Below are 111,411 nucleotides of genomic sequence, written 5' to 3'. Positions count from 1 at the left end.
CGCTGGAGCTGGACAATTCTCAAAGTAAAAATTTTATACATTCCTTTCTTAAGAAAAACAGTTCGGTATTCGAACTGTTTTTTCTTTAGTCTAAATTAGGACTTCCCCTTATAAACTAGTAGAAAAGGGGTTGAAGAAGGGGGGCTTTTGGATGAGGCTTAGTGAATTAAGCGGTAAAGAAATTGTCGATGTAAAAAGAGCAGAGCGATTGGGTGTGCTGGGCCATACAGATTTAGAAATTAATGAAGGAACTGGTCAAATACAGGCACTGCTAATTCCTTCATTAAAATGGTTTGGCTTTCGGAAGCAAGGCGAGGAAGTCAGAGTACCATGGCAGCATATAAAGAAAATAGGTGCTGACATGATCATTATTGATGTGCCTGAAGAGGATTAAGGAACTAAAAAAAGCCCAAACATCATTTGCTTGGGCTTTTTTTTGTTTACTAAAGGTGGAAAACTCACCGATTGAAGCGTACTTACATAAGATGGTGAAGTGATAAGAAGAAAAGCAGGTGCTAGACAATTAAAAAGAATTCCTAGTTGGATTTTTAAAAAAGAAGGTGAATGTTTTCATGCTGACAGGGATGCAAATAGCCGTGATTGGCGGGGATGCCAGACAGCTGGAAATTATCCGCAAGTTAACCGAATTAGATGCGAGAATATCGCTGATTGGTTTTGAACAGCTTGACCATGCCTTCACCGGTGCAGTCAAGGAAAAGTTAGAAGAAGTCAATTTTTCAAATATGGATGCTCTTATTTTACCTGTACCAGGTACAGATCTTGAAGGCCAGGTGGAAACAATTTTTTCAAGTGAAAAGGTGATTATAACAGGAGATATACTAGAAAAAACTCCTGAACATTGTACGATTTATTCAGGGATTAGTAATTCGTATTTAAATGGAATTACAACCAAGAGCAAACGACCTTTAATCCAGTTATTCGAGCGGGATGATGTTGCCATCTATAATTCAATCCCAACGGTAGAAGGAACGATTATGATGGCCATCCAGCATACCGATTTCACGATCCATGGCTCAAATATTGCCATATTAGGCTTAGGGAGAGTGGGGATGAGTGTGGCGAGAACCTTTGCCGCACTTGGAGCAAAGGTGAAGGTAGGAGCTAGAAAAAGTGAACATTTAGCAAGAATCACGGAAATGGGCTTAACCCCCTTCCATTTAAATGATTTAGTGAATGAAGTGAAGGATATCGATATTTTAATTAACACGGCTCCACATTTAATTGTTACGGCTACGGTAATATCGAAATTGCCTGCCCATTCACTTATTATTGACCTTGCCTCAAAACCTGGTGGGACTGATTTTAGATATGCGGAAAAAAGGGGAATAAAGGCATTACTTGCCCCTGGACTTCCAGGAATTGTGGCTCCAAAAACAGCCGGTCAAATCCTGGCAAATGTCCTAGCCCAGCTGCTTCAAGATGATGTAAGAAAGCGAAAGGGGAAAGTGAAATGAGTTTAAAGGGTAAAAGGATTGGCTTTGGCCTAACAGGCTCACATTGTACGTATGATGCTGTATTTCCGGAAATTGAAAAATTAGTTCAGGCCGGCGCAGAGGTAATGCCAGTGGTAACTTTTACGGTTAAAAATACAGAAACCCGCTTTGGTAAAGGGGAAGATTGGATTGAGAGGATTGAAGATTTAACAGGACATAAGGTTATTGATTCCATCGTCAAGGCAGAGCCTTTAGGACCGAAAATCCCGCTTGATTGTATGGTAATTGCCCCTTTAACAGGTGTCTCAATGAGTAAATTTGCTAATGCGATGAACGACAGTCCCGTTTTAATGGCAGCCAAAGCCACGCTTAGAAATTTAAAGCCAGTCGTACTTGGTATTTCAACGAATGATGCACTTGGTTTAAATGGCGTAAATTTAATGAGGTTAATGGCAACGAAAAATATCTATTTTATTCCCTATGGGCAGGATGATCCGGTGAAAAAGCCAAATTCAATGGTTGCGAGGATGACGCTGCTATCTGAAACAGTTGAAGCAGCAATTGAAGGCAGACAGATTCAGCCCGTACTAGTCGAAAGGTATAAAGACAGTGACTAGTTCTCCCCCAATATTTCAAAAAAGGTTATTTCTTAAAAGGAATATGTTAAAATAAATTAACTATTCATCAGTGGGGGGTGTCTCCCGCTGATGATATATTTAAAAACGAAATGACCAGTCATTATACAGGTGAAAGATTGAAGGGAGAACATGTAATGAGCGAGCACAATGGATTTCATGTTGCGGTTGTAGGGGCAACAGGAGCAGTCGGACAACAAATGATTCAAACCCTAATTAAAGAGAATTTTCCAATTAAAGAACTTACCCTCTTATCCTCAGCCCGTTCGGCAGGGAAAAGAGTGAATGTAAATGGTCAAGAATATACAATTCAGGAAGCGAAGCCTGAGAGCTTTGAAGGTGTCGAGATTGCTTTATTCAGTGCGGGCGGCAGTGTATCAAAGGAACTTGCTCATGAAGCAGTTAAACGTGGTGCCATCGTCGTGGACAACACTAGCGCCTTTAGAATGGATGAGGATAAACCATTGGTTGTTCCTGAGGTAAACGAAGCGGACTTGCTTCACCATAATGGAATTATTGCAAACCCAAACTGTTCAACGATTCAAATGGTAGTAGCCTTAGAACCAGTTCGTCAGAAATATGGGTTAAAAAAGGTGATCGTCTCAACCTATCAAGCGGTTTCAGGTGCCGGGGCTGCTGCAGTGGAAGAATTACTGGAACAGACAAAGTCTATTCTTAATAAAGAAACATTTGAACCGAAGCTTTTACCGGTGAAATCTGATAAGAATCATTATCAAATTGCTTTTAATGCCATTCCGCAAATTGATAAGTTCCAAGAAAACGGCTATACATTTGAAGAAATGAAAATGATTAATGAAACAAAGAAAATTATGAATATGCCGGAATTACAGGTTTCGGCAACGTGCGTCCGTCTTCCAGTTGCTGTTGGACATTCAGAATCTGTTTATTTTGAAATTGAAGCGGAGGATGTAAGTGCGAATGATATTAAAGCATTATTAAAGGATGCACCAGGTATTGTTTTACAGGATGATCCGGAAAATCAAGTATATCCAATGCCGGCAAATTGCGTTGGGAAAAACGATGTCTTTGTCGGACGGATTAGAAAAGACATCGATGAAGACCGCGGATTCCACATGTGGGTAGTATCCGACAACCTTCTTAAAGGGGCGGCATGGAATTCAGTTCAAATTGCCGAGAGTTTGGTTAAATTAGGGTTAGTAAAATAACGTTATATCCAAAAAGGTGGTACCATGAAAATTATTGTCCAAAAATTTGGCGGTACATCTGTCAAAGATGAGAAAAGCAGGAAACATGCAGAAGGTCATATCAAAAGGGCCTTAGCAGAAGGTTATAAGGTAGTAGTTGTTGTTTCCGCAATGGGGAGAAAAGGTGACCCCTATGCAACCGACACCTTATTATCATTAATCGGCGGTAATTTAAGTAAAATCTCAAAACGAGAACATGATTTATTATTGTCTTGTGGTGAGGTTATTTCTAGTGTCGTTTTTGCAAATATGCTAGTGGAGAGCGGCATAAAGGCCGTGGCTTTAACAGGAGCGCAAGCAGGGTTTAGGACCAATAACGACCATACCAATGCAAAAATCAATGAAATGAAATGTGACAGGCTACTAAGGGAATTAGAGCATAATGATGTAGTTATTGTTGCTGGATTCCAAGGGGCTGCCAAAAATGGTGACATTACGACCATAGGCCGCGGGGGCAGTGATACCTCAGCGGCAGCTCTAGGTGCGGCCCTTAATGCCGAATGGATTGATATTTTTACCGATGTGGAAGGGATTATGACCGCTGATCCGCGAATTGCTGAAAATGCACGTCCGCTTGCAGTTGTTACTTATACAGAAGTTTGTAATATGGCCTATCAAGGTGCAAAGGTCATTCACCCAAGAGCGGTAGAAATTGCGATGCAGGCAAAAGTGCCGATTCGCATTCGCTCCACTTACTCTGAAGCCCTCGGTACATTGGTAACGACATTAAATAGGAATAATCGCGGCAGTGATGTCAGGGAACGTATGGTAACAGGGATTGCCCATGTTTCAAATGTCACCCAAATAAGGGTTTTTGCCAAAAAAGATCAATACTATCTGCAGTCAGAGGTGTTTAAAGCGATGGCTATTGAAAAAATCAGTGTAGATTTTATCAATATTTCGCCAAGCGGTGTGATTTATACGGTTACAGAAGAAATGACAGACAGGGCTATCCAAGTCTTAAATGAATTGGGTCATGACCCCGTTATTGAACGCCATTGTGCGAAGGTTTCTGTTGTTGGTGCAGGGATAGCAGGTGTACCAGGGGTAGCCTCGAAAATCGTCACGGCCCTTTCCGACCAGGGAATTCGTATTTTACAATCTGCGGACAGCCATACAACCATTTGGGTGCTGGTTAAGCAGGATGACTTAGTTAAATCCGTCAATGCCCTGCATGATGCCTTTCAATTAGAAGAGGAAACTTTTGAATACAATCTTGCAGATCTATAAGGGTTATCTTAAAAAATAACCTTTCTTGAATGGAAATTAAAGGATACATTGGCTGATGAAGCTAGCTGTCTGTATCGAAAGGAGTAGGAAAAAATGGTTCATTTCGGGCGTGTATCTACGGCAATGGTCACCCCTTTTGATAGAAAAGGGCATATTGACTTTGCGAAGACCACTCAATTGGTCAATTATTTAATTGAAAATGGAACAGATTCTCTCGTTGTTGCCGGAACAACTGGAGAATCTCCAACATTATCTAAGGAAGAAAAGCTGGCATTATTTGATCATATTGTAAAAGTTGTTAATAAGAGAATTCCAGTGATTGCTGGTACGGGAAGCAATAATACTTATGCCTCGATTGAATTGACAAAAAAAGCTATGGAGCTTGGTGTGGATGCGATTATGGCGGTAGCTCCCTATTATAATAAACCAAATCAAGAAGGTCTATTTCAGCATTTTAAAGCAGTCGCTGAAGCCACTACACTTCCGCTAATGGTTTATAATATTCCAGGAAGGGCGGCAGTAAATATCCTTCCAGAGACCGTAATCCGCCTTTCAAAGATAGCAAATATTGTTGCTGTAAAGGAAGCAAGCGGGGATTTAAATGCAATGACGCACATTATTGCTAATACAGACGACGATTTTGTTTTATATAGCGGTGATGATGGCTTAACAATCCCCGTTCTGTCCATTGGCGGAGTGGGGATTGTCTCGGTTGCTTCACATGTGATTGGCAATGAAATGCAGGAAATGGTTAAAGCGTTTTTTGATGGCGAGAATCGAAAGGCAGCGTTATTACATCAGCATTTGCTTCCGATTATGCAGGGCTTATTTGCTGCTCCAAGTCCGGCTCCTGTTAAGACTGCGCTGCAGGTAGCGGGATTGGATGTTGGCTCTGTAAGACTGCCGCTTGTTGGCTTAACCGAACAAGAGCGTGCAACCTTAATTTCGATATTAAATAAGAAATAAAAGCAAGAGCTAACCGAAACGGTTGGCTCTTATTTTTTTCCTCCTGGTTAATATAGCTAATTAAGTTGTAAAGATTTTCAGAAATCAAGTATAATAATTATAACTGATTTCGATCGGGTCAACCCAGCATAGGAGGAAAGAGAAATTGATAAAGAAAAAAAATAATTCCATTAAGGTCATTTCACTTGGTGGTATAGGAGAAATCGGAAAGAATATGTACCTTGTAGAAGTGGACAAGGACATATTTATCATTGATGCGGGCTTAATGTTCCCCGAGGAAGAAATGCTTGGCATCGATATGGTTATTCCTGATATAACGTATTTAAAAGATAATAAGGAACGGATAAAGGCCATTTTTTTATCACACGGACATGAAGACCATATAGGTGCACTTTCCTTCGTTCTTAGCCATGTCGATGCGCCCATCTACGGGACGAAACTAACCCTTGCGCTTGCAAATGCAAAGCTAAAGGAGCAGGCTTTTAACCGGAAGGCAAATTTCATTGAAGTTGATTCGGATTCACTTGTAGAATTTGATTCTGCAAATGTAAGCTTTTTTCGAACAAATCATAGTATTCCTGATTCAGTCGGAATCTGTCTTCATACTTCTGAAGGAATTATCGTTTATACTGGCGACTTTAAATTTGATCAGGCGGCCACCAAGCTTTATAAACCGGAAATTGGTAAAATGGCAGCCATTGGTGACCAAGGGGTTTTATGTTTATTGTCTGATAGTACCGAAGCTGAAAAACCGGGCTATACAACATCTGAAGCAATTATTGAACGAGAATTGTCCAATGCCTTTTATAATGCACCTGGCAGGATAATTGCCGCTTGTTTTGCATCAGATATAAACCGTATCCAGCATATTTTTAATGCTGCTAGAGACAATGGCCGGAAAGTTGCAGTTGTAGGGAAAAGTCTTGAACGAATTTATCATATTGCCCTTGATTTAGGGTACTTAGAAGTTCCGGAAGATTTAATTATCTCGATTAGTGAGCTAAAGGAATATCAGGACCGTGAAATTGTCATCTTAATGACTGGCAGTCAAGGGGAGCCTATTGAGGCCTTGCAGAAAATGGCAAAGCAAACACATAAACTTTTAAATATCCAAACAGGGGATACCGTTTTAATCGCGGCTTCGCCACTAAGGGGCAGTGAGGTATTTTTATTCAAAACAGTTGATATGCTGTTTAGAGCCGGAGCTAATGTAATATCCGGTAAACGGACGGTTCATGTTTCGAGCCATGGCAGCCAGGAAGAGTTAAAATTTATGATCAATTTAATGAAACCGAAATTCTTCATTCCTGTACATGGAGAATATCGGATGCTAAAGGCTCATCGAAAAGTGGCCCTCGAGTGTGGTCTGACAGATGAACAGATTTTTATTCCTGACCGTGGTGATGTCTTGGAATGGAAGGAAGGAAAAATGTCTATTACTGGAAAAGTTCCCTCCGGTAATGTCCTCATCGACGGGATTGGTGTCGGTGATGTTGGGAACATCGTATTACGGGACAGAAAGCTGTTATCCCAAGATGGTATTCTCATTGTGGTTGTAACCTTAACGAAACGAGATAAGAAAATTGCGGCCGGACCTGAAATCATTTCAAGAGGGTTTGTCTATGTTCGTGAATCAGAAAAATTGATGGAGGATTCTACAAAATTAGTCCGGGATATCGTCGAGAAAGTTAGTGCGAAAGGTTCATTTGAATGGGCAAGCTTAAAGCAAGAAATAAGAGATGACTTATACCGGTACTTATATGAAAAAACAAAAAGAAGACCAATGATCCTTCCGATTATTATGGAAGTATGAAGAAAAAAGGTACTGGGACACTGCTCCAGTACCTTTTATTCTTTCAAGCATGAAATCATTTCATAGGTAAATACTAAAATATATCATGCTTGAAGGGAGTAATAGGATGAATAATGATTTACAAAAAAATAATTCTGGCAACCAGGAAGGTGGAGAGCCGCAGAAAGAAGAAAAGGCTCCTTCTGCCTTAATGGAAAAAATTCAGCAGCTTGGACAAACAAATGTGCCACAGCTTTCACAAGATTCTAAAATTCATTGTTTGACGATTATTGGACAAATTGAAGGACATTTAGCCCTGCCGCCGCAAAATAAAACGACAAAATATGAACATATAATACCTCAGCTTGTAGCGATTGAACAAAACCCTAAGATTGAGGGAGTTTTGATTATTTTAAATACAGTTGGCGGCGATGTGGAAGCGGGTCTGGCGATTTCGGAAATGCTTGCGACGCTTTCAAAGCCGACTGTCTCGATTGTATTAGGCGGCGGCCATTCAATTGGGGTGCCAATTGCAGTATCCTGTGATTATTCTTTTATTACTGAAACAGCTACAATGACTATTCATCCGATTCGATTAACAGGTCTTGTGATTGGAGTCCCGGCAACATTTGAATATTTGGATAAAATGCAGGAGCGGGTAGTCAATTTTGTAACGAAACATTCAAACGTAACCGAAGAGACTTTTAAAGATTTGATGTTCGCAAAAGGGAATTTAACAAGAGATATTGGTACGAATGTCATTGGGGCGGATGCCGTAAAATGTGGATTAATAGATGATATCGGCGGTCTTGGGCAGGCGATGAAGAAGTTAAATGAAATGATTGATCTGCAAAAAGAAAAAAATGAGGGGCTGATTCAGTGATTTTATATACGATGATGCCGAATGAACTAATATTTCCATATGAAGCTGATGTGATAAGTAAACAACAAATGATCACCTTTCAGGGGATACCGCTATTGGTAGATGTTACTGATCAACAAAATGTTCAGGTTGTCCGCATTCTTAGCAGCGACCCCCAACATTTTATGGATGAACGGATTTGCCCTGGTGCAAAAATTTCCGTTAACCAGGAAGGATTGTCCGCATTGTAGTAGTAGATTATGGTATAATCAGGATATGTAGACAAGAGCAGCCAATCCGGCTGCTCTCCTTTTTCTTCAAAAAACACAACTACCATAAATAATACATACAAGGTGATTAGATGGCCAAAAAAAAGAGAAGACAACCAAAAAAGAGAGATATCCATTTAAAACGGACCGTTCAATATGAATTATCAGCACTTGCCATATTAGCACTAGCGATTATTTCGATAGCAAAGCTAGGGGCGGTAGGAAAAGCAACAGTTCTCTTTTTCCGTTTTTGGATGGGCGAATGGTATATGCTGGGATTAATCGGGCTGCTGATATTAAGCGTGTATTTGATGTGGAAACGGGAAATCCCCTTTTTCTTCCATATAAAGTTAGTTGGCAGCTACTTTTTTGTTTCGGCGATATTGCTGCTTAGTCATGTAACGCTTTTTCATAACTTGACGAACAATGGAAAGTTTATGAACCCAAGTGTAATCGCAAATACATGGGAATTATTTCGGATGGAGATTAAAGGAGAAGCAAGCACACAAGATTTAGGCGGCGGAATTCTCGGAGCAATATTATATGCGCTATTTCATTACTTATTTGCAGAAACAGGCACGAAAATTATTGCTTTTATCTTTATCATTATCGGCATTATTCTACTTACCGGAAAATCGTTTGGAGACTTTATTGGAAAAATTATCATTACATTGATCGATTTTTCAAAAAATCAATGGCAAGCCTTTAAGACGGATATGTCTGATTGGAAACAAAAACAACAGGAACGGAAAACGGAGTTGAAAGCTCAGAAACAACAAGCACAAGAAAATAGGAAAGGTGCTAGCGTACCTGTAATAAACGGAAGGCAGCAGTCTAAGCAGGAAGAAGTCAAAATTCCTGAGCCGATTATTTCAAGCTTTGCTGACAGGGACTATATAGAAGAGGTACCAAAGGATAAAAATCCAAAAGAGCAAGCGAATGAAAGGAAAAGTTCCCCTGAAGAAAAAGACGATGATGATGCACCAACGATCACGTTTACCGAAGTGGAAAATGTCGCTTACGAATTGCCGCCGCTCAGACTGTTAAAGTTACCGAAGAAAACGGACCAAAGCGGAGAATATGAACTAATCCATGCCAATGCCGCAAAGCTTGAACGGACGTTTCAAAGCTTTGGGGTGAAAGCCCGTGTTACCCAAGTGCATTTAGGCCCAGCTGTTACAAAATATGAGGTCCACCCAGACGTTGGTGTCAAGGTAAGCAAAATTGTCAGTCTAAGTGATGACCTCGCATTAGCCCTTGCTGCTAAAGATATTCGGATTGAAGCTCCGATTCCTGGAAAATCAGCCATTGGCATTGAGGTTCCGAATTCAGAGGTGGCAATGGTTTCCCTAAGGGAAGTTCTAGAGGCTACCCAAAATGACAAACCGGATGCTAAACTTTTTATCGGTCTTGGCAGGGATATAACTGGTGAAGCGGTTTTGGCAGAATTAAATAAGATGCCCCATTTACTCGTAGCAGGGGCAACCGGGAGCGGAAAAAGTGTCTGCATTAATGGAATCATTACCAGCATATTAATGAGGGCAAAACCCCATGAAGTTAAATTAATGATGATTGATCCGAAGATGGTTGAACTCAATGTTTATAACGGAATCCCCCATTTGTTAGCGCCAGTTGTTACTGATGCTAAGAAAGCGTCACAAGCATTAAAGAAGGTAGTCAGCGAAATGGAAAGACGTTATGAATTGTTTTCCCATACAGGAACACGTAATATTGAGGGCTATAATGACCATGTTAGAAGGCATAATCTTGAAGAAAATGACAAGCAGCCGTTATTACCGTATATTGTCGTCATTGTTGATGAATTGGCCGATTTAATGATGGTCGCTTCATCAGATGTGGAAGACTCGATTACCCGGCTTGCACAAATGGCTCGTGCTGCGGGCATTCACTTAATCATTGCTACCCAAAGACCATCCGTGGATGTCATTACGGGAGTGATTAAAGCAAATATTCCCTCACGAATTGCTTTCGCCGTTTCAAGCGCCACGGATTCTAGAACAATATTGGATATGGGCGGAGCCGAAAAGCTTCTGGGCAGGGGGGATATGTTATTCCTGCCAGTAGGTGCGTCAAAACCTGTCCGGGTTCAAGGTGCTTTCCTTTCAGACCAGGAAGTTGAAAATACAGTTGAATTTGTTATTTCACAGCAAAAGGCACAATATCAAGAAGAAATGATTCCTGATGACATACCCGAGGTAACAGGTGCTGTCGATGATAGTCTATATGATGAAGCCGTTGAGTTAATCATAGAAATGCAAACCGCATCCGTTTCCATGCTCCAGCGCCGCTTCCGCATTGGTTATACAAGAGCCGCACGGCTAATAGATGAAATGGAAGCACGCGGAGTAGTAGGTCCATATGAAGGAAGTAAACCAAGAGCAGTATTACAAACCAAACCAAAAGAAGAACAGTCATCATAAGAAAAGCGCAAGCGCCCTGTTCAGCGGCGTATGGCCTGGAGCGCTCCAACTGAGATAAAGGAAACACGAAGAGCTGGAGGCGCATTCGTGCTTAACTTATCGTAGGGCGGAGCGCGAAGGACACTAGCCGCTAGGGACGCTTGCGCTGGACAATTCTCAAAGTCAAAAATTAATACTTCCTGTCATTAAAAAAAGAGCCGTTTGGCTCTTTTTTTATACTAATTTTCAGAAAAATTGATACTATAGTATTAGGAGGTGAATGACCGAAAAAAGAAAAACACTACTATTATCCTAAAATATCCATTCCGTTTATTTTTGATATTATATTATAGCAGATTTTCTTACAAAAATATCAGCAACTTTATGACATTTCGCTTATTCAGACTTTTTCCGACGAAATTTTTAATTCCTATTTATTTATCTCAAAAAAAATGTTACTATAAATCTCGATTAGTAGGAATGATATCAGATGTCTGATGTCTTAGGAAACGGCCTGGAGGAAACAGCATGTCTATAAAGTCAGATAACCGGCATTTATACTTACAAGTGATTGATCGGTTGAAGCAAGATATTGAGCACGGAGTATACAAAGAAAAAGAAAAATTACCTTCTGAATTCGATCTTGCTAAACAGCTTGGCGTAAGCAGGGCAACTCTTCGGGAAGCATTACGTATTCTCGAGGAAGAAAACGTTATCATTAGGCGCCATGGTGTCGGGACGTTTGTTAATGCGAAGCCGCTGTTTACTTCTGGGATTGAGCAGCTTAATAGTGTCACTGACATGATTAAACAAGTTGGTATGAAACCTGGCACCATTTTCTTAAGCTCATCAACACATGGTCCTACCGATGAGGATATTCGTCGTTTCTCGTGTTCTGCTGATGAGGAAATTTTCGTGATGGAAAGGGTTAGAACCGCAAATGGGGAACCGGTCGTCTATTGTGTCGACAAGGTACCAGAACGATTTTTGCCGAAAACATTTTCCTATGAGGAAGAATCCATCTTCCATATTTTGGACGAGGAGGCAAACCGAAGAATTACATACGCGGTTGCCCAAATCGAGCCAATAGGCTATCATGAAAAAATTTCCCCCATCTTAGAATGTGATCCTGAAACAGCATTGTTAGTTTTAAAACAAATGCATTTCAACGAAACAGATGAACCAATTCTATTTTCGGTAAACTATTTTAAAGCGGACAAATTTAGTTTTCACGTATTAAGGAAGCGTACTTAAAATTTTTTCTTCCTAAATGAAAACGCACCCAGACTTGCTTTAAAACTTTTCTACTAAATCAAACATAATTCATAGGGGGTACAATACCTTGAAAAAGCGTAAAATTGGAATGGCGCTATCACTAGTTCTTGCTGCTGGAACACTTTTAGGTGCTTGTGGAAAAAGTGATACGAACAAAGACTCTGATACATCTAAAGGTGGAGACAAAGAAAAAGCATTTTCTGTAGCGATGGTTACTGACGTTGGTGGTGTTGATGACAAGTCATTTAACCAATCTGCTTGGGAAGGTCTAAAAAAGTTTGGTGCAGACAACGGCTTGAAAAAAGGTCAAGGCGGATTTGATTACCTTCAATCCACTTCCGATGCTGATTACACAACAAACTTGAATTCTCTTGCTCGTAAAGGCTTTGATTTAGTATATGGTATCGGCTTCTTAATGCATGATGCGGTTGATGGAATCGCAAAACAACAACCCAAAACAAACTTTGCCATCATCGATGATGAAGTGAAACAACCAAACGTTGCCAGTGTTCTTTTCAAAGAGCAAGAAGCAGCTTTCCTTGCTGGTGTAGCGGCAGCTCTTACAACAAAAACGAATCATATCGGATTCATTGGCGGTATGGAAATCCCAGTTATTGAACGTTTTGAAGCTGGTTTCTTAGCAGGCGTTCAAGCTGCAAAACCAGAAGTAAAAGTTGATGTTAAATATTCAGGTGCATTTGACAAAGCCGAGCTTGGTCAAACCATCGCTTCTACAATGTACGCTTCAGGTGCAGACGTCGTCTTCCACGCTGCCGGTGCAACTGGAAACGGTTTATTCAAAGAAGCTGGTGACTTAAAGAAAAAGGATTCAGCACGTGAAATTTGGGCAATTGGTGTAGACCGTGACCAAAACGAAATGGGTCCTGATGTAGTTCTAACATCTGCGATTAAACGCGTTGACGTTGCAGTTGTTGACATAGCAAATAAAGCGAAAGATGGGAAATTCCCAGGCGGCGAATCGGCTATCTATGGCTTGCAAGAAGATGGTGTTGGTTTAGCTCCTATCAATGCTAAAGCAGCAAATAAAGATGCAATCGATAAAGCCGTAAAAGAATGGATTGAAAAGATTAAATCTGGCGCTGTAAAAGTTCCTGGAACTCGTGATGAATTAAAAACATTTAGCGCAAAATAATACAACTGAGGAATAAGCGGGAATGTTACCTGCCCGCTTATTCCTTCTTAATGAAAATCCTAACTGAAGAGTAGAAACCTACTTTCTACTTTTCATTTAAGATTTTAGTGGGGAGAAATTCCCTGTTTTTTTAAAACTTGGAAAGGTCTGACCTCTTACTACTATTGGTCATAATTTCCTTTTATCTTATCACAGGGAGTGAGAAAAGATGGAATTTGTAATTGAAATGCTCAACATTCGTAAGGAATTTGGCAATTTCGTCGCGAATGATAACATTACCCTTCAATTAAAAAAGGGAGAAATTCATGCTTTACTCGGTGAAAATGGTGCAGGAAAATCAACATTAATGAATGTTCTTTTCGGCTTATATCAACCGGAACAAGGTGAGATTCGTGTAAAGGGAAAGCCTGTACACATTTCCAACCCGAATATTGCCAACGAGCTTGGAATCGGGATGGTTCACCAGCATTTTATGCTTGTTGATAAGTTCACGGTTACAGAGAACATTATTCTTGGTAAAGAAATTACCAGTGGCGGACAAATCAACCTTAAACGGGCTGAGAAAGAAGTTCGCGACATTTCTGAACGTTATGGACTGGCCGTTGACCCCCAAGCAAAAATTTCAGATATTACTGTTGGAATGCAGCAACGGGTAGAAATATTAAAAACACTTTATCGTGGAGCTGAGATTTTAATTTTTGACGAACCAACAGCTGTACTAACTCCACAAGAGATAAAAGAACTTATTCAAATTATGAAGACGCTTATTAAAGAGGGTAAATCGATTATCCTTATTACTCATAAATTGAAAGAAATTATGGAAGTTGCCGACCGTTGTACGGTCATTCGAAAAGGAAAAGGGATTGGGACCGTTAACGTTAGTGAAACGAATCCCAATGAATTGGCCAGCCTAATGGTCGGCCGTGAGGTTGATTTTAAAACAGAAAAATCACCGGCCGCCCCAAAACAAGATGTTTTGGATATTAAAGATTTAGTAGTAAAGGATTCTCGTGGTGTAACGGTTGTCAACGGATTGAACTTATCTGTTCGTGCGGGTGAAATTGTTGGGATTGCCGGAATTGATGGTAATGGACAATCTGAATTTATCGAAGCGATTACCGGATTAAGAAAGGCAGAAAAAGGCAGCGTCATGTTGAATGGAAAAGAGTTGTTTGGCCTTTCTACAAGGAAAATCACCGAATCGGGAATTGGCCATATTCCTCAAGATCGCCATAAGCATGGGTTAGTTTTGAATTACCCAATCGGCGAGAACATGGTTTTGCAAACCTATTATAAACGGCCATTTTCGAAAAACGGGATCTTGAACTTTAAGGAAATTTACAATAAAGCGAGAGCACTAATCAAAGAGTTTGATGTGCGGACACCAAGTGAATATGTTTTAGCACGGGCTCTTTCCGGCGGAAATCAACAAAAAGCAATCATTGGCCGCGAAGTGGATAGAAACCCGGATTTATTAATTGCGGCACAACCGACACGTGGACTGGATGTGGGTGCGATTGAATTTATTCATAAACGGTTAATTGAACAGCGTGATAATGGAAAAGCTGTTTTACTAGTGTCATTCGAGTTGGATGAAATTATCAATGTCAGTGATCGGATTGCTGTCATTTATGAAGGTCAAATTGTTGCCGTTGTCGATCCAAAAGAAACGACAGAGCAAGAGCTCGGATTGTTAATGGCAGGCTCGAATCGAAAAGAAGCGGGGGAAGGAACACATGTCTAAACGCTTAATTAATATTTTGACACCTATTTTTGCGGTGGTATTAGGGATCATTTTTGGAACAATCATCATGCTTGTGAGTGGATACAATCCAGTAGATGCATTTATTGCCTTAGGACAGGGTGCTTTCGGGGATGTGTATCAAATTGGTGAGGTCGTTAGACAGGTAACACCATATATTTTAGCAGGTCTTGCCGTGGCCTTTGCCTTTCGGGTTGGCTTATTTAATATTGGGGTTGAAGGTCAATTTATTGTTGGCTGGCTTGCAGCTGTTTGGGTTGGAGTAACCTTCGACCTGCCTGCAATTATTCATTTACCGCTAGCCATTTTGGCAGCAATGATAGCCGGTGGTCTTTGGGCCTTCGTTCCAGGATTGTTAAAGGCTCGTTTCCGCGTCCATGAGGTTATTGTTACGATCATGATGAATTATATTGCCTTGCACACCGTTAACTACATTGTAAATACGAAAATGAACCAAGGTTCATCAAAAACCGCGAAGATTCATGAAACTGCATCCTTACGTTCTGACTGGCTGTCAAACCTTACTACTGGGTCTTCGATTCACTGGGGTATTATCGTTGCCATTATTTGTTGTTTTATCATGTGGTTCCTATTAGAGAAAACAACAAGGGGCTATGAATTACGTGCCGTTGGTTTCAATCAGGATGCCGCTCATTATGCCGGGATGAATGTAAATAAAAATATTATTCTATCCATGGTCATTTCCGGCTGTTTTGCCGGAGTTGCCGGTGCGATGGAAGGGTTAGGTACTTTCGGTTATATGGCTGTTCAAGGCGGGTTTACCGGTGTTGGATTTAACGGAATCGCCGTTGCCTTATTGGGCGGCAACACGGCACTTGGGGTATTCTTCGCAGCTTTATTATTTGGTATTTTAAAAATTGGTGCCTTATCGATGCCGCTTGCAGGGGTGCCAAAAGAATTAGTTGATATCATCATTGCCTTGATTGTGTTCTTCGTCGCATCAAGCTACATCATAAGGATTGTTCTTGAACGATTCAGCAAAAAGGAGGTGAAGTAAGATGAGTGGATTATTATTTTCTCTATCAAACACTGTTCTTGCCACCGCTTCTAATGGACATAGCGGCTTAAGTTTAATGCAAATATTAATGATTGTTGTTCCGTCAACATTATTATGGGCAGCCCCACTAGTCTTCACTTCATTAGGAGGAGTTTTCTCCGAGCGTTCTGGGGTTGTAAATATCGGTCTAGAAGGTTTAATGGTTATTGGAGCATTCTCATCAATTGTCTTTAACTTAACATTTTCTGATACCTTTGGAAGTGCGACACCTTGGATTGCTTTATTGGTTGCGATGGCAGCTGGTGCTATTTTCTCCATTCTGCATGCGGTCGCAGCGATTACCTTCCGTGCGGACCATACGGTTTCCGGGGTAGCGATTAACTTGCTGGCAGTCGGGTTAACCATGTTCCTAGTCAAGTTAATTTATGATAAAGGTGAAACAGATATAATAAAGCATAGTTTTGGTAAAGTCGATATTCCAGTTCTGAAAAAGATACCATACATTGGAGAGATATTTTTCCAAAACACGTATTGGACTTCATTTGTAGCGATTATTGTCGCTGTTATTGCCTGGTTCTTTATTTATAAAACTCCATTCGGCTTACGTCTTCGCTCTGTGGGTGAACATCCAATGGCGGCTGATACGATGGGGATTAATGTAACAAAAATGCGTTATTATGGCGTTATTATCTCTGGAGCACTTGGTGGAATTGGCGGTGGAGTGTATGCGCAATCTATCTCGCAAAACTTTAACCATGCCACCATCAGCGGTCAAGGTTTCATGGCGTTGGCCGCAATGATTTTCGGTAAATGGCATCCGCTTGGTGCGATGGGTGCAGCCTTATTCTTTGGTTTTGCCCAAAGTATTAGTATTATTGGATCAAGCTTACCTTTCTTAAGCAACATTCCAAACGTCTATCTGTTTATCGCACCATATGTATTGACGATATTAGCGCTAACTGGCTTTATCGGTCGTGCAGAAGCACCAAAAGCAGATGGAGTGCATTATATTAAAGGTAGTAGATAATTTAATTTTAGAACCCTCGAAAAATCGAGGGTTCTTTTTGCTTTTTAAAGGGTAAATACTTGTATAGAACATGCTTGGCAAATTATAGTAGAAGTATATGTTTTATTTCTGAGGAAAAACTATAAAAATGTTTACATATTGTTAAGTATGACCTTTATCAGATAAGGAGGAACGTAAATGGACGCTGCAAAGGAAAAAATCACAGAATTGCAGGGGTTTAAACTCCATGTAATCGAAACGGAAAAATACAAAACGAATACATTTGTTTGGAAAATGAAAGCACCATTGACTAATGATGACGTAACGAAAAGGGCTCTCCTTCCACAAGTGCTCCAAAGCAGTTCAGCTAAATATACTTCAACACCGGCACTTCGGTCCTACCTCGATGAATTATATGGTGCGACACTATTTGTTGATTTAGCAAAAAAAGGTGAATACCATATCATGAGCTTCTCATTGGAAATTGCTAATGAGAAATTTTTGAGCGATTCGACTCCCTTATTAAAAAAAGGCTTTGAATTGCTAGCGGAAATTTTGACTAATCCCAACATTTCCGGAAATGGCTTTGACCAAAAAACAGTTGAAAAAGAAAAGCGTACACTTAAGTCTAGAATTCACTCTGTTTTTGATGATAAAATGCGCTACTCTAATGTCCGCCTCTTAGAAGAAATGTGTAAGGGTGAACCCTATGCGCTGCAGGTGAATGGAGTATCGGCAGATGTCGATGAAATTACACCGGAGAATTTATACGAATATTTTAAAAGAGCTTTTCAAGAAGATGAAATGGACCTGTATGTTATCGGTGATGTGAACGAGGCAGAAGTAAAAAAACTAGCTGGAGAGCTCCTGCAATTTGAAGGCAGAACACCGAAAAAGGTAAATACTAAGGGAATAACCAAAAGGGCTGAAGTAAACGAGATTAAAGAAGAACAAGACGTAAAACAAGGTAAATTAAATATTGGCTATCGAACAAACATTGTTTATGGTGATCCTGATTATTTTGATCTTCAAGTTTTTAATGGGATATTCGGCGGCTTTTCACATTCTAAGTTATTCATCAACGTCCGTGAAAAAGCAAGCCTTGCCTATTATGCTGCTAGTCGTTTAGAAAGCCACAAAGGGTTAATGATGGTGATGTCAGGCATTGATTTAAAGAACTATGACCAGGCAGTTAGCATCATCCATGAACAAATGGAAGCAATGAGAAACGGGGACTACACCGATGAGGAAATAGCACAGACAAAAGCAGTCATTCAAAATCAAATGCTCGAAACACTTGATACACCAAGAGGTCTGCAAGAAGTACTTTATCATAATGTAATAGCAAAAACAGCTATCAACCTTGAAGCGTGGCTGACTGAGATGCAAAAAACAACGAAAGAAGACATTATGGCTGTGGCTAAAAAGATTGATCTTGATACAATCTATTTCCTAACAGGAACGGAGGCGGGAGATTGATGGAGAAAATAACTTTTGATCAGGTTCAGGAAGAGCTTTATCACGAAAAAATGTCAAACGGGCTCAATGTCTATATTTTGCCAAAGAAAGGCTTCAATAAAACGTACGCCACCTTTACCACCAAATATGGTTCGGTAGATAATACCTTCGTTCCATTAGGAAAAGAGGAGTATGTCAAGGTACCTGATGGGATTGCCCATTTCCTAGAGCATAAGCTTTTTGAAAAGGAAGATGGCGATGTGTTTCAGCAATTTAGCCGTCAAGGGGCTTCTGCAAACGCATTTACATCATTTACAAGAACGGCCTATTTGTTTTCGAGTACGTCCGATGTTGAAAAAAACTTAGAAACATTGATTGATTTTGTCCAAGAACCTTACTTTTCCGAAAAAACTGTGGAAAAAGAAAAAGGAATTATCGGGCAGGAAATTACCATGTATGATGATAATCCTGATTGGCGCTTATATTTTGGCCTGATCCAAAATCTATATCAAAATCACCCTGTGAAAATCGATATTGCAGGCACCATCGAATCAATTTCACACATCACAAAGGATTGGCTGTACGAGTGTTATAATACCTTCTACCATCCGAGCAATATGCTATTGTTTATTGTTGGCCCTGTAGACCCAGAACTCTTCATGAATCAAGTAAGAGAAAACCAAGCAAAAAAAGAATATAAGGATATGCCTGAAATCAAGCGTCAATTTGCTGACGAGCCACGAGGTGCGGCTGAAAAAAAACAAGTGCTGCAAATGAATGTTCAAACATCCAAATGTTTGGTGGGCATCAAGGCACTCCATGTAGACCAAACAGGCAATGAAATGTTAAAAAACGAGTTAACCATGAATGTATTTCTTGATATATTGTTTGGGAAAAGTTCAGAACACTATAACCAGCTCTATAATGAAGGTTTAATAGATGAAACATTTGCCTATGACTATACACAAGAACAAGGCTTTGGTTTCGCCATGATAGGCGGGGACACCAGTGAACCGGATCAGCTGGCAGAAAAACTAAAAAAAATGCTCATGGATGCCACGAACAGCAATACATTTTCTGAAGAGCAGTTAGAAAGGGCAAAAAGAAAAAAGATTGGCGCATTTTTGCGGGCCATTAATTCACCTGAATATATCGCGAATCAATTTACCCGTTATGCGTTTAATGAGATGAACTTATTTGATGTTGTACCAACACTTGAAAAGATTACCCTGGGTGATGTTCAATCATTGGCCACAGAAATTATTTCCGAGGAGCGCTTTTCTGTATGTCAGGTAATTCCAAAAAAGTAATAAAGTGAGGAAGCGCCGCTTATCCGGCGCTTTTCCTCCGTTTTATTGTTTATTTTAGAAAGAGAGTGGTTTTTATGAAAAAATTTGCGCTAATCACGGGAGCAAGCGGTGGAATCGGTCAAGCGGTTGCTTGTAATTTGGCAGCAAAAGGATATCATTTATATTTACATTATCATAAAAATGAACAAGCAATTAAAGACTTAATGGACAAGCTTCAGCCCTATGGCGGAGAGTATATTCCCATCCATGCCGATTTTGGGGACGTAAATGGATATAAGACAGTATGTGCGCAAATTTTTTCCTTAGATGCGATTATTCACTGTGGAGGACACAGTCATTATGGACTTCTTATGGATTTAATCCAGGAAGAAGCAGAAGCTTTACTGAATGTTCATGTATTAAATCCGCTAATGATGACAAAAGAGTTACTCCCGAAATTATTAAATAAGGGAACAGGAAATATCATTGTGATTACCTCTGTTTGGGGTCAAACAGGTGCCGCGTGTGAGGTGGCCTATTCTGCAGCAAAGGGTGCGCAGATCGCCTTTGTAAAGGCCCTCAGTAAAGAAGTAGCTTTAAACGGGATTCGGGTCAACGCAATTGCTCCTGGTGCAGTTGAAACAAAGATGATGGAGGGATTTACAAAGGAAGAGCTCGAACGGATTACTTTTGAGATCCCAATGGGAAGGCTGGGGCAGCCTGAAGAAATAGCGAGAAGTGTTGCCTTCCTGCTTTCAGACGAGTCCTCCTATATTACTGGGCAGGTCCTCGCTATTAACGGTGGCTGGTACACATAAAGATGATAAATATTTCATGAATAGTTTAAGCCTCTTATTCACAAAATAACGATGTACTATTTTAAAAGGAGGAATGATGATGTCTGTCTTAGATAATTGGAAGCAGTGGCAAGATTTCCTTGGTGATCGTCTTGATCACGCACAAAATGAAGGTATGAGTGAAGGCGCAATCAACAATCTTGCTTTTCAAATTGGGGATTATTTAGCCAATCAAGTTGATCCGAAAAATGAGCAGGAAAGAATTCTTTCCGACATGTGGTCAGTTGCTGATAAGGCGGAACAACAGGCAATTGCCAACATTATGGTTAAACTTGTTAGAGAATAATCGGAAAGAGAGGGGACAACTCCTCTCTTTTTTATATGTTTTTCCTTTCATCTTTACTCAAAATCATTTATGATAAGGTTTAGATAAGGATTTGTGAAAAAATTGTCGAAACTTCTTTTTAGGAGGTTTTTAATTTTGAAAAAAGAATGGTATTTAGAATATGAGATCCAAAAGAACCGCCCAGGGCTATTAGGAGACATTTCATCCTTATTGGGTATGCTTTCAATTAATATTGTAACCATCAATGGTGTTGATGAAGGAAGACGAGGTCTGCTTATTTTAGCAAAAGATGATAATCAAATTAAACGACTTGAGTCAATTTTACATACAATGGACACAATAAAATTAATCAAACTGAGAGAACCGAAGCTCCGTGACATCCTAGCGGTCAGACACGGGCGCTATATTCAAAGGGACGCCGATGATAAAAAAACTTTCCGTTTTGTAAGGGATGAGCTTGGATTATTAGTAGATTTTATGGCAGAATTATTTAAGCAGGATGGACATAAGCTCATCGGTATTCGCGGTATGCCCCGAGTTGGCAAAACAGAATCACTTGTAGCTGCAAGTGTTTGTGCAAATAAGCGCTGGTTGTTTGTATCATCCACACTTTTGAAACAAACGATTCGCAATCAACTAATTGAAGATGAGTACAATGAAAACAACCTGTTCATTCTGGATGGGATTGTTTCGACAAGGCGTGCAAATGAGCGTCACTGGCAGCTTGTTCGTGAAATTATGCGTTTACCGTCTGTTAAAGTAGTGGAGCATCCTGATATTTTCGTACAAAACTCGGAATATACGCTTGAGGATTTTGATTATATTATCGAACTAAGGAATGACTCTGAAGAAGAGATTACATACGATATTGTTGATCAGCATAATATGTTCTCCGGATCTGATTTTGGAGATTTTGATTTTTAATATATTGGAAGGTGTTAACAGGTGACTGAATTAGGGAATCGACTAAAAGAAGCCCGAATAGCAAAAGGATTAAGTTTGGATGACTTACAATCCATGACAAAGATTCAAAAACGTTATTTAATTGGTATCGAAGAGGGTAACTATTCCAGCATGCCCGGGAATTTTTATGTTCGTGCCTTTATTAAGCAGTATTCTGAGGCACTCAACCTCAATCCAGATGAAATTTTTGAAACGTATAAAAGTGAGATTCCTGCTTCTTTAAATGAGGAGCTGCCGCAGCAAATATCAAGAGTGAAAACACAAAAATTGGTGACAGACGGAAATTCAAAAATCTTTGATCTTCTTCCAAAAATCTTAATCGGTGTGTTTGTTATTGGTGTCATTAGTGCTGTCTATTATTTTTTTTCTCACTATTCCGGCACAGATACAAAGAGTTTGAAGAATAAAGAGAATGACCCAGTTCAACTTTCTACTAACGAAAAGCTAGAAAAAGCAAAAGTGAATGAAAAAGATAACAATAAGGAAAAAGACAGCGGAAAAGAAAAGGAAACGACAAAACCAGAAGTAGAGAAGCCACCTGTAGTAGAAACACCTAAACAAGAAGTAACGGTCTTACAAAGCAGTGGGAAGAATTCAACTTATGATTTAAAAAACGCTGATAAATTTGTTGTCAAATTGGTGTCAAAAGGTCAAACCTGGGTTAGTATTAAAAATGGGAAAGGGAAATCCTTTTTTCAAGGGACATTAAAAACGCTTGAAAGTGGTGGACCCGAAAGCCAAACCGTAGATTTATCGGCAGAAAGCAGTGCCGTAATTAGAGTTGGAAACGCGGCCGATACTGAAATCTATGTAAATGACCAATTGCTTGTGTATGCTGTTGCACCGACTAAAGATGTTCAGAACATTACGATTCAATATGTTCCGAAGAGCGAATAGTCATCTGTTGATGGCTATTTTTCGCTTTCAATAAACTTGTGGAGGAAAATTATGAATATTCCAAACAAAATAACTGTATCAAGAATCTTATTAATCCCTTTATTCTTGATCATTATGCTGGCTCCTTTTGATTGGGGGAAAATGAATCTTCTTGGGGCGAATCTGCCCGTTACCCATTTTGTCGGGGCATTGATTTTTATTATTGCTTCATCAACCGACTGGATTGATGGTCATTATGCCCGAAAGTATAATCTTGTGACCAATATGGGGAAATTTCTCGACCCGCTAGCCGACAAACTGCTAGTGTCGGCTGCACTAATTGTCCTAGTGGAAATTAATGACGTTTATGCCCCTTCTTGGATCGTCATCATTATAATCAGTAGGGAATTTGCTGTTACCGGTCTGCGCCTGCTTCTTGCCGGTGAGGGTGAAGTGGTTGCCGCTAATATGCTTGGGAAAATCAAGACGTGGACACAAATAGTCGCGATCTCGTCAATCTTGTTACATAATTTTATTTTTGTGATGATTCCATTTCGCTTTGATGTGGTGTCATTGTGGGTGGCATTGTTTTTTACAGTATGGTCTGGCTGGGATTATTTTGCGAAAAATAGTCATGTGCTAAAAAACTCAAAATAAGCTTTGACTGAAGGAGTGATTAATGTGAATGCTGAGATTATCGCGGTTGGATCGGAATTGTTACTCGGTCAAATTGTAAATACGAATGCAAGATTTTTGTCTCAGCAATTGGCTGGACTGGGAATTGATGTTTATTATCATACGGTCGTAGGTGATAATCCTGATAGAGTAAAAGCTGCGATAGAGCATGCAGAAACGCGCTCCGAAATTATTATTTTTACTGGTGGACTCGGACCAACGAAGGATGATTTGACAAAGGAAACGATTGCTCGCCACCTTGGAAAAGGGCTCGTCATGGATGAAACAGCATTAGCGTCGATTGAGCTTTTTTTCAAGCGGACAAACCGGGTCATGACGGAAAACAACCGAAAGCAAGCCCTTGTTTTAGAAGGATCTCAAATTCTTGCAAATGATCATGGAATGGCACCTGGAATGGTGTTAGAATCAGCTGGCCATATTTATATGCTCCTGCCTGGCCCGCCAAAAGAAATGGAACCAATGTTTCTTGATTACGGAGGTCCAGCGCTTTCCTCTAAGACTGGTTCCAATGAGAAGATTGTCTCAAGAGTGCTCCGGTTTTTTGGTATTGGGGAAGCAGCGCTGGAAACTGAAATCATGGATATTATTGAAGCACAAAGCAATCCTACAATTGCACCACTCGCAGGTGATGGCGAGGTGACCTTAAGGCTGACCGCAAAACATCTGGATGAAAAGATTGCGCACATGATGCTTGATGATGTGGAAAAAAACATCAATCAGCGTGTGGGTGAATTCCTTTATGGCTATGACAACACTTCGCTATTGCAAGAGCTGATGAACGGTTTAAAGGAAAGAAAATTAACTATTACAGCTGCCGAGAGTTTAACAGGCGGGCTGTTCCAACAGGAGTTAACGACGATTTCAGGTGCGAGCTCTGTGTTTGAGGGCGGAGTCGTTTGCTACTCAAATGAGGTTAAGCAGCAAATTTTGCAGGTGAACCAAGAAACGCTCGATAACCATGGTGCCGTGAGTGAGCAATGCGCCAAAGAGCTCGCGGAAAATGCAGCAAGGATTTTTGCAACAGATATTGGAATTAGCTTTACCGGTGTGGCTGGCCCTGACGAACTGGAAGGTAAGCCGGTTGGCACTGTTTATATTGGGATTGCCGTTAAGGGAAGCCCAACAATGGTTGAAAAGATTACTCTTAGCGGTACAAGAAATGCGATCCGAAATCGATCCGTAAAATACGGATGCTATTTTTTGTTAAAGAAGTTGAAAGAATCACAGAATGCGAATTAAGCTTTCTGTGATTTTTTTTTGGAAAAAGGGGAGGAGCGCATGGGTAAGAGGGAAAAAGCCGCTGCATTGCCCGAAAACGGGAAAACAGAGGATTTGGGGTAAAAGAAGAAGAGTGGTATTTCTTGAAGTAATTGTTGAGAGTCCTATTTTCAATTATTAGAAATTACCTAATACCAAATTTAGTAAATTACAGATAAGCTGGTGTGCCTTTCCACAATAGCTCTATAATTTCTTAATAAAAAAGAGGGCAAAAGTCGAAGTAGAGGGTTCTGCTTATGATTTTTATGCAGTTTTAGTAAATTTTCCGACAAATTGAGAAGTACTGCTTATCGAGCTTCTAACTATGCAATAAGAGGCGTATGAAGGGCAAAATTGTCATTTTCTCCAGTATAAATAGTTTGGATTGAGGTAGAATAAATGTTCGTGTTTTTGCTCGACAAATAGTATGAAAGAGGTTATATTATTAATAGGGTTTATTTTGCTAGATTGCAGTAAATTTAAAAAAATTTTTAATATAAAGGGAGGAACTATTTGTGAGTGACCGTAAGGCCGCCTTAGAAATGGCGTTAAAACAAATAGAAAAACAATTTGGTAAAGGTTCCGTCATGAAGATGGGAGAGAAAACAGATACGAGGATTTTAACATCTCCCAGCGGCTCCTTAGCACTTGATGCAGCACTAGGGGTTGGCGGATACCCCCGTGGCAGAATAATTGAAATTTATGGTCCAGAAAGCTCGGGTAAAACAACAGTTGCCTTGCATGCGATTGCTGAAGTCCAAGCAAAAGGTGGACAAGCAGCGTTTATCGACGCCGAGCATGCCCTCGATCCAACCTATGCACAAAAGTTGGGTGTTAATATTGATGAGTTATTATTATCGCAGCCTGATACCGGTGAACAAGCACTTGAAATCGCAGAAGCATTAGTACGAAGCGGTGCAATTGATATTATTGTAGTCGACTCAGTAGCCGCATTAGTTCCAAAAGCGGAAATTGAAGGCGAAATGGGAGATTCTCATATGGGTTTACAAGCTCGCTTGATGTCTCAAGCACTTCGTAAACTATCTGGAGCCATTAACAAGTCCAAGACAATCGCTATCTTTATTAACCAAATCCGTGAAAAAATTGGAGTTATGTTTGGGAACCCCGAAACCACACCTGGTGGTCGTGCACTAAAGTTTTATTCAACAGTCCGTCTTGAAGTACGCCGTTCGGAAGCGTTAAAGCAAGGAACTGATATAGTGGGGAATAAAACCAAAATTAAAATTGTAAAGAATAAGGTTGCTCCGCCATTCCGTACAGCAGAGGTAGATATCATGTATGGTGTAGGGATTTCTAAGGAAGGCGAGACTATTGATCTAGGCTCCGAATTAGATATCGTTCAAAAGAGCGGTTCATGGTATTCTTATAACGATGTAAGAATTGGTCAAGGCCGCGAAAATGCAAAGCTGTACTTAAAGGAAAACCCAGATATTTGCCTCGAAATTCAAACGAAAATCCGTGAGCATTACGGTTTAGACAGTGAAAAGGTTGTAACAGAAACAGATGATGACGATCAATTTGAGCTAATTGATTAATCAATTTAAGCAAAGCCCGAAATTGGGTTTTGCTTTTTTAATAAAATGAATAATTATATATACTAGTAGATAATTATTCAGAAAAATTTAGCGGAACCAATGAATTAACAAGGTAATTCCTAAATATTTGAAAAAGCCAATTAGACTAAGCCTTGACAATGAATATTCCCACCTTTACAATTAACATGTATATTTTACATTTTTGGAAATATTACAATTCGAAAAAGCCTTGGTGCTTGCTGTATGTTGAGTCTAAACAATGTACATGCCGACACTTAAAAAAATTAACACAAGTTCATAGCAAGAGGAGGTGTAACGATGGACACAATTACTATTATCATCTCCATTTTGCTTGGCCTATTCGTCGGTGCCGTTGTTGGCTATTTTATTCGTAAATCCATTGCTGAAGCAAAGATAGCAGGAGCAAAGAATGCTGCAGAGCAGATTCTAGAAGATGCGAAACGTGATGCTGATGCATTAAAAAAGGAAGCCCTGTTAGAGGCAAAGGATGAAATTCACAAGCTTCGAACAGAAGCTGAACGTGAGGTTCGGGAACGAAGAAATGAACTGCAAAAACAAGAAAACCGTTTACTGCAAAGAGAAGAGAATTTAGATCGAAAAGAAGAAACGCTCAACAAGCGTGAAAATCTTTTAGAAAAGAAGGATGATTCTCTAAACCAAAGACAACAGCATATTGAAGAGATGGAAAGCAAAGTGGACGAGTTGGTAAGAAGACAACAAACTGAACTCGAACGAATATCGAGCCTAACGCGCGAGGAAGCGAAAACAATCATTATTGACAAAATGGAGCAGGAACTTACCCATGACACTGCGATAATGATTAAGGAAAGCGAAAATCGTGCGAAAGAGGAAGCTGACAAGAAAGCGAAGGAAATTCTTTCGCTAGCAATCCAGCGTTGCGCTGCTGACCATGTAGCGGAAACGACGGTTTCTGTCGTCAACCTTCCAAATGACGAAATGAAGGGCCGGATCATTGGCCGTGAAGGACGAAATATCCGTACACTTGAAACGTTAACGGGAATTGATTTGATAATTGATGATACTCCTGAAGCTGTTATTCTTTCAGGCTTTGACCCTATTCGTCGTGAAACGGCCCGCTTAGCACTTGAGAAATTGGTCCAAGATGGGCGTATCCATCCGGCACGAATTGAGGAAATGGTAGAAAAATCACGTCGCGAGGTGGATGAGTATATCCGTGAAGTGGGTGAACAAACCACCTTTGAAGTGGGTGTACATGGACTTCATCCAGATTTGATTAAAATTCTTGGCCGCTTGAAATTCCGTACGAGCTACGGACAAAACGTCTTAAAGCATTCAATGGAAGTGGCACAGCTTTCGGGCTTGCTTGCGGCTGAACTTGGTCAAGATGAAACGTTAGCTCGCCGCGCAGGCTTACTTCACGATATTGGGAAAGCAATTGACCATGAAGTGGAAGGAAGCCATGTGGAAATCGGGGTTGAACTTGCAACGAAATACAAGGAACACCCAGTGGTAATCAATAGTATTGCCTCCCACCATGGGGATACAGAACCAACATCGATTATTGCCGTGCTTGTCGCTGCGGCAGATGCCTTATCAGCTGCAAGACCAGGTGCAAGAAGTGAGACTCTTGAGAACTATATCCGCCGACTTGAGAAGCTGGAAGAGATTTCTGAATCCTATGAAGGTGTCGAGAAATCCTTTGCGATTCAAGCTGGACGAGAAGTGCGTATTATTGTAAGACCAGATGCGGTAGATGACCTAGCAGCACATCGATTAGCACGCGATATCCGTAAGCGTATCGAAGAAGAGCTGGATTACCCTGGACATATTAAAGTGACAGTCATTCGCGAGACACGGGCTGTTGAATACGCAAAATAAAGCGGTGCGAAAGCACCGCTTTATTTATTGGTCGTAGGCTCCGGTTAAATGATGGGGATTTGTGATACAATTTAAACAAATAAATATTTTTAAGACGAAAGGAAATCAAATGAATCTACTTTTTATCGGCGATGTGGTCGGCTCACCAGGCCGTGACATGGTGAAGGATTATCTGCCAAAATTAAAAGAAAAATATCGGCCCCATTTTACGATTATTAATGGAGAAAATGCAGCTGGGGGCAAAGGAATTACTGAAAAAATCTATCGAGAGTTTTTAGGGTATGGAGCACAAGCTGTAACTCTTGGAAATCATGCCTGGGATAATCGTGAGATTTTTGAATTTATCGATTCGGCGAAAAATATGGTCAGACCGGCGAATTTTCCAGAAGGAACTCCTGGTAAAGGGTTGGCATTTTTTAAAGTAAATGAGCTGGAAGTGGCGGTCATTAATCTGCAGGGGCGAACATTTATGGCACCATTGGATTGCCCGTTTAGAAAGGCAGACGAATTAGTGGAAATAGCTAAAGAAAGAACGCCATTCATTTTTGTCGACTTTCATGCGGAAGTGACGAGCGAAAAGCAGGCAATGGGCTGGTATCTCGATGGGAGAGTATCTGCTGTTGTCGGGACGCACACGCATGTACAAACAGCCGATAGCCGGATCTTACCTGGAGGAACAGGCTATTTAACTGATGTGGGCATGACTGGTCCTTATGATGGCATTCTTGGTGTAGAAAGAGAAGCAGTATTGACCAAGTTTCTTACAAGCCTTCCTGTCCGCTTTGAGGTCGCGAAATCGGGCCGTAATCAGCTAAGTGCGGTTTATATCGAACTTGATAGAAAAAGTGGACAATGCAAAAAAATGGAGCGCATATTAATCAACGACGATCATCCATTATATAGTTAAGCGAAAACCTTCCGCGGGGAAGGTTTTTTTATTGGCTTTTTTTGTCCAAGCCGGAATATGTCATTTGACAACTGAATATAGTAGCAGTGGAATGTTATAACCTGATTTGTGTTCATGAACTGCTCATGCGGGATCGGGATTTTCTAAGGGGGAGCTAGGAATGGAAATATTAAAAGTTTCAGCAAAATCTAATCCTAATTCTGTAGCTGGTGCACTTGCCGGAGTTCTGCGTGAAAGAGGTGCAGCAGAAATACAGGCAATTGGTGCGGGTGCATTGAATCAAGCCGTAAAGGCAGTAGCAATTGCACGAGGATTTGTAGCACCTAGCGGAGTTGATTTAATCTGTATCCCTGCGTTTACCGATATTTTAATTGATGGGGAGGAACGAACAGCTATTAAGCTAATTGTAGAGCCGCGGTGAAAGAGATAGATTATTTATAAGTGATTAAAAAGTGAAAAAATCTCCTGCTTGTTAGTATTTACAAGCGGGTTTTTTCTAGTTATTTAATTATAAATATACTATTCTGATATATAATGAAAAATTATAAAAAAGTAAAATTCGATTTCGGTAAATAAGGTAAAACAGCGTCAGACCGTATGTTCAAACCCCAATACTGTCTTGTTTTTTTGGAAATAAAAATAGCAGATTTTAAATAATAAAAAAATATTCATATTTTAGACAATATTTCGCTCCAAAGGGTTGCAATTTTAGGTGCATAGGTCTAGAATTGTAAGCGTTTAGTACATATCTGAGGAATCGCTTTCAGTCTTTAAAGCGTAAAAAATAGCGATTTACTCGGAATAGTGCTACACTTAAAAAGATTCATACTACTTATTTTTTACATATCCAAAGGGGTGTAAGTCATGATCAATCAACTTTCATGGAAAGTTGGCGGACAACAAGGGGAAGGTATTGAAAGTACTGGGGAAATCTTTGCAATCGCACTGAATCGCATGGGATATTACTTGTATGGTTATCGTCACTTTTCGTCTCGAATTAAAGGCGGTCATACAAACAATAAGATCAGAGTGAGTACAACAGAGGTTCGTTCGATTTCTGATGATCTTGATATCCTTGTAGCGTTTGACCAAGAAACCATCGATGTAAATTATCAAGAGCTTCATAGCAAAGGTGTAATCCTTGCTGACTCAAAATTCAATCCAAAAAAACCTGAAGATACTGAAGCTTCGTTGTATGCGGTTCCATTCACTGAGATTGCCACACAGCTAGGAACTTCTTTAATGAAGAACATGGTAGCAATCGGGGCGACTTCTGCAGTATTAGACCTAGATATTCATGTATTTGAAGTAGTAGTCCGTGAGATTTTTGGCAAAAAAGGCGACAAAGTTGTTGCGAAAAATATGGAAGCCATCCAAGCTGGCTTTGATTATATGAAAGAGCAAATGGATGCAAATGTTCCAACAATGGTTCTTGAAAAAGCCGATGGCAAACGCCGTATGTATATGATTGGTAATGATGCCATTGCATTGGGCGCACTTGCGGCAGGCTGCCGTTTCATGGCTGCTTATCCAATCACACCTGCTTCTGATATTATGGAGTATTTGATTAAGAAGTTACCTGCACTTGGCGGGACTGTTATCCAAACAGAAGATGAAATTGCAGCATGTACCATGACAATTGGCGCAAGCTACGGTGGTGTTCGTGCGATTACTGCTTCTTCAGGGCCTGGATTATCATTAAAGATGGAAGCAATCGGCTTGGCTGGAATTACAGAAACTCCGCTTGTTATTGTTGATACACAACGTGGTGGTCCATCGACAGGATTACCTACAAAACAAGAACAGTCAGATTTAATGGCGATGATTTATGGGACACATGGAGAAATTCCGAAAATTGTTATGGCTCCAAGTACTGTCCAAGAAGCTTTCTATGATACAGCTGAGGCATTCAACCTAGCTGAAGAATATCAATGTCCAGTTATCGTATTGTCGGACCTTCAATTATCACTAGGAAAACAAACAGTAGAGCCGCTTGATGCTTCTAAAGTGGAAATTCGACGCGGTAAGCTCGTAACTGAAGAACTTCCAGAGATTGAAAACAAGGGTTACTTTAAACGGTATGAAGTGACGGAAGATGGTGTTTCACCACGTACGATTCCAGGGATGAAAAATGGTATCCACCATGTTACTGGCGTTGAGCATGCTGAAACGGGTAAACCATCTGAATCGGCACCAAATCGGATTGCCCAAATGGATAAACGTTTCCGTAAAGTTGAAAATATTCGTTTTAATACACCTGTATATAAGAATGCACCACACGAGGAAGCCGATTTGTTAATCGTTGGTTTTAACTCTACTCGTGGAGCGATTGAGGAAGCAATGACTCGCTTAGAAAAAGACGGCTTGAAAGCGAATCATGCACAAATTCGCTTAATTCATCCTTTCCCAACTGACGAGGTTCTTCCGCTTGTGCGTTCAGCGAAAAAAGTAATTGTCGTGGAAAACAATGCGACTGGTCAATTGGCTAATATTATGAAAATGAATGTTGGGTATGCTGAAAAAATCACTAAATACCTTAAATATGATGGAAATCCGTTTCTTCCACACGAAGTTCATTCAAAATGTAAGGAGTTGTTCTAAATGGCCACTTTTAAAGACTTTCGTAACGATGTGAAACCGAACTGGTGCCCTGGCTGTGGCGACTTCTCCGTACAAGCGGCAATGCAGCGTGCGGCAGCAAATGTTGGTTTAGTACCGGAAAATTTAGCAGTAGTTTCAGGGATTGGCTGTTCAGGCCGTATCTCTGGTTATATTAATTCATACGGCTTCCATGGCATTCATGGCCGCTCACTTCCGATTGCCCAGGGTGTTAAAATGGCTAATCGTGATTTAACGGTTATTGCTTCTGGCGGTGACGGTGACGGTTATGCAATTGGGATGGGGCATACGATTCATGCTATTCGTCGTAATATTGACATTACTTACATTGTCATGGATAACCAAATTTATGGGTTAACAAAGGGACAAACATCTCCTCGTTCGGCGGTAGGTTTTAAAACAAAATCAACGCCGATGGGATCAATCGAACAATCGATTTCCCCGATGGAGATGGCTTTAACCGTAGGAGCAACCTTTGTTGCACAAAGTTTCTCTACCGACTTAAAAGACTTAACGGCATTAATTGAAGCGGGTATCAACCACAAAGGTTTTGCTTTAATCAATGTGTTCAGTCCATGTGTAACCTATAATAAGGTCAACACGTATGATTGGTTTAAGGAAAATCTAACGAAGCTTAGTGATGTGGAAGGATATGACGCATCAAACCGTGAAAATGCGATGCAGACATTAATGAAACATAACGGCTTAGTTACTGGACTTATTTACCAAAATACTGAGCGTCAATCTTATCAAGAATTATTGACTGGATACTCCGAAGAACCGTTGGTAGATTCAGACTTAAACCTTGACCAAGCACATTTCGATAAATTAGTTGCTGAATTTATGTAATCATGAAAAGCTAAACATCCCGGGGAGTCAATTCCCCGGGATTTTCTATTGTTTTCACCCGCTGAAACCTTTATACTATTATAATGTGCAGATAGGGCACATACTCCTTTACTTTTTATAGTAAAGGTAATAAATTACATTATTTATTTTAATAGACGCTAAAGTTAATTTGGTTGAAAGGAGATTTATCCCAATGAATGAAAAACAACGTTTAGATAGCAAACAAGTTGAAGCTGCCAATTCTTCGGACAAAAAATCCGCCAAGGATTACAGCAAATACTTTGAGCAGGTTATTACAGCACCTTCTTTAAAAGAAGCAAAAAAACGTGGAAAAGAAGAAGTAAAATATCATAATGATTTTGCGATTCCTGAAGAATTCCGCGGCATGGGTGAGGGCCGTAAGTTTTATATTCGGACGTATGGCTGTCAAATGAATGAACATGATACTGAAGTTATGGCAGGGATCTTTTTAGCACTAGGTTATGAGCCGACAGACAGCGTGGTGGATGCGAATGTTATTCTCTTAAATACATGTGCCATCCGTGAGAATGCAGAAAACAAAGTGTTCGGTGAACTGGGCCATTTAAAATCCTTGAAATTGGAAAGACCTGACCTGCTTATTGGTGTTTGTGGGTGTATGTCCCAAGAAGAATCCGTTGTAAATAAGATTCTAAAAACCTACCATCAGGTTGACATGATTTTTGGTACTCACAATATTCACCGCTTACCAAACATTTTGCAAGAAGCATATATGTCGAAAGAAATGGTTGTCGAAGTATGGTCAAAGGAAGGCGATGTTATTGAAAACCTTCCAAAAGTCCGCCGTGGTAAGATTAAGGCCTGGGTTAATATTATGTATGGCTGTGATAAATTCTGTACGTACTGTATCGTCCCATTCACGCGTGGGAAGGAACGAAGCCGTCGTCCTGAAGAAATTATCCAAGAGGTCCGTCAGTTAGCAGCACAAGGCTACCAGGAAGTCACTCTCCTTGGTCAAAATGTTAATGCCTATGGTAAAGATCTAGAAATTGAAAACTACGGTCTTGGTGAGTTGATGGATGATTTACGTAAAATCGATATCCCGCGGATTCGTTTCACTACAAGTCACCCCCGTGACTTTGATGACCGCCTGATTGAAGTACTTGCCAAAGGCGGTAACTTAATGGATCATATCCATTTACCTGTTCAATCGGGTTCAACTGACGTTTTAAAAATTATGGCTCGTAAATATACAAGAGAACAATATTTAGAGCTTGTGAGAAAAATTAAAGCAGCGATTCCGAATGTCGCTTTAACAACTGATATTATCGTTGGCTACCCGAACGAAACGGACGAACAGTTTGAAGAAACGATGTCTCTCTATCGTGAGGTTGGTTATGAATTGGCGTATACTTTCATTTACTCACCGCGGGAAGGTACTCCAGCAGCAAAAATGGAAGATAATGTCCCAATGGAAGTGAAGAAAGCACGCTTGCAGCGTTTAAACGCGCTTGTGAATGAACTTTCTTTAGAGGCAATGAAAAAGCATGAAGGCCAAATCCTTGACGTCCTTGTTGAAGGGGAAAGCAAGAACAACCCTGAAGTCCTTGCCGGGTACACAACTAGAAGCAAGCTGGTAAACTTTGCTGCTCCAAAGTCAGCAATTGGAAAAATTGTTAAAGTAAAAATTACCCAAGCAAAAACATGGTCATTAAACGGAGAAATGGTCGAAGAATTACAACCAGCAGAGGTGAAATAAAGTGGCGAAGTATACAAAAGATGATATCGTCGCTCGTGCTGCGGATTTAGCACGGATGATTGCAGAAACTGAGGAAGTGGACTTCTTCAAACGGGCAGAAGCTCATATTCATGATAATCAAAAGGTGAAGACTTTAATTGCAGATATTAAAGGATTGCAAAAACAAGCGGTAAATCTTCAGCATTACGGAAAACCGGAAGCATTAAAAAAGGTAGAAGACAAAATAGCTTCCGTTGAGCAAGAATTAGATGAAATACCTGTTGTCCAGGATTTCAAGCAATCTCAATTAGAAGTAAATGAGCTGCTTCAGCTGATTGCTTCAACTATTTCTAATACGGTTACCGATGAAATTATTGTTTCAACGGGCGGAGATGTATTAATGGGTGAAACAGGATCGAGCATGAAGAATGGTGGCGGGGCATGTGATGGCCACGACGCTTGCGATCACGAACATTAAAAATTTTGAGCCAGGCTTTTAACTAAGCCTGGTTTTGTTTTTTAAGATTTTTTAATCCCCTCAAAAGATGCCTTTAACCATTGCAGCCTCCGTTTTAAGTACAGGCATGAAAGGCACACACCTATAAATCCCGCATAAAATGAACTATGACTAAACTTTTAACCAGTATTCACAAAAATATATTTCACACTAGTCTACAAATTAGCATAGGATGAAATGAAACTGAATGAGGAGGGTTCGCGCGAAATGGGAGAATATAGAGAGATAATAACGAAGGCGGTTGTAGCGAAAGGACAGAAATTCACCCAGTCCAATCATACGATAAGCCCGGCACATAGTCCAACGAGTATTCTTGGCTGTTGGATCATCAACCATAAATACAACGCGAAAAAAGTCGGCAAGACTGTTGAGATACACGGCTCATATGACATTAACGTTTGGTACTCATTTAATGATAATACCAAAACAGAAGTGGTGACTGAACGTGTTCAATATACAGATGTAATTAAGCTGAAGTATCGTGACAATGATTGCATCGATGACAATGAAATTGTTGCACGGGTTCTGCAGCAGCCAAATTGTTGCGAAGCAGTCATCTCCCCTAATGGCAATCGAATCATCGTCCATGTCGAAAGAGAATTTCTTGTTGAAGTAATTGGTGAGACAAAGATTTGTGTTCGCGTCAATCCTGAAGAATGCAAAGACGATGACGATGCGTGGGGAATGGATGTAGACGACGAAGAATTCGAAGAATTAAATCCCGATTTCTTAGTCGGCTCAGAAGAGGAATAAGACTAACTAGGAGGTTTTTACTTCCTAGTTTTTTTCTTTTATACGCTGAATTTTTTTCCGTAAAACAAGCACCTTAAAGTTAGGAGGTGTTTAAATAATGGAACCTAGACAGCCCGGAAGTAATAAGATGCCTGATTTTGACAAATTAAACGATCGACTGATTGCTGAAAGTTCGACTTCCCCCATGTTAGTAATTAAAACGAATCTTGACCCAGAAGATACTGTAGAAAATAACCCGTATTATCATGATGAGGAACCGAAAGATCCAAAAGAATTTAAAGCGTATTTTGAAGAGTAAAAAGCCGGGAGATTATTCTTCCTGGCTTTCTTTCCACTCAGGCCGCAATAAAGACAAAACATGAGTATCATGAAATTGTTCATTTTGAAGAATGTAGCCGCGCAGTAATCCTTCCTTCATAAAGCCTTGCTTCATAAGTAAATGGATGGATGCTTCATTTTCGGGGTAAACAACAGCCCCAATTCGATACAAATCCAATCGATTGAAACTAAAGTCCAGCACTTCTTTAATCGCCTCTGAGGCATAGCCCATTCTCCAAAAGGAGGGATGGAGTTCATAACCGATTTCGGCCCGTTTATTATTCAGCTGTAAACCATTAAGACCTACCGTTCCGATGATTCGTTGATTTTCTTTTAGTTTAATTCCCCAGCGAATCCCTCGTTTATCAAGAAAGTTCTTAAGAAACAAATCAATTAATCTTGTCGCTTCGACCTGTAAGGTGAACCGATTGGTCCCATAAAACCGGGTTACTTCTTCTAATGATAAAATTCCGTAAAGTTCATCAACATGCTGATGGGTTATTTCAATTAATTTTAATCTTTTTGTTTCTAAAATAGGAAAATTCACTTAAAACACCTCGTATATTTAGCGAAATATAGTATATTAACTTAAATTTTCCTCTTTAGTGTATAACGTGCAAACGTAAAAGAAAAGAAATAATTCCCTTTAGCTAAAACCTTGTTAAAATAGGCATTAAGAATAAGTAATTGTTTGACCTGGTTTAATAGGATGGACTTTTATCCTTTCATCATTTACATGTGCAGCTGATTTTTATAAAGGGAGCGGTGGGTGGTGTCAAGATGCAGCAATCTAAGTATATCGAATTAATAGAAAATGAATTATTACCACAAATACATTTATCCACTACTAGCCCCTTCGATCCAATCATTGTAAACAATCGGTCCAATTCGTGGAAAACAATCGGGAGCGGCAATTATGCTGGGGTCTTTTCTCATGTTTCGCATCCACAAAGGGTGGTAAAAGTATATGGACGCAGCCATGAGGAGCTTAAAAAGGAGATTGACGTTTATAAAAAATTGGGAACTCATGAATCCTATTCCACTTTAATTACGTATGGGGATAGTTATTTAGTATTAAAAAAGCTTGAGGGGATTACTTTATTTGATGCAGTTGTACGGGGGATTCAAATCCCAAAACTGGTGATTGAGGATATCGATCAAGGCCTGGAATATGCCCGGTCTGTTGGCTTAAATCCCTTTGATGTTCACGGTAAAAATGTTGTCATGTTTGAGGGAAGAGGGTATATCGTTGACGTATCGGATTTTTATAAACAGGGCTATTGCCGGAAGTGGGATGATCTGAAAAAGGCTTATAACAAGATATATCAACCATATCTTTATAAATACCATCCACCGATACCGTTTTTTTTCGTTAACGGGGTCCGAAAAGGATATCGGCTGTATCGCAGAATGCAAAAGAAATAGGGGGAAATAGCTGTTAAATATACCTAATATTCTGATAGTATAGAAATGACACAAGACTTTTTTTAGATAGGAGGAGCCCTTGGTGAATTTCCCTGTATACATATTTGGAATTCATCCCCATTTGTTATTAGAAGCGCTAGCATACTTCATTGGCTTTCGTGTGTATTTATACACGCGAAATAAAGAACGGATTCCAATCGATAAAGCGCTTTGGGTGGTAGTTGGTGCCACATTAGGTGCGGCACTAGGTTCAAAGCTGCTTTATTGGTTCGAAGACCCCGAAAAGACACTAGAAAATTGGAATAATTTAATTTATCTAATCGAAGGGAAAACGATTGTCGGCGGATTATTAGGTGGATTAATTGGTGTCGAAACAGCCAAAAAATTAATTGGCTGGACGCGTTCGACCGGAGATGATTTTGTTCTGCCCTTAGCAGTGGGAATGATGATTGGGAGAATCGGCTGCTTTTTAACGGGGTTAGATGATCATACATACGGTGTGGCAACCACTTGGTTTACAGGCGTTGACTTTGGGGACGGAATTAAGCGGCATCCTACCCAGTTATATGAAATATTCTTCCTGCTAGTTCTAATAATTGTACTCTATCAAATAAAAAGGAAACAAGTTGGATGGGAGGGATTATTGTTCCAGTTATTCATGCTTAGTTATTTATGGTTCCGCTTGATGATTGATTTCATTAAACCAACACCGCACCCTTATTGGATCCTTAATAATATTCAGCTTGCAAGCTTACTAGGAATTGCGTATTACCTCTGGCTGATTAATAAAAAACAAACAGAAAGAAGGAGAGAAGTCCATGCCTAACCGCCCATATTTATTTTATGAATTAACGAACAGTATTTGTTCAACCTGTCTTCGTAAAGTTGAAGCAAAGGTTATTATTGAAAATGAAAAGGTATATTTGGTGAAAAATTGTATGCAGCACGGGCGGGAGAAAGTATTGATTTCTACTGATGTTGCCTATTATAAATGGTGCCGCGAGTTTATCAAGCCTTCGGAAATGCCGTATCGCTGGAATACACCGATTAAGTACGGCTGTCCTTATGATTGCGGACTATGCCCCGATCATGAGCAGCATAGCTGTTTAACGCTGTTAGAAATAACCGAGAGATGTAATTTGAAATGTCCGATTTGTTATGCAGAATCTTCCCCGCAAAAAGGGAGCTTCCGCAGCCTGGAAAAAATTGAATTTATGCTCGATAATATTATTAAAAATGAACGCCATGCGGATATTGTCCAAATCAGCGGCGGGGAGCCAACAATCCATCCGCAGTTTTTTGATATTCTCGATATGGCAAAATCTAGACCAATCCGGCATATAATGGTGAATACGAATGGACTTCGAATCGCCAATGATAAGGAATTTGTAAAACGGCTTGCTACCTATTCACCGGGCTTTGAAATCTACCTTCAATTTGATAGCTTTGAAAAAGAAGCACTCGAAGAATTAAGAGGCGTCGATCTAAGAGATATTAGACAAAAAGCAATCGAGAATTTAAATGAGTACAATATTTCCACTACACTTGTTGTCACATTGAAAAAAGGATTAAACGACCATGAGGTGGGAAAAATCATTCAATATGGCTTGAAACAGAAATGTGTCCGTGGGGTAACCTTTCAGCCCATTCAGGCGGCAGGAAGATTGGAGGACTATGATCCATCGACCAATCGCTTAACATTGAGTGAAGTTAGACAGATGATTATCGGCCAATCCAATGTTTTTGGGCCAAAGGATATCATCCCTGTTCCCTGCCACCCAGACTGCCTTGCGATGGGGTATGCCTTAAAACAAGACGGTGTGGCAACACCATTAACAGGCTTAATCGATCCGAACATATTATTAGAGGGAGAACGAAATACAATTGTATTTGAACAAGATGATAATATTAAAAATATGATATTTAAATTGTTTTCTCTGAATCACTCACCAGATTCGTCAGCATTATCCTTACAGGATTTATTATGCTGTCTGCCGAAAGTTTCAATGCCTGGCCAAATTGGCTATGACAATGTGTTCCGGGTGATTATCATGCAATTTTTAGATGCATATAATTTTGATGTCCGTTCTGTCAAAAAATCCTGTGTTCATATCGCTCATCCAGATGGGCGAATCATCCCGTTTGATACCTATAATTTATTTTACCGAGATGAGAAAGAGCTTGAGTTGAAGAAAATTCAGGCGGAGCTTGAAGGGCGAACTTTTGTAAGTGCGGAATAGTTGCTTATTCTGCCCGCGAGCCCGAAAAAAGAGGCTAGACAGTCACAAAAAGAGATAATTGTGCCCCTGACCTCGAAAAAAGAAGCAAGACGGTCACAAAAAAGTTCTGCTTTTTAAGAATAGGGGGGATTTGGTTGAATCAGAATCAATGGAATAAAAAACATGGGTCATTAAAAGACCTTTGGCTTGGAATTGGAATCTCTCTTGGATTTTACTTACTAGGTATATTCATATTATTTATGTTTGCCTCTATCTTTTTTGCCTATTTGTGTATTGCAATCATTGGTTTAGTTCTGTTTCCAATCATAAGTTTCGCAACGAAAAGGAACCGATTAGGGCAGGGGGCATTAATTGGTCTTGGATTAAATATATTATTATTTACCGCCTGCTTTGGAATCTTAATAACCAATTTTGGTGGATGAAAAGGAGTGGAGCATGATGGATGATCGTCAATTTCGAGATGCAATGGGCAAATTTGCGACAGGGGTAACGGTCGTGACGACAAAAGTTGACGGAAATGTTCATGGGATGACCGCCAATGCCTTCATGTCCGTTTCACTGAATCCGAAACTTGTTGTTGTCTCTATTGCAGAAAAGGCACAAATGCTGGAAAAAATAAAGCAGAGCGGGACATTCTCCGTTAATATCCTTGCTGCTGACCAGCAAGAGCTGTCAATGGTTTTTGCCGGACAGGTGAAAAATCATAAAGAAGTGGTGTTTGAACATCTAAACGGAGTTCCGGTGTTGCCGAATTCATTGGCGCAAATTTCTTGTGAAGTCTCGGCTTCACATGTTGAAGGAGACCACACGTTGATTATTGGCAAGGTTATAGACATTCGGGTTGAAGATTCCGAACCACTTATTTATAGTAGTGGAAAATATCGACTGTTGGCAGAGGAGAGCAAATAAAAGGAAAAAGGAAAGAAAATTAAGGCTAATCCATTGATATTGATGGATTAGCCTTTTTCTTTAGATTCTGATCAATTCCCCTTATGATTCAAGAAATCCACTATGCGTTTTACATACTGATCTTTTGAGAAACTTTTGTATAATTGGCTTGATAGCCGGATTGGATCTCCAAAGAAGTATCTTTCATATTGGGTTTGTCTTGTGCCGAATGAACTCATCGTTAAATCCCATGCTAAGCGAAATAGTTTTACACGGTCCAGTGCGGATGCGTTGGCACCCTGAAGATATTGGTCCAAATCTGTTCTTAAGTCCGAATCAAAGTCTTTTTCAGTCGGTAACGATACCATCCCGCTTGCCCCGATAATTTGAATAATTTCACTGAATCTCGGATAAATTTTCGGGAAAATATTACTAGCTACCTGAAGCGGTATAATACTGGGCCTTATGTTGCCGAACTCATCTAATTTTGCGTCTGCTTCGGATTTACCTAAAAGTGCCTTCATCGTTTCATGACCTATGATGATTTCAGAAAGCTTTTCCTGGACATGCTGATATTCACTAATATTAATCGTCTCGACAAGAAGCTCAGCAATACCTAAAAGAAATTCTGTTTTTACAATTTGTCTGGTTATTACCTGGTGGAAAGCGAAGGAATAAAAGGGACTTTGGAGTAAGAACTGGTTAGCCACTTCAATATTGTTGTAAAAAAACACTCGATCCCAAGGAACTAACACATTGTCAAAGACTAGAATGGTATCCATTTCTTCGTACCGTGAACTTAACGGATAATTAAAAGAAGATTCCCCGCCAACAAAAGATTCCCGGCAAATAAATTTTAAGCCTTCGGTATCAGTTGGGATTGAAAAAGCATAGGCTTCCGCTTCATGAAAAACTCCCCCTGCTGAGTACACTAGCACTTCATCGGTTAAACCGCCTTGTGTAGCCAGCAAACGCGCACCCTTAATAATGATTCCTTTTTCATTTTGACCAATCACTTTGGCAGCAATCGGCTCTTTCGAAGCTTCAAAATGGAATTGTGAACGGTTCACCTGGGGCGTGATAAAGGTATGGGTAAATGAAAGGTCCATTTTTTTAGCCCTTTCATATAGGGACTGAATATTCTCAGGGAAGCAATTTTCTTTCCCTTCTAAAAGGGCCGTGGAGGAGGCAAAGGCCATAACCACAGTGTTCATATAATCGGGGCTTCTCCCCATCATCCCGTTCGTATGTTTTGCCCAAAGTTCAATCATCGTCCTTCTTTTCTTCAAATCCCTTTTGGTTTTGGGCTGCAGATAGGACATTCCGATTGTTTCTCCTGTATCTGGCGCTTGATAAGTCAACTTGGACTTTAAGTTTGGTTTGTGCTGCAAATCATAAAGCGATGCTTTGCTCTGAATAAGTCCTTTGAAAGCAGGGTGCTCAGATAGTTGTTCTTCAATCTTTTCTCCGTCCAACCAAATATCAGTATTTAGCCGATTGATCCGGTCAATGAACTCTTTCCCGTTGATGGTTCCCATATGACCACTCCTTAATTAAATGGGTCATTGCTTAGAATAATAATTAGCTAGTTTTATTTTATTGGATAAGGTTCCATTCTGTTCTTTATTTTGGCGTCTAAAAATAAATAGGGCTCAAGAGAACGCTGGAGAAAGTGTTGAATTTTTTTACATTTTTCGAAGATAGCCGGTTAATAAGTGAAGTACTTCATAGTTTAAAAAATGCTGAGAGACTATACTAAACAAGCAGATAAAAATTAACCGAAAAATGATCAATCATTTTTCTGAAAGGTCGAGCAAAATGAGTAGAATGGCTATTTTCATAATCAGTATTTTTCTTATAGTTATGGCTGGGTGCAGTAATACAAATACCTATAGTGTGAAGCTTTCGACACCAAAAACATTTACCCCAGGAAAAACGATGGCAATCCAGTTTAAGGTAGTCGACAAACAAGGAACACCCGTAAATGGTGCCAATGTAAATGCGGATTTGAATATGAAAAATATGGACCACGGAACACTCCCGATTCATGCCGACGAAATCGGGGATGGCAAGTATATCGGTTCAGTCAATTTGCCGATGCAGGGTGACTGGGTGGCAACTATCAGCGTGGAGCATAATGGGGCAAAAATGGAGGTTGAAAAGCAGTTTACAATCGAGGTAAAGACGGCAGAAAACGCTCATAAGGTCGCAAGTCAGATGGCCTTACCGGACTTTACGTTACTAGACGAAAATGGGAATACAGTGACGAAACAAAATCTCTTAGGGAAAAAAGTCGTCATGACGTTCACCTATTTAAACTGCATAGATCCAAATGCCTGCCCAGTTCTATTGGCGAATTTCAGCAGCCTGCAGCAGGATATTAAAACAAAAGCGATAAATCCGGATCATCTATTACTTTTATCAGTTTCGCTAGATCCCGAGAATGATACACCGGAAGCAATGAAGCACCATGCAGAGAAAATGAACTTCGATATGTCCTACCTTAAAATGCTGACAGGGAATATGAGTGAAATACAAAAATTAACGAATACACTGGGTGTTCATTTTGAAAAAAAGGATACAGAGGTCTTGCATGATAACAAAACGTTTGTTTTTAATGAGAATGGAAAGTTGACCCATGAATTCACAGGGAGTTTTATTGACAGGGAAGAAATGTTGCAGGTTGTTAAATAAGTGCCTGTCACTCCCCGTAATTTGTCGAAATTCACTCGACATCGGGTGACAGGCACTTTTATATACTGAGCATAGAACGTTAAAACAAAACCATACTACTCTTTATAAGGGTTTGATAAAGTTGAAAATTTGTTGGCTGTTACCAATAATAATGACAAATGGGGATATAAATTGAGTAATATATTTTTTAGAAAGTGGGTTAGAAGCGGAAATGGATAATATTGAGAAGATTTCTAACGCACCTAAATCTAAAAAAAAGTCGTCAACCAGAAATAAAAATAATGAGATTTCAAACCAAAAGTGGGCCATTATCTCACTGTCCTCCATTCCTTTGGTAATGACCTTGGGCAATTCCATGCTAATTCCTGTCTTACCATTAATGGAAAAAGAGTTATCGATTTCTTCTTTTAAAATTAGTATGATTATTACGGTTTACTCTATTGTAGCCATCTTTTTAATCCCACTTGCCGGGTACTTATCCGATCGAATAGGAAGAAAAAAGGTCATCGTTCCTAGTCTCATTATTGCTGGAATTGGTGGACTTATTTCAGGATGGGCCGCTTGGAAATTAGATAACGCGTATTGGATAATTTTAGCAGGGCGTGCGCTCCAAGGGGTTGGGGCTGCAGGAGCCATGCCAATCGTTCTTCCCTTAGTGGGGGATATGTTTAAAAAAGACGACGACGTTAACAAATGCCTTGGATTAATTGAGACATCAAACACCTTTGGAAAGGTATTAAGTCCAATATTGGGTTCGCTTTTGGCGGGGTTTATATGGTTTTTACCATTCTTTTCAATTCCAGTTTTTTGTGCAGTATCAGTTTTAATGATTTTATTTTTGGTCAAAAGCCCCAAAAAAAATGAGAAACCTATTCCATTCAAAGATTTCTTTAAAAACGTTAAGAATACCTTCAACAAAAAAGGGCGGTGGTTGTACGCTATTTTTTTCATTGGAGCAGTCCTAATGTTGGTCCTTTTTGGAATCTTGTTTTACCTTTCAGAAATTTTTGAAACAGAGTATAAAATAAAGGATATGAAAAAAGGCTTTTTTTTAGCATTACCACTTGGTATATTATGCTTATCCTCCTTTATAAGCGGGAAGCTAATCAAAAAAAATAAAGTGTTAATGAAATGGCTAATTTTTGGTGGAATCATTGCCTCCGCATTTTCAATAGCTGCCCTATGGATTTCTATAAAATTATGGTTTATTATTTCAATGTTTTTAATTTGTGGGGTAGGAATTGGTGTAGGTCTTCCTTGCTTGGATGCACTAATTACTAATGGTATAGAAAAAAAAGAGCGAGGCACAGTTTCATCAATATATAGTTCAATGCGGTTTATTGGAGTAGCGGCTGGTCCCCCAATGATAGCACTTTTAATGAAGCAGTCTAATCATTGGATTTTTATCTCACTTTGCAGTCTATGTGTAATAGCAGCGATTGTGGCGTTAATTTCCATAAAACCAAGTAATCAGGCTCAGGAATGATACTTATATAATCAAATAATGGGCAATTTGCAGGCACAAAGAGGGATGTGAAATACTTCCCTTTATTTAAATTATTACAGTTTAGGTTAGATCATACTCCCCAAAATGTTTATGAATAAAATCAAAACGTCAGGGAATCATAATTCATAGGTTTTTCCTAAATTATTCTAGGGGTGCAATGATGACAGTTTTTGTTTTGCAGACATTTATGTTTAAACAGGATAAATTCAAAGAAGGAATAGAAAATCTAAATGAGATAAAAAATTTCAGGAATGAAGAATATGCTCAGAAGATTGAGATCTTATCTCCTATTTCTGGGGAAGACCATAAATATGCCCTTTTAACAAGATATGAAGGTTTAGCCGAGATGGAATTACAAAACAAAAAGATGTTTGACGATGAAGAATATTTAAAACTGATCGAAGATTTTTTTCTTCAAAATATTGTGGAAGGCAGTATCTATACGCAAATGTATCGCAGCCTGCCTGAGAAGAAAAGCGAAAAGAAAGAGAAATAGATATTGAAGTATTTTTCAATAGGTCGTTAAGAACACGAGGAAATAGTTCTCGTGTTTTTTTGCTGTGTAATAGTCATGGTCTCTATGAAAATTTCATACCTACAAGAATCGAAGAATAATGTTTGGTTTATTTTTCAAGGCATTATCCCGTTTCTATTAGATAATACTAATTTGAGTGAAACTGCTTCAAATGAAATTTTTAGTGTCTTCATAGGAATATTTATGTATAAGGAGGCATTCACATGGATTTTTTTATCCCTAGTGGTAAGAGTAAAGACGGTAAAGAAGGAAATTTAAGTTGGTGGCAATTGTCTTTAATCGGAGTGGGTTGCACGATTGGAACTGGATTTTTTCTTGGATCCACAATTGGGATTAAAGTAACTGGCCCGTCTATTGTCTTTTCATTTATTCTAGCAGCCCTAGGGACTTACGTTGTTTACAATCTATTAGCCAAAATGACAGCAGAAGATCCACAAGATGGATCGTTTTGCTACTACGCAAACAAAGCCCACGGACGATGGGCAGGTTTTAGCTGCGGATGGAATTACTGGTGCTCAAACATCCTGATTATGGGAAGCCAACTAACCGCACTCTCGATTCTTTCAAGATTTTGGTTTCCCAATGTCCCATTATGGCTCTTTGCGACAGGGTATGCGATCCTTTCCATTGTTGTTGTTGTAACAGGCAATAAGGGTTTTGATAAAGTTGAGAATGTATTAGCGATTATTAAAACAGCCGCTATTGTTATGTTTATTATTATCGCAGCTGCAGCCGTTTTTGGCTGGTTGCATGGGAATGTGAAACATCCTGGTTTTCCGCATTCAGCAAAAGAACTATTTCCTGAAGGGTACAAAGGTTTTTGGTCCTCCTTAATTTATGCCTTTTATGCCTACGGAGGGATTGAAGTCATTGGACTAATGGCCATGAGACTTAAAAAGAAGGAAGATGCACCCAAAGCGGGAATTATCATGTTGATTGTGTTGGTGATTATTTATGTTATTTCCATCGGTCTTGCAGTCTTTATGGCAGCACATGGGGCATTTACTGAAAAAGAGAGTCCTTTTGTTACGGCATTAGATAAATATCATTTTGCCTTTTTTCCTCATGTATTTAATGCAGCGATTATATTGGCGGGATTTTCAACCATGACCGCTTCATTATTCGGGGTAACCACACTTTTAGTAACACTTGCTGTAGGTGGTGATGCACCATCGTTGTTTTCTAAAAAGCTAAAAAAGTTTAAAGAGCTGCCACTTCCTTCATTAGCATTGGCAACGATTGGATTAATTGCATCAATCGTCACGGCATTGCTGTTGCCTGGTAAGATCTATGAATACATCACAACAGCCGCAGGGATTTTAATTCTTTTCAACTGGTCCTTTATCATTATTTCTGCCTTACATATTTTGAAAATAAAGCTGGGTGGAAAGATGTTGGCCATTTTAGGTTTAGTTCTTATTCTTGCTGCGGTAAGTGGAACCCTGATGGAGAAGGGCATTCGAATGGGCTTCTTTGTAAGTTTATTAGTAGCTGCGATCATTGGTGTAATTGCCTTTATCATGGAAAAAATGGTTTGGAAGAAGGAAAGTCAAAAAGGATAGATTAACGGAATGGAAATTTTTAATTCTCGTAAGTGTTGGAAAATCTATTGATGTGCTCTAAGAAAGGCGGCACGGATAATAAAGGAAGGGGGGGCTATTTTTAGATCGCCCCTTTTCATGTTTTTTTAGGAGCTTATTCCCAAATAACTGTAGAGTATGACAAATTGTATGGACATGAATCACCGCTTCTTTCATAAAATGTACAAGTTGACCCTAATGTGATGTGAGGTGATTTCTTGAGTATAAGTATATTGGCTGGTTATATCATCCTCGGTTTTACTTTAGCCGCTCCTATTGGCCCGGTCAATTCTGCTCGCTTGGATAAAGGAATCAAGAATGGGTTCTGGCATGCTTGGATTGTGGGGGTAGGTTCGATGATTGCTGATGCGATTTTTATGTTCATGGTTTATTTAGGAATGGTTCAATTCTTAGGGATTCCTATTGTACAAATATTCCTTTGGCTGTTTGGAGGATTTATTCTTATTTATTCTGGATTTGAAAGTATTAAAAATGCAAATTCACTCTCCTTATCATACAGCAGAAAAAAAGATTCCTTATTTAAATGCTTTCTTACAGGATTTATCATGTCTATTACCAGTCCATTATCTATTCTTTTTTGGTTGGGGATCTATGGATCCGTTTTGGCAAAAACGGCTCAAACAAATGGAAAGGAGTCACTTTTGATTTATAGCGGCATGATCTTCCTTGGTCTAATTTTTTGGGACATCTTTGTTGCGGCTCTTACTACTGGTTTTAGGAGGCTCTTAAATCTAAAAACCCTAATTGCGATTTCGATTATTTCCGGTATGTCATTAATTATATTTGGAGTTTATTTTGGTTATCAGGGGATTCAAGCACTCTAATGCAGTAAAAGAGTTTTCAACTGTTTGGAAAATAATTATGCAATTGAACCCTATGGTGATTTACCCCAATAAAAAAGGCATCCGATTATTCGGATGCATACTTAATTATTCCTTGTAAATAAACTGAATACTCTCTCTGTAAATATTCTCTTAATTTAATTCTTTTTTCTGTTTCTAATTCGCTAACCAATTCTTGAATCTTTTTTTCATTTTCCTTTGTAGTAGGAATCTCTAATGAAAACAAATTACCTCGACTACTATTTAGCAATTTTTTTAATAACTCAACTTTATTCATTGGATAATCCCCTTTATTTACTATATTCGACATAAAGGCGACTTTTTCCTTTGAACATTTTATATTGTTTTAAGTTTTACCTGCTTTCCACTGTACTATGACGGAGTGGGGGAGCATTTATTATTAGCTTTTTTTATAACTACCTTCTACCAATCTAATCATATCACGCCCTGATATCTTTTCTGGTTCATGATAACCTTCTTCATCACGTAAACTCAAGTACCAGCTGCTATCGTTATCTTCATTTAACCTATATAACTTATTGGTAAAAATATTTGTATAAAAATCTCCATTCCTTAGCCTCATACTATACCCCTCTCTAATGTATATAACCTGTATTATGCCCAAGATACTGACCTGTAGCCATTAGACAATACAGACCCAAAAGCTTGGATATACAGGGGAAAGAAGTGAAAATCAGGCAGTAGTGACTAGCATGGATAGTTGTGTCAAGTAAGAAGTGCGGGCAAGGGAATTTTTCCTTATTCAGCTCCCAAGGGCATTACTAAAAAGTGCCGACTGCGGTGGTCAGCCGGCTTTTTATTCTTCAAATAAGATGCAGTTTAGTGGAATAAACAAAAACCATCCTTTTTTATTTGGGGATGGTTTTCAAAGACTGTTATTTATGATTTTCTTAATCATAATAAGTGCACTGTCACTACCTGGAATTTGTCGAAATTCCCTCGACATTATTCGGGTAGGGACAGGCACTTATATAATAATGATAACGGCTTAGTTTTAAAAAACTAGTGAATTAAGTTAAAATGACATTATGACAAAGAGTAGAATGGATCTCAAGGTTGTTGAATATTCAAGTAATGCCAAAAAGTTACAGAAAGAATCTAGAAATCGAGAATGATCATTCTTGACTTTCAGGGATCGAAAAATTGAAGAGGGGTGTTCCTTAATGACAAAGAGTAGAATGAATCCTAAGGTAGATGAATTTTTAAGTAAAGCTAAAAAGTGGAAGGAAGAATATGAGAAGCTGAGAAATATCGTTCTTGACTGTGAGCTGACCGAAGAATTTAAGTGGATGCATCCTTGTTACACGTTAGAGAAAAAAAACATCGTTTTAATCCATGGATTTAAAGAATATTGTGCGCTTCTGTTTAACAAAGGTGCCTTATTAAAGGATACCCAAGGGATTCTAATCCAACAAACGGAGAATGTACAGGCAGCGCGCCAGATTCGGTTCACCAATCTTCAAGAAATAATTGAAATGGAATCCATTTTGAAAGCCTATATTTATGAAGCCATTGAAGTTGAAAAAGCCGGCTTGGAAGTGAATTTTAAGAAGACGACAGAATACATAATTCCTGAAGAATTACAAAATAAATTCGATGAACTCCCTGCCTTGAAACCTGCTTTTGAAGCATTAACGCCGGGGCGGCAAAGAGCATACATTCTTTATTTTTCTGCACCCAAACAATCCAAAACTCGAGAGTCAAGGATTGAAAAATATAGGCAGCAAATTCTCAATGGAAAAGGATTAAATGATTAATAAATTTGATGAGAAAATAAATTAATCAACCCTAAAGATATTACCTCACTTTGTTTTAAATTATTGCTTGAAAATATCCTTCATTTCCAAAAAATAAAATTACTTTACTGTAACCTTATCCGTTATTTTGACGATCCAATTTGCTCGTCAATGGAACAAATCGCATTATCAAGAATAAAAAAATTTAGTTCCTCATGGAGTGAAAAAAAGATGAAAATTGAACATGTAGCTATTTGGGTCAATGATTTGGAAGTCATGAGAGAGTTTTATGAAACGTATTTTAATGGTAAGTCAAACAATAAGTATCAGAATACAGAGAAGAAATTTGAATCATATTTTCTCACTTTTGATTCTGGAACACGATTAGAGATTATGCGTAAATCAGGGATTGATAAGAAAAAACAGAGTGATATGATAGGCTGGGCTCATATTGCCATTTCTTTAGGAAGCAGGGAGTCCGTTAATCAAATGACAGCCAGATTAAAAAATGATGGTTTTCGCCATATTAACGGTCCTCGTGTCACTGGAGATGGTTATTATGAGAGTGTTATTGAGGACCCAGAAGGAAATCTTATTGAATTGACTGTTTAATACAATGGGTAAAATCGGTTTCAACAACAGCAATACTTTGTATGGAGTTCTCCACTATAAAAGTTTGTGAAACATTGGACTTAAACTAACGAGGGCTTTTCTACAAAAGTTTATATACGGTTTTTGTTAATAAATCTGGTTGGAGGAAAAATGATTAGAAATCTATATTCATTTTTAAATGAGAATTTTGAGGGGTTAATTTTAGAACCACCGCTATTTTATTCTTGGAATAATAGCATTAGGTTCGAAATCTCAAATCCGATGATCCCATCCTATGCAAAAGAAAATTTGAAACAAACTTTTCACCGTTCCATTTCTTTGTTTAAAAAGGTGTTTGAAGAGAGAGATGAAATTCTACTGGTTACTGATGTGCTTACTACAAGTTATAATCACATTCTTCGGAAGAAACCTTTAAATGTTTATAAGAAGTATTTATATGATAAAAATGTATTATACAAATTACAGTATCAACTTTTAGTTAGATTCTCCAAAGATGAAGAGGATCAGATGGTTACTCATCGATTTGTCCTTCAGTGCAAAAAAGACATTATTAGGTATGCCACGCTATTAAAAGCCATCTGTTATGAAGACTTTGCTCATTCATCTACTATATTGAAAAATAATCAAGAAAGTGGATATGAAATTTATTTTATTAATCTAATTAAAAAAGTAATTTTTCACTTGTATGATGATCGTGGATGCGATATTTTAGCAGCCGATAAAGAGGGCATTCGTTTTCTTTATGAAGAATTTAACGATTGGATATTAGATTATGATCGCAAAAGAATTGATCTCTTGTTTAAGTAGAAAATAAGTTGTCTTTTATAGAATTAAGTCTTCCTTCAAAAGACTTAATTCCTGTACAGGCAATTAAAAGAAAACTAATTGAGATTAATAGAAACACATATTTAAACATTGGAACACCTCACAAGTGCTATTTATTTGATTATACTATATAGCATCAATAGTCACGAAAAGAGCCATTGTTTAAGAGTGGTCGTTACTAAACGGGGGCGTTGATCCAAGAAGGATTAACGCTTATTTTAAGAATTAACGCTTATTTTTGTGGAAATTCTTCAACAACAGTCAGTTTAGTGGAAGAATCGACAATAGCTCTTATTAAACAATCGGGCCAGATTATGGAGGATCATTATAAAGGAAAATTGGGTATTTATCGATAAAATTGTGAAAGATTGTACTTAAGCTCCCTCAGTTAGATACGATTATCTCTCGAATACTCACTTATTCGCAGGATTTCAAAGCACTTGTAATAACATTTGGGGACTGATGAAATGAGTTGTTCGCAATTTGGCTACATGGAGGCGTACTTAAATAAAGGGGTTAGTAATAACTCCGTAAATTTCCATATAATGTACGTTCTCCACGCCACCCCTGGAGGTTTTCGCTCCCATGTCTCAACGGGTCAAACGCCCTCTCATTCCTTCGTCATACCTATCCAAGTGGTAGATGCCGGTCTTTCTAACGGAACGGGTCAGAGCCCTTATGCTTAAGTAATCCGGTACTTCGTACTTTATTTGAGATCCCACGAATAAGCCAATATTCGAAAGATAATAATCTTCCAGTTCAAAAATTTCCTTTTCAATGAATTATTTTAAGCAGCCATTGAAATTAAAGGTTTTACTTTGTCGGAACTATAAGACTCATTCTTTCTTGCCATTCCTACTAGAATTCTTGCGAATTTATTTATTAGTTTCATGATGGACTTCATTTTCTTCATCTTTTTCACATTAACATTATTAGAATGTAACTCTTTAAAATCGGGGTTGTTCATGACCAGGCTCATTGTGGCTAGGTACAAAAAGCGTCGTAAACGGGACCTTCCTCGTTTTGAGAGGACAATTTGTCCTTTCCATTTACCTGAACTTGCCTCTGCTAAATGTAGCCCTGCATGTCGTAATAAAGAATTACCATGAGCGAAACCACTGAGATCTCCAGCTTCTCCTAAAATACCTCCAAGTGCAATTTCGCTTATGCCTTTAATGGCAAGCAATTTTTTAGCGAAAGGTATTTTTTTAAGAACTTCAGTGACTTCCTTTTCAACTCTTTCCAGTTGGGCTGTAGCTAGATCGAATTCTTCAAGTAATTGTTCCAAGTGTAATTTATAAGCATCAAGAGCTTGTGGTGTACCAACAGATTGGGTAGCTAATTCGATAAGTAGTTGTGCCTTTCTTAAACCAGCTTGTCGTTTCATTAAGGTTTTCCAGCCGTTCACGATATCCTGTGGTTTCATTGAACTAATTTCAAGTGGGGTAGGGAATAAGCGAAGTGTTGCGATTGCCCCTTTTCCTTTAACATCTTTGAAAACTTGCCGAAGTTCTGGAAAAACAATATCTACCCAACGGTTAATCTGATTTACAGCACTAACAAGTCTTTTTACGGTCATGTCACGATTAGACATTAAGACTCGTAGTTTTTCAAAGATTTCTGAAGAAGGGCGAATAAACGAATAATAGCCATTCTTCACCATATCAGCGATAACTAAGGCATCTTTTTTATCACTTTTAGATTGGGTATTATCACGATTTTCTTTATTTCTTTTTACAAGGTGAGGGTTTACTGTCACTACTTCAATATTTCTTTCATAAAGCCATTTTGATAAGTTAATCCAGTAGTGTCCGGTTGGCTCCATACCAACGATCGTTGTATCTAAGCCTTTTAAAGCTTTAAACCGATTAATCCATTGTATTAATCTAGCAAAGCCATCTTCATTATTTTCGAACGTTAGAGGATCACCAATAACAATGCCACGGAAATTAACGGCACGAGCAACGTGAAACTGTTGGGCTATATCTATTCCGATTATAAGATGTTTGATCGATATTCTTTCAATTAGTTGATTTTGTTTGTCTTGCATTTTAAACTTCATAATAGAGCTTCCTCCTAAGAATGATTTTGTGTTGTGTGTGTATAATCATCTTACTGAGGGGCTCTATTTTTATCAAACGGTAAAAATAGCTATCTACAGGAATTCTAATGGGTGCGATGCTTCAATTACGAAGGATCGCTTTTTCTTTTTCAAGTAACTGGGAAGGTTAGGCGAAGAACATGAAGAATATGAGTTTTTTTGTTAAACGTTCTTGGTGCATATAATATCAAACGAAAAAGAACCCATTATTGAGTTCTTCCTCTAGACATTTCACCCGTTAGCCACCCATGCAGCAGTTCTTCAACATCTGAGGTTAACGGGGAATTTACATTCCCTTGTTAAATTGATTGGAATCCTTATGAAAAATAGCTACTTATTTATTGAGTTAATATTATTACTCACATCACGATTATTGGATGCTGTATTGTTATCTGCTTCAGCCGTCTCCACCATCTGGTTACCAATAACACCGCCTGAAACACCGCCTATAACAGTACCAATTAGTCCAAATGGAGCACCTATCATAGCACCCGCAACGGCATCAGTAAAAGTTCCAACAGCTTCACCAAAGTCACTGGTACCTTGATTAGCATTATTCCCAGCTTGGTTGTTGCCACTTTCTTCTACATTTCCACCAAAGTTATTGCGTTCGTCACTCTGATTCATCTATTCACTTCCTCGTTTATTAATAGGGAATATGTTAAATATGAACGCACACCATCCTAAACATATACTCCCCAGCTGAAGTAGTTTTACTCACTATATGTTTAGGAAGCACGCTTTATCCTCATTAATGCAGCTATAAAGGTATACACCAAGGGCATTGCGTTAAAAAGGTGCTTTTTTGTTTTTCAACAAACGGGAGGTTAGTGGAAGAAGGAAAAACCACTTTGGATAAAGAAATAGAATAAAAACGATGTATGTTAAAGAGGAGATGGCAGTCCTGTTATTTGCAAAATCAATAGAATTATTTGAGAATCTTTGTCAGTATGAATTTGACTACAACTATTACGATTTGCACAATGATTATGATTGTGAAAGTGTAACATTAAAAGATGATATTTTATTCATTAACTTTAAACAAGAAGCAAATGGGAACAGTCTTAGCTTAATATTTACTGATGTTGAATTAAAACAATTTGAGTTTTTCAATGTAAATGATTCAAAAACCCTAACAATTGATAATGTGTATCGTGGAAGAGTGGAAATTGATGGTGAGTTAGAAGAATGCTTAGGAGAAAAAGGCTACTTTTACTTGGAGTTTTATGAGGGACAAAGGTTAGAATTTTGGGCAAAAAGTGTAGGAATTAAAGAAAAGAAATAACGAAAAGAAATAACGAAAAGAAAAAGTAAAATATCTGCAGAATCTTATAAAGAATCGATGGCTTTAAACACAATTATTGTTAGATTGTGAATTAATATACTTAAACTATCGGGTGCTTCACTGGAACAACGATATTGCCTTCTTCTTCAAATAACGGTGGCAGTTTAATGGATGTGTAGGATATATTTTGTTCAGGAGGTGTATCATGCAAAAGGCAATCGTAGTTTATTATGTTACCGATAAGAAGAATAACTTAAGTGATTTAAATCAACTTTTGCAAGAGGGATGGAAGGTTGTCTCTCAGAGTGCTATGTCAGGTGGTTCAGTTGCAACAGTTTATTCACTTGTTATATTAGAGAAAAATTAGGAAACAATGCTTCGGGATTCATTGCACTAACGGGTGCTATTCTTGTGCGAAATGTTTCTAGTTTAAATGGAGGATGGATACATCTCTCTGGTAAAGGCTAGACAATTCCTTTCGGAATTGAAGGATTATATCGATGAGTCAAATGATAGAGTAACATCTTGAAGGGCTCTCTCTGCGTCGAATAGCACTGAATTTAGTAAGAATGAAAGTGTTATAAGCTCGGCTAATAGGCGTGAGAATTTACCGTAACAGGTTAAGCTGACGAAAGCCTACCTGCGGGGGTGGTGTGAATCATGATGCTTGAGTTGAATGAATATGGTGAGTATGCAAAAGAACCCACAATAAAGGGTTAAGCTGACGAACTTCTGAAAGTACGGGTCTACACGCGCAATACATAGAAATGTGTATATCACTAAATGTGAGGTTAGCAGTGGATGAGTAAGACTAAGAAATATGAAAATCCATGATATGTTACAGGCATATGAACGGCTAACAGGCTTAGAGGAAGCACCTAAGTTCTTTCTAAAATAGATATAATTCAACGTTGTAAGCTGATAACGTGGAGAGCTTGCTCTCGGTGAAGCGTTGATAAGGAAAGCATGAGTGAGAATAGCTACTGTATAACTTATCTTTATATCAGTGAAAGTGGTGGCACAGTACCAATGAAATGTCTAATCCACATGGAGGGATAGCCACTAGACTAATAAAGAATCATTCAACCATGTTCGACAGTTCTTTATCGATTAATAAGGTTCTTGTGAGACTAAAAGAGGTTCAACTCCCAAGGGAGTCACCGACTTGTTAAAACGTAAGAAACTGAGACACAATGAATATTATGATATGCAACACTGTTTCGATAACTTATATGCTCAAAGTGTCAATGGTCAAAATTTCTATAACCTAATGAAACTGATAAGTTCCAATGAAAATATACGTCTTGCTTATCGAAACATCAAAAGAAACACTGGGAGTAAAACAGCAGGAACTAACAAGTTGACGATTGATGATATTAAAAATTTGTCAGTAGAAAATGTAATTGAACACGTACAAAATATGCTCAAAGCATATGGACCAGAAAGTGTCCGACGTGTCTTCATTCCTAAAGCAAATGGAAAAGTAAGACCATTAGGAATCCCAACAATTTGGGATAGGATTCTTCAACAATGTATTTTACAAGTATTAGAACCCATTTGCGAGGCAAAATTTCATAAACATAGTTATGGCTTTAGACCAAACAGAAGCACTCACCATGCCAAAGCGAGATTAGAGTCGCTTGTCAATATGGTGGGTCTTTATCATTGTATAGATGTAGACATAAAAGGATTTTTTGATAATGTTCACCATAGTAAATTACTTAAACAAATTTGGTCATTAGGAATAAAGGATAAACCATTACTATCTATTATTTCGAAGCTATTAAAAGCAGAGATTGAAGGAGAAGGAGTACCAACAAAAGGTACTCCGCAAGGAGGTATCCTTTCACCACTTCTATCGAACATAGTCTTAAATGAACTCGATTGGTGGGTAAGTAATCAATGGGAAACCTTTCAAAGCAACCATAATTATAAACATAATGGAAGCAAAGTAAAGGCACTTAAGAAATCAAATCTAAAAGAATGTTACATCGTAAGGTATGCCGATGATTTCAAGGTATTATGCCGTACTCGGTCGCAAGCGGTTAAAATGAACTATGCCATCAAGGATTTTCTTAAAACTAGATTACATCTGGAGACAAGTGATGAAAAATCAAAGGTTATTAATTTAAAGAAGAATTCTTCCGAATTCCTTGGGTTCTCTTTTCGAGCAATTCGTAAAGGAAAAACAAGGATGGGGTTCGTAGCACAATCCCATATGACGAAGAAAGCTAAGTCCAATGCACTCATAAAAATTAAGGATACTATAAAAGCAATTCAGAAAAAGCCATGTGCTGAAAACGTATGGCACTACAACACTGTTGTAATGGGAATTCAAAACTATTACGCAGCAGCTACTAATATCTCATGTAATTTAAGTGAGTTGTCCTCCCATTTAAACAAGACACTATATAATCGATTAAAGAATATCAGAACTGAAGCTAAGTTTGATGACATGACCAGTACACTTCAAAAACGCTATAAAGGATACTCACCGCAATATTTTAAGATTCAAAACATGGTGTTTGTCCCTATTTATGCCCAACGGCATAAAACAAATCTTTGTTTCTCGCAAGATGTGTGTAATTATACTGCCGAAGGCAGAGCAAAAATACACAATAATTTAAAAGCGATTAACAAAAGCGTATTAAGCCATGTCATGAAAAACTTTATTCCAAATCGAACGATTGAATATAACGACAACCGAGTTAGTAAGTTCATAGCCCAATACGGAAAATGTGCAGTTACGGGAGCAGAACTTGGTAAAAGCGATTGGCATTGTCATCATAAAAATCCTTATCATCTTTCAAAAGATGACAGATATTCAAACCTGATAGTGTTGCATGAAGCCGTTCATAGATTATTACATCTGAAAGATATTGATAAAATCAAATCGCTGCTTGAGGTTTTTCTATTGAATAACAAGCAAAAAGAAAAAGTCAATGAACTCCGAAAACAATGCAAAAATTTTACTATCTGATTGGAATTAAACTCGCTTCACAGAATACATAGAATTGAATGAATTGGATTAGTTTGAACGCCGTATGCGGTGAAAGTCGCACGTACTGGTGTGGACGAGGGGAAAAGGGAGCGATAACTTCAAACCCTTACCTATTCGTATCAAGAAGGAGAATAGCTCTTTCTTATTGAAGTAAAGGAGCAGAACAGTATAATTTAGTTGAAGAAGAAAAACGAATACTGCGTATTTGACAGAAAATGCGAACTACTGAAAGGTGGCAAATATGTTTAAAGTAAAAAGCTCAATTAACGGAATTGTTATGGTCGTGTACGGTGTAAACAAAATAGATGAATGTTCCGCACAGTTTCTATTTCATCTTGACGGTGAGTGGTACTGGGAAGATGCGGAAAACTACGAGCCAATTTCTTGATGCACAGTTCGATTCTATTGTGAAGAAATGTACTTAAGCTAATGGGTGCAAGAGTTCAACAAGGGGCTGCTGCGGCGGCTCTTTTTCTTGTTCCGCTAACGGGGCAGGTTTCTGCAATAAGAGGAATTGGTAGCCTATTTAAGAAATATGATTACTTGAATAAGTAAAGTTTCTGCACTTTTAAGGAACTTTATGTTTTGTTTGTTCGTATTTAAAAATAAGCAATTTTAAAAAACAAAGGTGGTATAAAGATGAAATGTAATCAATGTCAAAACGAAATGGTAAAAGATTGTAATATTAATGTTGAATTTGATACGTTAGGAATTACAATAAGAAAAAAAGGGAAGGGACTTTTCAACAAAGTATCTGCAAAACCAAAAGCAGCCGTTTGTTCAAATTGTGGTTATGTAGCTTTCTACATTGATGAATATAAAGAGTTTAGTGAGTAGGATAGATAATTATTTAGCCGAGCGACTGTTCAACAAGAATAGTCGCTTCTTATACTAACGGAGCAGTTTAGTGAAAGAAGTGGAATTATTTGGGGTAGGAAAGAATGGAAAGGGAAGAACCTTATGAAATGTTATTTCAGGTGGAATGATGATTAAATTGGGGTCACTAAAAAATATAGAACTTTTGATGGTTATGCCACAAAACAGATTGCATTAAAACCAAACAAGTACATAGCTTCCAACCGTAAATAAAAATAAACTGAATGTTGTTTTTTTACCTGATCCATATCTTTCCCCAAGTAATTTTTTCCTAGTGTATCAAATTTGGAGTTTTTGGGATATTGTAATGGAAAATCATAGAAAAGTCATTAAATAGTTGAATTCTTATTCAATTTTAAGTAAAGCTTCAGGATTCTTTATGATAAAATAATGAAGGTAATAGTTGGAAATTTCGGGATTGTTTAATCAGCTTTTTAAGAGATGGGGAAATGACTTTGAAAAGATGGACTTTAGTTATATTTATAATGTTGGTAATTGGATACCTTGGTTTTCAATATCTAGAACATAGACAACAACAACTTCAACTTTATGATACTAGCATAATGGAATACAGCAAAACTAATGGTAATGTACAAACTCTTATGCTAGAAGCTATTGGTGGAACCGTCTATGATGTTAAACGTGTGAATGATGACATTGACCATTCACAGTATTTTTTACAATTACGCATCGATGAGATGGAAAAAGCACCTGTTCCTAAATCCTACCAACAAGCACATAGGGATTTGTTAAACTCATATAAAAATTTTTCGAAAAAATTAACTATTTATCAAAAGAATATGATAAAGGATGGAATGATAACCAAGTCGAATATCTTGGAATTAAATTCTGCATACGCACAAATTATTCAAGCTTCAGATCATTGGTATGTTATTTATAAAGAAAGCTTGAAGAATGAGGGGCGTAGTTTTCCTATAGTCGGTAGTTTACAGCATCAACGGTTTTATGAAGATGAAACACAAACCAGGATAGAAATTGCCCTATCCGCCGTTGAGTACGATATTATCCCCTATGTTAATCAAAAGGATTATGGTGCTCTATATAAGATGCTTAGTAATCCTAGTGTTTATCTATGGGTGATTTCTTATATGAATCATATGAATGTTCCTGAAGCTTATACTTCTGCCCACCAACATCTTCTTACTGCATACATCAATTATTATACTTTGGTAAAAGATGTTCAAGTTCAAGATTCATTATTGAACGAAGAATTCCTTGAAAAAATAAAGGGATGTTATCAGGATATGAAGCAAGCTTCTGAAGAGTGGAATGAAGTTTACGATCACAATCATATAAATTATTAGTTTAAATTGTGAAGGGATGTACTTAAGCTAACGGGTGCTTTACTTTTATATGGAGTAAAGCCTTTTTCTTATTCAAGTAACGGGGCAGTTTAGTGTGAGAAAGTTATTTGGATAAATGTGACCAAAGAAGACCTTGAAAATTTCTTAAAAGCAATTAAATAATCGTTAAATGACACGAATGTCCTGACAACCTCGTAGAATGACAGAAAACTCCTAAAAAACTCGCTCACATATAAACGCGGACTCCTAAATTTACATCTCTTGTCATTTAAATATTCTCTCCTCAGATATAACGCAATTATTTTTTTCATGCATCCATTTTAACCTATTTATTACTTTACTCCTAACAGAAGTGAGGACAAACTTTATCCATTATTCTCATCACATTTTAATTTAATTTTGCTAATTTCCCATATAAGTACTTTCTTCTTTCCTGAATATACTTAGTGATAAACCCTAATTCCAAATCAAAATCATTGATATGTTGCTTTTTATATGGATCCTGCAATACATACGGCCGGATTAATGTAAGTAGTTTTTCAACCTTTGGTTTCATAAATTCAACTGTAAATTGATGATTCATAATGTCTATGAGGAGACGTTGATATTGCTTTCGAAAACCATCCACAGCTAACAGCCTTGCTGTTAAGGTATTATAGCCATCGATCGGGACATAATTAGCTTCCATCAGTTTTCCGTTTACATCCCTCCCCCAGGTGGCATCGTAATCCCATGGGATGACCTCAAAGAGGCCATTGTCACCATTCCTGTAGAGTGCATAGTTATGAACGAAACCATCATAGTTTGATGTAAAAATAATTCCGGCAAGCCAGCGAAGGTATTTATCAACATCGACATATTTTGGAATTTTACGAGAAAATTCTCTTTGTGGAATCGTATTAATTTTATAAATGAATTCCTGGAAATAATGATCATCAGCCCTGGTCCCGTATTTTCTTTCATAGCCTAATTCCAGTGATTTTTTCGTTTCTTTATCCAAGTCGCTCATAAGTGAGAAGTTCGCATCACCATCAACGGCATAAAAAATACTTCCATTGGGTAGATTTCTTTTCTTCAAAAAGTTTTCATCCACTGATTCGATTTCTAAGTAAATTCCTTCGGCTTTTCCGTTCTGCGTTAAAAAAATATGGCGTGACTGCGGCGCTAACACGCCAATTTCGGAAAAGAAGTCAAAAGACAGTTTATTTCGGATAAGAGATGGATCCTTAAATTCAGCATTTAAATGAATAAGATTCGCACCTTTATATTTTGTAGGTTTATGGAAAGAAATTTGATAAGACTTTTTCGAAAAATCACGAATATGAGATCCGCGATAACTTAAATCAATGTCAAACCTTTTCCTATCCAGCGTTAACTGAGCAGGGATTGGATCGTCAATCCAAATAGTCCATTCCAGCTCTCTAAGGTCAGATGGTTTGATAAAAAGTTTATATTGCGGTATTTTTTCTGCCTTGTCCAATTTGTATCCCTCCTACTTTATTCGTATGAAAGAAAATAGGAGTATGACACGGTAAAACACCATTTTTTCTGTTATAACGTCAAAATTATCACAAAAGTACTTAATACCTTGAAGAATGACGCAAAACTCCTTATAAACTTGTTTAAAAAACTCTTTATAAACTGGACAATTGTGAAATTTTTCACTTACTTATGAGGAGTTGAAGAAGAAGTTGTTTATTAACTTCGCAATTGACACATATTGCGAAATAAGAATTACCTAATTATTTTATATAAAAAAGGCACCCATAAGGTACCTAAGGAGAATGTATTAAAGAGAAAAAGAGAAGCGTCTTATACACGCTTCAAATGAAAGTGAGGTTTTATATATTTTTGGTTGTTATTCATCCTAGATTATTAGTATCCAGTCATAAAAGATGCCCCAACAATAATCAAAAGGATGAAGAGAACAACGATTAAGGCAAAAGGATTACGACGACGACTTGTACGACGCTCGTGTTCGAATTCCATAGTGTATCACCACCTTTATTAAGAGTCTTTATACAATATGTAATGATGGTTAGATAGGAAATGGACAAGCGTTGAATTTTGTTATTTTAATATTATTTTTAGGTATAGTACGAATAAATTCAGTCCTAAACGACACATTATGCGCAGCAAAGGAATTTAAGTTATAAATAAATTTTTCAAAAGCAGCTAGTAATAACCATAAGAATATAAGGGACTGCATAAATAATGCACATTACAACAAATACACTAAGAAAAGTTTTTTAAGGGTGAGGTAGCTTATTGTTGCGGTTAATAAAAAAAATACCACCCAAGATATGAATAATGACAAACAGTGACACTGACATATAATACCTCCGATTTTTAATTTATTTATCTTAGAATAGGAAATATTTTCTAGATTTTATTCAATCTAACTAATATGTTTATGTCGTAGTACGAATAAAATGTGAAATAAAAGAGAGAAAGGACTTTTATAGAACCATTTTGCGGATTTTCTTATTAAACTAAAGCCAGATAGTGCAATAAGGCAGGAATTTTGGTGGGGGTTGTCGAATTACCTTTTTATACGATATGGATAGGGTGATTGAAACATGAAAAAGACCACAAACTTGAAGAAAGAAGTTTTCCGCATTTTAGTTATTCTAATCATTTGTTTTGCATATTCATACCAAAAGCCCATGTTTACAACTGAGAAAGCCACAGGTTACGCAGGTTTGTGTTTGGAAAATCCACCAAAAAGATTGGGAATAAAAGCCGTACATTTAAATTGGCAGGACATTAAACCGGAGAAATTTTCCATTGTTACAAAGAGTGGTTTTTTTAATCAAATCACTAATCAACGGGAGTTTAGTGTAACACTGAAAACTAAAAATGGAGAGGAACTAACCGTCAGGATGGACGCGTATAATGGAAGATGTCTTGAGGTGACTGGTCCATTAAAATAACGGGTGTTCCGCTGCTTAATCGTAAAAAAAAGAGGAGAGCTGAAATTAATAAGCCTATGGACAAGGGTTGACTGGATTAAGGTCAGTATCAGTATTGACACTTCCTTCCCATTTTCATTCTCTGTGGTACAGCACTGATTTTGTGCTGCATGAATGGCTAACGGGGGCGTTTCTGAAATTAGGAGGAGCACTCTTTTTGACTGGCGAAAACATTTTCGGTCAAAAAATATGAATTTAAATAAGTTACTACCCAGAATTTGTCGAAATTCCCTCGGTTTTATTCGGGTTGTGACTAAGCACTTTTATAATGCAGAGAAAATAGCGGCTTTTTTTAAAAATAAACAACAAAAAAATCCCTAGAGACATAAGGGATTCAACGATTTTTTCTCTTACTTCCTTTTTTTCTTTAGTCTTTTTCGATTTCCAATACCATTTTACCTTTTGCGTTGCTGCTTAAAATCTGGATATGTGCCTTGGCTGCTTCTTCAAGCGGCAGAATTGTTCCTACGAATGGCTGAAGTCCTCCATTATTCAGTGCAGCTTCAACTGCAATCAAACTTTCATTAAATTCATCTAATGGTGCATTCCAAACAGCCATTCCAAGGACATCGGCTTCTTTGGCCATTGTCAAGCGGGGATTGAAATCCAATGATCCGCGGTTGCCTACTATGACCACCCGGCCGAACTTGTTGACTAGCTTTAAATCCTCTTCTAGATTGACATTGGCAAGCATTTCTATGACCACATCAACGCCAGCACCGTTTGTAATGGAAGGGAGTGCTTCCAAATAACCAGTTTGATTGTGGTTAAGGACGGCGTCAGCACCCGATTTTCTTACTACATCAATGCCTTCTTCTGTGCTGGCAGTTCCGATTACTTGTGCACCTGCATATTTAGCAAGTTGTACAGCTAAAGTACCTACACCGCCGGAAGCCCCATGGACTAATACCGTTTCTCCCGGTTTTAAATGTGCCCGGTGAAAAAGTGCGCGATAGGCAGCAGTGACAGGAATGCCAAGTGCTGCTCCCTGCTCAAAGCTTACTGTTTCGGGCAATTTATGTACGGCCTCCACATCACAAACTACTTTTTCCGCATATGTTCCCGTTTTTCTTTTTGCCATTGTGGAGGCGACAAATACCCGATCGCCGGTTTTGAGCCTAGTGACACCCGGGCCAACCTCATCCACCACACCTGCACCATCAAATCCAGGGGTAAAAGGCATGTCAGGATTGAAAAAGGCATAACCTCCCGCACGTATATAAGCTTCAGCTGGATTGACGCCGGCATAATAAAGCCTTACCCGTACTTCGTTTTCTGCCGGTACCGGTTCTTTAACTTCTACTAGTTTTAACACTTCAGGTTCCCCAAAGGACGACATTTGAATAGCTTTCATACGGCTTCCCCCTGTTTAAAGTAAAATCACATCTACTTAATGATAGACTATCTGCTTGGCCAAAAAAACCTTTTTGGGAAAAATTAAGACCGATTCTTATATTTTTTGTAACTTACTTTATGTTGGGTAATTTTATAATTGTCATTAAAAAACGATTTCTATTTATTATCACGTGCCAACAGATAAAGCAGGTTTAGTTGCCCAGTTGGAAGGTAGTATCGTTATTGATCGTACAAAAGGTGAAGTTTCTGTCCACTGTGATAATGAATGGGCAAAAATTAAACATTATTATGTCGGAAATCTGAAACCATTTTATTAACCAGTAAATACCGAAGTTTGTATTATTTCTTTTTTAAATTATGGTAAAATTTAATTAATTTAACACAACCCTTGGTGTACATGTATAAGTATTTTTTCGAAAAGTGTAAAATTAAGGATCGTGTATGGCGAATCGCTTAGTTTTAAACTAATTGTAAAAGGATGATTTCTAATGACCTATTCTACGAGAGTAACAGAATGCCCTAAATGTGGCGGAAATGAATTAGGGAAAGGGAAGCACAGTGGATACGCGGCTATGAGTCCGGAAAGCAAGATGAGCTTTGGCTCGAATATTGAATATATAATTTGCACAGATTGTGGATTTATCATCGAAAGCTATGTTTCAAAGCCAGCGAAATTTAAGGGGACATTATGATGAATAGATTATAGAGAAAGCCGGCAATATCTTTACAGAAAAAAACTACATGGACAATAGACATTCAAAAAACCTTGATACTCAAGGTTTTTTTGTATGTCTCAGAAAGGATTCGAACCTCCGTGGGATTTTAAAAAAATTTCTGCCGACCCTGTCCTTTTTCCCTCTAATTCCATAAATAGTAGATGAAAACATTTAACTATGAGGTGAAGAGAAATGTGTGGCTGGGTGAAGCTGTATCGGGATGTGTTGGATACGGAGTTATGGAAGGAAGTTGTGCCGTTTCGGCTATACATGCTGTTGTTGATTCAGGCTTGCCGTGAGGATGGAAGGATGGTGATCGGTATTCAGTTGAAAAGCGGGCAGTACATCAGGGCGTATTCTAAGCTATCGGAGGATCTTGGCTACCGGGAAGGCAGAGGCGAGAAGCAGTATTCGAAAAGCACGATTAAGCGGGCTGCCGATAAACTGGTCAAAAAAGGATTGATTGCCACGGAGGAATTGAGTATCGGGACATTATTTACCGTCCTTCGATATGAGGATATCCAGACTGGCGGATTACGTGATTTTTTTTGCCCTCCATTTCGCGGAACGGTGCCGCAACAAGCGGAGAACTTGAGAGAAACGATGCCGCAACAAAATCATAAAGAGAGAAGCTAGAAAAGAAAAAGAAGGGTGATGATTGCGCGCAGCCTATCGCAAGGTTAGTGGAGCAGGATTCCAGCGAAAAAAATGCGAGAATAACTGCGTTTGCCGAACAGTTTATCCAACTTCGAAACCGGGGTACGGCCTTGTCGGCAAAAGATAAAAATTCTTTGGCAAAAGTCGCAGGGCTAGATGTTCCGCTGGAGAAGCTGCTGAAGTGGATGAAAGAAATTCATTTGGACTACTCCGGACACTCGCCTCTTGGTACGATCAACAGCATGGCTTACTATGAAGCGGCGATATTAACCCGGATGTCGAAGGGCAATGCGAAAAACAAAAAGGGAACGGAATCGCTAAAGGAACGGATGGCGCGACTAGAAAAGCAAGGAAAACTTACATAGGGGGGGCAGATGATGGAGAGGGAAGAAGTTTATCAAGTTCTAGAAAAGATTGAATCTGCCTACCAGCAATTTAAAATAAGTGATGAAACAGTCATCATGTGGACGAAGGCCTGCAGAGGGATGGACTTCAACCTAGTGATGCAAAAGCTGATTGCATTCATTGCGAAGAGTCCTTTTCCGCCAACAATTGCTGAAATAGCAGCTTTTGGCGTTAAAAGAAATGACTTTCTCGATAAAGTCAAACAATGGGAACAGGAAGGGCGAGATCGGATTGAACGGGACAGAAGGAATTCCAGTCGGAAACTATTACCTGGATGGCTATCCTGCTGACGAGCAAAATGAACTGTTGGAAGCGGAAAATATGGTTCTAGGAGCGGTTTTCTTAGAGCCGAGCATCATAAATGAACTGATTCTCGAAACCTATCATTTTTCGCACAAAAGAAATCAAATCATTTTTCAAGCGATGACAGCACTTCGGCAGCAATCGAGGATGATTGATCTAGTTACGATGCTTAATCAACTCGGAAGTCAAATCATGGACATCGGAGGAATTAGCTATCTGACTAGCCTTTCCGTCACGTGCCCGACAACCGCCCATGTAGAAGATTACCAGAGAATCGTATTGGAACATTATAAAATTCGCGAGTTGAAAAGGAAGGCGGCTGGATTTTTAAACGAAGGGAGTATGGAGGCCGCGGAAAGCTTTTACCAGACATTTATTAACATGCAGAAAATTGGCAGGGGATATGAGAGAACAAAGCAGGATGTCGTCATGGAGATTTTCGATGAAATATATGAGGATTATGGAGATTTAAGGGGAATTGATTCAGGATTCGATTCGCTTAATCGGATGACTGGCGGTTGGAACAACGGGGATTTAATCATCCTCGCCGCCCGGCCCTCGATGGGAAAAACAGCACTTGCTCTGAATCTGGCGATAAATTGCTGTTTAAAAGGCGGCGTTGTGGATCTTTTTTCCATCGAAATGCCGGACAAGCAGCTCGTCAAAAGGATGTTAAGTAATCTGACGAGGATAGATGGCGCCAAATGGAAAAACCCTTATCGGTTTTTTACGGAAGAGGACCAAGCCAAAGCAAATACCGCACTTGAAATCTACTATAAATGGGATTTACAGATCCACGACCACTCCCGGCAAACGGTCACTGACATCCGCGCTCAGATACAAAAAACGAGGAGGGAATTTCCGGATAGGGAATTTCTTGTCGTGATTGACTATCTCCAGCTGATTGCAGTCAGCGGGAAGTATGACCGTCATGATCTCGCGATTGGCAGCATCACAAAGGAACTGAAAGAAATCGCAAGGAAATACCAAGTCCCCATCATTTTACTATCCCAGCTGTCAAGGGGAGTCGAACAAAGGATGGACAAGCGCCCGAAGATGTCCGATCTCAGGGACTCAGGCAGCATCGAACAAGACGCCGATTTGATCATTCTCCTTTATCGAGATGAGTATTACAACAAAGAAAACGAAGCAAACAACATCATCGAAATTGACATTGCTAAACAGCGTAACGGTGCGGTGGGAACGGTCAAACTTCTGTTTGAAAAGGAAGTGGGGGTGTTTGTGGATGTTTATGGGGGCTAAAAAACAATTTCGGTTACGATTAGTGGGAAAATGGCGGAAAACCAATGGATTAATAGGTACAACTATAACAGTCGAGAGCCCCAAGAGGACCTGTGGTGGAAAGAAGAAAAAATAAATGTTGAAGAAAAAATCGCCAGGTCGTAAAATTTAAAATAGCTTTGCTCTAAATAGACTACTGTAGTCCCAGCTGATGGGTAATAAATGCAGACTCACCAGCTTTTTTTATTACGGGTCTAATAACTTAAAGGACATACTCCAATAATAAACATAAAAGGCTGAGGTGAGCATTGGCAACTGATTTGAAAAAACTGTTTTGGTAGTTTATTTTATAACAAATGACATTTCGTAAAGTTAATCTTGTTAACCCTTTATTTCTTTTATTCTTATCAGTTTTACACAGTTGAAGGACAAGCTAGCTTTTAACTAAAGTATTATGTAGGTAAAGAAAAGATTTTAGCGGATACGAAAAAGAATGAAGGGATGGAATCCATATGGGGAAAGTACGAGTCTGGCTGGAAAAACGATCACCTGCCCAAATTATTACAGGCTATTATTTACTGACAGTTACCATATCAATCCTATTATTTAGCCTTCCCGCAGTCCATAAACCCGGTGTCAAAGTGGATTTTTTTGATACAGTTTTCATGGCTGTCAGTGTAGTAAGTGACACAGGTATGACCGTATTTAATATATCTGAAACCTATAGCGTATTCGGGTATTTTATTATTATGCTCGTACTGCAATTCGCGGGCATTGGCATTATGGGCATGAGCACTTTTTTTTGGATGCTTTTGGGACGGAAAATTGGATTACGCGAACGGCGTCTAATTATGATTGACAATAATCAATTTGCATTATCGGGACTTGTTCGATTAGTTCGCGATATTCTGAAGATGATTATTTTTATTGAATTGGTCGGAGCACTTATTTTAGGATTTCATTTTTTGAATTATTACCCAACATGGAAGGAAGCATTTCTTCAAGGCTTATTTTCATCAGTTTGTGCGACAACAAATGCAGGTATGGATATAACCGGAGAGTCTTATGCTCCTTATGCGAGTGATTATTTTGTGCAATTGCTGACGATTATACAAATTATCATTGGAGCAATTGGTTTTCCTGTATTAATCGAAGTGAAGGAATGTTTATCTAAGAAAAAGATGAAACTTACAAATCCTTTCCGTCTTTCATTATTTACAAAGATAACAACAATTACATATGGTATTCTTCTCATAATTGGGACAATCCTTATTTTACTACTTGAATTTCAGCATTATTTTAAGGATGTGTCATGGCATAAATCGTTTTTCTATGCTTTTTTCCAAGCAGCGACAACCAGAAGCACCGGATTTACTACAATGGATATTACAGAATTTTCAATGCCTACGCTCTTGGTTATGGGTGTTTTGATGTTTATAGGCGGTTCTCCTAATTCTATGGGCGGTGGAATCAGGACGACGACACTTGCTTTAAATCTGTTATTTATTTATAACTTCGCGAAAGGAAAGCGTGATATCAAAGTATTTAATCGTGAACTTCATCAGTATGATATTATGAAATCGCTAGCTATTACGCTATTCGCCATTGTCATGTGCTTGGTATCGGTTATTGTTATAAGTATTTCTGATAAACAGCAGCAGCTTATTGCTATTTTCTTTGAAGTTTGCTCTGCTTTTGGTACGGTAGGCTTAACCATGGGGATTACCCCAGATCTCAGTATTTTTGCGAAGTGCATTCTTATGATTTTAATGTTTATTGGAAGAATCGGTTTAACTTCTTTCTTTCTTATCATCGGAGGGGAAGGCAATAAAGAAGATAAATATCATTATCCAAAAGAGAAAGTTATTACGGGTTAATATCGGGCAATACAATTATAAATTTTTGGCATGGAGGGATAAAAGCAAAGATAGGCTAATTTGCATTAGAAAATAATTTTACAAAAATTTTGCATCTACAAAAATAAAAAACCCCAAAAGCGCTTGTGTAACAAGGCTTTTGGGGTTTTTACTAGACGTCCCAAAGAGGATTCGAACCTCCGACCTACAGTTTAGGAAACTGTTGCTCTATCCTGCTGAGCTATTGGGACTCATTATAGGAACGTTTATTATTATAATGATATAATCGAAAAAGGTCAATAAAAAGTTGATGTTATTGCAGCGGAAGGTTCTTGGCCACTTCCGTTTTTTTCGCAGTCTTATTGCGGAAAATCAACCAAACCATCAAGCTTAGGGTTATTAATAAACCTTCCATGGATAAGATATACCAAGGGTAAGGGCCCAGAACATCTAATAGACTGGCACTGTCCGGTTTGTGACTTAAGAACATATAATTGCCGTCAACCATCTTATTAATCAACATAATAATCGGCATCAAAACATTTAAAAAGACAAATAATTTTACTACCGACCAGATTGTCGGCCGGTACCCCTTTGCCCAAGTGAAATAGAGCGGCACCCAAATGATCATTAAATGGGTATAAAAGAAGTGGAAGAATCGAAAATGTGGAAAGTCATAATTTAATAGTGGTGTGATTAATGCCTGAGATGCGCCAAGTAATGCTGTGAATAATAAGATTTCGTAAATTATCTTAAATCTAGTCAGCAATAAGAGTATCGTTAAAATTAGACTTATACTGCATAGCTCTAATGGGATGGCGTCGCTGACATGCCAGCTGCCATTTATGATCAACCATAGGTGATAGGCAGTCTCCATTATTATTAACGAAATAGCGACACCGATTTCAGTGCCTCTCCATTTACCAGCTTTCAACTTATCTCTAAAGAAAAATATTGCTAAAGAGCCTAGAATTAAGATGGTTAGGATAACAAAGTGACTTGCTGAAAACATCTGAAAATCAAAATTTTTGTAACTTCTGCTAAACCACTCCATAATTTCACCACCCTTTTTATAATTTTATCATGTTATGGCGATTGAAGTTGGAATTTTTGGAAAAAAACCAGTGGATAGGTCGGATAATTTCTAGTTATTTTTATATAAATAACCAATGGAAAAGATAAAGCCAGTAAGGAAGGTGCAGATTGTAATAGTTGATAGGCCGGTAAAGCAATAGGTTAACACGCTGCTAAAAAAGGTGAATAGTAACCATTTTATTGAGGATGGCAGCCATTTAGCCATTACCATTCACCTCTTGTGCTTCTTTTGAATTCCAATAATATTCAGCGAGTATCTCTGAAAATACATCAACTGTTCGTTCCAGTTCCTCTAAATTATTATCTACGCCGCCAATCTCCAGTAACATTGCTTTAGTAGAAATATCTTGGTTATAGACACCGTTCCCGTCCTTATACGTTTTAAGAAAAATTCCGCGGCTTATACCAGGATATTTCTTTTCTAACTCAGAGTTTAGCGTTTTTACCAATTCTAGATTTTCTAAGTAATGTTTGTTCTCCTTACCCACTACAAAATAGAGTCTTGCGAAGCTCTCTCCATTTATTGTTTTAGTTGTAAGTTCTTTTCGTGCGTCATCACGATGGATATCGATAAAATAGGTAAGATCATTATTCTTACCTGCAGCTGCTTCAACAATTTCCCGTGATGCTGTGTAGGCTTTTGCTGTTTTCCAGCCTTTATCGTGCAATTTCAGGGCCATATTTGTATTATCATGGTCAACACCTATACCTCGCCTCATAAGATTATCAGCTAAACGTTGTCCAAGATTCACTACATTGACCCGCTCATCATTGCTGGTTGCATCATTTGGTTTCTTTGCATCTTTTAGTAAGGGCAGGAATGACTCGTAACTATGACTGTGATAAATAAATACCGCTTTATGTTCAGGAGTGGTAATCGGTTTATTATCCTTACCATTATTTCTTTGAACTAATTTCTCCTCTGCAACTTTTCTTTCTTCAAGTAAAACCTCGATTGGAGGAGATGATTCATATGGAAGGGTGGTAAGGTTCGTTCCTTCCCCAGCAACGACGATCTCGGTGTCAAAAAGCCTTAATCCAGGTAATTCATTCCCTAAAAACGTTCTAGCATCAGTTGGTTTAACCGTGACCGCTAATTGTAAGGCTAGCGCTGCCATTTTTGATGCTGAAAAAATAGGTTCGTCGATTTCGGGATAGAAGTAATGGTTTTCGGATCTAAGAATATGAACAAGGATTTTTTCTGTATTTAAAATGCTGATTGTACTGTGAATGTTTTTCGAATGAACTTTAATATCCATTAGTAATACTATTGAAATAACTAGAAAAACTATCAGAACCATTACTACCGGAAAGTAGATAAATTTTGGTAAGAAATATTTTTTCGACGCCATATCAAAACCTCCATAACACATTTATATGAGTTAAAGGAGTAATTATTTCAAATTTTTAAGAGCCTAATTAACCCAATCGACGAGTGCCTGACACCATCAATTTGTGATATAATAGTTTGTCGAAGATACTCGAAATGAATTTAACAGTGGAGGTCATTATGGCTGCTTATACGCCGATGATACAGCAATATTTAACCGTGAAGGCAGATTATCAAGATGCCTTTTTATTTTTTCGCTTAGGCGATTTTTATGAAATGTTTTTCGATGATGCGATAAAAGCATCACAGGAACTAGAGATAACCTTAACAAGCCGCGGAGGCGGTACCGATGAACGAATTCCGATGTGTGGAGTTCCTTACCATGCGGCCGCTACCTATATTGAACAGCTTATTTCCAAGGGCTATAAAGTAGCGGTTTGTGAGCAAACGGAAGACCCGAAACAGACAAAAGGAATGGTCAAACGGGAGGTTGTTCAGTTAATCACACCGGGAACCGTGATGGATGGAAAAGGATTAACAGACAAAGAGAACAACTATATCGCCTCGATTACAGCCTTTGATGACCAAACCTATGGATTTGCTTATAACGATATTTCAACAGGTGAGAGCAGAGTAACATTACTTTCAACTAATTTTGATGAGGTATTGAATGAACTGTCGGTTTTAAGTGCCAAAGAAGTAGTGGTTGCAAGCAATTTTGACGGAGAACTGCAAAAGAAGATGCGGGAACGTGATGTGCTCGCGATTTCGTTTGAAGATAATAGTTCGCTAGAGATGAATTATGCTCATCTGCTAGAGGATTTAAATCAAGATAAATTGAAACAAACAACAGCAAGGCTATTTAACTATTTATACCGGTCGCAAAAGAGAAGCCTTGACCATCTCCAGTCCGTCACTACCTATCAAATTCATCACTATATGAAAATTGATTACTATTCAAAGCGTAATCTTGAATTAACTGAGACGATTCGCTCAAAAGGGAAAAAGGGTTCGTTATTATGGCTGCTTGATGAAACGATGACCGCGATGGGCGGAAGGATGTTAAAAACGTGGATTGACCGGCCATTGATTAATCAGGCTGAGATTGAACAGCGTCAATCCATCGTCGAAGTCCTGATGAATCATTACTTTGAACGCCAGGAGCTTCGCGAAAAATTAAAAGAGGTATACGATTTAGAACGTTTAGCAGGGCGTGTTGCCTTTGGAAACGTAAATGCCCGTGATTTAGTCCAGCTTAAGCGTTCGTTAATGCAGGTGCCATTTTTAAAACAAATTTTGCAAGGGATGCAGAATGAACAGGTGGATAAAATCGCCGGACTCCTTGATCCGTGTGAAGAGGTTACCGATTTATTGGAGCAGGCAATCGTAGAAAATCCGCCGCTTTCATTAAAAGAAGGAAATATCATCCGCGACGGGTACAATGCCCAGCTCGATCAATATCGGGATGCCAGCCGGAACGGGAAAACATGGATTGCTCAGCTCGAACGGGAAGAGCGGGAGAAAACCGGGATTAAATCGCTGAAGGTTGGCTATAACCGCGTATTTGGCTACTATATTGAAATCACACGCGCAAACTTGCATCTTTTAGAAGAAGGACAGTATGAACGGAAGCAAACTCTATCGAATGCCGAACGGTTTATTACCCCGGATTTAAAAGAAAAAGAAGCATTGATTTTACAAGCGGAGGAAAAATGCGGCGAGCTTGAATATGAGTTATTTACCGAAATTCGCGAAGTTGTGAAAGAACAAATTCCGCGCTTACAAGCATTAGCTAAAACCATTAGCGAGCTTGATGTCCTGCAATGCTTTGCGATGGTGAGTGAAGATCGGCACTATGTGAAGCCGCAATTTTCAACAGAGCGTCGTGTTGCCGTTAAGGATGGCCGCCATCCAGTGGTCGAAAAGGTATTAAACGCCCAGGAATATGTACCAAACGATTGTCATATGGACAGCGACCGGGAAGTTTTATTAATTACAGGCCCGAATATGTCGGGTAAAAGTACGTATATGCGCCAAATTGCCTTGACAGCTATTTTGGCGCAAATCGGCTGCTTTGTTCCTGCTTCTGAAGCCGTGCTCCCGATTTTTGATCAGGTGTTTACACGAATCGGTGCGGCAGACGATTTGATCTCTGGACAAAGTACCTTTATGGTTGAAATGCTCGAGGCGAAAAATGCGATCACAAATGCCACTCAAAACAGTTTGATTTTGTTTGATGAAATCGGCCGCGGCACTTCAACTTACGACGGGATGGCCTTAGCGCAGGCCATCATTGAATATATTCATAAGCGGATTGGGGCGAAAACTTTATTTTCAACCCATTATCATGAGCTGACCGTTTTAGATGAAGAGCTTTCGAAGCTAAAAAACATTCACGTCAGCGCAATTGAACATAACGGCAAGGTTGTCTTCCTTCATAAAATTAAAGAAGGGCCGGCCGATAAGAGCTACGGAATTCATGTCGCCCAGCTTGCCGAATTACCGGCGGAATTAATCAGTCGTGCAAATGAAATATTAACAGCCCTTGAGCATTCAGACGTTCAAGCTGATGTTCCCGTGAAAGCGGCGGTAATCGAAGAAAAGCCAGCTCAGTTATCATTTTTTGATGAACCGAAGGAAACGAAGAAGCGAGAGCTGACTTCAAAGGAAAAACGAGTTTTAGAGAAAATTAAAGAAATAGAGTTATTAGAGGTAACACCGCTTCAGGCAATTAATATGTTGTACGAGCTCCAGAAAAAGTTAAAGTAGGGGGTGGAGTCATATGAGAAAGATTATTCAACTTGATGACGCCTTATCCAACAAAATAGCGGCGGGAGAAGTAGTTGAGCGCCCCGCCTCGGTTGTCAAAGAGCTGGTTGAAAATGCGATTGATGCCGGCAGTACTGTGATTGAAATTGAGGTGGAGGAAGCAGGACTCGCCAAAATTCGGATTACCGATAATGGGTACGGAATTGACGAAGAGGATGTGTTAATCGCCTTTCAACGCCATGCCACGTCTAAAATCAAAGACGAAAATGACTTATTTCGGATTAGGACGCTCGGGTTTCGCGGAGAAGCCCTCCCAAGCGTTGCCTCCGTTTCCAGACTCGAGATGAAGACCTCTACGGGGGAAGGTGCCGGAAACCGGGTAGTCATCGAAGGCGGGAAAGTCGAAACGTTTGAAAAAGCTTCCAGCAGACGCGGAACCGACATCACGATTACCGATTTATTTTTCAATACGCCTGCCCGCTTAAAGTATATGAAGACAATCCACACAGAACTTGGGAATATTACCGATGTTGTCAACCGGCTCGCTCTGTCCCATCCGGAGGTTGCCTTCCGCTTAATTCATAATGAGCGGAAGCTGCTGCAAACGAATGGTAACGGCGATGTTCGTCAGGTGCTGGCATCGATTTACGGAATGGCCATCGCCAAACAGCTTATTCCAATAACCGGGAATTCGCTTGATTACAAAATTAGCGGATTTGCTTCGATGCCTGAGATCACAAGGGCATCAAGAAACTATATCTCGACAATGATTAATGGCCGATTTATCAAAAACTACCCATTAGCGAAAGCAATTCAGGAAGGGTACCATACGTTGCTGCCAATCGGCAGGTTTCCAATTGTGCTCCTTAATATTGAAATGGACCCGCTGCTTGTGGATGTCAATGTTCACCCATCGAAAATGGAAGTGCGTATTAGTAAAGAAGCGGAACTGAATGAACTGGTCACAACAATAATCAAAGAGGCTTTTAAATCGAAGATCTTAATTCCGACAGCCTATACTCAGGCGAAAAAAGAAGCGCCAAAGTCTGAACAAACTTCTTTAGAGCTTGATGAGAGAACAAATGATTATCAAGAAATTCGTAGGGAATGGCCAGTTGGGCCGCAAAAAGTTCAGGAAACTCAAACGGTACCTGAAGTGCCACAAACCGTTAAGGAAACCCAAACATTCTCCAAGGTGCCATTTGCACATATTCCTGTTCGAAGTGAAACGGCAGCTGAGGCAGAAACTTGGGAGTCTGCAACTTCTATTTTCAATACACCTGAATCATCTACTTATGAACAACAGGTCGATTTCAATGAGAATAAAATAATCGAGTCTAGTGATGATAATGACCAAATGGAAAGCAGGGTGCCCCGTCTCTATCCAATCGGGCAAATGCACGGCACCTATATTTTTGCTCAAAATGAAAATGGCTTATATATTATTGATCAGCATGCGGCCCAGGAACGGTTAAAGTATGAATATTTCCGTGAAAAAGTAGGCCGGGTTCAGTCTGAACTACAGGAAATGCTTGTGCCGTTAACGTTTGAGTATTCAACTGATGAGTATTTAAAAATAACGGAACACCAACATGAGCTCGAAAAGGTCGGCGTTTTTCTTGAGGAATTCGGGATGAATAGTTTCATTGTCCGTTCACATCCACAATGGCTTCCAAAAGGAGAAGAAAAACAAATTATCGAGGACATGATTGAGCAGCTTTTAGCGATGAAAAAGGTCGATATTAAGAAGTTGCGTGAGGAAGCAGCTATTATGATGAGCTGTAAAGCATCGATTAAAGCGAATCGCCATTTGCGCAACGATGAAATCCAAGCATTGCTGGATGATTTACGGAAGGCGTCTGATCCATTTACCTGTCCACACGGAAGACCGATTATCGTTCATTACTCCGTTTATGAAATGGAGAAGATGTTTAAACGAGTGATGTAAGACTGTAAAAAGAACGTTCCTAAGATGATAAGGGAACGTTCCTTTTTTTGTTCATAAAATCCGATTCGCTAATAAAACCCAAAATTCGCTAATAAACATGGCAGATTCGCTAATAAACTTGTAAGAATCGCTAATAAACTCTCGAAATTCGCTAATAAAAAATTGGGGAGTATATTTGACTGCATTTCTTGCGGGAAAAACAAGTTTTTCAGACAGGCAAGTCTCCTCTGATTACACTTTTTCGCCAATTCGACGTCCAAATTTTATTAAAAATAAAAGAATTACAATCTAAGCACAACAATAGAATATGAATATATAGACCTAAATAAGCATTACATTTATGTAACAGAAGGGGGTGGGCCTTTGGTTGTTTTTGGCCTGTTAACCACATTTTTACCAGTAGTTATTATCATATTTGTCATTGTTTATGCTGTGAAAAACAAAGAAATGGGGGATGAAGCGGTGATACGTCATCTTTATACGTATTTAGTTTTGTTTGCAACGCTTATGTTGGTGATTGGAGGAGGGATATCGATATTTATGGCTGCTGCGGATCTAGTTAGTCCGCCAAGCTATTATCAAAGCTATGAAGACTACAGTCAGATTCGTCAAGAAGGTAAGGTGCAAGGTCAAAAAACATTATCAGATCAAGAACTGCGTGCTAATTATGAACAGGCAGTAACAGACGAAAAGAACCGAAATAAGGAAAGTGCAAAAAATCAAATCATTAAAAGCCTAGGCTTTATTGTCATTCCGCTGCCGATTTTCCTTTACTTCAATAATGTAAGAAAAAGAAAAAGTGATGAATAGACAAAGAGGCTGGAGGGTTTATCCTTCAGTCTCTTTGTTGTATATTGTGATCCCCTATTTCATTGCTGCCTGGAGTTTACTTATATATTGAAGCGCCTTCCCTGTGCCAACTGCCACAGATTCAAGCGGTTCGGGTGCAAGCTGAACAGGCACAAAGATTTCCTCGCTCAGCCATTCTTCCATCCCGTTCATTAACGAACCGCCGCCAGTTAGAATAACGCCGCGATCAACGATGTCGCCGCTGAGCTCAGCAGGGCAGTCTTCAAGCGTGGCCCGGACCGCTTCCAATATATGCAGAAGTGGCTCTTTTAGCGCATTGCGAATTTCAAAGGATGAAAGCTTAATTGTCTTAGGCAAACCGGTCACAAGGTCACGCCCGCGGACATCCATGAAAAGTTCCTCGTGGTCAACAAGCGCATAGCCAATCTCCATTTTGATATTTTCGGCAGTCCGTTCGCCGATTAATACGTTGTACTCCTTGCGCACATGCTGAATAATATCATCATCAAGGCGATCGCCGCCGATTTTAATGGAGTGGCAAGCAACCACACCGCCGAAGGAAATAATGGCTACTTCAGTATTTCCACCGCCGATATCGACCACAACGTTAGCAACAGGTTCATCGACAGGAAGTCCCGCACCAATGGCGGCTGCAACCGGCTCCTCAATCAAGGAGATCTTTTTAGCTCCAGCATTTCTCACGGCATCATGAATCGCTCGTTGCTCCACACTCGTAGAACCGGATGGGATGCAAACGACCACATTTGGCTTCCGAATCGAGAAGCCTGCTTTTTTAGAAGCCTTTCGCATCACATGCTTCAGCATATCTGTTGTCACATCAAAATCAGCAATAACTCCATCTCTTAAAGGGCGGATAGCCACGATTTTTTCAGGTGTCTTACCGATCATTTCTTTTGCTTCCTGACCAACGGCTACAATAGTTTTTGTGACTGTATCGATAACCACTACGGATGGCTCATTGAGGACAATCCCTTTATTTTTACTATAAACTAATATATTTGCTGTACCTAAATCAATTCCAATATCAAAAGTAGAAAGCATTGATTTCACCTTATTCCTTTATTTTTTATACAAGATAAGCTACGTTTAAGCTTAACATGAATATGGGGGTAGATAGCCGTTTGTAAATGAACCGTTATCCGATTGTAAATTTACATGAAAAACTTACCGCCTTTGGAAGTAAAGTGGATAAAAATAATTTACCTCGAATATAAGCATAGATAAGAATTATTTTGTATATACTGATATGATGTTCAACTGCTCCTGCAAAATTATGATACGATGAAAGCGTGGAAGCGATAAATGGGATAAGGCAGTGAGAAAAAGTGGATGAAAAACAAAAATTATTAGTTATAATTGGTCCGACGGCAGTAGGGAAAACAAAGCTAAGTGTCGAAATGGCCAAACGGTATAACGGTGAAATTATCAGCGGGGATTCGATGCAAATTTACCGGGGAATGGATATTGGGACGGCGAAAATAACCAAGGATGAAATGGAAGGGATTCCCCACCATTTAATTGATATTAAAGATCCATCAGAAAATTTTTCGGTTGCTGAATTTCAACACCTCGTTCGGGCAAAAATAAATGAGATTGCCAAAAAGGGGAAACTTCCGATTATTGCCGGCGGGACAGGGTTGTATATTCAGTCTGTCATTTATGATTACCAATTCTCCGATGTTCCAGGAGATGAATCATTCCGCCAGCACCTTGAAGAAAAGGTAAAGGAAATCGGCAATGAAGCATTACACAAAGAATTAATCGAGGTTGATCCTGAAAGTGCATCACATATCCACCCCAACAATGTAAGAAGGGTCATTCGCGCGCTGGAGATTTTTCAGCTTACTGGTAAAACAATGCAGGAATATCAAAGCAAACAGCAGCCAGAACTTCTTTACAATACGGCCCTGATCGGATTAACGATGGAACGTGACAAGCTGTATGAACGGATTAATGACCGGGTTGATTTGATGGCCGCTGAAGGGCTTTTAGAGGAAGTGAAAAGCTTATATAAACAGGGCTTACGTGATTGTCAATCCATCCAAGCGATTGGCTACAAAGAAATTTATCACTATTTGGATGGATATGTTTCATTAGAAGAGGCTACCCAGAATTTAAAACAAAATTCCCGGCGCTATGCCAAAAGGCAATTGACTTGGTTTCGCAATAAGATGGTGGTAGAATGGTTTGATATGACGGGTGTGAACAATTTCGCAAAAAAAATAACGGAAATTTCACATTATGTTGAAGGAAAGCTTCAAGTAAAATCGAATACATATTAGTAGAGATAAAAGAGGAGGATATACAAATGAAAACGACAATCAATATTCAAGACCAATTTTTAAATCAATGCCGTAAAGATAATATCCATGTGACGGTTTTCCTTCTGAACGGATTCCAATTAAGAGGCCAAATTAAGGGCTTTGATAATTTTACCGTTCTCTTTGAATCAGAAGGGAAACAGCAGCTCGTATATAAACATGCGATTTCAACCTTTGCACCACAAAGAAATGTTCAGCTTGAATTGGATGCCCAATAATCTCTAGATAAATTGAGCCTGCTCGCCGCGGGCTCTTTTTATTTTTCCAAAAAGTGAAGTGAAAATCTTTTTTAATGAATTTAATAAGTTGTGAATACACATAGAATGAAGGAATATGCTTTTCTATGTGCTCATGATTTCAACATTAATCGGATAGATGTTCTTAGCAGCGCTTAAAACCTACCTTGCGGAAACTGTTTGCAGATTGAGAGGTGAAAGCTTTGGATCAACCATTTCGAATGAAAAGTAACGGCCAAATAAGGGTTGTGCTCAATTCCCAAAAAAGAAAAACAGTCACAAAGGAGCTGCCTGATTTTCAAGTTGTTCCAAAGGACATTCCCCCTGAGCACACAGCTCTTAAGGAAATTGAAGAGGAGCTCGGGGCTTTGGTTGGCATGGAAGAAATGAAACGAATGATAAAGGAAATTTATGCTTGGATCTATGTGAACAAGAAACGGGAGGACATGGGGCTAAAGGCGAGAAAACAAGCCCTGCATATGATGTTTAAAGGAAATCCGGGCACAGGAAAAACAACAGTAGCAAGGCTGATAGGAAAACTTTTTCAAAAAATGAACGTGCTGGCGAAGGGCCATTTAATTGAGGCCGAGCGGGCTGATCTTGTTGGGGAATATATCGGGCATACAGCGCAAAAAACGAGGGATTTGATCAAGAAAGCCCAAGGCGGGATTCTGTTTATCGATGAAGCCTATTCGTTAGGCCGTGGCGGGGAAAAGGATTTTGGCAAGGAGGCCATCGATACCCTTGTCAAACATATGGAGGATAAGCAGCATGAATTTATCCTTATTCTTGCGGGATATTCCCGTGAAATGGATTACTTTCTAACCTTAAACCCCGGACTTCATTCGCGCTTTCCCTTAGTGGTAGATTTCCCAGATTATAATATTGACCAGTTGATGGATATTGCCGGAAGAATGCTGTTAGAGAGAGAGTACACGTTAAGTCATGAAGCTGAAAAAAAATTAAGAGATCATTTAATTTGGGTGAAGGCGGTGTTAAACCCAAATACATTTTCAAACGGCAGATATGTCCGTAATGTCATTGAGAAATCCGTTAGGGCCCAAGCGATGCGGCTGTTAATGCTAAATAGTTATGATAGGCATGAACTGATGACGCTGAGAAGCAATGACCTCGTCTTTGAGGAGGATTAGATAATAAAAAAACTCGGCGGACCTGAGCAATCCGCCGAGTTTTTAATGCGTACTAATTCCCTGTGAGGGAAGCTTCCAATCGTAGGTATAGGAAAGCACGCGCAAACTTGTAACAAGCATAAAAAGTGTATATAACTCCCAAGGCTTCGTCGCTATGTTAAGTCCAATGAGTAGGCCGGCAAGAATCGCCCAGACCCCATATATTTCTGACCTTAAGACAATCGGTTTCCGTCCTGCTAATAAATCACGGATGATCCCGCCGCCGCTGCCCGTTAATACGGCTGCAACAATGACGGCACTAAGCGGATGGTTCATGTTCGCCGCATACATGGCGCCCTGGATGGCAAAGGCAGCAAGGCCGATGGCGTCGAACAGATTCCCCCATTTTTGCCAGTGCTTTAGCAGATTGCTTGGAAATAAAAACACGGCTGTAATCGATAATAAGGCAATCTGAAAAAATAAACCCTGCTCCCATAAAGCAGAAACAGGCACACCGATTAGCAGGTTCCGGAATGCTCCGCCGCCAAAAGCGGTAACAATCCCTAATATATAAACCCCAAAAATATCATATTCTTCTTCCATGGCCACAATCGCTCCGCTGACAGCAAAAGCAATCGTGCCAATCATACTTAAAACTTCCCATGTCATTATTTATCCGATTTCCCCTTGATGTCTATTTTATAGAACCGGCCCTATTCACCTTATTAAGGCGGTGTGAGCAGAGCTAGGGTTCACTTTGTTCATTGCCTAAAAATGTATATTAACCAGTTAAACTTATCTTTACTAATTCGTTAATGCGGCGCTCCGCCCCTTTTCCATAAACATTAAAATTCTATCACGTTGCAGAAAAATTACAACAAATATTTTTACAAGGTAATAATAAGGAAAAATTAGAGAATACATGCGTTTTTTGTTATGATGAGTGGTAGAGTTTTTTAGGGAAGGGTGTTGCCTTGTGGAGCAAAAAGAAACAAAAGAGAAAGCCATCCTCGTTGGCTGTCAAACCAGTGGGGACGATGATTTGCGTTTTCACTATTCGATGGAAGAGTTAGAGGCATTAACGGAAACCGCTCAAGGTGAAGTGTTGGTCTCTGTCGTTCAAAAACGGGAGCGCCGCCATCCAGCAACCTATATCGGAAAAGGCAAAGTGGAAGAATTAAATACGCTCGTTGAGGAACTTGAGGCGGATATTGTCATCTTTAATGATGAACTTTCTCCAAGTCAAAAGAGAAATCTAGCCTCCCAGGTGAATGCCAGAATTATTGACCGAACCCAGCTCATTTTAGATATCTTTGCCCAAAGGGCCCGCTCTAAAGAAGGCAAACTGCAGGTTGAGCTTGCGCAGCTGCAATACATACTTCCGCGCCTGGCCGGCCAGGGGATTGCCTTATCCCGTCTTGGTGCCGGGATTGGGACGAGAGGACCTGGGGAAACGAAACTAGAATCGGACCGTCGTCATATCCGCCGCAGAATCGACGATATTAAAACCCAACTTTCGGTCATCGTTCAGCACCGCGATCGCTACCGGGAAAGAAGAAAGAAAAACAAAGCCTTTCAAGTCGCGATTGTCGGCTACACGAATGCCGGGAAATCAACGCTTTTCAATCGCTTATCCGAGGCCGATTCATACGAGGAAAATCAATTATTTGCCACGCTTGATCCAATGACACGTAAATTGATTTTACCAAGCGGATTTTTATCGTTAATTACCGATACTGTTGGTTTTATTCAAGACCTGCCGACAACGTTAATTGCCGCATTCCGCTCCACACTTGAGGAAGTCAAGGAAGCGGACCTGCTGCTACATGTTGTGGATATGTCCAATCCGGATTATTTTCATCATGAAAAAACCGTTAACAAGCTTCTTGAAGACCTAGATATTAAAGATATTCCGCAGTTAACAGTTTATAATAAAAAGGATATCCAGCATCCGGATTTTGTCCCAACTGCCGGTACGCCTACAGCTTTTATCAGCGCATTTAATCAAGATGACCGCCATGCCTTGAAGGAGAAAATGGAAAAGCTTGTGATGGAAATGATGGACCCTTACGAGGTGCAGGTTCCGTCGACAGAAGGCAAGCTGCTTTCGCAATTGAAAAATGAAACGATATTAAGAGAGTTGTCCTTTGATGAAGAGGCGCAAGTTTATCGCTGTAAAGGGTATACGCTAAAGGACCATCAAATAACAGGGCAATTACTGCAATTCAAAAAATAGATAGGAGCAACAAGATGTTTCAACAATTAAAAAATGGGGAAAAGCTTCAGCCGATTGTGAAAGAAGTCGAACAGCAAATCGCTGAAGTACATAAAGAAATAGACGAAAGAATCGAAACGAATCAATTCCGAGTTTTACAAAGTTTTCAAAACAAACGGGTGAGTGATTCCCACTTTATCCCGTCAACAGGCTATGGATACGATGATATCGGCAGGGATACATTGGAATTAATCTATGCAGATGTCTTTGGCGGCGAAGCAGGCCTTGTCCGGCCGCAAATTATCTCCGGCACACATGCGATTTCGATTGCCTTATTTGGCGTTCTCCGTCCGGGTGATGAACTCCTTTATATGACCGGCAAACCGTATGATACGTTGGAAGAAATAGTCGGTCTTCGCGGGAATGGGGTTGGCTCATTAAAGGAATTCGGAATTTCCTATGATAGCGTGTCGCTGACTAGTGACGGCGGTATTGACTGGGAGCTAGTTGCCAAAAAAATCAAACCGAATACGAAAATGATTGGCATTCAGCGCTCCAAGGGCTATGCCACGAGGCCATCATTTACGGTTGCCGAAATCGGCGAGATGATCAGGTTTGTGAAGAAAATTAAGCAGGATGTAGTCGTATTTGTTGATAACTGTTACGGGGAATTTGTTGAGGAATTGGAGCCTTGCCATGTCGGGGCAGACTTAATGGCCGGTTCCCTTATTAAAAACCCTGGCGGCGGGATAGTGAAGACCGGCGGGTACATCGTTGGCAAGAAACAATGGGTGGAGGCGTGTTCGTACCGAATGACCTCACCAGGAATTGGGGCAGAGGCGGGTGCATCCCTTTATAGTCTGCAAGAAATGTATCAAGGTTTCTTTCTTGCGCCGCACGTTGTCGGCCAGGCGCTAAAAGGCGCCGTATTTACAGCTGCTTTGCTAGAAAAATTAGGAATGAATTCTTCACCGAAATGGAATGCCATGCGGACTGACTTAATTCAAGCTGTACAGTTCGATGACCGCGATAAAATGATTGCTTTTTGCCAGGCAATCCAATTTGCCTCGCCAATTAATTCCTATGTGACGCCATACGCAAGCTATATGCCGGGGTATGAAGATGACGTCATTATGGCAGCAGGCACCTTCATCCAAGGTGCAAGCATTGAACTCACTGCTGATGGTCCTATCCGGCCTCCATATGTGGCCTATGTTCAGGGCGGTTTAACCTATGCCCATGTAAAAATGGCAGTTTGTCTGGCGCTAGATCATTTGCTTGAAAAAGGTTTAGTTGAATTAAATTAGGGAAAATTGGGTAAAGGACAACTTATGGGGAGTTGTCCTTTTCCATGAATAAAAAACCATGTTAGATTTCCTGACATGAGATTGACATCATACCTAACAGCAAATATAATAGCAATATGATTTACCAGAAGGAGGAGAAAGTTGGTGAGTGGAAAGGAAATTCGCCGTTCCATGCCCCTGTTTCCCATCGGAACTGTCATGCAGCTAACAGATTTAACAGCAAGACAAATCCGCTATTATGAAGAACACCAATTGATTTCTCCAGCAAGAACCGAGGGAAACCGGCGTTTATTTAGTTTAATTGATATTGATCGACTTTTAGAAATCAAAGATTTACTTGATCAAGGTGTCAACATGGCTGGCATTAAACAGCTGTTCATGGTCAAGGAGCAATTAACAACCATGACTGAGAAGCAAACAGAAAAAGCGAAGCCTGATTTAACAAATGAGCAGCTTAGAAAATTGCTGCGCAACGAATTATTGCACTCGGGAAGATTGAACCGTTCTTCACTGCGACAGGGCGATATTTCACGCTTTTTTCACTAGGCTATGTTAAAGAATATTGTTGATTTTGATCACAATGTTGATTGGAGTGGAAGGCGCGAGACTCCTGCGGGATCAGCGGGACAGGTGAGACCCCGCAGGCGCTTTAGCGCCGAGGAGGCTCACCGCCCGCCCCGCGGAAAGCGAAGCGCCTGGAACGGAAATCAACATTCCCTTTTAACAAAGCCTTTCACTAAAGAAAAAGTTTTAAATACCATTGGAGGTTTTACTGTGGCAAAGTATTCAAGAGAAGACATTAAGCGGTTGGCATCAGAGGAAAATGTGAAATTTATTCGCCTGCAATTTACAGATATTCTTGGAACCATAAAAAACGTAGAAATTCCAATTAGCCAATTAGAAAAGGCACTTGATAACAAAATGATGTTCGACGGATCTTCAATTGAGGGGTTTGTTCGGATTGAAGAGTCTGACATGTATCTGTTTCCAGATTTAGATACTTGGGTTGTTTTTCCTTGGACAGCGGAAAAAGGAAAAGTTGCCCGCTTAATTTGCGATATTCACAATTCAGACCGCACTCCATTTGGCGGCGATCCGCGCAATAACTTAAAACGTGTTTTAAAAGAAATGAGGGAGTTTGGCTTTACAGATTTTAATCTTGGACCTGAGCCAGAATTCTTCTTGTTCAAATTAGATGATAAAGGGCAGCCAACATTAGAACTAAATGATCATGGCGGATATTTCGATCTTGCTCCACATGATCTCGGTGAAAACTGCCGCCGTGACATCGTACTCGAGTTGGAAGAAATGGGCTTTGAAATCGAAGCTTCCCACCATGAGGTAGCTCCTGGACAGCACGAAATTGATTTTAAATATGCGGATGCCTTAACAGCATGTGACCAAATCCAAACATTCAAGCTTGTCGTGAAAACAATCGCCCGTAAACACGGCCTGCACGCGACGTTCATGCCAAAACCATTATTCGGTGTGAATGGTTCCGGGATGCATATGAACCTCTCATTATTTAAAAATGGTGAAAATGCCTTTTATGAGCCGACTGGCGATCTTCAAATGAGTGATACAGCACGCCAATTCATTGCCGGTATTTTAAAACACGCTCCGAGCTTTACAGCGGTCACCAATCCTACTGTTAACTCGTATAAGCGTCTTGTACCCGGCTATGAGGCACCATGTTACGTCGCGTGGTCCGCACAAAACCGTTCACCTTTAGTCCGTATTCCCGCTTCACGCGGATTAAGTACACGTGTAGAAGTGCGAAGTGTCGACCCGGCAGCAAACCCATATCTTGCCATGGCTGTGCTTTTGAAAGCTGGATTAGAAGGAATAAAAAATAAACTAACTCCGCCGGCACCTGTTGACCGTAATATTTATGTGATGAGCAAGGAGGAAAGAATCGAAGAGGGAATCATCGATCTCCCAGCAACATTAGCACAGGCATTAGATACGTTAAAGGCTGACGATGCCATTGTATCTGCTCTTGGCGAGCATATCTTCGAACACTTCCTAGAGGCAAAAGAAATTGAATGGGATATGTTCCGCACGGTTGTACACCAATGGGAACGTGATCAATATATGAGCATGTATTAATCAAGAACAAACCCTTAGCACAAGTGCTAAGGGTTTGTTTTTTCGTGTCCTTATTTATCGCTGTCTTGATTTAAGAGTTTAAACCTTTTTAGGACGGCATCACCACCAATTCCAGCAATGATCGAAAAAATGATCATCTCGACAAATGAATTTGGAGCGGCATACAAAACAAGGAGAAGAGCAGCAACTGCACCTAGAAGCAATTCTTCTAGAAAACCGAGATAAATGAACCTTTTTGTTTTCCGTGGCATAATAATTTTGCCGTACTTTCGAACATGTCCAATAATCCCAACCGACCCACCAATCACTAACGAGAAAATAATGTTCGTTAACACCGTTCCTCACACTCCTTAAGCCGTTTATTTTTGGACCTAAGGTAAATCATGGTGTAGTTCAATTATATTAAAGATTAACAATATCAGCATGGGTAAATATACTGAATTTTCAATATATCGAACAGAGAAATATTATTTATAAAGTTTTTTCCCAATAGAAAAGAGCTGGTATACGCCAGCTCTTTTACTATTAATGGATATGGCGATAAACCCCAATGACTTTTCCGAGGATGGAAACATTCCTTAAAATAATCGGGTCCATCGTAGAATTTTCCGGCTGCAGGCGGATATAGTCCTTTTCTTTAAAAAATCGTTTGCATGTAGCCTCATCTTCTTCGGTCATGGCAACAACTATATCACCGTTATTCGCCGTTTGCTGCTGTTTGACAATGACATAGTCACCGTCAAGGATTCCAGCCTCAATCATGCTCTCACCCATGATTTCCAACATAAAGACTTGTTCATCAGCTGGTGCCAAGCTTTCTGGCAGAGGGAAGTACTCTTCCACGTTTTCGATGGCTGTAATTGGCAAACCGGCGGTAACTTTCCCAACTACTGGAACATTGACTACTTTGTTTCTCGGGATATGCGCGGCTTCATCCACTTCTAGTATTTCGATTGCTCTTGGCTTCGTAGGATCCCGTCTAATGAGCCCTTTAGTCTCCAGTCTTGCTAGATGACCGTGAACAGTAGAGCTGGAAGCTAGTCCAACTGCTTCGCCAATTTCTCTTACGGAAGGTGGATAGCCTTTACTCCTAACTTCCGACTTGATGAAATCCAGAATATCCTGTTGACGCTTTGATATTTTTCCCATGATAAAAGCACCTCGCCTGGTTAATGTTGACTCTATTATAGCATGTTCGCCAATTTTATACAAACATAAGTTCGAATTAATTGTTGACAACAAACGAATGTTCGGATTATAATAAAATCAACAAAAAGAGAACGTATATTCCTATGAGGGGTGTAATCATGAGAAAAATCTGGAACCAATATTCGTATGCCATTACTCTTATTATTTTAAGCTGTTCATTAGCTATCGTACTATCGATTCAAAATCATACCAATGACAAGGAAAATTACCTCCAGGTTAAGATTTCTGAAGGGGATTCACTTTGGGAAATCTCGAAGCAATATTCCGGGCAGCACACTTTAACGACCGAAGAGTTCGTAAGCTGGGTTAAAAGGCATAATGAAAATATCGATGATCACATTTTTCCTGGTAAAGAAATCATCATTCCTGTAAATAAAATCACATCTGCAACTACAACAGAATTAGCCGGCGCTTTCGGAGACTAGAAAGGAATTATAATGAAAGCAATAATATATTGTCGTGTCAGTACAAATAAAGAAACACAAGAATCATCCTTAAATCGTCAGGAAGAGGAACTAATCCAGCTTGCCCAACAATATCAATTTGAAGTTGACACAATCATTAAGGAGAAGGCAAGCGGCTATGATTTTGAAAGAGAAGGCATCCTTCAAGTATTAGATCGAATAAAGGATAAACAGGTCCAAGCCCTGTTAATTCAAGATGAAACAAGGCTTGGCAGGGGAAACGCTAAGATTGCGCTTTTGCATTGTATAATGAAAGAGGGAACAAAACTTTACTGTATTTCTCATAATGGCGAATTACAGCTTTCGGAGTCGGATTCGATGGTCTTAAAAATTGTCAGTATGGTGGAGGAATACCAGCGGAAGCTGCATAACGTGAAAATTAAACGTGGGATGAAACGGGCCGTACAGCAGGGGTATAAGCCGGAAGAAAATTTGAAAAATCTCGGAGGCTCTTCTGGCAGAGAGAAAATCGAAGTGCCGGTTGAAGAAATTGTCCGCTTAAGAAAAAATGATTTAACGTTTGCCGAAATAGCAGCAACCTTTAGGGGATTTGGTCATAACATCTCTAAAGCAACTGTACACAGGAGATACCAAGAATACCTTGCCTCTAAAGAAGAATAATGCTTTTACCTTGTCAAGAAGCCTCTTTTTTAGTAAAATCGTATGACATTACAGATTCTTTACCGAAAGGAAGGTTCTTGAATGCTATCGAAAGAAAAAATGGCTAGAATCAATGAGCTGGCAAGAAAAGCAAAAGCGGCAGGATTAACGGAGACAGAAGCAAAAGAACAATCGCAATTAAGAAGCGAATATTTGTCAACATTCCGTTCAAGTATGCTCGATACATTAACAAATACAAAGTTTATTGATCCAGAAGGAAACGACGTAACACCGGAAAAAATTAAAATAAGGAAAAAAAATACACTTCATTAATTTTAAAGGAATACACATTTGTATTCCTTTTCTACATATATCAGCAACTTCTGTGTCAAAATAAGAAACAAAATGACTTTTGCAGCTTATTTCAGTGCTATCGGTTGAATTATAGACTGCAGCAATATAATATTAATGATGTGTTTAGTAACCCTGTAATTAAGAAAGGATGTAATTCATGTTTAATACTATTGATGATTTATCAGTTACCTCAATTCGGACGCTTGCCATTGATGCAATCGAGAAAGCAAACTCAGGACACCCTGGGATGCCGATGGGCGCTGCACCAATGACCTATACATTATGGACTCGCTTTATGAACCAAAACCCAAAGAATCCCCATTGGTTTAACCGTGATCGCTTTGTGTTATCAGCTGGTCATGGCTCTGCCTTGTTATACAGCATGCTCCACTTATCCGGCTACAAGCTTAGCATGGATGATTTAAAGCAATTCCGTCAATGGGGAAGTAAAACGCCTGGACACCCTGAGTACGGCCACACAGAAGGTGTAGAAGCAACAACTGGCCCGCTTGGCCAGGGGATTGCGATGGCAGTTGGCATGGCGATAGCAGAACGACATGTCGCAAGTGTTTATAATAAAGATAATTATGAACTTGTGAACCATTTTACATACAGCATTTGCGGTGATGGCGACTTAATGGAAGGTGTGTCTGCGGAAGCTGCATCACTTGCCGGACACCTGAAATTAGGACGGTTAGTTGTGCTCTATGATTCCAATGATATTTCTCTTGATGGCGACCTAGATAAATCTTTCTCTGAGAGTGTTAAGGGACGCTTTGAGGCGTACGGCTGGCAATATCTTCGCGTTGAAGATGGCAATAATCTTGAAGAAATTGCGAAAGCCATTGAAGAGTCTAGAAATGACCTAGACCGGCCGACGATGATTGAGGTAAGAACAGTAATCGGTTATGGTTCCCCGAACCGAGCTGGAACTTCAGGTGTACACGGAATGCCGCTCGGTGCAGATGAGTTAAAGCTGACAAAAGAAGCATATAAATGGACGTTCGAAGAAGATTTCCATGTACCACAGGAAGTTTACGACAACTTCCAAAAACTCATTGCTGAAAATGGTGAGAAGAAGGAAAGAGAATGGAATGACCTTTTTGCCCAGTATAAAAAAGAATATCCTGAACTAGCCACACAGCTGGAGCAGGCATTGAAAAATGAACTCCCTGAAGGCTGGGACAAAGATATTCCGGTTTACAGTGAAGGGAAAAGCCTTGCAAGCCGCGCTTCTTCAGGTGAAGTATTAAATAGCATTGCGAAAAACCTACCTATTTTTATCGGTGGTTCTGCGGATCTTGCTGGTTCGAATAAAACGATGATTAAAGGTTCAAAAGACTATATGCCTGGTTCCTATGAAGGCCGGAATTTCTGGTTTGGTGTCCGTGAATTTGCAATGGGTGCTGCGATGAATGGAATTGCCTTGCATGGCGGAGCGAAAGTATTTGGCGGAACGTTCTTTGTCTTCTCTGATTACGTGCGTCCGGCCATTCGTCTTGCTGCGTTAATGGGATTACCGGTAACATACGTATTTACCCATGATAGTATCGCGGTTGGAGAAGACGGCCCAACACACGAACCAATCGAACAGCTTGCTGCCCTACGTGCGATGCCTGGATTATCGATTATTCGTCCTGCAGATGGTAACGAAACAGCGGCAGCTTGGAAGCTGGCGGTTGAGTCAACGAACAAGCCAACAGTGCTCGTATTGACACGTCAAGATTTACCAACATTAAAAGGAACGGATACAAATGCATATGAGGGAGTTTCAAAAGGTGCCTATGTCGTTTCACCTTCAGAACGCAATACTCCAGATGCGTTGCTGTTGGCGACGGGTTCAGAGGTTAGCCTTGCTGTTGAAGCACAAAAAGCACTGGCTGGCGATGGTGTTCACGTTTCTGTGGTCAGTATGCCATCATGGGACCGCTTCGAGCAGCAATCCCAAGAATACAAAGACTCCGTCCTTCCGAAAAATGTGAAAAAACGTCTTGGAATTGAAGTCGGCGCATCATTCGGCTGGCACAAATACACGGGCGATGAAGGCGATGTCTTAGCAATTGACAAATTCGGCGCATCTGCACCGGGAGAAAAGATTATGGAAGAATACGGCTTTACCGTAAATAACGTCGTTGCACGAGTTAAGGCGTTATTGAATAAATAAAAACGTTACATTCAAGTGAGAACGGAAAAATTCCGTTCTCCTTTTTTTTGATTACCATAAAATTTAATAATATTGAAGGAATCTTAAATAAATCTACCGAATTCATAGTACAATCGGTTAGAAACTTGGAATTCGACAAAATTAGTGGAAGTTTTTGCCGCCGTAAGACAAATGTTTCGCTTGCCATTTTTTATAATGGTTAAAAGGGTAATCAACGAAGGGGAGAACCGTGGTGAGAAAATATCAGCTTTATTTAATAGAAGATGAATTTGCTGCCCATTACTTCGGAAGAGAGCGATTGTTCTTTCAGCTTTTTATGGAACATCAAAAAGCAGACGGTGAACTAAAATTTATTACAGAAAAACAAATTTCTTATATAACTAAAAGGGTTGAGGCCTTGAAAATCCATCAGCTAATTCAAAAACAGCTAAGTAGAATAAAAGGATTTAAAGCGGAGCAGGGTGCATACTCGATAGAAATAAGCGGAAAACTAAGTACTGCCAAATTAGAAGTTTTTCAAGAATTGATAACAGTAGAGGCTGGCGGCAGCTATGAAGCAGAAACGGCGTTTTTTGAAGTGCTGCGAAAATGCGAGTCTTCCTTTTTAGCGCTAGACCTTGATCACCAGCGTTATGGCTGGTTAAAGCCGATTAAGGAAAGAAAATTTATCTAATTGAAAGCAGATATTGTCTAATCCTGTTTTTTTTAGTACACTGTATGGTAGACAACATGAAGGAGGAAGTTGAATGGGTACAACAGGAATTGCGATTCTAGTTGGTATACTGGCATTAGCTGCTGGTGTAGCGCTAGGATTTTTCATTGCTCGCAAATATATGATGAGCTATTTGAAGAAAAATCCGCCAATTAATGAACAAATGTTAAAAATGATGATGATGCAAATGGGACAAAAACCATCTCAGAAGAAAATCAACCAAATGATGCAAGCTATGAACAAGCAACAATCTAAATAGAACCGGACAAGCACTCCATATGAATGGGTGCTTTTTTCATGCTTTAAAACTCTGGTTTCGAAATCTTTATTATTTTAGAAATATTTGATAAAATAAAACCGCAACTGGTTGGATTGGGATGGATGCAGTATTTCAAAGAAACAAAGTTAACGGTTGGATTTTAGAAGTGTTTTGGGGGAGGTTTAATGAAAGTTTTTTTAGAATTAGGTTGGTTTTTTAAGCAGGAGAAAAAAGCGTACATATCAGGGGTTTTCCTTTTGCTGATCGTGGCACTGCTCCAGTTAGTACCGCCGAAGGTAATCGGGATTATTGCTGACCATATAAATGAAGGCACGATTACAAAAGCGATGTTGGTGGAATGGGTTATCGTCCTTGTTGGTGTCGGGATTGCGATGTATGTCCTAAGGTATTATTGGAGAATCATGATTTTTGGTTCATCGGTTAAACTGAGTAAAATTTTAAGGAATCGCTTATATCAACATTTTACGAATATGTCACCAGCTTTTTATCAGAAAAGCCGTGTTGGAGATCTGATGGCACATGCAACCAACGACTTGTCCGCCATCCAGCAAACAGCAGGGGCAGGGGTCTTAACACTCGTAGACTCCCTTTCAACGGGCGGGTTTGTAATCATTGCAATGGCCTTTACAATCAGCTGGAAATTAACGTTAATTTGTTTAATTCCGATGCCATTTATGGCGATGCTGACTAGCTGGTTTGGAACGATGCTGCATAAAAGTTTTTATAAGGCCCAGGAAGCGTTCTCGTCACTAAATGATAAGACACAGGAAAGTATTTCCGGGATAAAGGTCATCAAAACGTTTGGACAGGAACAGGAAGATATTGAAGATTTTCGGAAACAATCAGAAGATGTGGTTCAGAAAAATATTGTCGTCGCGAAAATCGACTCACTCTATGACCCTACCATTTCCATCATCACCGGGATTTCCTTTTTCTTATCGATCGCATTTGGGGCCAAGTATGTCCTTAATGATGAATTATCGATTGGTGAATTAATCTCGTTTACCACCTATCTAGGGTTATTAATTTGGCCAATGCTGGCGTTTGGCTGGCTGTTTAACATCGTGGAACGCGGCCGCGCTTCCTACGACCGAGTTGCTACTCTTCTTAGGGAAAAGGTCGAAATCACGGATCATGACAAGGCGCTTGATACCTTGCCGTATGGCGATATTCAGTATCAAATCGCTGAATTTACCTACCCAGGAGATTCACAGCCACTCTTAAATGATATTTTCCTTTCGCTAAATGCCGGGGAAACACTCGGAATTGTCGGTAAAACGGGTTCAGGCAAAACGACACTGTTAAAACTTCTTATTCGCGAATTTGAAGGCTATCAAGGGGAAATCCTTTTTGGCGGACAAAAACTGCAGGACTATAAGCTCGAAAAATTACGGGAAGCGATTGGCTATGTCCCGCAAGACCATTTCTTATTTTCCGCTACTGTTGCGGAGAACATTGCCTTTACTGACCCAACAGCAACAAGCGAGGAAATCGAACATGCAGCAAAATTAGCCAATATCCATGACGATATCCTTCAATTTACTGATGGGTATCAAACCATTGTCGGTGAACGAGGCGTGTCGTTGTCGGGCGGGCAAAAGCAAAGAATTTCGATTGCCCGCGCGCTGCTTATGAATCCGGAAGTCCTCGTACTCGACGATTCCTTATCAGCAGTAGACGCGAAAACGGAGGAAGCCATCCTTTCCTCCTTAAGGCAAAATCGCAAGGGGAAAACTACCATCATTACCTCGCACCGTTTAAGTGCAATCCAACATGCAAATCTTATTATTGTCCTCGAGAATGGGCAGGTAATCGAACGAGGCACACATGAGGACCTGATGGAATTGGACGAATGGTATAAGGAAATGTATGTACACCAGCAGCTAGAAGAACTTGTTGAGCATGGGGGGCATTAAGATGGAAGAGAAAATGCAGCTGTCAGAACGTGAACAAAGAAAGATATTGTTCCGTCTACTTTCTTATACAAAACCACATAAGAAAATGATCAGCATCGCCTTCGTTCTGCTGCTCTTAACAACTATAGGAGATATCTTCCTGCCGTATTTAGTCAAAATCTTTATCGATGACTATTTGACACCAGGGAAGCTTGAATTCCAGCCATTATTGATTCTGGGCTCCATTTACATGGGTATTCAAATTGTAAAAGCTGTCTTGATGTTTTTCCAATTTGTGAAGTTTCAGGAGATTGCCCTATACATTATCCAACAGCTCAGAATCGATGTATTTTCAAAAGTCCAGTCGCTTGGTTTGAAGTACTTTGATAAAACCCCTGCGGGAAGTATTGTGTCCAGGGTGACAAATGATACGGAAGCGATTAAAGATATGTTTGTCACCGTCATTGCCACCTTCATCCAAAGTGGCTTTCTGCTGACAGGTATTTTTATTGCTATGTTTATTTTGAATGTAAAGCTTGCCTTGTTTTGCGTCATTATTATTCCAATCTTATTGTTTGTGATGAACTTATATCGAAAATTAAGCTCGCGGTTTTACCTTGATATGCGCGAGAGATTGAGCCAATTGAACGCGAAGCTGGCCGAGTCGCTTTCAGGAATGTCGATTATTCAAGTTTTTCGCCAAGAAAAACGCCTTCGTCAAGAATTTGGCGATATCAACGAGCAGCATTACAAAGCAGGTATGAAAAATATTAAAATTGATGGTCTTTTGTTAAGACCAGCGATTGATTTGATTTATATTTTTGCCCTAATCATTGTCTTAAGCTATTTCGGGATTACTTCCTTCCAACACAGTGTGGAAATTGGGGTCATCTATGCGTTTATCAATTATTTAGACCGTTTCTTTGAGCCGGTAAACCAGATGATGATGAGGCTTTCCTTATACCAACAGGCAATCGTTGCCGGTTCCCGCGTGTTTAGATTGTTGGATGAAGAGGAATTGGCTCCTGTTCAAAAGGACGAGGAGACGATTGCAATTCAACAAGGAAGAATTGAGTTTAAGAATTTAAGTTTTTCCTACGATGGTAAACGGGATGTTCTAAAAAATATCTCCTTTACAGCTACCCCCGGTGAAACGGTCGCATTGGTCGGCCACACAGGCAGCGGAAAGAGCTCGATCATTAATTTGATGATGCGTTTTTACGAATATGAACGTGGGGAAATTTTAATTGACGGCGAATCGATTCGTCACTTTACCAAACCTGAGCTAAGAGAGAAGATGGGCCTAGTGCTCCAGGATCCATTCTTGTTCTACGGAACAGTAAAGGATAATATTCGCCTTCATAATGAAAGATTGACGGATGAAGAGGTGAAGGAAGCGGCAAGATTCGTTCAAGCGCACACATTTATCGACAGGCTAGAGGACAGCTTTGACCATAAGGTTGTCGAGCGGGGAGCGACTTTCTCAAGCGGACAGCGGCAATTAATTGCCTTTGCCAGGACGATTGCGGCCAATCCAAAAATATTGGTGCTCGATGAGGCGACGGCCAATATTGATACGGAAACAGAAGAAGCCATCCAAACGGCACTGGCCAAAATGCGCAAAGGACGGACAACAATCGCGATCGCGCACCGTTTATCAACCATCCAAGATGCCGATTTAATCCTCGTCTTGCATCAAGGGGAAATCGTCGAACGCGGAACGCATCAAGAACTGCTAGCATTTGGAGGACTCTATCATAAAATGTTCCTCCTGCAAAATGGCGCGGTGGAAAGATTAGAAGATGTTGTGAATGGATAAGAAAAGCCTGGCATTATGCCAGGCTTTTCCCATTCTATGAACCTATTTTGTTTCAAGTAGTTTGACCTTTAGCAGGCAGAGGATGGAACTTTTTTAATATATTTTCGATTATATTCATTTAAAAGATGATCAAGTTCCTGGCTGTTACGAATTGCAACGGAGGAAGTCAAGCCGTTGGTGATAGCGACTTGAATTAATTCAGCTCGTTTTTTCTCGATTAATGCAACTAAATCCTGTTTGATCACGGCCGATGCCCCTTCCCGGAGTAACTCCCGATTTTTGGTATAAAAGAGAATAAAAGACTACCAAAATGGTGCTGTTTTACTAGTATAACCTATATTGTAAATTACTTCAAAGACATTTGTAGGGAAATATCCAATCAATCTTGTGGTCTCTTTGAAATTGTGAAAGTATTATGAAATGGTCGACCTGGAGACACAAAATGTTCATGTTAATCATTATCTTTTGCTGAAAAGTTTTGTTAGAATGAAGAGGTATCGACTATAGTGGGAGTGTTAATATGTCTGATGTAAATATATTTCTAGCATTAGGGGCAGGATTTATGAGCTTTATCTCGCCATGCTGCCTACCGCTTTATCCAGCATTTCTATCGTACATCACCGGAATGTCTGTCGGCGAACTAAAAAGCGAAAATGCCATGCTACAAAAACGCAGTCTGTTCCATACACTGTTTTTTCTCTTAGGTTTTTCAGTTATCTTTATTGTGATTGGCTTCGGAACTTCCTTTTTTATCGGCCGTTTTTTCGTAGAATATAAAGATTTAATTCGTCAGCTTGGCGGAATTTTCATCGTTTTCTTTGGACTTATCATTGTGGGAATATTTAACCCGCAATTTATGATGAAAGAAAGACGGTTTGAATTTAAAAACCGGCCTTCAGGTTATCTTGGCTCAGTCCTAATTGGAATGGCCTTTGCGGCTGGCTGGACGCCTTGTACAGGTCCAATACTAACAATTGTTATCTCGCTTGCTGCATCAAATCCGGGCTCAGGTGTTTTATACATGACGGCCTATTCATTAGGATTCGCCATTCCCTTTTTAATCTTATCGTTCTTTATCGGGCGAATGAAATGGATCCGGACATACAGCGGAGTTATTATGAAAGTTGGCGGCTATCTTATGATTGTCATGGGGATTGTCCTGTTTTTTGACTGGATGACAAAAATTATTTCGATCTTCTCTGCCATGTTTGGTGATTTTAATTCACCGCTGTAAATAAAGCGATAAAACAATAGCCCTTTAGGATGCCCTTAAAATGGTTTTTTCATTTTTTTGTTTAGGTTACCTACGCTCATTCAATATTGGGAACAGAAATACAATGGAAAATTTTTAACAACCTCGATGATTTGAGCTATAATGAGTTAGTAAATAATTAGCTAAGGGAAGAATGGATCAATGAACTACGTTATAGTTTCTTCAATCGGAGCAGTTTTGATGGGCACTTTTGCCATGTTTGTCCGCATGAAAGCTGCGAATAAACCCGCAAGTGTAAAAAAAATTATCTTGCCGCCTGTTTTTATGTCCAGCGGTGCACTTATGTATTTCGTACCGGAATTTAGATTAACTTCGATGGAAATTTTAGAGGCAGTAGCCGTTGGTATGCTTTTTTCGATTTTGCTGGTTAAAACCTCTAAATTTGAGATTCGTGACAAAGAAATTTATTTGAAGCGCTCAAAAGCATTTATTTTTATTTTAGTAGGTTTGCTAGTTGTCCGCCTTGTCGCAAAAACCATCTTAAGCAATGAGATTGAATTTGGACAGCTAAGCGGCATGTTCTTCCTGCTTGCATTCAGTATGATTGTTCCGTGGCGTGTGGCGATGTACCGGTCATATAAGAAGCTATATAAAGAGCTGCATGGGATAAAAATGATATAAACTAACGGACACTGATTCTTTCTGAGTCAGTGTTTTTTATTTTTATGAAAAATAAAAAACCGTCCAGATTTGGGACGGTTTAGAATAAATGCTCGTATGGCGCCACATCAATTCGATTTTCAAAAAGCTTTTTGCGCAGAAATTTATGATCCCTTTTAGGCGTTGCTTGGATATAGCCACGAATCACAAGCTCTTCGGTAATTTGCGGAGCATTTTCTCTTAGGGCAATCTCGCCGATTTTCCCCGCAATTTTATGCCGGGCAACATCGCGGAACAATTCAGGAACAGGGCTGACCAAATCCTCAAGCAAAGCCTTCTCGGCGGGACCCCATAAGTGATGCGATTCCTTCACATAATGCTCTTCCCAATCCATCACCGACTTGCCATCTTGTTTCGGCATTTTCTTCAAAAACTTTCGGAACATAAAAAATCCGCCAATGGCGAAGGAACCAACTAAAAAAACAACCCAAAATAAGATAAACCACAAAAACCAACCATGGAGCTGCATATTAATCACCTTCAAAATACTATTTTTCATCTTATTATAGTCTGATTTCAGGGAAAATGACAAGCAAACGTCACAATTTGAAACAAGGGCATCGAATAGCTAGAATCATATCCATTGATATTGGCTGGAATAGACTAACATAAAAGCGTGCAAAGGTTGTCGAAAAAGTGACAAAACAGCCAATTCTATTGATTAATACTATATTCCATTGTATTATGGGTACAAATGTTAGGGAAGCGAGACTGGTTAGGCCATTCGTGAAAAGGCTTTGTAACAATAGTCCAAACACCTTGAAAAATAACATCTATGGGGCTGAATGGGGTACTGGTGTCCTCCACAGTCTTCAAAACTGCTTGAGACCTGCGTGCCAGGTCTGGTGGGTTCGATTCCCACGCAGTCCCGCCAAAAAGATTGATATATCAACGTATTTAAATGTTTGGATAAATTTAGTTAGAAGAATTGTTTTACACTAAGACTGTGTAGGGTAATATCAAACAGACTGTGGAGCCTCTTTTGCTATGTTGGGAACCCAATGAAGCAAAGGAGGCTTTTTTATGGCAAAACAAAGTAAAAGAAAAGGAAAAAGCACTGTTGGTAACCGACTATTTATCGAAGAGGAAAAGACTCAAATGGATCACGGAAAGACACTTGGGGGTATGTTTGAAACTTTTTTCCGTGCTAATGGACTAGAGGGCTTGCGGCCACGGACATTAAAAGAACACCGAGTAACTTTTAAATATTTTTTTTCCTTTTTAGAGAAAAAGTATCCGGATATTAAATATGCAGATGAAGTAACGACAGAAATCATTCGAGATTATGTGTATTATATGAGTAAAGAATCCTGTCAATTCAAAACAGATAAAAAAGGGTTATCGCCCTTTACTATAAATATTAGATTAAGAACTTTGAAATGTTTTTTTAAAATTTCTCTATGAGGAAGGATATATAAAAAGAAATCCAACTGAAAGAGTCAAGTTAATGAAAACAGAAGAGGATACTATTCAAGCATTCTCCAAACAACAAATTATTGATTTGTTGAATCAGACCAATCAACGGACTTACGCTGGTTTTAGAGATTATGCGTTAATGTTGTTATTTTTAGATACCGGCATTAGATGTAATGAAGCTTTAGGATTGAGAAAAAAAGACTTTGATTATGAACAAAAAATTATTAATGTTCCAGCACCATTAGCAAAAACCCACACGCAAGAATTCTACCTTTATCCCAAAAAACCGCGAAGGCTTTAAATACATTATTAAAAGAAAACAGCATATCTAAAAAAGTGATTTTATCTTTTTATCAAACTATGGTGGTGAAATAGACCCCAGTTGGGTGAGAGCTAGAATAAAAGAATATGGAGTAAAAGCAAATATTACAAATGTTCGAGTTTCTCCCCATACATTTCGCCATACTTTTGCAAAATTTTATATATTAATCGGAGGGGATGCATTTACGTTGCAACGTTTCCTAGATCACTCGACAATGAATATGGTACGAAAATACGTTCACTAACAATAAATCTCTTAATCAATTTGTCTCATGGCACAACTCGTAAAAAGTCCTGCTTTTCTGTGACCGGAAAATAGGACTTTTTTATTATAAATCATTATTTCTATCAATTACTATTTTCTTATTTTTGGGTGCTTGACAGGATAATACAAAAATTTCAAATATTCAGTAATATAATTGATTTTGGTGGAAATCACCGAAAAGTTTGGCAGGTAAATTTTTTTTTGCCAAATAAAGGGAGAGGATAATATATCAATATTATCCAAGGAAGGAGGAGGATAATATACCAAGATTAACCAAGGGAAAATGCGATGAGTTGTTGCAACAAGTACGAAACGATAAAAGCAAAAAATGAAGGTAGTGTTTGATACAAATATTTACATATACGCTTTTCTTAGTGGCAGAGAAGATATATATAGTTTATTTAATGAGCAAGTGTAAGGCCCAGAGCGCCACGGCAATCTCAAAATCTCAAGGGGATATTGAAGTTCCGCGCGGAGGTTGTCTTTATGGAAGCCGAAGGTCACGCAGTGAAAAATCTCGTTCTTCGGACTTTTTGCAAGGTTATCAAAACGCTTCTCTTAAAAGAGGCAAATGGGAGGTAATTACTATAAAAGAACATGTACTTGAGCTTCACGTATTGCGGGAATGCACTTATAAAAAGGTTGAATAACTTTTTTCAGCCATGAAGGAAGGTGGTTTTGGAGACGTGTGGTTGGAGCGGACGAGGTTAAAAACCGTTCCACGAAAATGAGGCGTTTTACTTCGCCGGACAGGTGCTCCCATCTTTGACGTTGGTGGAGGCACGCTTTAGCGCTATAGCGGCGCGACAATTTCAAAATCTAAATTGGGGGGGTTTAAAAATGGAAACAAAGCATCAACCAAGTCGGCAAAATGGCATTGTGACAAAGTGGCAACAAAGCAAGGGGGTGAAATTTTTCCTATCGCCTATTGTTTGCTTGTCCTTACTGGCCGTTTCCGGTTCTCCGGCCAGCGCACTTTCGTGGACGTACCCGGGAGACCCCGGCTTTGTCGCCAAGAATCCAGGGGAAATGGTAGCCGCTAAAGCCAGTTGGGAAACGCCGGAATATGGTTATTATTTCGGCTATGATCCTTCTACTCCTGGCACAGCGATCAATTCCTCATGGCAGCTCGCCGCGGTAAACGCGTCCACTGCTTACGCCCTGGGGTATTTTGGTCAGGGCGTCACGCTGGGCATGATGGACTCGGGCCACAGGGCTACACACGAAGAATTTCAGACGGGGCTGATCGATTCGGTGAGAGCGGAGGGTGTCTACGGCACGTCTGGCTTCGGGTATCGCAGCGCAACTCCTGCGAACCCGTTTACTGCGGGCGAGTGGTTCACTGTGGCCAGTGATCTGGCGAAAACAAGTGACTACTCGCACGGGACCGGTATGCTTGGGATTATCTCCGGCATCCGCGATGGTAAAGGCATGCACGGCATCGCCTTTGGATCGAAGATATATGCTGCCAAGACCGGCGGTTCCGATAGCCAGTCCCACGGTCCCTTCCACGATTACGTGTACTGGTATACAGCCAATAAGGCCATGGTCGACGCAGGCGCCAAGGTCATCAACAGCAGTTGGGGCTCTTATGTCCAGACTCTTGACAGAACTCGCTATGACGGTTTAGGAAACGATCTTGGAGTCAACGGCAACCTGGCCAACGCTTATCAAGTGATTGGCAAAGACAGCGCCAATGCCACGGCAATGAGGACTATCCTCCCCAACGAGTACCTGAAGGATCTGGAGTACCAGTATTTCTTATTCAAGAAAAGCTATTCTGAAGACGGTATTCAATATAATCCGAACCACCCCGGACGTTCCTTTATGGAGGCCACCTGGGACGCCATCAAGGACAGCGGTACCGTCAACGTAAGGTCGGCCGGCAACAACGACTGGAACAACCCGTTTTTTCGCCCAGCGTATCCCCTCTTCAATCCCTTGGCGGAAAATCAGTGGGTAGCAGTCGGCGGGGTGCAACCGCCCACTGCGACCAATCCTGAATACACAAAGCAGTACGGATTTAACGAGGCGGGGCTCGCCAAATGGTTTACCGTGTCTACCCCTTCAAACAGCGTTCGGACCACGAGCAGCAGTGGTGATACTAGCTATTCAAACTCTAGCGGCACGTCGCCGGCAACGCCCGTTGCGACAGCAGTGATGGGGGTTCTGCTCTCCCGCTATCCGGACATGGACGCCATGCAGGTGCGCGAGCTGATGTTCACCACGGCGAACAACAAAATGTCCGACGGCGTAAGATTCCTCGGCACCGGGCAAACCTCCCCTACCGGAGCATCCATCGCCTGGACCGCTCCCGATGGTCTTCCGGACGACCGCTGGGGCTGGGGGATTCCCGATCTTGCCAAGGGCATGTACGGCCCCGGCCAGTTCCTGAGCCCCATGACCTACAACATGAATAAAGCGCCCATGGACATCTGGTCGAACGACATCAGCCAGATCGCGATCAAGGAAAGGGAACGCGAAGATCTGGAATGGCTTTCGGGCTACAAGGAGCAAGGCATTGCCTACGCCGGTGAATTCAGTCCCAACGTGCTGAACCCGGATGGCACGCTTAACGAACAGGCCTTCATGGTTCAGGGCATTTTGGGTGATCCTTACATCCAAGCAATCACTAACGGCCATCCCGAGTTGTACGACAAGATCACCTATGAGGACGCCGTCAAGTGGCGCAAAGAATGGATGGATGCGCGCGCGGCCTCCATTCAGAACAAAATCGACAACAACATCTACACGGCTTCTCTGACCAAGCAGGGCCCTGGTACGCTGATCATGTCGGGCCACAACACCTACGAGGGCGTCACGACGGTTGAAGGCGGTAAGCTTTCGATTACCGGCGGGCACACTAGCTCGATCGACGTCCAGGGCGGCACTCTCGGCGGCAGCGGCAGCGTGGCCGGCAGCATCGACGTCGACAGCGGCGTGTTGGAGCCCGGTCTCGCTCCGAAGGAAGCCGCGGCGCTCTTCACCGACGCCCCCGGCAAAGTCCTGAACGTCGGCGGGGATGTGCGCATCGGCCGCAAGGGTCGCCTCGCCGTGACCGTCAAGAGCGATAGGGACTATACGAGCGTAGAGGCTGAGGGGGACCTGGTGCTAGAGGATGGAGAACTGATCCTGGATGTGCAAGGAGCTTTGACCCCGGGTACCGTACTGACCATCATGAAGGGCGGGTCGGTCACGGGCAGATTCGCCCAGATGCCCGAAAATCGCGCGTGGCAGACAGGGGGCTACCTGTTCAGGGTGTCTTATCAGAACAATAGCGTGACGCTGACCGTCATGCATGCGGTGCCGCCCAATGCGGCAAATATGAAGAAGCTTGTAGAAAACTTCCAGGATGATGGGGACATTACAAATAACGACGCTGCCAGAATGTTGTCAACGCATCTGGCCGCCTTAAGCCTTTACGAAGAAAAAGGATTAAGGGACAAAGTCCAAAAACATTTGAATGGTTTCAAGGTACTGCTGGACAACCATTATTCAAACAAATTTATTTCCGAAAAAGCCTTTAATGTATTACAAGCACATACTGATTATTTAATCAATCAGTGGAAATAGTGTCCGAAAATAAGAAATTCCCTCCATTTTGCAATTGAAGTGCTCCCCACTAAAGTAGACAGGTAAAAAATTAAAGCCTGGACACTTAGAGTAACGGGTACAGTTACGGGGGAGAATGATACAAATAACGATAGAAATAACACACTAATTTAGGATGCCAACTCACCAACAAATTAACAGTGTGAATATCAAGTAATAAGGTAGGGAAGCCTCGAGAGAGGTTTCCCTACTTTATTCGTAAGCCCGAAATATAAAAAACAGGTGCACCTTCCGGTACGCATCACAAATAGTCGTAAATTCTGATTTTTTTAATCGAATTACGGCTATTTCATTTGATCCCCAAAGTGGTTATTATGTTAAAGATGAACGAACAAAACAATTTGCTTACTCGTTTCATGCAGCTTCTGATTCGGACGGTTTTGTCCTAGGAACAATTGTAACTCCAGGCAATATCCATGATAGTGCCTTTTTCGAGCTACTTCTTGAGAAGGTTAATGAAAAAAACGGAAAACCTGAGACCTTAGCTGCAGACGTTGGTTATAGCAACATCTGCCATTGCTCAATACCTACTTGAAAATGATATGATTCCTGCTTTACCTTATACTCGCCCCACGTACGAAGAATGGTTACTTTTAAAAGCATGACCTCCTCATTGGAGAAGCACCGGGAATTAATGGTTGCGCACATACAGGGAACCCTTTTACTTCAGAAAGGGTGATTCGTGAGGGAAGGTTAAATTGGCATTTTCCAAAAGCGTCATTTGTAACTAAATTATCACGAGATGTCTTCGGATAAAATCTCGATCAGTTATATGTTGCTGGAAAACGTATATAGAGATGCAGTTTAATAAGCTGGCGGACACTTAAAACAGGAAAAAGACGTGTGCCGAAACACACGCCCTTACCCTTTTATTTTTTTTGCAATGCGTTATACACATTGACCAACCCGTGACCAAAATATTCATCATGGCCTGGTTTTCCTAAATCTTCTGCAGTCTGTTGAAGACGGGTGGCGATCTGTTGTGCTTTTAATTGTGGGAATTGCGCCTTCATTAGAGCTGCAGCTGCTGCGACCTTAGGAGCAGCCATACTAGTTCCGATTTTCCAGCCGTATGAGCCTTGTGCAACCGGAATAGTGGAAAGCGTCCTCGCTTCGAGATCACGCTTTGATGCATCATTCTCCGGGTTTGGCCAGTTAGGGCCGTAGTCTCCGCCTGGAGAAGCAAGATGAACATTGGATGACCCATAATTTGAGTAGTATGCCAAAGTGTCACGGTTCGTGGTTGACGAAACACTTACAACGCCTGGGATACTTGTGAATGTGTCAAATAGCGGGCCATCGTATACCTTGCCTTTTCCTTTTTCTGTTTTCATTCTCTTTCCAAGGTCCATTCCGTCATTTCCATTAGCGCCCACAATCAGCATCCCTTTTTAAGGGTATACTGGACGGCCCTTTGAGAGGACAAGTGGAGTGCACGATCCTGTTTGTCATTCATAATGCTGTACGTACCAAGGCTTAAGTTCGCAGATACTGCACCATCGTCAGCCGCCGTGGTGATTGCTGATAATATGCCGGTCCAGTTCATCCTGCCCCGGTTGTCTGCTACACGGTAGGAAGCAATGGCGAGTTCCGGACCTACCCCCATTACTCTGCCATTTGCTGCAATCGTTCCAGCAACATGGGTCCCGTGTGAGCTGGAATCCTTCAATTCATCGCCTGGAACCGCACCTGGGAAAAATGCTTTACCGAACACAAGATTATCTTTTAGATCCGGATGGCTAAAATCGGATCCTGTGTCAATAACGGCCACAAGTGTCTTTTTATTTCCCTGATTGATGTTCCAGGATTCCCCATTTCTAGTCACCCGTTTAATATCCCATTGATATTGTTCGTATAAATCTGGCTGAACACTCGCTGCGTTTTCAGCTTCCTGGAGGTTCAAGGCCTCAGCTTCTCCATCAAAAGTACGGATGTCCACATCTTCTGCTACAGCTAGGACCTTGGAGTTTCCTTCAAGCTTCTGCAAAATGGAAGGGTCATCCGAGCTGATATCGACGACTCCGATTTGAGGGGCCTCGAAGATGATTTCCGCCCCCAATTCCTTTAGTGTATGTATTGAAGCACTGTCTGTTTGAGCTGATTTAAGCACCACGATATAATTCTTCTGTGAAGTTTCCTGCGCTTTTGCCGGGACTGAGAGGTGCCCAAGGCAATAAGTAATACGGTAACAAGCAATAAGAACCTTTTCATAATATCCTCCTTTAATTTTTAATTCTGTTGATAGAATAATTATAGTTTCGCTTGTAAAATTTTGTAATTGAACAAAAGACATATTTAATATTTTGAAAGAAGACAAAAAGGTCTTCAGTACTAGAGATTTAGACCTTCTTATTGTTCTTTCCATCAGGCTAATCTTAGGGAACATTCCAAATGAATGTATTGAACAAGACATTTGAGGAATGTGACCTGGCTTTCCATATGCTTTTTAATTAGTCGCATCTTTGAACCTATTCACCTTGTTCTATTAAATTTGGTTTTTGGTGCCATGCTTGGTGCCCAAATTTTTAAAATTATAAATCACAACAAGGTACTAGGAAGCAAGAAACCTTGAATTATCAGTACTTGAGGGTATATGAAGATACTAGAAAACAGGTGCCAGCAAACTTCAAAACTGCTTGAGACCTGCGTGCCAGGTCTGGTGGGTTCGATTCCCACGCAGTCCCGCCAATAACGTTGATTATCAAGGGTTTTCGCAATCTTATATTGATTTTTGATTCTCTAGATTCCTTCACAGTCTAACTCCTATCAACTGGCAAGACTGTAGAGGGACTGAAGCCGAGACTGTAGAGAACGTTTCCTTTAACCTCCAAATAATAATTAATTGGAGGTTATTTTTATGCAAACAGAAGTAATTACGAAAAAGAAAGTTAAGCCAAAACTTGGGAAGATTAGAGAAGGCAGCAGGCAGAAGAAAACTAAGGCAATTGATACAAATGTTCTATCACTGGATGAAATGTTTAATAAATTTATGATAGCTAAGAAAACAGAGGGATTAGCTCCACGTACTATAGAAGAGTATTACAAGCACTATGATAACCTGAAGGAGTTTCTTGGTGAGGATATGACAAATGAAAACGTCACTACAGAGGATTTTCAAGGTTATATAGGATTTATGATCCACGATAAGGAACTATCTCCAATGACAGTTAATATCCGTATTCGGACAATGAGAGCATTCATTAGATATTGCCATAAGAAAGAATGGATTTATGAGCCGATTCACGAGGATTTCAAGCCGATTAAAACACCTGAGGATACCGTTAGAATCCTTCACACCAGAAGAAGTTATGAGGATGATGGATAAAATTGATGATTTAACATACACCGGATTCAGAAATAAAGTAATCATTTATGTGCTCTTAGATACGCTAGTTCGAATTTCAGAACTTTGTGCTATGAAGCGGGGGAACGTAAACTTGAGAAGGGTGAAATATTCCTTGAAGCAATGGAAACAAAGACCAGGAAAGCACGAATTGTGCCTTTAACAGAACCTACAATTGAACTGCTGAAAGAATACATGGAAATTACCGAGGATTTTGAGGATGAACATTTATTCCTAACTTATGATGGACGTGAAATAAATCATGCTACAGTAAGAATTGACTTGAGAGACCTGGGAAGGGAAGCAGGGGTTAAAAAACGTGTCAGTCCCCATACATTCCGACATACTGGAGCGTTATGGTATATAAAAAATGGGGGTGACCCATTTAGTTTACAAAAGACGTTAGGGCATACGGATATGAGCATGACACGGAAATATATTCAGATGAGCAATATGGATGTCCAAGGACAACACAAGAAATTTTCACCAATAAATAATTTAGTTAGATGAAATAATTAAGCAAAGGCATTTATTTTATTATTTATTTTTAAACTATTGGCTCTGTTCAAGTAAAATGTTGATTTTGGAGAAAAAAAGGACCACTAAAAAGTGATCTAATACTAACTATCGACATTCAACTATTATTTCTTTCATACAGTAATCACACTCTTGGTCCGTTTCAAAATCGCCATCAATTTTGTCAAAGTTTTTAGCACCAATCAATATAAATTTACTGTTTTCAAAATCGCAGAGTGGGCAAATGAAATCGAGATCGGCAAAAAGCCCTGTATCATCTCTATCACCCGCTTTAAAACTTTTTGCAATAGTTCTATTTGACATAATTAGTCCTCCTTATTTATTCTGATTATTATGGCTTCTTTTACTATCCTGCCTTGAATAAGAAAATCAACAATCTTTTTTAACAGAGCCAAACTATTAAGCAAAAAGTAAGCAAATTAATTAAAGAAGTTTAAAACTCACAGTAGCCGCTGTGGGTTTTTTTATATAGAGTAAAAACCATATTTTAGCAAAATGTCTTTTTGTTTTGAGTGAAATTTGAACATGCTAAATATAACAGAAAAATATGGAGGCTATTTTAATGAACAAATTCAGTGAGCGATTAACAAGGGATGAAAAAGAAAAGCTGTTAGTAAGTGCACAGCCATTATTTAAATTTTTGGGGAAATTCTATCAGCAAAATCAGGATTTGCTTAATAAAACGGGTCAATGGGAAGCCATTACGGGATTAAGCCTTGAAGAAATGGACGAGCTGGAATTATGGGAAGTAATACAACTCGTCCGTGAAAAAATGACGCCAAGGGAAATTGAATTATTGGATAGTATTATCCCGCAAAAATACATTATGCCCAATAATAAATTGGCTAACGAATTACCAAAAGGTTCTATAGGTTTTAATGAGGAAGTCAATATAAATGTAAACCGGAAAAAACAAATACTTACAAAAGTCATATTAAATTATAACGATGAAAATATACAAATTCAGGATAAAGACAAACGATTTACTGCTTATGATCGATGTGTACATAATGCAGTTTGTAGTATTTATGAAGCCGGTAACAAAAATTTTACACCAAGTCAAGTATATCGCTGCATGAATGGATCAGACGATTCTCAATATGTCAGCCCCCAGGCTTTAGATGTTGTTATCGCCAGCTTGGATAAATCAATGAGAACTTTTGTTCACTTGGATTACACTAATGAAGCGAGATTATATATAAAAGATCCTGGCATTAAAAAATGGGTTGAAGAAAGCTATGTTTTATCAGCTAAAAAAGTCATGGTTAAGGCCGGTGGACATGAAGTAATAGCATATAAATTTTTAGGCAAGCCTTTATTATATGAATATGCACAAATATCGAAACAAGTAGTAACTGTACCAATCAAATTATTAAAGACAAAAGATGACAAGGGAACTACGTGGTCTACAAAAGATACAATTTTAATTAGGGAATACCTTTTAAGACGGATTGAAACCATGAAAAAAAGTAAGGGGAAGAAGCAAAGTAATAAAATTTTACTTGAAAAAGTTTATTATGAAATCGGTCATTTAATGCCAACGAAAGAAAAGGCATTCAAAATAAGAAATACGGCAGACAAGTTATTGAAAAAGTTTAGAAACGACAGATATATAAAGGGCTACAACTTTTACAAAGAAAATAAATCATTTAAAGGTATAGAAGTTTTTTATTGATAAATTAATGTATTTGACTGCAATAAATGATAACTACAACTGCAATTTATGATAACCAGTACTGCAACAAATGATAACTGAAAAAGTATCAAAAAATTCCCTTCCGCCATACTGCCACAAGGAACAGAGCATTTTTGAAAAAATCGTATATGTTATATAAGGAAAAACCGGCGTCTTGAATAACGCCGGTTTTCTTTTGGTTATGATTCATTCTGTAAGGACGGTGGGAAATATGAAAAATTCGGAATCAAAAAAACAAGTCGATTTGATTTCGTTAATTAAAAAAAAGCACCTGCTTGAAAAAGTCGGAAAGGGCACATATCGTGTCAATCCATGTCCGGTATGCGGACACTATGACCATTTCACTATTTTTGCTGAAACAAATAGTTATTTTAGTTTCAGCGGTTGTTGTAAAGGAGGTTCGGCATTTGATTACTTATTGGAAGTTGAAGAAAAATCACACGATGATGCGTTTCATGAATATCAGAAATTATTAGAAGTTGAAAAAGAAAAACCCCCTTCACAACCCCCTGTTGTGAAGGAGGGGAATGACATGGACTATACGGAATGGATTTGTTCATTGTATCAAAATACAACCGAAAAAGGCAAACAGTACTTTATTAATCGTGGGATTCCTAATGGGCTTATTGAAAAATACAAATTATCTATCGGACAAATAGATAATCGAAAGTGCATGGTTTTGCCGGTATGGGAAAAAGGTATAGTCGTTTATTATTCGGCACGCTTTTTAGACGAAAAAAAGCCAAAATACAAAAATGCTACAGGAACAGCACAAATATTTAATATCGATTATTTAAAGGCTTCTGAAAAATCTACCGTTTTAATTACAGAAGGAATTTTTGATGCTTTATCATTGGAAGCAATGGGATACAAAGCAATTGCTTTAGGCGGTACCCAACATGCCGACAAATTGAAAGAAAAAATTAAACAGGCTGCCTGCGATACGATTTTCTTAACTGCTTTTGATAATGATAAAGCAGGGCAGGAATGTAAAGGGCAATTTCCTTATAAGGCAATTGAAATACCTGAACAATTTAAAGATATCAATCAATGGATTGTAAACAGCCTTCAGAACGTACATGAAGCCCAAAACAGCGTATTAGAGATAAAGAGTAGTATTGACGCCCAATTAGAAACAGCAGGGCAAGCTGATACCGTGAGCGCCTATTTAGACAGTGGTTTTCATTCTGATATTCAAGAATTTTTAAGTTACAAGGACAAGCGAACCGGATTCGAAAATCTTGATTTAAATATGAAGGGCTTGTATCCAGGACTTTATGTTATAGGTGGTATCTCTTCAGTAGGGAAAACGACATTTACACACCAATTATGTGACCAAATAGCCGAACAAGGGGGCCATGTTATATATTTCAGCTTGGAACAAAGTCGGCTTGAAATGGTAAGCAAAAGTATTGCAAGGACTACAGCAAAAATAAATTTAGATGATGCCGTTTCATCGGTTTTTATCCGAAGTGGAGGTTCATCAATTATCGTAAAAGATGCGATAAAAAAATACAGAAAAACGGCTGAAAATGTAAATATCATCGAAGGTAATTTTAATACGGATGTTAAAACGATTCGGGAATATGTGGATGCTTATCGAAAAGCTAATAAAGAAAATCCGGTTGTTGTCGTGGATTATTTGCAGATTATGCCGGCCATTGATGAAAGAATGAGCGATAAGCAGCGCATTGATACGAATGTTACGGAATTAAAGCGAATGAGCCGTGATTTTTCCTTAACTGTTTTTGTCATATCTAGTTTGAACCGTGGCAACTATTTATCCCCAATCGATTTCGAAAGCTTTAAGGAATCAGGCGGAATCGAATATACAGCCGATGTTGTTTGGGGCTTGCAGTTAGAAGCCATTAATGATCCGGTATTCTATAAAGAAAAAAGTGTAAATTGAAAAACGTGAAAAAGTCAAAAAGGCTAAAAATGCAGACCCAAGAGAGATTGAACTTGTATGTTTAAAAAACCGGAATGGGATTCCTTCTTATAGCTGTGGTTTTTATTATCATGCTAAATATGACTTTTTTGAACCTAATTTTTATACATTTTATAAGACTGACAATGTGAAAACGATATAAAGCTACATTCAATTTAATTAGCAATATTATTTGAATTTACCCCGACACCAAATGAAGCAAAATAATGGGGATCTTGATAATTTTATAGCCGGTATTTTTGATGGTCTGCAATCAGCTAATAGCATGGCAAAAATCCACCCTATGTTTAATGCAAAGGGGTTAGAGGAGATTTCCCCAAATCGATCTTTTGTAGAAAACGATATACAAGTGGTTGAGATTATGGCAAAGAAACTCCCACAAGATACAGACGAAAAAATCTCGTATAAGATAGCTATTGAAACAGTAAATATTTAAGGATGTTGAGTATATATGGGCCTTTGATTTGACAGGGAAAAACAGCGATATAAATCCACATTTTTAAAAGTATTTCTCCTTATTATATTGGCGGCATGATATAATCTTTGACACCTTTTGACCACGAAACATATAGAATGGTTTAATATTCAATTATTAAATTAACATGAAAAAGCCTGTTTTATCAGGCTTTCTTAGAATTGTGTTATTCCGTTTTTCTTCTTATTT

110 protein-coding genes, 2 tRNA genes and 3 pseudogenes are annotated in these 111,411 nt (G+C 39.5%); 93 read left to right on the top strand and 22 right to left on the bottom strand.

Annotation, left to right across the window (positions count from 1 at the left end):
* Nucleotides 1-151: 151 nt before the first annotated feature.
* The 33 genes from BANVL01_RS00535 (at nt 152) to BANVL01_RS00375 (ending at nt 35,847) form a co-directional block, all read left to right on the top strand.
* Nucleotides 152-394: a YlmC/YmxH family sporulation protein gene (locus BANVL01_RS00535; RefSeq protein WP_066085381.1), complete on the top strand. Its 243-nt coding sequence runs from the start codon at nt 152-154 to the stop codon at nt 392-394.
* 178 nt (nt 395-572) lie between these two features.
* A complete protein-coding gene (gene dpaA, locus BANVL01_RS00530; protein ID WP_066085384.1) occupies nt 573-1,475 on the top strand; it encodes a dipicolinic acid synthetase subunit A in 903 nt (300 codons plus the stop codon).
* Nucleotides 1,472-2,071, top strand: a complete 600-nt coding sequence (dpaB, locus tag BANVL01_RS00525; RefSeq protein WP_066085387.1) for a dipicolinate synthase subunit B — start codon at nt 1,472-1,474, stop codon at nt 2,069-2,071. The genes dpaA and dpaB overlap by 4 nt, the downstream gene beginning before the upstream one ends.
* Before the next feature lie 155 nt (nt 2,072-2,226).
* Entirely contained in the window at nt 2,227-3,276 is a 1,050-nt protein-coding gene (gene asd, locus BANVL01_RS00520; protein ID WP_066085390.1) for an aspartate-semialdehyde dehydrogenase, read from the top strand.
* 24 nt (nt 3,277-3,300) lie between these two features.
* Nucleotides 3,301-4,545: an aspartate kinase gene (gene dapG / locus BANVL01_RS00515; RefSeq protein ID WP_066085393.1), complete on the top strand. Its 1,245-nt coding sequence runs from the start codon at nt 3,301-3,303 to the stop codon at nt 4,543-4,545.
* A gap of 93 nt (nt 4,546-4,638) precedes the next feature.
* Nucleotides 4,639-5,511 carry a 4-hydroxy-tetrahydrodipicolinate synthase gene (gene dapA / locus BANVL01_RS00510; protein ID WP_066085396.1) on the top strand — a complete coding sequence of 291 codons (873 nt, stop codon included), beginning with the start codon at nt 4,639-4,641 and terminating at the stop codon, nt 5,509-5,511.
* A 145-nt stretch (nt 5,512-5,656) separates the two neighbouring features.
* Entirely contained in the window at nt 5,657-7,324 is a 1,668-nt protein-coding gene (locus tag BANVL01_RS00505) for a ribonuclease J (RefSeq protein WP_066085399.1), read from the top strand.
* Between the two features lie 106 nt (nt 7,325-7,430).
* A complete protein-coding gene (locus BANVL01_RS00500; protein WP_066085402.1) occupies nt 7,431-8,186 on the top strand; it encodes a ClpP family protease in 756 nt (251 codons plus the stop codon).
* Nucleotides 8,183-8,416: a YlzJ-like family protein gene (locus BANVL01_RS00495; protein WP_066085405.1), complete on the top strand. Its 234-nt coding sequence runs from the start codon at nt 8,183-8,185 to the stop codon at nt 8,414-8,416. The genes BANVL01_RS00500 and BANVL01_RS00495 overlap by 4 nt, the downstream gene beginning before the upstream one ends.
* A 110-nt stretch (nt 8,417-8,526) precedes the next feature.
* Nucleotides 8,527-10,875, top strand: a complete 2,349-nt coding sequence (locus tag BANVL01_RS00490; RefSeq protein ID WP_066085408.1) for a DNA translocase FtsK — start codon at nt 8,527-8,529, stop codon at nt 10,873-10,875.
* Nucleotides 10,876-11,382: 507 nt separating this feature from the next.
* Entirely contained in the window at nt 11,383-12,108 is a 726-nt protein-coding gene (locus BANVL01_RS00485) for a GntR family transcriptional regulator (protein WP_066085411.1), read from the top strand.
* 88 nt (nt 12,109-12,196) lie between these two features.
* Nucleotides 12,197-13,282 (top strand): BMP family lipoprotein, encoded by a 1,086-nt coding sequence (locus BANVL01_RS00480; RefSeq protein WP_066085412.1) that lies wholly within the window; start codon nt 12,197-12,199, stop codon nt 13,280-13,282.
* A gap of 208 nt (nt 13,283-13,490) precedes the next feature.
* A complete protein-coding gene (locus BANVL01_RS00475; protein ID WP_066085414.1) occupies nt 13,491-15,026 on the top strand; it encodes an ABC transporter ATP-binding protein in 1,536 nt (511 codons plus the stop codon).
* On the top strand, nt 15,019-16,062 hold the full coding sequence (locus BANVL01_RS00470) for an ABC transporter permease (RefSeq protein ID WP_066085417.1): 1,044 nt from the start codon (nt 15,019-15,021) through the stop codon (nt 16,060-16,062). Before BANVL01_RS00475 ends, BANVL01_RS00470 begins: the two co-directional genes overlap by 8 nt.
* A 76-nt stretch (nt 16,063-16,138) precedes the next feature.
* Nucleotides 16,139-17,089, top strand: coding sequence for an ABC transporter permease (locus BANVL01_RS00465; RefSeq protein ID WP_066096334.1), 951 nt, complete (start codon nt 16,139-16,141; stop codon nt 17,087-17,089).
* A 177-nt stretch (nt 17,090-17,266) separates the two neighbouring features.
* Nucleotides 17,267-18,547: an EF-P 5-aminopentanol modification-associated protein YfmF gene (yfmF, locus tag BANVL01_RS00460; protein ID WP_066085420.1), complete on the top strand. Its 1,281-nt coding sequence runs from the start codon at nt 17,267-17,269 to the stop codon at nt 18,545-18,547.
* Nucleotides 18,547-19,836, top strand: coding sequence for an EF-P 5-aminopentanol modification-associated protein YfmH (gene yfmH / locus BANVL01_RS00455; RefSeq protein WP_066085422.1), 1,290 nt, complete (start codon nt 18,547-18,549; stop codon nt 19,834-19,836). Before yfmF ends, yfmH begins: the two co-directional genes overlap by 1 nt.
* A gap of 74 nt (nt 19,837-19,910) precedes the next feature.
* Nucleotides 19,911-20,633 carry an elongation factor P 5-aminopentanone reductase gene (gene ymfI / locus BANVL01_RS00450; protein ID WP_066085425.1) on the top strand — a complete coding sequence of 241 codons (723 nt, stop codon included), beginning with the start codon at nt 19,911-19,913 and terminating at the stop codon, nt 20,631-20,633.
* 79 nt (nt 20,634-20,712) lie between these two features.
* Nucleotides 20,713-20,958, top strand: a complete 246-nt coding sequence (locus BANVL01_RS00445) for a DUF3243 domain-containing protein (RefSeq protein ID WP_066085428.1) — start codon at nt 20,713-20,715, stop codon at nt 20,956-20,958.
* A gap of 132 nt (nt 20,959-21,090) precedes the next feature.
* Complete coding sequence (locus BANVL01_RS00440) at nt 21,091-21,882, top strand: DUF3388 domain-containing protein (protein ID WP_066096337.1); 792 nt, start codon at nt 21,091-21,093, stop codon at nt 21,880-21,882.
* Between the two features lie 21 nt (nt 21,883-21,903).
* Complete coding sequence (locus tag BANVL01_RS00435; RefSeq protein WP_066085434.1) at nt 21,904-22,818, top strand: helix-turn-helix domain-containing protein; 915 nt, start codon at nt 21,904-21,906, stop codon at nt 22,816-22,818.
* A gap of 51 nt (nt 22,819-22,869) precedes the next feature.
* Complete coding sequence (pgsA, locus tag BANVL01_RS00430) at nt 22,870-23,454, top strand: CDP-diacylglycerol--glycerol-3-phosphate 3-phosphatidyltransferase (RefSeq protein WP_066085437.1); 585 nt, start codon at nt 22,870-22,872, stop codon at nt 23,452-23,454.
* 24 nt (nt 23,455-23,478) lie between these two features.
* Nucleotides 23,479-24,732: a competence/damage-inducible protein A gene (locus BANVL01_RS00425; RefSeq protein WP_066085441.1), complete on the top strand. Its 1,254-nt coding sequence runs from the start codon at nt 23,479-23,481 to the stop codon at nt 24,730-24,732.
* A 533-nt stretch (nt 24,733-25,265) separates the two neighbouring features.
* Entirely contained in the window at nt 25,266-26,306 is a 1,041-nt protein-coding gene (recA, locus tag BANVL01_RS00420; RefSeq protein WP_066085445.1) for a recombinase RecA, read from the top strand.
* 318 nt (nt 26,307-26,624) lie between these two features.
* Nucleotides 26,625-28,187, top strand: coding sequence for a ribonuclease Y (gene rny, locus BANVL01_RS00415; protein WP_066085448.1), 1,563 nt, complete (start codon nt 26,625-26,627; stop codon nt 28,185-28,187).
* Nucleotides 28,188-28,296: 109 nt separating this feature from the next.
* The gene (locus BANVL01_RS00410) at nt 28,297-29,094 is read left to right on the top strand and encodes a TIGR00282 family metallophosphoesterase (protein ID WP_066096342.1); all 798 of its coding nucleotides are present in this window, start codon (nt 28,297-28,299) and stop codon (nt 29,092-29,094) included.
* Nucleotides 29,095-29,254: 160 nt separating this feature from the next.
* On the top strand, nt 29,255-29,515 hold the full coding sequence (spoVS, locus tag BANVL01_RS00405; protein WP_003211281.1) for a stage V sporulation protein SpoVS: 261 nt from the start codon (nt 29,255-29,257) through the stop codon (nt 29,513-29,515).
* A gap of 443 nt (nt 29,516-29,958) precedes the next feature.
* Complete coding sequence (locus BANVL01_RS00400; protein WP_066085451.1) at nt 29,959-31,695, top strand: 2-oxoacid:acceptor oxidoreductase subunit alpha; 1,737 nt, start codon at nt 29,959-29,961, stop codon at nt 31,693-31,695.
* Nucleotides 31,696-32,562, top strand: a complete 867-nt coding sequence (locus BANVL01_RS00395; RefSeq protein ID WP_066085455.1) for a 2-oxoacid:ferredoxin oxidoreductase subunit beta — start codon at nt 31,696-31,698, stop codon at nt 32,560-32,562.
* Between the two features lie 193 nt (nt 32,563-32,755).
* The gene (gene miaB, locus BANVL01_RS00390; RefSeq protein WP_066085457.1) at nt 32,756-34,300 is read left to right on the top strand and encodes a tRNA (N6-isopentenyl adenosine(37)-C2)-methylthiotransferase MiaB; all 1,545 of its coding nucleotides are present in this window, start codon (nt 32,756-32,758) and stop codon (nt 34,298-34,300) included.
* Nucleotide 34,301: 1 nt separating this feature from the next.
* A complete protein-coding gene (locus tag BANVL01_RS00385) occupies nt 34,302-34,757 on the top strand; it encodes a YlbF/YmcA family competence regulator (protein ID WP_066085460.1) in 456 nt (151 codons plus the stop codon).
* Nucleotides 34,758-35,003: 246 nt separating this feature from the next.
* The gene (locus BANVL01_RS00380) at nt 35,004-35,549 is read left to right on the top strand and encodes an outer spore coat protein CotE (RefSeq protein ID WP_066085461.1); all 546 of its coding nucleotides are present in this window, start codon (nt 35,004-35,006) and stop codon (nt 35,547-35,549) included.
* Between the two features lie 97 nt (nt 35,550-35,646).
* Nucleotides 35,647-35,847 carry a hypothetical protein gene (locus BANVL01_RS00375; RefSeq protein WP_066085466.1) on the top strand — a complete coding sequence of 67 codons (201 nt, stop codon included), beginning with the start codon at nt 35,647-35,649 and terminating at the stop codon, nt 35,845-35,847.
* A gap of 12 nt (nt 35,848-35,859) precedes the next feature.
* Here BANVL01_RS00375 and BANVL01_RS00370 read toward each other — a convergent pair whose 3' ends face one another.
* On the bottom strand, nt 35,860-36,414 hold the full coding sequence (locus BANVL01_RS00370; RefSeq protein WP_066085469.1) for a GNAT family N-acetyltransferase: 555 nt from the start codon (nt 36,412-36,414) through the stop codon (nt 35,860-35,862).
* 233 nt (nt 36,415-36,647) lie between these two features.
* Between BANVL01_RS00370 and BANVL01_RS00365 the strand changes: the two genes are divergently transcribed.
* From BANVL01_RS00365 to BANVL01_RS00345, 5 genes are all read left to right on the top strand, one after another.
* Nucleotides 36,648-37,292 carry a protein kinase family protein gene (locus tag BANVL01_RS00365; protein ID WP_066085471.1) on the top strand — a complete coding sequence of 215 codons (645 nt, stop codon included), beginning with the start codon at nt 36,648-36,650 and terminating at the stop codon, nt 37,290-37,292.
* 82 nt (nt 37,293-37,374) lie between these two features.
* Nucleotides 37,375-38,118, top strand: a complete 744-nt coding sequence (locus tag BANVL01_RS00360; protein ID WP_066085474.1) for a prolipoprotein diacylglyceryl transferase — start codon at nt 37,375-37,377, stop codon at nt 38,116-38,118.
* The gene (locus BANVL01_RS00355; RefSeq protein WP_066085475.1) at nt 38,111-39,532 is read left to right on the top strand and encodes a radical SAM protein; all 1,422 of its coding nucleotides are present in this window, start codon (nt 38,111-38,113) and stop codon (nt 39,530-39,532) included. Before BANVL01_RS00360 ends, BANVL01_RS00355 begins: the two co-directional genes overlap by 8 nt.
* A gap of 134 nt (nt 39,533-39,666) precedes the next feature.
* Complete coding sequence (locus tag BANVL01_RS00350; RefSeq protein ID WP_066085478.1) at nt 39,667-39,954, top strand: hypothetical protein; 288 nt, start codon at nt 39,667-39,669, stop codon at nt 39,952-39,954.
* 16 nt (nt 39,955-39,970) lie between these two features.
* On the top strand, nt 39,971-40,441 hold the full coding sequence (locus tag BANVL01_RS00345; protein ID WP_066085481.1) for a flavin reductase family protein: 471 nt from the start codon (nt 39,971-39,973) through the stop codon (nt 40,439-40,441).
* Between the two features lie 71 nt (nt 40,442-40,512).
* On the opposite strand, the gene hpaB is transcribed toward BANVL01_RS00345, so the two are convergent.
* Complete coding sequence (gene hpaB, locus BANVL01_RS00340) at nt 40,513-41,958, bottom strand: 4-hydroxyphenylacetate 3-monooxygenase, oxygenase component (RefSeq protein ID WP_066085482.1); 1,446 nt, start codon at nt 41,956-41,958, stop codon at nt 40,513-40,515.
* A gap of 325 nt (nt 41,959-42,283) precedes the next feature.
* Here hpaB and BANVL01_RS00335 point away from each other — a divergent pair, with 325 nt between their 5' ends.
* The 5 genes from BANVL01_RS00335 to BANVL01_RS00315 all read left to right on the top strand — a co-directional run bounded on the left by BANVL01_RS00335 (nt 42,284) and on the right by BANVL01_RS00315 (nt 47,581).
* Nucleotides 42,284-43,114, top strand: coding sequence for an SCO family protein (locus BANVL01_RS00335; protein ID WP_169803117.1), 831 nt, complete (start codon nt 42,284-42,286; stop codon nt 43,112-43,114).
* Between the two features lie 211 nt (nt 43,115-43,325).
* Nucleotides 43,326-44,600: a bacillibactin exporter BcbE gene (bcbE, locus tag BANVL01_RS00330; protein WP_066085488.1), complete on the top strand. Its 1,275-nt coding sequence runs from the start codon at nt 43,326-43,328 to the stop codon at nt 44,598-44,600.
* A gap of 208 nt (nt 44,601-44,808) precedes the next feature.
* Nucleotides 44,809-45,117, top strand: coding sequence for a hypothetical protein (locus BANVL01_RS00325; protein WP_347343215.1), 309 nt, complete (start codon nt 44,809-44,811; stop codon nt 45,115-45,117).
* Nucleotides 45,118-45,359: 242 nt separating this feature from the next.
* A complete protein-coding gene (locus tag BANVL01_RS00320) occupies nt 45,360-46,718 on the top strand; it encodes an amino acid permease (protein WP_066085495.1) in 1,359 nt (452 codons plus the stop codon).
* A gap of 236 nt (nt 46,719-46,954) precedes the next feature.
* Nucleotides 46,955-47,581: a LysE family transporter gene (locus BANVL01_RS00315; protein WP_066085498.1), complete on the top strand. Its 627-nt coding sequence runs from the start codon at nt 46,955-46,957 to the stop codon at nt 47,579-47,581.
* Between the two features lie 85 nt (nt 47,582-47,666).
* Here the strand turns inward: BANVL01_RS00315 and BANVL01_RS00310 are convergent, their stop codons facing one another.
* Both BANVL01_RS00310 and BANVL01_RS00305 read right to left on the bottom strand, forming a co-directional pair.
* Nucleotides 47,667-47,876 (bottom strand): hypothetical protein, encoded by a 210-nt coding sequence (locus BANVL01_RS00310; protein ID WP_066085501.1) that lies wholly within the window; start codon nt 47,874-47,876, stop codon nt 47,667-47,669.
* A gap of 123 nt (nt 47,877-47,999) precedes the next feature.
* Nucleotides 48,000-48,182, bottom strand: a complete 183-nt coding sequence (locus tag BANVL01_RS00305) for a hypothetical protein (protein ID WP_066085505.1) — start codon at nt 48,180-48,182, stop codon at nt 48,000-48,002.
* A 601-nt stretch (nt 48,183-48,783) separates the two neighbouring features.
* Between BANVL01_RS00305 and BANVL01_RS00300 the strand changes: the two genes are divergently transcribed.
* The 4 genes from BANVL01_RS00300 (at nt 48,784) to BANVL01_RS27135 (ending at nt 51,479) form a co-directional block, all read left to right on the top strand.
* On the top strand, nt 48,784-49,377 hold the full coding sequence (locus tag BANVL01_RS00300; RefSeq protein WP_066085509.1) for a YdeI/OmpD-associated family protein: 594 nt from the start codon (nt 48,784-48,786) through the stop codon (nt 49,375-49,377).
* Between the two features lie 210 nt (nt 49,378-49,587).
* On the top strand, nt 49,588-49,968 hold the full coding sequence (locus BANVL01_RS00295) for a VOC family protein (RefSeq protein ID WP_066085514.1): 381 nt from the start codon (nt 49,588-49,590) through the stop codon (nt 49,966-49,968).
* A gap of 150 nt (nt 49,969-50,118) precedes the next feature.
* Complete coding sequence (locus tag BANVL01_RS00290) at nt 50,119-50,775, top strand: DUF3885 domain-containing protein (RefSeq protein WP_066085516.1); 657 nt, start codon at nt 50,119-50,121, stop codon at nt 50,773-50,775.
* A 485-nt stretch (nt 50,776-51,260) separates the two neighbouring features.
* The gene (locus tag BANVL01_RS27135) at nt 51,261-51,479 is read left to right on the top strand and encodes a hypothetical protein (protein ID WP_156482169.1); all 219 of its coding nucleotides are present in this window, start codon (nt 51,261-51,263) and stop codon (nt 51,477-51,479) included.
* 101 nt (nt 51,480-51,580) lie between these two features.
* Here BANVL01_RS27135 and BANVL01_RS00285 read toward each other — a convergent pair whose 3' ends face one another.
* Nucleotides 51,581-52,855 (bottom strand): IS110 family RNA-guided transposase, encoded by a 1,275-nt coding sequence (locus tag BANVL01_RS00285; protein ID WP_066085517.1) that lies wholly within the window; start codon nt 52,853-52,855, stop codon nt 51,581-51,583.
* A 369-nt stretch (nt 52,856-53,224) separates the two neighbouring features.
* Nucleotides 53,225-53,521 carry a hypothetical protein gene (locus BANVL01_RS00280; RefSeq protein ID WP_066085521.1) on the bottom strand — a complete coding sequence of 99 codons (297 nt, stop codon included), beginning with the start codon at nt 53,519-53,521 and terminating at the stop codon, nt 53,225-53,227.
* A 250-nt stretch (nt 53,522-53,771) separates the two neighbouring features.
* Here BANVL01_RS00280 and BANVL01_RS00275 point away from each other — a divergent pair, with 250 nt between their 5' ends.
* The 7 genes from BANVL01_RS00275 (at nt 53,772) to BANVL01_RS00260 (ending at nt 59,381) form a co-directional block, all read left to right on the top strand.
* On the top strand, nt 53,772-54,179 hold the full coding sequence (locus BANVL01_RS00275; protein WP_156487428.1) for a hypothetical protein: 408 nt from the start codon (nt 53,772-53,774) through the stop codon (nt 54,177-54,179).
* Nucleotides 54,180-54,384: 205 nt separating this feature from the next.
* Nucleotides 54,385-54,546, top strand: coding sequence for a hypothetical protein (locus BANVL01_RS27130; RefSeq protein WP_156482168.1), 162 nt, complete (start codon nt 54,385-54,387; stop codon nt 54,544-54,546).
* Between the two features lie 840 nt (nt 54,547-55,386).
* Nucleotides 55,387-57,159 carry a group II intron reverse transcriptase/maturase gene (gene ltrA, locus BANVL01_RS00270; RefSeq protein ID WP_066096345.1) on the top strand — a complete coding sequence of 591 codons (1,773 nt, stop codon included), beginning with the start codon at nt 55,387-55,389 and terminating at the stop codon, nt 57,157-57,159.
* A gap of 262 nt (nt 57,160-57,421) precedes the next feature.
* On the top strand, nt 57,422-57,568 hold the full coding sequence (locus tag BANVL01_RS27125) for a hypothetical protein (protein WP_156482167.1): 147 nt from the start codon (nt 57,422-57,424) through the stop codon (nt 57,566-57,568).
* A gap of 41 nt (nt 57,569-57,609) precedes the next feature.
* Nucleotides 57,610-57,735: a hypothetical protein gene (locus BANVL01_RS28515; RefSeq protein ID WP_268874902.1), complete on the top strand. Its 126-nt coding sequence runs from the start codon at nt 57,610-57,612 to the stop codon at nt 57,733-57,735.
* Between the two features lie 84 nt (nt 57,736-57,819).
* Nucleotides 57,820-58,017, top strand: a complete 198-nt coding sequence (locus tag BANVL01_RS00265; protein ID WP_066085526.1) for a hypothetical protein — start codon at nt 57,820-57,822, stop codon at nt 58,015-58,017.
* Between the two features lie 494 nt (nt 58,018-58,511).
* Complete coding sequence (locus BANVL01_RS00260) at nt 58,512-59,381, top strand: hypothetical protein (RefSeq protein ID WP_156482166.1); 870 nt, start codon at nt 58,512-58,514, stop codon at nt 59,379-59,381.
* 388 nt (nt 59,382-59,769) lie between these two features.
* Here the strand turns inward: BANVL01_RS00260 and BANVL01_RS00255 are convergent, their stop codons facing one another.
* Both BANVL01_RS00255 and BANVL01_RS28850 read right to left on the bottom strand, forming a co-directional pair.
* On the bottom strand, nt 59,770-60,861 hold the full coding sequence (locus BANVL01_RS00255; RefSeq protein ID WP_066085530.1) for a CotH kinase family protein: 1,092 nt from the start codon (nt 60,859-60,861) through the stop codon (nt 59,770-59,772).
* A 395-nt stretch (nt 60,862-61,256) separates the two neighbouring features.
* A pseudogene (locus BANVL01_RS28850) lies at nt 61,257-61,325 on the bottom strand (YjcZ family sporulation protein); the annotation flags it as partial.
* 635 nt (nt 61,326-61,960) lie between these two features.
* Here BANVL01_RS28850 and BANVL01_RS00250 point away from each other — a divergent pair.
* Nucleotides 61,961-62,314 carry a hypothetical protein gene (locus BANVL01_RS00250; protein WP_066085532.1) on the top strand — a complete coding sequence of 118 codons (354 nt, stop codon included), beginning with the start codon at nt 61,961-61,963 and terminating at the stop codon, nt 62,312-62,314.
* A 406-nt stretch (nt 62,315-62,720) separates the two neighbouring features.
* On the opposite strand, the gene BANVL01_RS00245 is transcribed toward BANVL01_RS00250, so the two are convergent.
* Entirely contained in the window at nt 62,721-63,707 is a 987-nt protein-coding gene (locus BANVL01_RS00245) for an NADPH:quinone reductase (RefSeq protein WP_066085535.1), read from the bottom strand.
* 490 nt (nt 63,708-64,197) lie between these two features.
* Here BANVL01_RS00245 and BANVL01_RS00240 point away from each other — a divergent pair, with 490 nt between their 5' ends.
* The 6 genes from BANVL01_RS00240 (at nt 64,198) to BANVL01_RS00215 (ending at nt 68,909) form a co-directional block, all read left to right on the top strand.
* Nucleotides 64,198-64,401: a transcription initiation factor TFIIIB gene (locus tag BANVL01_RS00240; protein WP_066085537.1), complete on the top strand. Its 204-nt coding sequence runs from the start codon at nt 64,198-64,200 to the stop codon at nt 64,399-64,401.
* A gap of 216 nt (nt 64,402-64,617) precedes the next feature.
* Complete coding sequence (locus BANVL01_RS00235; RefSeq protein WP_066085539.1) at nt 64,618-65,061, top strand: hypothetical protein; 444 nt, start codon at nt 64,618-64,620, stop codon at nt 65,059-65,061.
* A 47-nt stretch (nt 65,062-65,108) separates the two neighbouring features.
* A complete protein-coding gene (locus tag BANVL01_RS00230; RefSeq protein ID WP_066085541.1) occupies nt 65,109-65,447 on the top strand; it encodes a hypothetical protein in 339 nt (112 codons plus the stop codon).
* Between the two features lie 12 nt (nt 65,448-65,459).
* Nucleotides 65,460-65,777: a replicative helicase loader/inhibitor gene (locus BANVL01_RS00225; protein WP_066085543.1), complete on the top strand. Its 318-nt coding sequence runs from the start codon at nt 65,460-65,462 to the stop codon at nt 65,775-65,777.
* On the top strand, nt 65,719-67,053 hold the full coding sequence (dnaB, locus tag BANVL01_RS00220; RefSeq protein WP_342342307.1) for a replicative DNA helicase: 1,335 nt from the start codon (nt 65,719-65,721) through the stop codon (nt 67,051-67,053). The genes BANVL01_RS00225 and dnaB overlap by 59 nt, the downstream gene beginning before the upstream one ends.
* Nucleotides 67,054-67,544: 491 nt before the next feature.
* Nucleotides 67,545-68,909 (top strand): TrkH family potassium uptake protein, encoded by a 1,365-nt coding sequence (locus BANVL01_RS00215; protein WP_066085545.1) that lies wholly within the window; start codon nt 67,545-67,547, stop codon nt 68,907-68,909.
* A gap of 156 nt (nt 68,910-69,065) precedes the next feature.
* Here BANVL01_RS00215 and BANVL01_RS00210 read toward each other — a convergent pair.
* The 4 genes from BANVL01_RS00210 to spoIIP form a co-directional block, all read right to left on the bottom strand.
* A tRNA-Arg gene (locus BANVL01_RS00210) sits at nt 69,066-69,139 on the bottom strand.
* Between the two features lie 62 nt (nt 69,140-69,201).
* Nucleotides 69,202-69,942, bottom strand: a complete 741-nt coding sequence (locus BANVL01_RS00205) for a YwaF family protein (RefSeq protein WP_066085547.1) — start codon at nt 69,940-69,942, stop codon at nt 69,202-69,204.
* Between the two features lie 90 nt (nt 69,943-70,032).
* Complete coding sequence (locus BANVL01_RS27120) at nt 70,033-70,188, bottom strand: hypothetical protein (protein WP_156482165.1); 156 nt, start codon at nt 70,186-70,188, stop codon at nt 70,033-70,035.
* Nucleotides 70,181-71,335, bottom strand: a complete 1,155-nt coding sequence (spoIIP, locus tag BANVL01_RS00200; protein ID WP_066085548.1) for a stage II sporulation protein P — start codon at nt 71,333-71,335, stop codon at nt 70,181-70,183. The genes BANVL01_RS27120 and spoIIP overlap by 8 nt, the downstream gene beginning before the upstream one ends.
* A 158-nt stretch (nt 71,336-71,493) precedes the next feature.
* Between spoIIP and mutS the strand changes: the two genes are divergently transcribed.
* The 3 genes from mutS (at nt 71,494) to BANVL01_RS00185 (ending at nt 76,840) form a co-directional block, all read left to right on the top strand.
* Nucleotides 71,494-74,082, top strand: coding sequence for a DNA mismatch repair protein MutS (mutS, locus tag BANVL01_RS00195; RefSeq protein ID WP_172800856.1), 2,589 nt, complete (start codon nt 71,494-71,496; stop codon nt 74,080-74,082).
* A gap of 13 nt (nt 74,083-74,095) precedes the next feature.
* On the top strand, nt 74,096-76,030 hold the full coding sequence (gene mutL, locus BANVL01_RS00190) for a DNA mismatch repair endonuclease MutL (RefSeq protein WP_066085549.1): 1,935 nt from the start codon (nt 74,096-74,098) through the stop codon (nt 76,028-76,030).
* Between the two features lie 363 nt (nt 76,031-76,393).
* On the top strand, nt 76,394-76,840 hold the full coding sequence (locus BANVL01_RS00185) for a hypothetical protein (protein WP_066085551.1): 447 nt from the start codon (nt 76,394-76,396) through the stop codon (nt 76,838-76,840).
* A gap of 54 nt (nt 76,841-76,894) precedes the next feature.
* On the opposite strand, the gene mreBH is transcribed toward BANVL01_RS00185, so the two are convergent.
* Nucleotides 76,895-77,902: a rod-share determining protein MreBH gene (mreBH, locus tag BANVL01_RS00180; RefSeq protein WP_066085552.1), complete on the bottom strand. Its 1,008-nt coding sequence runs from the start codon at nt 77,900-77,902 to the stop codon at nt 76,895-76,897.
* A 284-nt stretch (nt 77,903-78,186) separates the two neighbouring features.
* Between mreBH and miaA the strand changes: the two genes are divergently transcribed.
* From miaA to spoVK, 3 genes are all read left to right on the top strand, one after another.
* Complete coding sequence (gene miaA / locus BANVL01_RS00175) at nt 78,187-79,143, top strand: tRNA (adenosine(37)-N6)-dimethylallyltransferase MiaA (RefSeq protein ID WP_066085554.1); 957 nt, start codon at nt 78,187-78,189, stop codon at nt 79,141-79,143.
* 26 nt (nt 79,144-79,169) lie between these two features.
* The gene (gene hfq / locus BANVL01_RS00170) at nt 79,170-79,400 is read left to right on the top strand and encodes an RNA chaperone Hfq (RefSeq protein ID WP_066085555.1); all 231 of its coding nucleotides are present in this window, start codon (nt 79,170-79,172) and stop codon (nt 79,398-79,400) included.
* Between the two features lie 221 nt (nt 79,401-79,621).
* Nucleotides 79,622-80,569: a stage V sporulation protein K gene (spoVK, locus tag BANVL01_RS00165; RefSeq protein ID WP_066085562.1), complete on the top strand. Its 948-nt coding sequence runs from the start codon at nt 79,622-79,624 to the stop codon at nt 80,567-80,569.
* A gap of 42 nt (nt 80,570-80,611) precedes the next feature.
* On the opposite strand, the gene BANVL01_RS00160 is transcribed toward spoVK, so the two are convergent.
* Nucleotides 80,612-81,217: a trimeric intracellular cation channel family protein gene (locus tag BANVL01_RS00160; RefSeq protein ID WP_066085567.1), complete on the bottom strand. Its 606-nt coding sequence runs from the start codon at nt 81,215-81,217 to the stop codon at nt 80,612-80,614.
* Nucleotides 81,218-81,524: 307 nt separating this feature from the next.
* Between BANVL01_RS00160 and hflX the strand changes: the two genes are divergently transcribed.
* The 4 genes from hflX (at nt 81,525) to glnA (ending at nt 86,179) form a co-directional block, all read left to right on the top strand.
* Nucleotides 81,525-82,784, top strand: a complete 1,260-nt coding sequence (gene hflX / locus BANVL01_RS00155) for a GTPase HflX (RefSeq protein WP_066085572.1) — start codon at nt 81,525-81,527, stop codon at nt 82,782-82,784.
* 14 nt (nt 82,785-82,798) lie between these two features.
* Nucleotides 82,799-84,070, top strand: a complete 1,272-nt coding sequence (locus tag BANVL01_RS00150) for a methionine gamma-lyase family protein (RefSeq protein ID WP_066085575.1) — start codon at nt 82,799-82,801, stop codon at nt 84,068-84,070.
* A gap of 144 nt (nt 84,071-84,214) precedes the next feature.
* On the top strand, nt 84,215-84,616 hold the full coding sequence (locus BANVL01_RS00145) for a MerR family transcriptional regulator (protein ID WP_066085578.1): 402 nt from the start codon (nt 84,215-84,217) through the stop codon (nt 84,614-84,616).
* Nucleotides 84,617-84,844: 228 nt separating this feature from the next.
* The gene (gene glnA / locus BANVL01_RS00140) at nt 84,845-86,179 is read left to right on the top strand and encodes a type I glutamate--ammonia ligase (RefSeq protein ID WP_066096351.1); all 1,335 of its coding nucleotides are present in this window, start codon (nt 84,845-84,847) and stop codon (nt 86,177-86,179) included.
* 50 nt (nt 86,180-86,229) lie between these two features.
* Here glnA and BANVL01_RS00135 read toward each other — a convergent pair whose 3' ends face one another.
* Both BANVL01_RS00135 and lexA read right to left on the bottom strand, forming a co-directional pair.
* Nucleotides 86,230-86,514, bottom strand: coding sequence for a DUF4257 domain-containing protein (locus BANVL01_RS00135; RefSeq protein WP_066085581.1), 285 nt, complete (start codon nt 86,512-86,514; stop codon nt 86,230-86,232).
* Nucleotides 86,515-86,704: 190 nt separating this feature from the next.
* Nucleotides 86,705-87,328, bottom strand: coding sequence for a transcriptional repressor LexA (gene lexA, locus BANVL01_RS00130; RefSeq protein ID WP_066085584.1), 624 nt, complete (start codon nt 87,326-87,328; stop codon nt 86,705-86,707).
* Between the two features lie 158 nt (nt 87,329-87,486).
* Here lexA and yneA point away from each other — a divergent pair, with 158 nt between their 5' ends.
* From yneA to BANVL01_RS00090, 8 genes are all read left to right on the top strand, one after another.
* Nucleotides 87,487-87,813 (top strand): cell division suppressor protein YneA, encoded by a 327-nt coding sequence (yneA, locus tag BANVL01_RS00125; protein WP_066147650.1) that lies wholly within the window; start codon nt 87,487-87,489, stop codon nt 87,811-87,813.
* Between the two features lie 12 nt (nt 87,814-87,825).
* Complete coding sequence (locus BANVL01_RS00120; RefSeq protein ID WP_066085586.1) at nt 87,826-88,473, top strand: YneB family resolvase-like protein; 648 nt, start codon at nt 87,826-87,828, stop codon at nt 88,471-88,473.
* 81 nt (nt 88,474-88,554) lie between these two features.
* Nucleotides 88,555-88,785 (top strand): DUF896 domain-containing protein, encoded by a 231-nt coding sequence (locus tag BANVL01_RS00115; protein WP_066085589.1) that lies wholly within the window; start codon nt 88,555-88,557, stop codon nt 88,783-88,785.
* A gap of 178 nt (nt 88,786-88,963) precedes the next feature.
* Complete coding sequence (tkt, locus tag BANVL01_RS00110) at nt 88,964-90,970, top strand: transketolase (protein ID WP_066085592.1); 2,007 nt, start codon at nt 88,964-88,966, stop codon at nt 90,968-90,970.
* Between the two features lie 232 nt (nt 90,971-91,202).
* Complete coding sequence (gene sirA / locus BANVL01_RS00105; RefSeq protein ID WP_066085594.1) at nt 91,203-91,643, top strand: sporulation inhibitor of replication protein SirA; 441 nt, start codon at nt 91,203-91,205, stop codon at nt 91,641-91,643.
* A gap of 73 nt (nt 91,644-91,716) precedes the next feature.
* On the top strand, nt 91,717-91,941 hold the full coding sequence (locus tag BANVL01_RS00100) for a YneF family protein (RefSeq protein ID WP_066085596.1): 225 nt from the start codon (nt 91,717-91,719) through the stop codon (nt 91,939-91,941).
* A 185-nt stretch (nt 91,942-92,126) separates the two neighbouring features.
* Nucleotides 92,127-93,878, top strand: coding sequence for an ABC transporter transmembrane domain-containing protein (locus BANVL01_RS00095; RefSeq protein WP_066085598.1), 1,752 nt, complete (start codon nt 92,127-92,129; stop codon nt 93,876-93,878).
* Nucleotide 93,879: 1 nt separating this feature from the next.
* Entirely contained in the window at nt 93,880-95,676 is a 1,797-nt protein-coding gene (locus BANVL01_RS00090; protein ID WP_066085600.1) for an ABC transporter ATP-binding protein, read from the top strand.
* Nucleotides 95,677-95,744: 68 nt separating this feature from the next.
* On the opposite strand, the gene BANVL01_RS00085 is transcribed toward BANVL01_RS00090, so the two are convergent.
* The gene (locus tag BANVL01_RS00085) at nt 95,745-95,921 is read right to left on the bottom strand and encodes an aspartyl-phosphate phosphatase Spo0E family protein (protein ID WP_066085602.1); all 177 of its coding nucleotides are present in this window, start codon (nt 95,919-95,921) and stop codon (nt 95,745-95,747) included.
* A gap of 275 nt (nt 95,922-96,196) precedes the next feature.
* On the opposite strand from BANVL01_RS00085, the gene BANVL01_RS00080 reads away from it, so the two are divergent.
* The gene (locus BANVL01_RS00080; protein ID WP_066085604.1) at nt 96,197-96,910 is read left to right on the top strand and encodes a cytochrome c biogenesis CcdA family protein; all 714 of its coding nucleotides are present in this window, start codon (nt 96,197-96,199) and stop codon (nt 96,908-96,910) included.
* 180 nt (nt 96,911-97,090) lie between these two features.
* Nucleotides 97,091-97,570, top strand: a complete 480-nt coding sequence (locus BANVL01_RS00075; protein WP_066085606.1) for a CcdC family protein — start codon at nt 97,091-97,093, stop codon at nt 97,568-97,570.
* Between the two features lie 79 nt (nt 97,571-97,649).
* Here BANVL01_RS00075 and BANVL01_RS00070 read toward each other — a convergent pair whose 3' ends face one another.
* Nucleotides 97,650-98,108 (bottom strand): DUF2621 domain-containing protein, encoded by a 459-nt coding sequence (locus tag BANVL01_RS00070; RefSeq protein ID WP_235845452.1) that lies wholly within the window; start codon nt 98,106-98,108, stop codon nt 97,650-97,652.
* A 278-nt stretch (nt 98,109-98,386) separates the two neighbouring features.
* Here BANVL01_RS00070 and BANVL01_RS27115 point away from each other — a divergent pair.
* From BANVL01_RS27115 to BANVL01_RS26460, 7 genes and pseudogenes are all read left to right on the top strand, one after another.
* Nucleotides 98,387-98,483 (top strand) — tRNA-Sec (locus BANVL01_RS27115).
* A 149-nt stretch (nt 98,484-98,632) separates the two neighbouring features.
* Entirely contained in the window at nt 98,633-99,013 is a 381-nt protein-coding gene (locus BANVL01_RS00065) for a phage integrase SAM-like domain-containing protein (RefSeq protein WP_066085609.1), read from the top strand.
* A gap of 43 nt (nt 99,014-99,056) precedes the next feature.
* Complete coding sequence (locus BANVL01_RS28510; protein WP_066085612.1) at nt 99,057-99,326, top strand: tyrosine-type recombinase/integrase; 270 nt, start codon at nt 99,057-99,059, stop codon at nt 99,324-99,326.
* A gap of 43 nt (nt 99,327-99,369) precedes the next feature.
* Nucleotides 99,370-99,591, top strand: coding sequence for a tyrosine-type recombinase/integrase (locus tag BANVL01_RS28505; protein ID WP_082804823.1), 222 nt, complete (start codon nt 99,370-99,372; stop codon nt 99,589-99,591).
* A 424-nt stretch (nt 99,592-100,015) separates the two neighbouring features.
* The gene (locus BANVL01_RS27635; RefSeq protein WP_169803116.1) at nt 100,016-100,261 is read left to right on the top strand and encodes a hypothetical protein; all 246 of its coding nucleotides are present in this window, start codon (nt 100,016-100,018) and stop codon (nt 100,259-100,261) included.
* A gap of 190 nt (nt 100,262-100,451) precedes the next feature.
* Entirely contained in the window at nt 100,452-103,184 is a 2,733-nt protein-coding gene (locus BANVL01_RS00050) for a S8 family serine peptidase (RefSeq protein ID WP_156482164.1), read from the top strand.
* 334 nt (nt 103,185-103,518) lie between these two features.
* Nucleotides 103,519-103,817: pseudogene (locus BANVL01_RS26460) on the top strand (transposase); the annotation flags it as partial.
* A 275-nt stretch (nt 103,818-104,092) separates the two neighbouring features.
* On the opposite strand, the gene BANVL01_RS28500 reads toward BANVL01_RS26460, so the two are convergent.
* Together BANVL01_RS28500 and BANVL01_RS28495 are read right to left on the bottom strand one after the other, a co-directional pair.
* Nucleotides 104,093-104,608 carry a S8 family serine peptidase gene (locus tag BANVL01_RS28500; RefSeq protein ID WP_082804822.1) on the bottom strand — a complete coding sequence of 172 codons (516 nt, stop codon included), beginning with the start codon at nt 104,606-104,608 and terminating at the stop codon, nt 104,093-104,095.
* Nucleotides 104,602-105,516 carry a S8 family serine peptidase gene (locus tag BANVL01_RS28495; RefSeq protein ID WP_169803115.1) on the bottom strand — a complete coding sequence of 305 codons (915 nt, stop codon included), beginning with the start codon at nt 105,514-105,516 and terminating at the stop codon, nt 104,602-104,604. The genes BANVL01_RS28500 and BANVL01_RS28495 overlap by 7 nt, the downstream gene beginning before the upstream one ends.
* Nucleotides 105,517-106,080: 564 nt before the next feature.
* Here BANVL01_RS28495 and BANVL01_RS28110 point away from each other — a divergent pair.
* Nucleotides 106,081-106,548, top strand: a complete 468-nt coding sequence (locus BANVL01_RS28110; protein WP_066147646.1) for a phage integrase SAM-like domain-containing protein — start codon at nt 106,081-106,083, stop codon at nt 106,546-106,548.
* A pseudogene (locus tag BANVL01_RS28100) lies at nt 106,454-107,076 on the top strand (tyrosine-type recombinase/integrase). Before BANVL01_RS28110 ends, BANVL01_RS28100 begins: the two are co-directional and overlap by 95 nt.
* A gap of 114 nt (nt 107,077-107,190) precedes the next feature.
* Here the strand turns inward: BANVL01_RS28100 and BANVL01_RS00020 are convergent.
* A complete protein-coding gene (locus BANVL01_RS00020) occupies nt 107,191-107,406 on the bottom strand; it encodes a hypothetical protein (RefSeq protein ID WP_066085621.1) in 216 nt (71 codons plus the stop codon).
* Nucleotides 107,407-107,665: 259 nt separating this feature from the next.
* Here BANVL01_RS00020 and BANVL01_RS00015 point away from each other — a divergent pair, with 259 nt between their 5' ends.
* The 3 genes from BANVL01_RS00015 to BANVL01_RS00005 all read left to right on the top strand — a co-directional run bounded on the left by BANVL01_RS00015 (nt 107,666) and on the right by BANVL01_RS00005 (nt 111,183).
* On the top strand, nt 107,666-108,778 hold the full coding sequence (locus BANVL01_RS00015) for a hypothetical protein (protein WP_066085622.1): 1,113 nt from the start codon (nt 107,666-107,668) through the stop codon (nt 108,776-108,778).
* A 232-nt stretch (nt 108,779-109,010) separates the two neighbouring features.
* Nucleotides 109,011-110,708, top strand: coding sequence for a DnaB-like helicase C-terminal domain-containing protein (locus tag BANVL01_RS00010; protein ID WP_169803114.1), 1,698 nt, complete (start codon nt 109,011-109,013; stop codon nt 110,706-110,708).
* A gap of 232 nt (nt 110,709-110,940) precedes the next feature.
* Complete coding sequence (locus BANVL01_RS00005) at nt 110,941-111,183, top strand: hypothetical protein (protein ID WP_156482163.1); 243 nt, start codon at nt 110,941-110,943, stop codon at nt 111,181-111,183.
* Nucleotides 111,184-111,411: the final 228 nt, after the last annotated feature.

Origin of the sequence: Neobacillus novalis NBRC 102450, from assembly GCF_001591805.1 — a bacterium.
Taxonomy (GTDB): domain Bacteria; phylum Bacillota; class Bacilli; order Bacillales; family Cytobacillaceae; genus Neobacillus; species Neobacillus novalis.
Note: the sequence above shows the minus strand (reverse complement) of the source record. Positions and strands in the feature narration are given on the sequence as shown.

Bases quoted from the DNA above. Each gene is read 5' to 3' on its own strand.
- BANVL01_RS00375 (WP_066085466.1), top strand. From the start codon at position 35,647: ATGGAACCTAGACAGCCCGGAAGTAATAAGATGCCTGATTTTGACAAA.
- BANVL01_RS00475 (WP_066085414.1), top strand. From the start codon at position 13,491: ATGGAATTTGTAATTGAAATGCTCAACATTCGTAAGGAATTTGGCAAT.
- BANVL01_RS00485 (WP_066085411.1), top strand. From the start codon at position 11,383: ATGTCTATAAAGTCAGATAACCGGCATTTATACTTACAAGTGATTGAT.
- BANVL01_RS27135 (WP_156482169.1), top strand. From the start codon at position 51,261: ATGAGTTGTTCGCAATTTGGCTACATGGAGGCGTACTTAAATAAAGGG.
- BANVL01_RS00465 (WP_066096334.1), top strand. From the start codon at position 16,139: ATGCAAATATTAATGATTGTTGTTCCGTCAACATTATTATGGGCAGCC.
- yneA (WP_066147650.1), top strand. From the start codon at position 87,487: ATGAGAAAAATCTGGAACCAATATTCGTATGCCATTACTCTTATTATT.
- BANVL01_RS00020 (WP_066085621.1), bottom strand. From the start codon at position 107,406: ATGTCAAATAGAACTATTGCAAAAAGTTTTAAAGCGGGTGATAGAGAT.
- BANVL01_RS00075 (WP_066085606.1), top strand. From the start codon at position 97,091: ATGAACTACGTTATAGTTTCTTCAATCGGAGCAGTTTTGATGGGCACT.
- BANVL01_RS00070 (WP_235845452.1), bottom strand. From the start codon at position 98,108: ATGAAAAATAGTATTTTGAAGGTGATTAATATGCAGCTCCATGGTTGG.
- mutL (WP_066085549.1), top strand. From the start codon at position 74,096: ATGAGAAAGATTATTCAACTTGATGACGCCTTATCCAACAAAATAGCG.
- lexA (WP_066085584.1), bottom strand. From the start codon at position 87,328: ATGGGAAAAATATCAAAGCGTCAACAGGATATTCTGGATTTCATCAAG.
- dpaA (WP_066085384.1), top strand. From the start codon at position 573: ATGCTGACAGGGATGCAAATAGCCGTGATTGGCGGGGATGCCAGACAG.
- BANVL01_RS00245 (WP_066085535.1), bottom strand. From the start codon at position 63,707: ATGAAAGCTATTCAAATGTCGTCCTTTGGGGAACCTGAAGTGTTAAAA.
- BANVL01_RS00305 (WP_066085505.1), bottom strand. From the start codon at position 48,182: ATGAGGCTAAGGAATGGAGATTTTTATACAAATATTTTTACCAATAAG.
- BANVL01_RS00065 (WP_066085609.1), top strand. From the start codon at position 98,633: ATGGCAAAACAAAGTAAAAGAAAAGGAAAAAGCACTGTTGGTAACCGA.
- spoVS (WP_003211281.1), top strand. From the start codon at position 29,255: ATGGAAATATTAAAAGTTTCAGCAAAATCTAATCCTAATTCTGTAGCT.
- BANVL01_RS28510 (WP_066085612.1), top strand. From the start codon at position 99,057: ATGAAAACAGAAGAGGATACTATTCAAGCATTCTCCAAACAACAAATT.
- BANVL01_RS00395 (WP_066085455.1), top strand. From the start codon at position 31,696: ATGGCCACTTTTAAAGACTTTCGTAACGATGTGAAACCGAACTGGTGC.
- BANVL01_RS00090 (WP_066085600.1), top strand. From the start codon at position 93,880: ATGGAAGAGAAAATGCAGCTGTCAGAACGTGAACAAAGAAAGATATTG.
- BANVL01_RS00490 (WP_066085408.1), top strand. From the start codon at position 8,527: ATGGCCAAAAAAAAGAGAAGACAACCAAAAAAGAGAGATATCCATTTA.
- BANVL01_RS00215 (WP_066085545.1), top strand. From the start codon at position 67,545: ATGGGGAAAGTACGAGTCTGGCTGGAAAAACGATCACCTGCCCAAATT.
- BANVL01_RS00365 (WP_066085471.1), top strand. From the start codon at position 36,648: ATGCAGCAATCTAAGTATATCGAATTAATAGAAAATGAATTATTACCA.
- BANVL01_RS00015 (WP_066085622.1), top strand. From the start codon at position 107,666: ATGAACAAATTCAGTGAGCGATTAACAAGGGATGAAAAAGAAAAGCTG.
- BANVL01_RS00115 (WP_066085589.1), top strand. From the start codon at position 88,555: ATGCTATCGAAAGAAAAAATGGCTAGAATCAATGAGCTGGCAAGAAAA.
- BANVL01_RS00290 (WP_066085516.1), top strand. From the start codon at position 50,119: ATGATTAGAAATCTATATTCATTTTTAAATGAGAATTTTGAGGGGTTA.
- hfq (WP_066085555.1), top strand. From the start codon at position 79,170: ATGAAAACGACAATCAATATTCAAGACCAATTTTTAAATCAATGCCGT.
- BANVL01_RS00010 (WP_169803114.1), top strand. From the start codon at position 109,011: ATGAAAAATTCGGAATCAAAAAAACAAGTCGATTTGATTTCGTTAATT.
- BANVL01_RS00250 (WP_066085532.1), top strand. From the start codon at position 61,961: ATGAAAAAGACCACAAACTTGAAGAAAGAAGTTTTCCGCATTTTAGTT.
- BANVL01_RS00300 (WP_066085509.1), top strand. From the start codon at position 48,784: ATGACAAAGAGTAGAATGAATCCTAAGGTAGATGAATTTTTAAGTAAA.
- pgsA (WP_066085437.1), top strand. From the start codon at position 22,870: ATGAATATTCCAAACAAAATAACTGTATCAAGAATCTTATTAATCCCT.
- BANVL01_RS00310 (WP_066085501.1), bottom strand. From the start codon at position 47,876: ATGAATAAAGTTGAGTTATTAAAAAAATTGCTAAATAGTAGTCGAGGT.
- BANVL01_RS27130 (WP_156482168.1), top strand. From the start codon at position 54,385: ATGCAAAAGGCAATCGTAGTTTATTATGTTACCGATAAGAAGAATAAC.
- BANVL01_RS00355 (WP_066085475.1), top strand. From the start codon at position 38,111: ATGCCTAACCGCCCATATTTATTTTATGAATTAACGAACAGTATTTGT.
- tkt (WP_066085592.1), top strand. From the start codon at position 88,964: ATGTTTAATACTATTGATGATTTATCAGTTACCTCAATTCGGACGCTT.
- BANVL01_RS00500 (WP_066085402.1), top strand. From the start codon at position 7,431: ATGAATAATGATTTACAAAAAAATAATTCTGGCAACCAGGAAGGTGGA.
- BANVL01_RS00120 (WP_066085586.1), top strand. From the start codon at position 87,826: ATGAAAGCAATAATATATTGTCGTGTCAGTACAAATAAAGAAACACAA.
- BANVL01_RS00150 (WP_066085575.1), top strand. From the start codon at position 82,799: ATGTTTCAACAATTAAAAAATGGGGAAAAGCTTCAGCCGATTGTGAAA.
- BANVL01_RS00335 (WP_169803117.1), top strand. From the start codon at position 42,284: ATGGCTGGGTGCAGTAATACAAATACCTATAGTGTGAAGCTTTCGACA.
- BANVL01_RS00240 (WP_066085537.1), top strand. From the start codon at position 64,198: ATGACCTATTCTACGAGAGTAACAGAATGCCCTAAATGTGGCGGAAAT.
- BANVL01_RS00280 (WP_066085521.1), bottom strand. From the start codon at position 53,521: ATGAATCAGAGTGACGAACGCAATAACTTTGGTGGAAATGTAGAAGAA.
- dapA (WP_066085396.1), top strand. From the start codon at position 4,639: ATGGTTCATTTCGGGCGTGTATCTACGGCAATGGTCACCCCTTTTGAT.
- BANVL01_RS00050 (WP_156482164.1), top strand. From the start codon at position 100,452: ATGGAAACAAAGCATCAACCAAGTCGGCAAAATGGCATTGTGACAAAG.
- BANVL01_RS00345 (WP_066085481.1), top strand. From the start codon at position 39,971: ATGGATGATCGTCAATTTCGAGATGCAATGGGCAAATTTGCGACAGGG.
- BANVL01_RS00410 (WP_066096342.1), top strand. From the start codon at position 28,297: ATGAATCTACTTTTTATCGGCGATGTGGTCGGCTCACCAGGCCGTGAC.
- BANVL01_RS00320 (WP_066085495.1), top strand. From the start codon at position 45,360: ATGGATTTTTTTATCCCTAGTGGTAAGAGTAAAGACGGTAAAGAAGGA.
- BANVL01_RS00325 (WP_347343215.1), top strand. From the start codon at position 44,809: ATGTTTAAACAGGATAAATTCAAAGAAGGAATAGAAAATCTAAATGAG.
- BANVL01_RS00225 (WP_066085543.1), top strand. From the start codon at position 65,460: ATGGAGAGGGAAGAAGTTTATCAAGTTCTAGAAAAGATTGAATCTGCC.
- BANVL01_RS27120 (WP_156482165.1), bottom strand. From the start codon at position 70,188: ATGGCTAAATGGCTGCCATCCTCAATAAAATGGTTACTATTCACCTTT.
- BANVL01_RS00160 (WP_066085567.1), bottom strand. From the start codon at position 81,217: ATGACATGGGAAGTTTTAAGTATGATTGGCACGATTGCTTTTGCTGTC.
- BANVL01_RS00100 (WP_066085596.1), top strand. From the start codon at position 91,717: ATGGGTACAACAGGAATTGCGATTCTAGTTGGTATACTGGCATTAGCT.
- bcbE (WP_066085488.1), top strand. From the start codon at position 43,326: ATGGATAATATTGAGAAGATTTCTAACGCACCTAAATCTAAAAAAAAG.
- ltrA (WP_066096345.1), top strand. From the start codon at position 55,387: ATGCAACACTGTTTCGATAACTTATATGCTCAAAGTGTCAATGGTCAA.
- BANVL01_RS28495 (WP_169803115.1), bottom strand. From the start codon at position 105,516: ATGTCTTTTGTTCAATTACAAAATTTTACAAGCGAAACTATAATTATT.
- BANVL01_RS00265 (WP_066085526.1), top strand. From the start codon at position 57,820: ATGAAATGTAATCAATGTCAAAACGAAATGGTAAAAGATTGTAATATT.
- spoIIP (WP_066085548.1), bottom strand. From the start codon at position 71,335: ATGGCGTCGAAAAAATATTTCTTACCAAAATTTATCTACTTTCCGGTA.
- BANVL01_RS00080 (WP_066085604.1), top strand. From the start codon at position 96,197: ATGTCTGATGTAAATATATTTCTAGCATTAGGGGCAGGATTTATGAGC.
- yfmF (WP_066085420.1), top strand. From the start codon at position 17,267: ATGGACGCTGCAAAGGAAAAAATCACAGAATTGCAGGGGTTTAAACTC.
- BANVL01_RS00285 (WP_066085517.1), bottom strand. From the start codon at position 52,855: ATGAAGTTTAAAATGCAAGACAAACAAAATCAACTAATTGAAAGAATA.
- BANVL01_RS00275 (WP_156487428.1), top strand. From the start codon at position 53,772: ATGTATGTTAAAGAGGAGATGGCAGTCCTGTTATTTGCAAAATCAATA.
- asd (WP_066085390.1), top strand. From the start codon at position 2,227: ATGAGCGAGCACAATGGATTTCATGTTGCGGTTGTAGGGGCAACAGGA.
- BANVL01_RS27635 (WP_169803116.1), top strand. From the start codon at position 100,016: ATGAGCAAGTGTAAGGCCCAGAGCGCCACGGCAATCTCAAAATCTCAA.
- BANVL01_RS00470 (WP_066085417.1), top strand. From the start codon at position 15,019: ATGTCTAAACGCTTAATTAATATTTTGACACCTATTTTTGCGGTGGTA.
- ymfI (WP_066085425.1), top strand. From the start codon at position 19,911: ATGAAAAAATTTGCGCTAATCACGGGAGCAAGCGGTGGAATCGGTCAA.
- BANVL01_RS00205 (WP_066085547.1), bottom strand. From the start codon at position 69,942: ATGGAGTGGTTTAGCAGAAGTTACAAAAATTTTGATTTTCAGATGTTT.
- BANVL01_RS00380 (WP_066085461.1), top strand. From the start codon at position 35,004: ATGGGAGAATATAGAGAGATAATAACGAAGGCGGTTGTAGCGAAAGGA.
- dpaB (WP_066085387.1), top strand. From the start codon at position 1,472: ATGAGTTTAAAGGGTAAAAGGATTGGCTTTGGCCTAACAGGCTCACAT.
- BANVL01_RS00445 (WP_066085428.1), top strand. From the start codon at position 20,713: ATGTCTGTCTTAGATAATTGGAAGCAGTGGCAAGATTTCCTTGGTGAT.
- mutS (WP_172800856.1), top strand. From the start codon at position 71,494: ATGGCTGCTTATACGCCGATGATACAGCAATATTTAACCGTGAAGGCA.
- hpaB (WP_066085482.1), bottom strand. From the start codon at position 41,958: ATGGGAACCATCAACGGGAAAGAGTTCATTGACCGGATCAATCGGCTA.
- rny (WP_066085448.1), top strand. From the start codon at position 26,625: ATGGACACAATTACTATTATCATCTCCATTTTGCTTGGCCTATTCGTC.
- dapG (WP_066085393.1), top strand. From the start codon at position 3,301: ATGAAAATTATTGTCCAAAAATTTGGCGGTACATCTGTCAAAGATGAG.
- BANVL01_RS28500 (WP_082804822.1), bottom strand. From the start codon at position 104,608: ATGCTGATTGTGGGCGCTAATGGAAATGACGGAATGGACCTTGGAAAG.
- miaB (WP_066085457.1), top strand. From the start codon at position 32,756: ATGAATGAAAAACAACGTTTAGATAGCAAACAAGTTGAAGCTGCCAAT.
- BANVL01_RS00005 (WP_156482163.1), top strand. From the start codon at position 110,941: ATGAAGCAAAATAATGGGGATCTTGATAATTTTATAGCCGGTATTTTT.
- BANVL01_RS00095 (WP_066085598.1), top strand. From the start codon at position 92,127: ATGAAAGTTTTTTTAGAATTAGGTTGGTTTTTTAAGCAGGAGAAAAAA.
- BANVL01_RS28110 (WP_066147646.1), top strand. From the start codon at position 106,081: ATGCAAACAGAAGTAATTACGAAAAAGAAAGTTAAGCCAAAACTTGGG.
- yfmH (WP_066085422.1), top strand. From the start codon at position 18,547: ATGGAGAAAATAACTTTTGATCAGGTTCAGGAAGAGCTTTATCACGAA.
- BANVL01_RS00535 (WP_066085381.1), top strand. From the start codon at position 152: ATGAGGCTTAGTGAATTAAGCGGTAAAGAAATTGTCGATGTAAAAAGA.
- BANVL01_RS00295 (WP_066085514.1), top strand. From the start codon at position 49,588: ATGAAAATTGAACATGTAGCTATTTGGGTCAATGATTTGGAAGTCATG.
- mreBH (WP_066085552.1), bottom strand. From the start codon at position 77,902: ATGCTTTCTACTTTTGATATTGGAATTGATTTAGGTACAGCAAATATA.
- BANVL01_RS28515 (WP_268874902.1), top strand. From the start codon at position 57,610: ATGGGTGCAAGAGTTCAACAAGGGGCTGCTGCGGCGGCTCTTTTTCTT.
- BANVL01_RS27125 (WP_156482167.1), top strand. From the start codon at position 57,422: ATGTTTAAAGTAAAAAGCTCAATTAACGGAATTGTTATGGTCGTGTAC.
- BANVL01_RS00235 (WP_066085539.1), top strand. From the start codon at position 64,618: ATGTGTGGCTGGGTGAAGCTGTATCGGGATGTGTTGGATACGGAGTTA.
- BANVL01_RS00400 (WP_066085451.1), top strand. From the start codon at position 29,959: ATGATCAATCAACTTTCATGGAAAGTTGGCGGACAACAAGGGGAAGGT.